Source organism: Flavobacterium soyae (genome assembly GCF_045348165.1).
Taxonomy (GTDB): Bacteria; Bacteroidota; Bacteroidia; order Flavobacteriales; family Flavobacteriaceae; genus Flavobacterium; species Flavobacterium soyae.
Map to the genome: position 1 here is coordinate 922,743 of NZ_CP150845.1, position 115,343 is coordinate 1,038,085.

109 protein-coding genes (2 of these 109 cut by a window edge) are annotated in these 115,343 nt (G+C 34.1%); 64 read left to right on the forward strand and 45 right to left on the reverse strand.

What is annotated here, in order from left to right; translation table 11 throughout:
* The 6 genes from serS to AABD74_RS04155 all read right to left on the reverse strand — a co-directional run.
* Positions 1-314: the beginning of a serine--tRNA ligase gene (serS, locus tag AABD74_RS04130; protein ID WP_406844764.1), read on the reverse strand. Its footprint begins 958 nt before the window's first position; 314 of the gene's 1,272 nt are visible here — the first part of the coding sequence; the start codon lies at positions 312-314; its stop codon lies beyond the left edge, outside the window.
* Between the two features lie 148 nt (positions 315-462).
* A complete protein-coding gene (locus AABD74_RS04135; protein ID WP_406844765.1) occupies positions 463-1,857 on the reverse strand; it encodes a tetratricopeptide repeat protein in 1,395 nt (464 codons plus the stop codon).
* Between the two features lie 25 nt (positions 1,858-1,882).
* Positions 1,883-2,779 (reverse strand): hypothetical protein, encoded by an 897-nt coding sequence (locus tag AABD74_RS04140; protein WP_232680032.1) that lies wholly within the window; start codon positions 2,777-2,779, stop codon positions 1,883-1,885.
* 91 nt (positions 2,780-2,870) lie between these two features.
* The gene (locus tag AABD74_RS04145; protein WP_406844766.1) at positions 2,871-4,421 is read right to left on the reverse strand and encodes a patatin-like phospholipase family protein; all 1,551 of its coding nucleotides are present in this window, start codon (positions 4,419-4,421) and stop codon (positions 2,871-2,873) included.
* Between the two features lie 27 nt (positions 4,422-4,448).
* Positions 4,449-5,015 carry a hypothetical protein gene (locus AABD74_RS04150; protein WP_406844767.1) on the reverse strand — a complete coding sequence of 189 codons (567 nt, stop codon included), beginning with the start codon at positions 5,013-5,015 and terminating at the stop codon, positions 4,449-4,451.
* 296 nt (positions 5,016-5,311) lie between these two features.
* Positions 5,312-6,049, reverse strand: a complete 738-nt coding sequence (locus AABD74_RS04155; protein WP_406844768.1) for a hypothetical protein — start codon at positions 6,047-6,049, stop codon at positions 5,312-5,314.
* A 265-nt stretch (positions 6,050-6,314) separates the two neighbouring features.
* Between AABD74_RS04155 and AABD74_RS04160 the strand changes: the two genes are divergently transcribed.
* The 7 genes from AABD74_RS04160 to AABD74_RS04190 all read left to right on the forward strand — a co-directional run bounded on the left by AABD74_RS04160 (position 6,315) and on the right by AABD74_RS04190 (position 10,774).
* Positions 6,315-7,034: a hypothetical protein gene (locus AABD74_RS04160; protein WP_232680025.1), complete on the forward strand. Its 720-nt coding sequence runs from the start codon at positions 6,315-6,317 to the stop codon at positions 7,032-7,034.
* A gap of 2 nt (positions 7,035-7,036) precedes the next feature.
* Entirely contained in the window at positions 7,037-7,627 is a 591-nt protein-coding gene (locus AABD74_RS04165) for a hypothetical protein (RefSeq protein ID WP_232680022.1), read from the forward strand.
* A gap of 11 nt (positions 7,628-7,638) precedes the next feature.
* Positions 7,639-8,328: an outer membrane beta-barrel protein gene (locus tag AABD74_RS04170; protein ID WP_232680020.1), complete on the forward strand. Its 690-nt coding sequence runs from the start codon at positions 7,639-7,641 to the stop codon at positions 8,326-8,328.
* Between the two features lie 239 nt (positions 8,329-8,567).
* Entirely contained in the window at positions 8,568-8,768 is a 201-nt protein-coding gene (locus tag AABD74_RS04175; protein ID WP_232680018.1) for a hypothetical protein, read from the forward strand.
* A 183-nt stretch (positions 8,769-8,951) separates the two neighbouring features.
* Entirely contained in the window at positions 8,952-9,230 is a 279-nt protein-coding gene (locus tag AABD74_RS04180; protein ID WP_232680016.1) for a hypothetical protein, read from the forward strand.
* Between the two features lie 17 nt (positions 9,231-9,247).
* Entirely contained in the window at positions 9,248-9,805 is a 558-nt protein-coding gene (locus tag AABD74_RS04185) for a YdeI family protein (RefSeq protein ID WP_232680014.1), read from the forward strand.
* 66 nt (positions 9,806-9,871) lie between these two features.
* Positions 9,872-10,774: a PhzF family phenazine biosynthesis protein gene (locus AABD74_RS04190; protein ID WP_406844769.1), complete on the forward strand. Its 903-nt coding sequence runs from the start codon at positions 9,872-9,874 to the stop codon at positions 10,772-10,774.
* Positions 10,775-10,831: 57 nt separating this feature from the next.
* Here the strand turns inward: AABD74_RS04190 and AABD74_RS04195 are convergent, their stop codons facing one another.
* Positions 10,832-11,059 carry a CDGSH iron-sulfur domain-containing protein gene (locus AABD74_RS04195; protein ID WP_035632488.1) on the reverse strand — a complete coding sequence of 76 codons (228 nt, stop codon included), beginning with the start codon at positions 11,057-11,059 and terminating at the stop codon, positions 10,832-10,834.
* A gap of 752 nt (positions 11,060-11,811) precedes the next feature.
* Here AABD74_RS04195 and metG point away from each other — a divergent pair.
* The 11 genes from metG to AABD74_RS04250 all read left to right on the forward strand — a co-directional run bounded on the left by metG (position 11,812) and on the right by AABD74_RS04250 (position 23,681).
* Positions 11,812-13,881 carry a methionine--tRNA ligase gene (metG, locus tag AABD74_RS04200; protein WP_406844770.1) on the forward strand — a complete coding sequence of 690 codons (2,070 nt, stop codon included), beginning with the start codon at positions 11,812-11,814 and terminating at the stop codon, positions 13,879-13,881.
* Between the two features lie 358 nt (positions 13,882-14,239).
* The gene (locus AABD74_RS04205; protein ID WP_406844771.1) at positions 14,240-14,518 is read left to right on the forward strand and encodes a hypothetical protein; all 279 of its coding nucleotides are present in this window, start codon (positions 14,240-14,242) and stop codon (positions 14,516-14,518) included.
* A gap of 331 nt (positions 14,519-14,849) precedes the next feature.
* Positions 14,850-16,289 (forward strand): hypothetical protein, encoded by a 1,440-nt coding sequence (locus AABD74_RS04210; RefSeq protein ID WP_406844772.1) that lies wholly within the window; start codon positions 14,850-14,852, stop codon positions 16,287-16,289.
* A gap of 325 nt (positions 16,290-16,614) precedes the next feature.
* Entirely contained in the window at positions 16,615-17,499 is an 885-nt protein-coding gene (locus AABD74_RS04215; protein WP_073485877.1) for a DMT family transporter, read from the forward strand.
* A gap of 320 nt (positions 17,500-17,819) precedes the next feature.
* Positions 17,820-18,530 carry an HAD family hydrolase gene (locus tag AABD74_RS04220; RefSeq protein WP_232680002.1) on the forward strand — a complete coding sequence of 237 codons (711 nt, stop codon included), beginning with the start codon at positions 17,820-17,822 and terminating at the stop codon, positions 18,528-18,530.
* Positions 18,527-19,159: a chloramphenicol acetyltransferase gene (locus tag AABD74_RS04225; RefSeq protein WP_232679984.1), complete on the forward strand. Its 633-nt coding sequence runs from the start codon at positions 18,527-18,529 to the stop codon at positions 19,157-19,159. The genes AABD74_RS04220 and AABD74_RS04225 overlap by 4 nt, the downstream gene beginning before the upstream one ends.
* Before the next feature lie 108 nt (positions 19,160-19,267).
* A complete protein-coding gene (locus AABD74_RS04230) occupies positions 19,268-20,398 on the forward strand; it encodes an OmpA family protein (RefSeq protein WP_232679983.1) in 1,131 nt (376 codons plus the stop codon).
* 159 nt (positions 20,399-20,557) lie between these two features.
* A complete protein-coding gene (locus AABD74_RS04235) occupies positions 20,558-22,015 on the forward strand; it encodes a hypothetical protein (protein WP_406844773.1) in 1,458 nt (485 codons plus the stop codon).
* Between the two features lie 94 nt (positions 22,016-22,109).
* Positions 22,110-22,628, forward strand: coding sequence for a ferritin (locus AABD74_RS04240; RefSeq protein ID WP_232679981.1), 519 nt, complete (start codon positions 22,110-22,112; stop codon positions 22,626-22,628).
* An 83-nt stretch (positions 22,629-22,711) separates the two neighbouring features.
* Positions 22,712-22,897, forward strand: a complete 186-nt coding sequence (locus AABD74_RS04245; protein ID WP_232679980.1) for a hypothetical protein — start codon at positions 22,712-22,714, stop codon at positions 22,895-22,897.
* Positions 22,898-22,988: 91 nt separating this feature from the next.
* Entirely contained in the window at positions 22,989-23,681 is a 693-nt protein-coding gene (locus AABD74_RS04250; RefSeq protein WP_406844774.1) for a DUF2461 domain-containing protein, read from the forward strand.
* Between the two features lie 80 nt (positions 23,682-23,761).
* On the opposite strand, the gene AABD74_RS04255 is transcribed toward AABD74_RS04250, so the two are convergent.
* The gene (locus AABD74_RS04255; RefSeq protein ID WP_232679978.1) at positions 23,762-24,094 is read right to left on the reverse strand and encodes a single-stranded DNA-binding protein; all 333 of its coding nucleotides are present in this window, start codon (positions 24,092-24,094) and stop codon (positions 23,762-23,764) included.
* A gap of 176 nt (positions 24,095-24,270) precedes the next feature.
* Between AABD74_RS04255 and AABD74_RS04260 the strand changes: the two genes are divergently transcribed.
* From AABD74_RS04260 to AABD74_RS04270, 3 genes are read left to right on the forward strand one after another with little or no spacing between them, the layout of a single operon-like run.
* Complete coding sequence (locus AABD74_RS04260) at positions 24,271-25,794, forward strand: carbon-nitrogen hydrolase family protein (RefSeq protein WP_232679977.1); 1,524 nt, start codon at positions 24,271-24,273, stop codon at positions 25,792-25,794.
* Between the two features lie 3 nt (positions 25,795-25,797).
* Positions 25,798-26,145 (forward strand): hypothetical protein, encoded by a 348-nt coding sequence (locus tag AABD74_RS04265; protein WP_232679976.1) that lies wholly within the window; start codon positions 25,798-25,800, stop codon positions 26,143-26,145.
* Positions 26,146-26,154: 9 nt separating this feature from the next.
* Positions 26,155-28,551, forward strand: coding sequence for a M28 family peptidase (locus AABD74_RS04270; RefSeq protein WP_406844775.1), 2,397 nt, complete (start codon positions 26,155-26,157; stop codon positions 28,549-28,551).
* A 255-nt stretch (positions 28,552-28,806) separates the two neighbouring features.
* Here the strand turns inward: AABD74_RS04270 and AABD74_RS04275 are convergent, their stop codons facing one another.
* Complete coding sequence (locus AABD74_RS04275; protein ID WP_232679972.1) at positions 28,807-29,202, reverse strand: rhodanese-like domain-containing protein; 396 nt, start codon at positions 29,200-29,202, stop codon at positions 28,807-28,809.
* Between the two features lie 146 nt (positions 29,203-29,348).
* Between AABD74_RS04275 and AABD74_RS04280 the strand changes: the two genes are divergently transcribed.
* From AABD74_RS04280 to AABD74_RS04330, 11 genes are all read left to right on the forward strand, one after another.
* Positions 29,349-30,251, forward strand: a complete 903-nt coding sequence (locus AABD74_RS04280; protein WP_232679971.1) for a LysR family transcriptional regulator — start codon at positions 29,349-29,351, stop codon at positions 30,249-30,251.
* A complete protein-coding gene (locus tag AABD74_RS04285; protein ID WP_406844776.1) occupies positions 30,236-30,685 on the forward strand; it encodes an N-acetyltransferase family protein in 450 nt (149 codons plus the stop codon). Before AABD74_RS04280 ends, AABD74_RS04285 begins: the two co-directional genes overlap by 16 nt.
* Before the next feature lie 164 nt (positions 30,686-30,849).
* The gene (locus tag AABD74_RS04290) at positions 30,850-31,683 is read left to right on the forward strand and encodes an NAD-dependent epimerase/dehydratase family protein (RefSeq protein WP_406844777.1); all 834 of its coding nucleotides are present in this window, start codon (positions 30,850-30,852) and stop codon (positions 31,681-31,683) included.
* A gap of 165 nt (positions 31,684-31,848) precedes the next feature.
* Complete coding sequence (locus AABD74_RS04295; protein WP_406844778.1) at positions 31,849-32,325, forward strand: methylated-DNA--[protein]-cysteine S-methyltransferase; 477 nt, start codon at positions 31,849-31,851, stop codon at positions 32,323-32,325.
* Positions 32,326-32,511: 186 nt separating this feature from the next.
* Positions 32,512-33,225 (forward strand): 3'-5' exonuclease, encoded by a 714-nt coding sequence (locus AABD74_RS04300; protein WP_406844779.1) that lies wholly within the window; start codon positions 32,512-32,514, stop codon positions 33,223-33,225.
* A 91-nt stretch (positions 33,226-33,316) separates the two neighbouring features.
* The gene (locus AABD74_RS04305; protein ID WP_406844780.1) at positions 33,317-34,390 is read left to right on the forward strand and encodes a winged helix DNA-binding domain-containing protein; all 1,074 of its coding nucleotides are present in this window, start codon (positions 33,317-33,319) and stop codon (positions 34,388-34,390) included.
* 110 nt (positions 34,391-34,500) lie between these two features.
* Entirely contained in the window at positions 34,501-35,940 is a 1,440-nt protein-coding gene (locus tag AABD74_RS04310) for a nucleoside recognition domain-containing protein (RefSeq protein ID WP_073485906.1), read from the forward strand.
* Positions 35,941-35,943: 3 nt separating this feature from the next.
* Positions 35,944-36,120, forward strand: a complete 177-nt coding sequence (locus AABD74_RS04315; protein WP_232679961.1) for a hypothetical protein — start codon at positions 35,944-35,946, stop codon at positions 36,118-36,120.
* Positions 36,121-36,123: 3 nt separating this feature from the next.
* On the forward strand, positions 36,124-36,867 hold the full coding sequence (locus AABD74_RS04320; protein WP_406844781.1) for a hypothetical protein: 744 nt from the start codon (positions 36,124-36,126) through the stop codon (positions 36,865-36,867).
* A 217-nt stretch (positions 36,868-37,084) separates the two neighbouring features.
* Positions 37,085-37,546, forward strand: coding sequence for an IS200/IS605 family transposase (tnpA, locus tag AABD74_RS04325; protein WP_406844782.1), 462 nt, complete (start codon positions 37,085-37,087; stop codon positions 37,544-37,546).
* 277 nt (positions 37,547-37,823) lie between these two features.
* Positions 37,824-39,428: a fumarate hydratase gene (locus AABD74_RS04330; RefSeq protein ID WP_232679955.1), complete on the forward strand. Its 1,605-nt coding sequence runs from the start codon at positions 37,824-37,826 to the stop codon at positions 39,426-39,428.
* A gap of 126 nt (positions 39,429-39,554) precedes the next feature.
* Here AABD74_RS04330 and AABD74_RS04335 read toward each other — a convergent pair whose 3' ends face one another.
* Together AABD74_RS04335 and dinB are read right to left on the reverse strand one after the other, a co-directional pair.
* Complete coding sequence (locus AABD74_RS04335) at positions 39,555-40,055, reverse strand: PAS domain-containing protein (protein ID WP_232679953.1); 501 nt, start codon at positions 40,053-40,055, stop codon at positions 39,555-39,557.
* Positions 40,056-40,150: 95 nt separating this feature from the next.
* Positions 40,151-41,233 carry a DNA polymerase IV gene (gene dinB, locus AABD74_RS04340; RefSeq protein WP_406844783.1) on the reverse strand — a complete coding sequence of 361 codons (1,083 nt, stop codon included), beginning with the start codon at positions 41,231-41,233 and terminating at the stop codon, positions 40,151-40,153.
* A gap of 139 nt (positions 41,234-41,372) precedes the next feature.
* Here dinB and AABD74_RS04345 point away from each other — a divergent pair, with 139 nt between their 5' ends.
* Positions 41,373-42,107, forward strand: a complete 735-nt coding sequence (locus AABD74_RS04345) for a metallophosphoesterase family protein (protein WP_406844784.1) — start codon at positions 41,373-41,375, stop codon at positions 42,105-42,107.
* A gap of 48 nt (positions 42,108-42,155) precedes the next feature.
* Positions 42,156-42,686, forward strand: coding sequence for a DUF6646 family protein (locus AABD74_RS04350; protein ID WP_232679946.1), 531 nt, complete (start codon positions 42,156-42,158; stop codon positions 42,684-42,686).
* A 129-nt stretch (positions 42,687-42,815) separates the two neighbouring features.
* Here AABD74_RS04350 and AABD74_RS04355 read toward each other — a convergent pair whose 3' ends face one another.
* Positions 42,816-43,703, reverse strand: a complete 888-nt coding sequence (locus AABD74_RS04355; protein WP_406844785.1) for an S-adenosyl-l-methionine hydroxide adenosyltransferase family protein — start codon at positions 43,701-43,703, stop codon at positions 42,816-42,818.
* Positions 43,704-43,892: 189 nt separating this feature from the next.
* Here AABD74_RS04355 and AABD74_RS04360 point away from each other — a divergent pair, with 189 nt between their 5' ends.
* Positions 43,893-46,556, forward strand: coding sequence for a TonB-dependent receptor (locus AABD74_RS04360; protein WP_406844786.1), 2,664 nt, complete (start codon positions 43,893-43,895; stop codon positions 46,554-46,556).
* A 391-nt stretch (positions 46,557-46,947) separates the two neighbouring features.
* Here AABD74_RS04360 and AABD74_RS04365 read toward each other — a convergent pair whose 3' ends face one another.
* The 7 genes from AABD74_RS04365 to AABD74_RS04395 form a co-directional block, all read right to left on the reverse strand.
* A complete protein-coding gene (locus tag AABD74_RS04365; RefSeq protein WP_406844787.1) occupies positions 46,948-49,722 on the reverse strand; it encodes a M4 family metallopeptidase in 2,775 nt (924 codons plus the stop codon).
* Between the two features lie 326 nt (positions 49,723-50,048).
* Entirely contained in the window at positions 50,049-50,486 is a 438-nt protein-coding gene (locus tag AABD74_RS04370; RefSeq protein ID WP_406844788.1) for a hypothetical protein, read from the reverse strand.
* Positions 50,487-50,845: 359 nt separating this feature from the next.
* The gene (locus tag AABD74_RS04375) at positions 50,846-51,502 is read right to left on the reverse strand and encodes a CoA transferase subunit B (protein ID WP_232679934.1); all 657 of its coding nucleotides are present in this window, start codon (positions 51,500-51,502) and stop codon (positions 50,846-50,848) included.
* Between the two features lie 83 nt (positions 51,503-51,585).
* Positions 51,586-52,287: a CoA transferase subunit A gene (locus AABD74_RS04380; RefSeq protein ID WP_406844789.1), complete on the reverse strand. Its 702-nt coding sequence runs from the start codon at positions 52,285-52,287 to the stop codon at positions 51,586-51,588.
* A 653-nt stretch (positions 52,288-52,940) separates the two neighbouring features.
* The gene (locus AABD74_RS04385) at positions 52,941-55,247 is read right to left on the reverse strand and encodes a penicillin-binding protein 1A (RefSeq protein WP_232679930.1); all 2,307 of its coding nucleotides are present in this window, start codon (positions 55,245-55,247) and stop codon (positions 52,941-52,943) included.
* A 10-nt stretch (positions 55,248-55,257) separates the two neighbouring features.
* Entirely contained in the window at positions 55,258-55,737 is a 480-nt protein-coding gene (locus tag AABD74_RS04390) for a gliding motility lipoprotein GldH (RefSeq protein ID WP_232679928.1), read from the reverse strand.
* Positions 55,721-57,094 (reverse strand): stage 0 sporulation family protein, encoded by a 1,374-nt coding sequence (locus AABD74_RS04395; RefSeq protein WP_406844790.1) that lies wholly within the window; start codon positions 57,092-57,094, stop codon positions 55,721-55,723. Before AABD74_RS04395 ends, AABD74_RS04390 begins: the two co-directional genes overlap by 17 nt.
* Positions 57,095-57,407: 313 nt before the next feature.
* Between AABD74_RS04395 and AABD74_RS04400 the strand changes: the two genes are divergently transcribed.
* Positions 57,408-58,220, forward strand: coding sequence for a hypothetical protein (locus tag AABD74_RS04400; RefSeq protein WP_232679923.1), 813 nt, complete (start codon positions 57,408-57,410; stop codon positions 58,218-58,220).
* Between the two features lie 116 nt (positions 58,221-58,336).
* On the opposite strand, the gene AABD74_RS04405 is transcribed toward AABD74_RS04400, so the two are convergent.
* From AABD74_RS04405 to AABD74_RS04415, 3 genes are all read right to left on the reverse strand, one after another.
* Positions 58,337-58,567 carry a ferredoxin gene (locus AABD74_RS04405; protein ID WP_042563582.1) on the reverse strand — a complete coding sequence of 77 codons (231 nt, stop codon included), beginning with the start codon at positions 58,565-58,567 and terminating at the stop codon, positions 58,337-58,339.
* Positions 58,567-59,808 (reverse strand): peptidase U32 family protein, encoded by a 1,242-nt coding sequence (locus AABD74_RS04410; RefSeq protein ID WP_406844791.1) that lies wholly within the window; start codon positions 59,806-59,808, stop codon positions 58,567-58,569. The genes AABD74_RS04405 and AABD74_RS04410 overlap by 1 nt, the downstream gene beginning before the upstream one ends.
* A 183-nt stretch (positions 59,809-59,991) precedes the next feature.
* Positions 59,992-61,350, reverse strand: coding sequence for a rhodanese-related sulfurtransferase (locus AABD74_RS04415; RefSeq protein ID WP_406844792.1), 1,359 nt, complete (start codon positions 61,348-61,350; stop codon positions 59,992-59,994).
* Between the two features lie 280 nt (positions 61,351-61,630).
* Here AABD74_RS04415 and AABD74_RS04420 point away from each other — a divergent pair, with 280 nt between their 5' ends.
* From AABD74_RS04420 to AABD74_RS04430, 3 genes are read left to right on the forward strand one after another with little or no spacing between them, the layout of a single operon-like run.
* Entirely contained in the window at positions 61,631-62,785 is a 1,155-nt protein-coding gene (locus tag AABD74_RS04420) for an efflux RND transporter periplasmic adaptor subunit (protein WP_232679916.1), read from the forward strand.
* A gap of 3 nt (positions 62,786-62,788) precedes the next feature.
* Positions 62,789-65,935, forward strand: coding sequence for an efflux RND transporter permease subunit (locus tag AABD74_RS04425; protein WP_406844793.1), 3,147 nt, complete (start codon positions 62,789-62,791; stop codon positions 65,933-65,935).
* Positions 65,932-67,296 carry an efflux transporter outer membrane subunit gene (locus AABD74_RS04430; RefSeq protein WP_406844794.1) on the forward strand — a complete coding sequence of 455 codons (1,365 nt, stop codon included), beginning with the start codon at positions 65,932-65,934 and terminating at the stop codon, positions 67,294-67,296. Before AABD74_RS04425 ends, AABD74_RS04430 begins: the two co-directional genes overlap by 4 nt.
* A 414-nt stretch (positions 67,297-67,710) precedes the next feature.
* On the opposite strand, the gene AABD74_RS04435 is transcribed toward AABD74_RS04430, so the two are convergent.
* The 7 genes from AABD74_RS04435 to AABD74_RS04465 form a co-directional block, all read right to left on the reverse strand.
* Positions 67,711-68,121, reverse strand: a complete 411-nt coding sequence (locus AABD74_RS04435; RefSeq protein WP_406844795.1) for a BrxA/BrxB family bacilliredoxin — start codon at positions 68,119-68,121, stop codon at positions 67,711-67,713.
* 176 nt (positions 68,122-68,297) lie between these two features.
* Positions 68,298-68,726: a helix-turn-helix transcriptional regulator gene (locus AABD74_RS04440; RefSeq protein ID WP_232679910.1), complete on the reverse strand. Its 429-nt coding sequence runs from the start codon at positions 68,724-68,726 to the stop codon at positions 68,298-68,300.
* A gap of 334 nt (positions 68,727-69,060) precedes the next feature.
* Positions 69,061-70,242 carry a lycopene cyclase family protein gene (locus AABD74_RS04445; RefSeq protein WP_406844796.1) on the reverse strand — a complete coding sequence of 394 codons (1,182 nt, stop codon included), beginning with the start codon at positions 70,240-70,242 and terminating at the stop codon, positions 69,061-69,063.
* 18 nt (positions 70,243-70,260) lie between these two features.
* Entirely contained in the window at positions 70,261-70,725 is a 465-nt protein-coding gene (locus AABD74_RS04450; RefSeq protein ID WP_232679906.1) for a thioredoxin fold domain-containing protein, read from the reverse strand.
* 210 nt (positions 70,726-70,935) lie between these two features.
* Positions 70,936-73,197, reverse strand: a complete 2,262-nt coding sequence (locus AABD74_RS04455) for a TonB-dependent receptor domain-containing protein (RefSeq protein WP_406844797.1) — start codon at positions 73,195-73,197, stop codon at positions 70,936-70,938.
* A 257-nt stretch (positions 73,198-73,454) separates the two neighbouring features.
* Positions 73,455-74,360 carry an NAD(P)/FAD-dependent oxidoreductase gene (locus AABD74_RS04460; RefSeq protein ID WP_406844798.1) on the reverse strand — a complete coding sequence of 302 codons (906 nt, stop codon included), beginning with the start codon at positions 74,358-74,360 and terminating at the stop codon, positions 73,455-73,457.
* Positions 74,361-74,371: 11 nt separating this feature from the next.
* Positions 74,372-74,725 (reverse strand): MerC domain-containing protein, encoded by a 354-nt coding sequence (locus AABD74_RS04465; protein WP_232679902.1) that lies wholly within the window; start codon positions 74,723-74,725, stop codon positions 74,372-74,374.
* 94 nt (positions 74,726-74,819) lie between these two features.
* Here AABD74_RS04465 and AABD74_RS04470 point away from each other — a divergent pair, with 94 nt between their 5' ends.
* From AABD74_RS04470 to AABD74_RS04480, 3 genes are all read left to right on the forward strand, one after another.
* Positions 74,820-75,212: a Fur family transcriptional regulator gene (locus AABD74_RS04470; protein WP_232679900.1), complete on the forward strand. Its 393-nt coding sequence runs from the start codon at positions 74,820-74,822 to the stop codon at positions 75,210-75,212.
* A gap of 74 nt (positions 75,213-75,286) precedes the next feature.
* Positions 75,287-77,158, forward strand: coding sequence for an Nramp family divalent metal transporter (locus AABD74_RS04475; protein ID WP_406844799.1), 1,872 nt, complete (start codon positions 75,287-75,289; stop codon positions 77,156-77,158).
* 95 nt (positions 77,159-77,253) lie between these two features.
* Positions 77,254-77,907: a metal-dependent transcriptional regulator gene (locus tag AABD74_RS04480; protein ID WP_232679897.1), complete on the forward strand. Its 654-nt coding sequence runs from the start codon at positions 77,254-77,256 to the stop codon at positions 77,905-77,907.
* A 164-nt stretch (positions 77,908-78,071) separates the two neighbouring features.
* Here the strand turns inward: AABD74_RS04480 and AABD74_RS04485 are convergent, their stop codons facing one another.
* From AABD74_RS04485 to AABD74_RS04510, 6 genes are all read right to left on the reverse strand, one after another.
* Positions 78,072-78,470, reverse strand: coding sequence for a hypothetical protein (locus tag AABD74_RS04485; protein WP_180856182.1), 399 nt, complete (start codon positions 78,468-78,470; stop codon positions 78,072-78,074).
* Between the two features lie 146 nt (positions 78,471-78,616).
* On the reverse strand, positions 78,617-79,399 hold the full coding sequence (locus AABD74_RS04490) for an enoyl-CoA hydratase/isomerase family protein (RefSeq protein WP_406844800.1): 783 nt from the start codon (positions 79,397-79,399) through the stop codon (positions 78,617-78,619).
* 10 nt (positions 79,400-79,409) lie between these two features.
* Positions 79,410-80,825: a HAMP domain-containing sensor histidine kinase gene (locus AABD74_RS04495; RefSeq protein ID WP_232680085.1), complete on the reverse strand. Its 1,416-nt coding sequence runs from the start codon at positions 80,823-80,825 to the stop codon at positions 79,410-79,412.
* 272 nt (positions 80,826-81,097) lie between these two features.
* Positions 81,098-81,646: a CopD family protein gene (locus AABD74_RS04500; protein ID WP_406845625.1), complete on the reverse strand. Its 549-nt coding sequence runs from the start codon at positions 81,644-81,646 to the stop codon at positions 81,098-81,100.
* A gap of 36 nt (positions 81,647-81,682) precedes the next feature.
* A complete protein-coding gene (hemH, locus tag AABD74_RS04505) occupies positions 81,683-82,702 on the reverse strand; it encodes a ferrochelatase (RefSeq protein WP_406844801.1) in 1,020 nt (339 codons plus the stop codon).
* Between the two features lie 223 nt (positions 82,703-82,925).
* Complete coding sequence (locus AABD74_RS04510) at positions 82,926-83,798, reverse strand: AraC family transcriptional regulator (protein WP_056207368.1); 873 nt, start codon at positions 83,796-83,798, stop codon at positions 82,926-82,928.
* A 227-nt stretch (positions 83,799-84,025) separates the two neighbouring features.
* Between AABD74_RS04510 and hemA the strand changes: the two genes are divergently transcribed.
* The 10 genes from hemA (at position 84,026) to AABD74_RS04560 (ending at position 92,586) form a co-directional block, all read left to right on the forward strand.
* A complete protein-coding gene (gene hemA, locus AABD74_RS04515; RefSeq protein ID WP_232679891.1) occupies positions 84,026-85,276 on the forward strand; it encodes a glutamyl-tRNA reductase in 1,251 nt (416 codons plus the stop codon).
* Positions 85,277-85,386: 110 nt separating this feature from the next.
* On the forward strand, positions 85,387-86,313 hold the full coding sequence (hemC, locus tag AABD74_RS04520; protein ID WP_406845626.1) for a hydroxymethylbilane synthase: 927 nt from the start codon (positions 85,387-85,389) through the stop codon (positions 86,311-86,313).
* Positions 86,313-86,978: a uroporphyrinogen-III synthase gene (locus AABD74_RS04525; protein WP_406844802.1), complete on the forward strand. Its 666-nt coding sequence runs from the start codon at positions 86,313-86,315 to the stop codon at positions 86,976-86,978. The genes hemC and AABD74_RS04525 overlap by 1 nt, the downstream gene beginning before the upstream one ends.
* A 90-nt stretch (positions 86,979-87,068) precedes the next feature.
* On the forward strand, positions 87,069-88,094 hold the full coding sequence (gene hemE, locus AABD74_RS04530; protein WP_232679887.1) for a uroporphyrinogen decarboxylase: 1,026 nt from the start codon (positions 87,069-87,071) through the stop codon (positions 88,092-88,094).
* A 148-nt stretch (positions 88,095-88,242) separates the two neighbouring features.
* On the forward strand, positions 88,243-88,794 hold the full coding sequence (locus tag AABD74_RS04535; protein ID WP_232679885.1) for a transposase: 552 nt from the start codon (positions 88,243-88,245) through the stop codon (positions 88,792-88,794).
* 119 nt (positions 88,795-88,913) lie between these two features.
* Positions 88,914-89,291, forward strand: a complete 378-nt coding sequence (locus AABD74_RS04540) for a hypothetical protein (RefSeq protein WP_406844803.1) — start codon at positions 88,914-88,916, stop codon at positions 89,289-89,291.
* 2 nt (positions 89,292-89,293) lie between these two features.
* Positions 89,294-89,845 (forward strand): GNAT family N-acetyltransferase, encoded by a 552-nt coding sequence (locus tag AABD74_RS04545; RefSeq protein ID WP_406844804.1) that lies wholly within the window; start codon positions 89,294-89,296, stop codon positions 89,843-89,845.
* Positions 89,835-90,737, forward strand: a complete 903-nt coding sequence (gene hemF / locus AABD74_RS04550; protein WP_406844805.1) for an oxygen-dependent coproporphyrinogen oxidase — start codon at positions 89,835-89,837, stop codon at positions 90,735-90,737. Before AABD74_RS04545 ends, hemF begins: the two co-directional genes overlap by 11 nt.
* Positions 90,738-90,739: 2 nt before the next feature.
* A complete protein-coding gene (locus AABD74_RS04555) occupies positions 90,740-91,666 on the forward strand; it encodes a DUF4421 family protein (protein ID WP_232679876.1) in 927 nt (308 codons plus the stop codon).
* 32 nt (positions 91,667-91,698) lie between these two features.
* The gene (locus AABD74_RS04560) at positions 91,699-92,586 is read left to right on the forward strand and encodes a fructose bisphosphate aldolase (protein ID WP_406845627.1); all 888 of its coding nucleotides are present in this window, start codon (positions 91,699-91,701) and stop codon (positions 92,584-92,586) included.
* A 74-nt stretch (positions 92,587-92,660) separates the two neighbouring features.
* On the opposite strand, the gene AABD74_RS04565 is transcribed toward AABD74_RS04560, so the two are convergent.
* Positions 92,661-94,529, reverse strand: coding sequence for a hypothetical protein (locus AABD74_RS04565; protein WP_406844806.1), 1,869 nt, complete (start codon positions 94,527-94,529; stop codon positions 92,661-92,663).
* 11 nt (positions 94,530-94,540) lie between these two features.
* Entirely contained in the window at positions 94,541-95,170 is a 630-nt protein-coding gene (locus AABD74_RS04570) for a hypothetical protein (RefSeq protein WP_406844807.1), read from the reverse strand.
* A gap of 284 nt (positions 95,171-95,454) precedes the next feature.
* Between AABD74_RS04570 and hemB the strand changes: the two genes are divergently transcribed.
* The 3 genes from hemB to AABD74_RS04585 all read left to right on the forward strand — a co-directional run bounded on the left by hemB (position 95,455) and on the right by AABD74_RS04585 (position 97,380).
* Positions 95,455-96,447, forward strand: a complete 993-nt coding sequence (gene hemB, locus AABD74_RS04575) for a porphobilinogen synthase (protein ID WP_232679869.1) — start codon at positions 95,455-95,457, stop codon at positions 96,445-96,447.
* Position 96,448: 1 nt separating this feature from the next.
* Positions 96,449-96,847, forward strand: coding sequence for a c-type cytochrome (locus AABD74_RS04580; RefSeq protein WP_406844808.1), 399 nt, complete (start codon positions 96,449-96,451; stop codon positions 96,845-96,847).
* Between the two features lie 83 nt (positions 96,848-96,930).
* Positions 96,931-97,380 carry a GyrI-like domain-containing protein gene (locus tag AABD74_RS04585; RefSeq protein WP_406844809.1) on the forward strand — a complete coding sequence of 150 codons (450 nt, stop codon included), beginning with the start codon at positions 96,931-96,933 and terminating at the stop codon, positions 97,378-97,380.
* Positions 97,381-97,427: 47 nt separating this feature from the next.
* On the opposite strand, the gene AABD74_RS04590 is transcribed toward AABD74_RS04585, so the two are convergent.
* The gene (locus AABD74_RS04590; protein WP_232679864.1) at positions 97,428-99,488 is read right to left on the reverse strand and encodes a M13 family metallopeptidase; all 2,061 of its coding nucleotides are present in this window, start codon (positions 99,486-99,488) and stop codon (positions 97,428-97,430) included.
* A gap of 202 nt (positions 99,489-99,690) precedes the next feature.
* Here AABD74_RS04590 and AABD74_RS04595 point away from each other — a divergent pair, with 202 nt between their 5' ends.
* The 5 genes from AABD74_RS04595 (at position 99,691) to AABD74_RS04615 (ending at position 104,192) form a co-directional block, all read left to right on the forward strand.
* A complete protein-coding gene (locus tag AABD74_RS04595) occupies positions 99,691-100,614 on the forward strand; it encodes a DMT family transporter (protein WP_232679862.1) in 924 nt (307 codons plus the stop codon).
* 341 nt (positions 100,615-100,955) lie between these two features.
* Positions 100,956-101,621: an SCO family protein gene (locus AABD74_RS04600; RefSeq protein ID WP_406844810.1), complete on the forward strand. Its 666-nt coding sequence runs from the start codon at positions 100,956-100,958 to the stop codon at positions 101,619-101,621.
* A 103-nt stretch (positions 101,622-101,724) separates the two neighbouring features.
* Positions 101,725-101,964, forward strand: coding sequence for a FeoA family protein (locus AABD74_RS04605; protein ID WP_232679858.1), 240 nt, complete (start codon positions 101,725-101,727; stop codon positions 101,962-101,964).
* The gene (gene feoB / locus AABD74_RS04610; RefSeq protein ID WP_232679856.1) at positions 101,964-104,063 is read left to right on the forward strand and encodes a ferrous iron transport protein B; all 2,100 of its coding nucleotides are present in this window, start codon (positions 101,964-101,966) and stop codon (positions 104,061-104,063) included. Before AABD74_RS04605 ends, feoB begins: the two co-directional genes overlap by 1 nt.
* Before the next feature lie 6 nt (positions 104,064-104,069).
* On the forward strand, positions 104,070-104,192 hold the full coding sequence (locus AABD74_RS04615) for a FeoB-associated Cys-rich membrane protein (protein ID WP_232679854.1): 123 nt from the start codon (positions 104,070-104,072) through the stop codon (positions 104,190-104,192).
* Positions 104,193-104,642: 450 nt separating this feature from the next.
* Here AABD74_RS04615 and AABD74_RS04620 read toward each other — a convergent pair whose 3' ends face one another.
* The 3 genes from AABD74_RS04620 to AABD74_RS04630 form a co-directional block, all read right to left on the reverse strand.
* A complete protein-coding gene (locus tag AABD74_RS04620; protein ID WP_406844811.1) occupies positions 104,643-105,296 on the reverse strand; it encodes an HD domain-containing protein in 654 nt (217 codons plus the stop codon).
* Positions 105,297-105,493: 197 nt separating this feature from the next.
* Positions 105,494-106,486 (reverse strand): acyl-ACP desaturase, encoded by a 993-nt coding sequence (locus AABD74_RS04625; RefSeq protein ID WP_232679849.1) that lies wholly within the window; start codon positions 106,484-106,486, stop codon positions 105,494-105,496.
* Positions 106,487-106,531: 45 nt separating this feature from the next.
* The gene (locus AABD74_RS04630; protein ID WP_232679847.1) at positions 106,532-107,278 is read right to left on the reverse strand and encodes a 1-acyl-sn-glycerol-3-phosphate acyltransferase; all 747 of its coding nucleotides are present in this window, start codon (positions 107,276-107,278) and stop codon (positions 106,532-106,534) included.
* A 126-nt stretch (positions 107,279-107,404) separates the two neighbouring features.
* On the opposite strand from AABD74_RS04630, the gene rnpA reads away from it, so the two are divergent.
* The 4 genes from rnpA (at position 107,405) to AABD74_RS04650 (ending at position 111,171) form a co-directional block, all read left to right on the forward strand.
* Positions 107,405-107,809 (forward strand): ribonuclease P protein component, encoded by a 405-nt coding sequence (rnpA, locus tag AABD74_RS04635; RefSeq protein WP_406844812.1) that lies wholly within the window; start codon positions 107,405-107,407, stop codon positions 107,807-107,809.
* 81 nt (positions 107,810-107,890) lie between these two features.
* Complete coding sequence (locus AABD74_RS04640) at positions 107,891-108,724, forward strand: DUF4349 domain-containing protein (protein WP_406844813.1); 834 nt, start codon at positions 107,891-107,893, stop codon at positions 108,722-108,724.
* A gap of 2 nt (positions 108,725-108,726) precedes the next feature.
* Positions 108,727-110,364 carry a S41 family peptidase gene (locus tag AABD74_RS04645; RefSeq protein ID WP_406844814.1) on the forward strand — a complete coding sequence of 546 codons (1,638 nt, stop codon included), beginning with the start codon at positions 108,727-108,729 and terminating at the stop codon, positions 110,362-110,364.
* 3 nt (positions 110,365-110,367) lie between these two features.
* Positions 110,368-111,171 carry an OmpA family protein gene (locus tag AABD74_RS04650; RefSeq protein ID WP_406844815.1) on the forward strand — a complete coding sequence of 268 codons (804 nt, stop codon included), beginning with the start codon at positions 110,368-110,370 and terminating at the stop codon, positions 111,169-111,171.
* A gap of 154 nt (positions 111,172-111,325) precedes the next feature.
* On the opposite strand, the gene AABD74_RS04655 is transcribed toward AABD74_RS04650, so the two are convergent.
* From AABD74_RS04655 to AABD74_RS04670, 4 genes are all read right to left on the reverse strand, one after another.
* Entirely contained in the window at positions 111,326-111,772 is a 447-nt protein-coding gene (locus AABD74_RS04655) for a GNAT family N-acetyltransferase (protein ID WP_406844816.1), read from the reverse strand.
* 230 nt (positions 111,773-112,002) lie between these two features.
* Complete coding sequence (locus AABD74_RS04660) at positions 112,003-112,644, reverse strand: DUF1579 domain-containing protein (protein ID WP_406844817.1); 642 nt, start codon at positions 112,642-112,644, stop codon at positions 112,003-112,005.
* Positions 112,645-112,923: 279 nt separating this feature from the next.
* Positions 112,924-113,892 carry a DUF4837 family protein gene (locus tag AABD74_RS04665; RefSeq protein ID WP_406844818.1) on the reverse strand — a complete coding sequence of 323 codons (969 nt, stop codon included), beginning with the start codon at positions 113,890-113,892 and terminating at the stop codon, positions 112,924-112,926.
* Positions 113,893-113,938: 46 nt separating this feature from the next.
* Positions 113,939-115,343: the 3' portion of a LysM peptidoglycan-binding domain-containing protein gene (locus AABD74_RS04670; protein ID WP_232679830.1), read on the reverse strand. 434 nt of this gene lie beyond the right edge of the window; 1,405 of the gene's 1,839 nt are visible here — the last part of the coding sequence; its start codon lies beyond the right edge, outside the window — the gene reads right to left on this strand; it ends in the stop codon at positions 113,939-113,941.

Genomic DNA, 115,343 nt, shown 5'->3' on the forward strand with positions numbered 1-115,343 from the left:
TATAATTTATTTGTTAACTCAACAGCTAAAGCTTCTGCTTTTTCACCAAGTTCTTTGCTTTTTTCTTTTAATGAAACCGTTTTTTCTTTTAAGATTGCTGCTTTAGCTTTCTCTCCCGCTTTCATTAATTCGCCTATATCTTTGGACAATTTATTAGATTCAGCTAAAGTATTATCTAATTCCACTTGAGTTGCACGACGATTTTCGTCTAATTGCACCACCTCTTCAACAACGCTTTTAGCATCGATATTTCGTTTTGCTAAAGCCTTGATTACTTTCTCCTGATTTTCTCTAATAAATGCGATTTGTAACATAGCTTGATTTTTATAACTATTGTATTTTTTAATAACGGAAGCAAATTTAAGGAAATGTTTGCTAAGATTACGTACAAAGTTTAGTCTAAAGTTATTTCGGAGGTTTCGCAGAGATACACGGAGTCGGCGTAAAGATGCACGGAGAGTTTTATTCTTTTATGACTTTAAAAGTTTGGACAGAATCGCCAAGTGTGACTTTTAAAATATAAAATCCCGAGTCCAGACCAATGATGTTTATTGTTCCATCACTGGTTTTTCCTTTTAAAACTGATTTTGATTCGAAATTAAAAAACTCAAAATCAAAGTTTTTAGCATCGAAGTTTTCTATAGAAATAGTTGTCTGCGCCGGATTTGGAGAAACAGAGGGTTTCTTTTTAACTGATTTTTCTAAAGGTTGTTTATTACAGGCACTTTCTAAAAGCGAATCCAGATCATTTTCATCGTATACCAAAGTGTAATGAAGTTCTTTTGTTTTTTGAAATAATTGGCAGGCATCATCATATTTTTTCTTGTCGAGATAAATTATTCCAAGATTTTTCATTGCATACGAATTGTTTTTATCCATTTCTAATGCAGCTTCTAAATCAGCAATTCCTTTTTTAGATTCTCCCAGTTTATGATAAAGTAAACCTCGGGTTGTTTTTAAATCTCTTCCACCCTTTATATTTCCTTTGTCATATTGAAAGGCTTTTTCAATATTTTCAAATGCTTTTTCATACTCTCCTTCATCACTCAATAATCTGGAAAGTGCCAAGTATGACTGGGAATGGTCTGGTTTTTCTTTTATAATTTTCTCTAAATAATAACGTGCTAAATCATACGTCTTTCGTTTTTGCAACAATGTTGCAAAATTGTATAAAATGCGATAATCCGTAGGTGCGTTCCTGATTGCTTTAAAATAATAGTTATATGCAAAACCTTCCATTTCGAGCGTAGCATACACACTTCCCATTCTATCATAAAGTTTACTTCGAAAGACTGCAGTTTTCTTTTGTGCGGAATCTGACTCTACTACTTTTTTGTTTTTTGGATCTTTGTCGATTGCAAATTCAACCTTTTTTAAATCTTCTATTGCCAAAGTATTATTGCCAAGACTAACTTCTAAAACACCTCGATTATACAAATCATTAATAGTTGTTGGATTAAAATTTGTTCTTGTATTAATATCCGTGAGCATTTTTAAGGCTTTCTTGACTGATTCTTCGCGGTCTTTATTAAACGGAAGTTTATGATCTGTTCTGCCCGTCATTTTTCCGTGCGTGAAATTCCAGGTTACGAGTTTTTCGCCTTGATAATTATATTGAAAACAATCGCCGTCTTTCAATCCGTCTTTATCAAAATAGAAAACTTCGTTTACCTTTCCGCTTGGATAATAGGTTTTAGAACTGTCTTGCTTTTTATCTGCACCATACCAAATTTCGACCGAAACTACTTTATCATCATAAAAATAGCGCGTAACATTATCTGAACCCTCTTTTTGTTTTTCCTGAGCCAGCAGGAAAAAAGGCCAAATGAGTGCAGCAAAAAAGATTTTTTTAGACATTTTTTAGTTTCAATTGAATGCGAAATTACAAAAACCGATTCCTATCGTCTTTTTTAAATGAATAAGTTTTTCCGTCAAATTTCAGTTTTTGGAATTCTTTTTTAACTTTCAGATCACTTTTTTTCTGAATATCGTTTTCCAAATCTTCTTCGGCTGCATCTTCATAGGTATAGATTTTTGAAACTAATAAATCATAAAAACCTTTTGTTTGAGAATCTGAAAGACTTATTCCGGTTTCTAAAGTTTCTATTTGATACGTTCCTCCGCCGTTTGAATCTCCATTGGCAGATCGAATTGGATATTCGTATAAAACCTTCCTGATTCTGTTTCCATCAAAAGTCACGATGGTAAATTTTTCTTCAGAATACATTACAACCCTGCTGTTCGAATATACTTCTGTACTAAAAGCAATGGCCGGAGTTTTTTCATTAAGTTGTAATAAATTATTTAAAATATAAGTTTTTGCAACTCTTAAACCTTCATTTTCGTAATATCCAAGGTTTTTATCTGTTTCTTCTGCCAGAATTTTTCCGTCTTCATTATTAACAAACACGAATTTTCTTTCATAGTAATTGCCTAAATCTTCTTCGCTCGATTTTTCTTTATTGTTTTTATTAATAACACAAATCACAAAAAAAGTTGTTTCGTCGTTGTAACGAATAGAGCTTACATCTTCAATCTTAATACTTGAATATTTGATGTTTAGATTTTTGGCCGTTTTTTTAAGCAGACTCAAATTGAATTCTTCGGAAGGAACGATGTCTTCACTTTTTCTAAAAAGGATCTGTTCAGCTGGTTTTGGGTTTTCGGACTGAACGGCTAACGATGGGGCGTTTTCGTCAATGATCTGTTTTCCATTTTTTCCACAGGAGTATAGAAATAGAAAAATGCCACTGAGAATTAAGTAGGTTTTAATTTTCATTGGTTTTGATTTTAAAATTAGGGGCTATCAAATATAAAATATTCTTACTTAGCTTTCTAAATAAAATCAAAAATTTAATAAAATTGGTGAATTATTTGTATTCTACTAATAATTCTCTTAATTCGTTATGTTTGAGAAACACTGCAAAACGCCCTGATAAAAGCAAAATATCCCTTTCTTCCGGTCTGATTCTTAATTTTGTTTCAATGTGCGATGCATATTCATACATCAACAAAACTTCGCCTGCAGAAAACTCTGAAAACTTATCTTTTTGAAGTGTAGCTGCTATGATTTCCCCGTCTTTATTTTTTTTAAATGCGCTTTCACCGAATTTATTTACTATATCTTGCTTAAAATCGGTATATAACTTGAGCCAGCTCGTTAAATCGTCGTTTGTGTTTTTTAATTCTGTTACCAATTCTTCATACTTTTCATCTTTTTGCATTTTTTGCAAATGATTTCGAATCGTAGTAAAACCAATAATTTGATAATTTTTTACCGGAATTTTATAACGTTCAAAAGTGTTTTCTACATCTTTATCAAAAGTCATATAACGGGTTTGAACAGTATAAAGCGAAGCGGTCTCAAAAAGTGAAAGAAGTCCAATTTTTGTATCGTTGATGTAAGGTTCTTTTTTCCCTTGTCCCAGACAATCGATAAAAAGCGCTTTTTTGTTTTTATCGTCAACTGTAGTATCCGAATGAAGAAGCTCTGCCAAAGTTTTATAACCGGTATTGTCTGAAGCTCCGCCATCAATAATACATAAAATTTTATTCTGATTTTTAATTCCAAATTTCACCTTTGGGAGAACGCCCGGAAAAGCAGAACTTGCCGTAATGCCATAGGTAACCGGAAAATTGTAGCCGTCGTTTATTTTGTTTTCATTTAATACGATATCGGCTTTATTGGGCGCTAGTGATTTATCTATAGATAAACCTTTGATGATATGCGGCATAAACGGAATACGTTCACCATTATTAAAAGCAGTACCGTTGGCTACAAACATGGGCAGCGAAGGTTCTGATTTACTTACTTTTGAAACAAAAAAATCAGACAAAAGCATTTGAGTGTCAAATTTATCTTTGTTATCAGGATTTGTTACATCATATTGCAAAATATCAGCATCGATACGCTGTGTCATAGGTATTTTATCTCCTTTTTCGTTTCGGCTGTTGTTTAAAAGCGATAAAATGTTGGCCGATTTATCGACATAATCTTTGAAGGCATCGGCTTTTGAAAAGTAAAATTCATTAAAAGAACAATTATCATAATGCAGTTTGTTTTTTAAAACGGTTAAATAATATCCTGCCGAAAAACAACCGCCCGAAACCGTCGAATAATAATCGATCTCGTTTAAAAAATTACGCTGCAGATAGTTTTCGTCAATTTCTTCAAGTCCTAGAAGAACGCCCATACTAAAAAACTGCGCCCGTGAGCCTCCGCCAGAAATCCCGATTCCGAGTGCAATATGCGGATTTTGAAATTTTTGGTCTCTTTCCTGAACCGATTTATAATCTGATAAAGAAACAGCAGGAATAGAACTGTAATTGATCTCTGAAAAAAGGTTGATTTTATTTTGAGAAAAGCCTCTGTCTAAAAAAAACAGAAACAACAATGCCAGCTGCAGTCTTTTAATTTTCATGCTAAATTCAATTTAATTACTATTGTTTTATTCAACATTAAACAATCTCAATATATACGAGAGTTCGTAAACAATAAAGAGTGATACTAAAATAGTATGAAACATTTTATTATTGACTTTTATTGCCACTAAACACAAAATAATATGACTTATAATACGAGCAAAATATTCTGTTTGATTGTATAAAAAATAGTCGCCTCCTTTTATTGCTGTGTCAACAATATCGGCTATAAAACTTATGGCCAAGATCGAAAAGAACCATTTTTTTCGTGAATAAAAATAATCTTCATATCCTGTATAATCTACTAAATCGTCCGGATATAAAATGGCCGAAAGTAAATAGTAAATCAAAATATAACAGATAATGAAAAAATAGTCGGCAAAGTACCATTCGTGAATTAATTTGAGATTAAATTCCCACCACCAAAAATGAATAAGAAGTAAAAAAACATAAAACACCCAAAGCAAATGCACGAAATAGATTTTCTTACGCCCCGGATGCTGAATAAAGATTACGGATCCTTTTATGAGATGCGTTAAACTCAAACCCAAAATGATCCCTATAACTGATTTGATATGAGTAAGTTCTTCCATAAATAACGCTATTATTTATACGGAACTAAATTTAAATCAATTAATTCAGAAAGAAGTGTTTACGTGGAAAAAGTTTATTCCACAAAGGTTTTTCACAGAGATTCACTAAGGTTTTATGTTTTAATCTCGCAAAGTCGAAAAGTTTTAAACACAATGTTGTCATTTCGACTGAAAGGAGAAATCGCACTAGTAATTCGACATGCAAAATCGCCAATCTTTATAGAATTTCTCGTGCGATTTCTCCTTTCAGTCGAAATTGACAAAAACAACCTTTGTCACTTTTAACCTAAAAAAGCTTAAGCACGTTTAATTTCGTTCCCAACAAATTCCTCCAAAACAGCAAACATTTCATCTACAGAAAGGACTTCAAAATCGGGATGGTTTTTTAAAAAACCGGCATTTAGTTCAGCCAGATTTTCTTCTAATTCAAAAAAAGTATCGTTGTTTAATGAATCGCGAACCGGATTTACGCCTTCTAATTTCCCTTTCAGGAATTTTCCCAGCTTGATATTACTCATTAATCTAACTTTTTTGCTTTGCTCAAGAAACAGCTCTAAATGTTTTTCGGCACCAATTAAAGCCAGACCTTCTTCGATAAGTTCGTTTAGTTCTTTGTTCCAGCCTGAATTGTAGACAAACTGCGAAAAATTCCCTTCCGTATATTGTGAATAGTAATAATCGAGATAATAACTCGTCAATGCATCTTCGTGAATAAGTTCGTCGTCTACACCTTCTTCCCGCATTAAATTGATTACCGAAATATTAGAGTGAATAACATCCTGTGGATTTTCACTTTTCATTGCTGTTTCTGAAACTATTATTCTACCGAATTCCTCCATTTGAGTTTTATTTTGAGATTTATTTTTGCTAAGATCAATATCTTCGCCGTTCTTTTTTTCATTCATTTTAGCTGTTAAAGCCTTTAATCTTTTGGCCTGAGCTTCCTTTTCTTCTCGAAGCTTCGTCTTTTTTCTGTTCAGCAACTTAGTGTGCAAGGCCTTATTTTTGGTATTTTTTTCGGGTCCCTTTGCCATGATTTGTATTATTTTTTAATATATTATGATTGGTATTCTTCCTTGAGGATTGTTTCGCAAATTTCGAATAAAAAAGGCGAATTAAATTAGTGTACAATTAAAACTTCAAAAAATTTTTATTAGTCAAACAAAAGGATATGAGATGATTAAGTAGTTAAATCGAATAGTAAAATGTTTTTCAGGTAAAAATACGTTGTAAAAAAACTCAATTATGTGTATACTTTAGCATTTTTTTAACCAAAATCAAACATTATTCTAAATTTTTATGAAAAAAACAATAGTTTTTCTATTCAGCTGCATTTGCATTATTTGCTTATTTAGCTGTTCGTCAAATGAAGCAGTTACGTGCTATCTTCCCACTAATACCGTTAAGAGTAATTCTCCATTAGTTCCAGGAGCAACATTAAAACTGTATACTCCAGAACAAAGTTCAGACACTCAATACAACTGGACTGGGCCAAATAATTTTCAATCGAATTTACAAAATCCGGTTATTACAGATTTAACAACTTCTATGGCCGGAGAATATAAGTTAAAAACGACTAAAGGAATTTGCGAAAGCTTAGAAAGTTCTGTTCTAGTTGAAGTGAATGCTCCAAATATTCCATGTAATATCGATGACAATACTATTGTTCTGAATGGTGATAAAAAATCACTTTCTTCTGGATACTTATCTAATGTCATGGATAGATATCAGATTACTGTCAATGGTTCTGGAGCTTCTTTTATACTATATTTTCCTAACAATGTAGTTGTTGAACCGGGAATTTATACTATTTGCAATAATGACTGCCCAATATTTACATCTGCAGATAGTAAATATGTTTCTATGACTGCTTATTATGGTGGTGATTACAGTCATCCTAATGAAGGTTTTGTATATATATCTGATATAAATGGAAAACTTACTATACAGTTTTGCGATTTAAAAATGGAATTTTATCCTATTCTTTTTAATGTATCAGCTAAAGTGACTGTAAAATAATCATGAAAAAACTATTAATAATCCTGTTATTAACTTTTACAGGTGCTTATTCGCAAAATTCATATATCGTAGATAAAAAAGGAAATAAATCTTTTATCAGACCCGAACTAACTGATGTTTTGTTAATTGACAAAAGAATATCTTATGTAAATGTGGGCAAAAGCTGGGAAAAGTACATTAAGTTTGAAGATCTTGATCAAGCAGTAATTGGTCCGAGCTTACTAAAATCATTTCATTTAAACCAACAAAAAAGAGCCGAAGTTTATTTTGTTTATGGAGAAATCCCGGATAAAAAACTTATTGGTGTCGCTATAACTATGACCACTATGCATGGATCAATGTCATCTAGTGTAACGAGTTATGAGTTATACGTTATTGATAACAACGAAACCATTATAGATCAAATTTCTACCAGATCCGGAAGATCTGAGTCAAAAATAGAAAGTCGGGGAAAAATAGCTCCAATGATTAGAAAGTATTTTTCTGACTGTCCTGAATTAATGGTAAAACTGGATAAATACGATTATGCTGATGAAAAAAACGAAACGATTTTATCTTTTTTCTCAGATACCCAATATATTAATTGCAATTAACATCTTTAATAATGAAACAAACATTACTTTTTATAACTGCACTATTTTTTAATTTATCAATATATAGTCAGGCTCCAAGAGGATTTTATGTTGCTGCAGGGCTTTCGCAGACAAATTTAAAATCATCAGATTTACTAAATGAATCAAAACCCGGATTTTATGCCGGAATAAATGCCCTTATGGGATACCATGAGACATATAATTTTCAGTTAGAAGCGACCTATAAACAAAATACTCTGGATTTAAAATATGTAGAAGGGTCTTTTGAAGAAGCAAAAACATCAAAATATAAATATTCTGAAATCAACTTTGGCTTTTACTTTAACTATTATATCTTAAAACCAGAAGAAGATGAATTCTTTTTGGGGCCGCAGGTAGGTGTATTCGCATCTGTAGTAGATCCTCTTACTCCATCAAAAGGAACTGATGTCACTTATCAAAATTATCTGCCGTATTTGCTAAATGAATCTGAGTTAACAAATTCTGCCAAATATAATTACGGTGTTGGATTGGGTTTTACAGGCGGGTATAATAATTTTAGATTTGACCTAAGATATAGCTTAGGCATGGCTAATGTATTAGAAGACATACAGGTAAATAGTTACGATGAATCTCACAATTATACAGGACCAACTCTGCAAGGTAAAACAAGCACTATTTCATTTGGAATAAGTTATAATATATTTCATTTTAGTAAATAGTACTTGAAATCTATTCAATTATAAATAGAAACTAAAAAAACCCGATAGCACAGATTTTGATCTTCACTATCGGGTTTTAATATCTATGTTATTTTCTAGAATCTTTCAAAACTAAAACTAATTTGATTTCAGAATAGTGATTGGATAGAACTGATAAAACCAAAAGTGAATTGGCAAAACCTTCGGCATGATAAATGCAATAGTGTAAGTTTCAATATTTAACCAAAAACCACCAAACCATGAAAAACACTATTTACAAAAGTTTAATTCTTTCTCTTTTAATCACCAATATCTGGTCAGTTATTACATTTTTTATTTATTTCTTCGAAGATCCAAGATGGTTTCACGGATTTGAAACACTTGGATTTTTATTATGGAGCTGCTGGATTAGTTCAGGATTAGGTATATTGATTATTTTACTTTCATTTTTAAAGATTTGAAAATCAAACCAAAGTTTTTTTTCTTTTACTATTTGGTTGGTTTAACATTTTCTTTTCAATATTGGTTTTCATAACAGGTTGTTTTGAAATAATTAGTCACGAAGCTTTAACCGAACTTTTTACTAATTTTATTATTTCAATTGTAATTTTCTTTCGTACAAAAAGAATAATCAAAACCAATATATGAACTTCCCAAAAAACATAACTCTATTTTTCCTTTTAGGAATTCTCTCGATTTTAGCAGGAATAATTTATGCCATTATCCTAATAACAGGAAATTCGGCGCAAGATGGTTTATTAGGAATTTATATTTTATTCGGTTTGATTCCTGTTTCTCTAGTTATATTGATTGATCGATTATTGGTGAGAAAGTTTGGAAATCAAAAAGTCAATAAAGTTCAGTTTTCTTTTCTGTTATTTATTATACTTTTATGGATTGTTAGATTTATTGCTAATCTGTAGAACTTTAAATAATCCCAATGAACCCAACCTTCTTCCCAACCCAGGAAAAATTTAGAGAATGGTTAGAAAAGCATTATCAAAAAGAAACCGAACTTGTAGTTGGTTTCTATAAAGTGAGTACTAAAAAACCATGTATGACCTGGTCAGAATCTGTAGATCAGGCACTTTGTTTTGGCTGGATCGACGGCGTTCGAAAATCTATTGACGAAGAAAGTTATACAATTAGATTTACACCGAGAAAAAAATCGAGTATTTGGAGTGCTATAAATATTAAAAAAGCCGAAGCCCTCACAAAAGCTGGACTTATGAAAGAAGCCGGACTAAAAGCTTTCGAATTAAAATCTGAAGAAAGATCCGGAATTTATTCGCATGAAAAAGAAGCTTATGTTTTTGATCCCGAACTCGAAAAGCAATTTAAAGCCAATAAAAAAGCCTGGGAATATTTTAGTAATCAGGCACCATCATACAAAAAAGTAATGATTCACTGGATGATGTCTGCCAAACAAGAAAAAACCAGATTATCTAGATTGGAGAAAACAATAAAATTTAGTGCTGAAGGAAAACGAATGTTGTAAATACTATTGTTTTGATGTTTTATAAAATGTAATTTTATTCCGTTAAAAAGCTAAAAGAAAAAAGGAATGGAAGGAAGAACAGCATTAGAATATTATGTTTTAGATGTATTTTCAAACGAAAGCTATAAAGGCAATCCGCTTTCGGTAGTTTTTACTGATGGTGATTTAGAATTAGAAATCTATCAAAATATATCCAAAGAATTTGGTTACTCTGAAACTTCGTTTGTCTATTATTCCACCAAGAAAAAAGCGCTAAAAGTTCGTTCGTTTACCCCAACAGGCTTCGAAATAGATGGTGCAGGGCACAACTTGTTAGGCGCAGTTTGCGGTGCTTTACTAAAAGGAATGCCTATTTTTGAAGAGCAGAATGAAAGTGAGCGTTTTGTAATCATGAAACATTCCCCAATTCCGTTAACAGTAAGTTTTGATCCCGTTACTTCTTATCCTGTTGTTCAAATGCATCAAAAATCGGCAGTTATAAAACAAGAAATTCCAACTTATAGAATTGCAGTAGCTCTCGGTTTAAAAATTGAAGATTTAGATGTAAATGCTTTTGTTCCAACAATAGTTAAAACAGAAGTTGCACACACAATGGTTCCTATAAAAAACAGTCAATTACTCGATAGCTGTATTCCAGACAACCAACTCTTAATCGAAATTTCAAAAGAATATAATTTTGAAGGATTTTATTGTTTCGCCATTGCTGATGAAGGCCAGGAGCATATAGTTGAAACGAGATTTTTTAACCCAATAATCGGGATACTTGAAGATCCGGCGACAGGAACGGCTGCTGGGCCATTAATTGGTTTTTTAACGCAAAAAAAATTCACTAAATCTGACAAGGAATATAAAATACTTCAAGGTGTAAAATTAAAACAAGCATCAATGATTGAAGTCATGAATCGTGAAGAAGATATTTTGGTAGGCGGTTCTTCGATAATTACGATGAAGGGAGAACTTTATATATAATAAAAAAGCTGCATTCAGAAAATGCAGCTTTTTTATTATTCAAAACTAAACAAAGATTTAGTTCGTTTTCATTGGAGGTAAATCAAACGCAACAGAATCGTGTTCGAAATTGTTTCTGTGACCTCCATCGCAAAATGGTTTATTGTTAGATAATCCGCAGCGGCAAAGTCCAAGTGCAGATCTTCCTTGTAATCCGTAAAGTACTCCTTCTGGATCCATGATTTCAAAATCACCTTCTATTTTGATCGATCCGTTTTTATTGATGATTAATTTTGTCTTGCTCATAAACTTGTTTTTTTGTTTTTTTTCGGAAGGCAAAGATTGCGAAATAAATCTTGAAGATTTTAATTGTAATGCTAGTTTAAACTGGTTCTATTTTATGGGGTTTTATCGCAGAGATTCACAAAGGCTGTCAGACTGAGCGAAGTCAAAGTCCCGCAAAGATTTTTGCTGTTCTGGCGAGATAATCTCACAAAGTCGCAGTCCCAAGGCTTCGGGTAATGTCATTAAGTTAAGAGGAAATCTATAAAATTGCTTAACAGTTTAATTAAGAAAGTAATTAGAAAAATCAGTTTTTATCAGCATTTTCGCTTTAGCGAATCAGTAAAATCAGCGTCTAATTGTGACGCGGATAAAACAGATTTACTTCGTAAAAACGCTGATAAACACGGATTTGATTTGCAATAATTTTACTTTCTAAAAGCTTAACCTAATGACATTGGGCTTCGGGAGCAAAGTTTTTTATTCAATAGCGTCCAGCTTTAGCTGGATGGAATTATGATTATGTTTAATTGGCTTTAGCCGAAAGGTATAGTTTGGCTAAAGCCACACAAATTGAACTCTTATAACCTCCAGCTTTAGCTGGAGGCAATTGAGTTAGATTAAAAAACTTTGCTCCCGAAGCCTCGGAACTGCGTCTTTGCGAGATTCAAAAAATAAAAAACTCCGCGAATCTCGGCGAAAACTCTCTGCGAATCTCGGCGCAATAACAAAATCTCAATTCTATTGCTTATTTTTGCACTCAATAAAATTGAGTTATGATACAAAATCCAAAGAGATATACTATTACAGCAGCATTACCTTATACTAATGGACCAATCCACATTGGGCATTTGGCGGGGGTTTACGTGCCTGCAGATATATATTCGAGATATTTGCGTTTGCAAAATAAAGACGTTGCTTTTATCTGCGGAAGCGATGAACACGGTGTTGCAATTTCTATGAAAGCAAAAAAAGAAGGGATTACGCCACAAGAAGTTATCGATAAATACGACGGAATTATTCGCAAATCATTTTTAGATTTCGGAATTTCTTTTGATAATTATTCCAGAACTTCGGCAAAAGTTCATCATGATACAGCTTCGGAATTCTTTAGAACTTTGTATGATAAAGGTGATTTTATTGAAGAAGTTACAGAACAATTGTACGATGCAAAGGCAAGTCAATTTTTAGCAGACCGTTTTGTGGTAGGAACTTGCCCAAGATGTGGTAATGATGGTGCTTATGGCGATCAATGTGAAAATTGCGGATCGACTTTGAATGCTACGGATTTGATTAACCCAAAATCGACAATTACTGGTGAAACTCCAATTTTAAAAGAAACAAAACACTGGTTTTTACCTTTAGACCGTTATTCTGATTTCTTAACTAAATGGATTTTAGAAGGTCATAAAAACGACTGGAAACCTAACGTTTACGGACAAGTTAAATCCTGGATCGACGGCGGACTTGAACCTCGTGCTGTAACGCGTGACCTTGATTGGGGAATTGATGTTCCGGTTGAAGGTGCCGAAGGAAAAAAATTATACGTTTGGTTTGATGCACCTATCGGATATATTTCTTCTACCAAAGAATGGGCTGCGCGCGAAGGAAAAGATTGGGAACCATATTGGAAAGATGAAGAAACGAAACTGGTTCACTTTATTGGGAAAGACAATATTGTTTTTCACTGTATCATTTTCCCTGCAATGCTTAAAGCCGAAGGAAGCTATATTTTACCAGACAACGTTCCGGCAAATGAGTTCCTGAATTTAGAAGGAAATAAACTTTCGACTTCTAAAAACTGGGCAGTTTGGTTACACGAATATTTAGAAGATTTTCCAGAGAAACAAGATGTATTGCGTTACGCTTTAACATCAAACGCTCCGGAAACAAAAGATAACGATTTTACTTGGAAAGATTTTCAGGCTAGAAATAACAGCGAATTGCTTGCCATTTTCGGAAACTTCGTAAATCGCGTTGTAGTTTTAACTAATAAATATTACGACGGTGCTATTCCAACGCCAAACGAATTTACAGAAGTTGACGAAGCAACTTTAGCAGAATTAAAAGCATATCCATCTGTAATTGCAAGTTCAATTGAGCGTTACAGATTCCGTGAAGCTTTAGGCGAATTGATGAATGTTGCCCGTTTAGGAAATAAATATCTTGCCGATGAAGAGCCTTGGAAAGTTATGAAAGATGATCCAAAGCGCGTAGAAACTCAAATGTATGTGGCGTTGCAAATCGTTGCCGCTTTAGCTGTTTTAGCTGAACCATTTTTACCGTTTACGGCTGCTAAACTTTCAAGAATGTTAAATCTACATAATCTTACAGAACAATTTGGAAGATTAAACTGGAATAATATTGCTGAATTTTCATTACCCGCAGGGCATGAAATTGGACATGCAGAATTGCTTTTCGCAAGAATCGAAGACGAAGAAATACAAAAACAAATAGATAAATTGGAAGCTACAAAAACCGCAAATCTTGCCGAAAACAAACAAGCTGAACCACAAAAAGATTTAATTCAGTTTGATGATTTTGCCAAAATGGATATTCGTATTGGAACTATTCTTGAGGCCGAAAAAATGCCAAAAGCAAACAAACTTTTAGTTCTTAAAGTTGATACTGGAATTGATGTTCGCACAATTGTTTCGGGAATTGCCGAGAGTTTTTCTCCAGAAGAAATCATCGGAAAACGTGTTTCTGTTTTAGCCAATTTAGCGCCAAGAGCTTTACGCGGAGTTGAAAGTCAGGGAATGATTTTAATGACTACAAATGCAGAAGGAAAACTGGTGTTTGTTAATCCAGATGCTGATGCGCCGAATGGAGCTACAGTGAATTAAACTAATTTAGACATTAAGCATATCGTTTGTCATTTCGAGGAACGAGAAATCGCACGCGAGATTCACGTACTGGTGTTGAGTTTCTAGTGCGATTTCTCGTTCCTCGAAATGACAACACTGGCAAAATAAAAATACAAATAAAATTCCTACATTTTATTGTTTCTTTTAAAATTTATATTTGTAAGTTTGTTCTGCAAAAAATACACTATAGGATTTATTTAGGAACTTCTAATAAAAGTTAACATAAGCGAATCCCTCGTCATGATGTCCCTGAGGAAACAATGGGAAAACCTATCCCTATGGGGTATTTTTTGCACATCTAAAACGAGGGATTCGTGCGTTTAATATTTTCAGGTTTATGCAAAAAAGAGAAAATGAAAAAACAAAAGAAACAGCTGTAATGACAGCAATGGCAAAATTCCTTTCAGACCTTTGGTTTGTAGATGATTTTAGAGATCATCCCGAATATTTGTCTGAAATTTTCGAGACAATTCTGTTAACCGAAATGGGCGATGATCAAGATCTGAGAATCAGAATGATAAACTCCATTCGAACCAGTAAAATGTTGGCAGAAACGCTCGGCTCTTTTTCTGATACGGAAATTAACAATGCCTGCAGGAAAATGATGAATGCATAATACCACACAAAAACAAGTTTAATCCTCATTTTTAAGTTTAATTAAAATGTGCCGTTAGGCACAAAATATCGGTAGCCAATAAGTTTTATATTCGTTGGCGTGCCGTAGGTACGCAACAACATTAACCATTGCGTACCTACGGCACGCCGGATTTATTCGAATTTATTTTTCTACCGATATTTTGTGCCTAACGGCACATTTTAATTCTTGATTTGTTTTATTAAAACAACTAACTATCGATGTTTTGTACTTAACTGCACATTTAATGCTTGATTTACATTATTAAAAACAAGACCTTTGGCAAAAAATTAAAACATCTATTATTTACAAAATGTTTAAAAAATTCCTCCTTACTTCACTATTATTAAATAGTTTAATTTCCTTTTCACAAGAACTTGTAAACTATACACCAATCGAATTAAAAAAGAACCGCGACGTTTTTCAAATTGTAAACAACGACAAAAAAGAAGTTACTCTTTTTGTAAGTGACAAAATCAAGGTAAAAGCAATTCGATTAAACGAAAAAATGCAAATTATTGACAGTGTTTCAACCGACAGACCAGATAAAAAAAATTATGATGTCATGATTGGTTACAATATGAGTAATGGTAACCCAAGACTTTATTGGTCTTCAAACGATCATAAACAGGTTTTTTCTCAATTATACAATTTAGAAACCCGTCAAGTTACTATTAACCAATATACTCTGGCATTAAAAGATGAAAAATATCTACAAAAATTTAGTTCAAAAGATAAGTTTTACATTTTAACCGTTATTAAGGAAAGTAATCTTTTTAAACTTCATATTTTTGATCAGGAAGGAAAATACGAAACAAAAACAATTGATTTAAATGCACTTCGTTTTTATAAAAGTGATTACACAAAAACGAAACTGTATGGTGTTTTCGAAGAAAATCTTCTTCCTTTTGAATCTCCTTTTTCATTACAAAATATTATAACAGAAAACCCAACTTCAATTACTGATGGGGCAAGAAAAAGAAAATGTTATTTTTCTGAAAACCAAATCACAATAACACTCGATGCGAATGTAGATTATACACAAGTTTTAATGATCGATTTAGAAAACTTTACTGTTTCTGAAAAAATCATTAGAAAACCAGTTATTGTAACACAATATCGAAGCAGTTTAAATTCGAATTCATTTTATTTTGACAAAAAGTTTTATCAAATAAAAAGCTCTTCAGATGATTTTTTCTTTACAATAAATGATCAGGACGGAAATCCTTTAAAAGAATTCCACATTAAAGGAGATACACCAATTGATTTCAAAAATTCGGAAATATATCAGGAAGGCGGCGATTTTGGCGGAAAAAGAATTCTGGAAAACAGTTCTCAATTTATTCGAAAAGTAAACAATTTAAATTCAGGGATTTCATGTTACCATATTGGCGAAAAAACATTAATTACTCTTGGAAGTGTTTCTGAGCTAAAACAATCAACCGGACAAATTGCTTTTGGACAATTTGGACTTATTGGAGCAGTTGCCGCAGCCGCAATATTTAATCCTACAATGGATAGTTTCAATTCATATTCGAATCGAAAAGTAGTTAAAATAGAATGCTTATTTGACAAAGATAATAATCATATCAAAGACGAATTAGCGCCTTTAGCATTTGACAAAATCAGAACGTTTTTTGATGAAAATACGAACGTATCTTCTCAAACACTTTTTAAAATGGAATCAGCGTATTATTTAGGATATTACGATAATAAAACGAAAGAATATATTATTAGAAAATTCGTTGATTAAATTCAGGAAACAAGTTTAATCCTCATTTTTAAGTTTAATTAAAATGTGCCGTTAGGCACAAAATATCGGTAGATAATTGAATTTGACATTCGTTGGCGTGCCGTAGGTACGCAACAACATTAACCATTGCGTACCTACGGCACGCTGGATTTATTCGAATTTGTGTTTTCTACCGATATTTTGTGCCTAACGGCACATTTTCATCCTTGACTCATTTTATTTCTTTATTAAAAACAACTAACGAACTATCGATGTTTTGTGTCTAACGGCACATTTTTCCTTGATTCACATTATTAAAAACAAGAACTTAGCAAAAAATATAATAATGAAAATCACCAAACCAAGATTAGCTTTAATCTGCGGTATACTCTGCATTTCGATTTTTCCTATATTGGTTAAATTACGTTTAACGCCAGGATTAATTTCTGCTTTTTACCGAATGTTTTTCGCAGTTGTTTTGCTTTTGCCATATGTTGTTTTAAGTAAAAACTTTAAACTTCCGAGTTTAAAATTTGCACTTTTGGCAATGCTTTGCGGGGTTTTATTTTCTTCGGATGTTGCAGTTTGGAATATTGCCATTCAGGATTCGAGTGCAACTCAGGCTTCTTTATTAACAAATTTATCTCCGGTTTGGGTAGGAATTGGTTCTTTTTTATTTCTGAAATCAAAACCAGCGACAAATTTCTGGATTGGTACAATCGTTTCTTTATTCGGAATGGTAACTTTAGTTGGATTTGAGTTTTTTATCGATCTCAACTTCAATCAGGCTTTTCTGTTTGCCGTTTTATCCGGAATCTTATATTCGATTTATCTTTTGGTCAGTAAAAATGTACTTTCTCAAGTCGATGTTTTATCGTTTATGACCATTAGTTTATTGGCTTCGAGCGTTTATTTGGGAATTCTTTGCTATTCTTTAAACGAACCTTTTACAGGATTTTCAAATACAGGCTGGTTTGTACTGGTTCTTCAAGCCGTAATTTGCCAATTGTGTGCCTGGCTTTCGATTAGTTATGCCACACAGCACATGCGTGCAACCAGAGTTTCATTGAGTTTATTGAGTCAGGCTGTAATTACCTCTATTTTAGCTTGGTTATTTTTAGAAGAAAAAATAACTTTACAAATGGTTTTCGGCGGAATCGTTTTGCTTTTCGGAATCCGAATTACTTTTTATGATAAGACAATTTCTTTAAAAAGACTGTTTTCTAAATAAATTGACCCGCGGATTTTACGGATTAAACGGGTTTACGCAGATTGATTTTTCTAATTAACTTCTGAAAGTTCTCACGCAGATTGAGCAGATTTATTTAAAAAAATCTTAAATCATTTATTCCCGAAGCTATTGGAAGGACAAAAAAATTAGTGGAAATTAGTGCAATTCGTGGCGAAAAAAAGTTTCACGCAGATTTGAGCAGATTTAAAAAAATCTTTAAAATCATTTTAATCTGTGGCAAAAAAATTAGTGCAATTCGTGTAATTCGTGGCAAAACCTGAAACTTGAAACAAAAACAAAAAACCTGAAACAAAAAACATATGTTACACAAAAGCAAAATACCAAACTTAAAAGTAATCGCATTTGATGCCGATGATACTTTATTTGTAAACGAACCTTATTTTCAGGAAACAGAACACAAGTTTTGTGCTTTGATGGAAGATTATCTTTCGCATCAGGGTATTTCGCAGGAATTATTTAAAATCGAAATTGCAAATTTATCTTTGTATGGATACGGAATTAAAGGTTATATTCTTTCAATGATCGAAGCGGCAATGAACATTTCAAACAATACAATTCCGGTTGAAGTGATCGAAAAAATAATTCAGTACGGAAAAGAACTGCTTGAAAAACCAATCGAATTGCTGGACGGAATCGAAGAAACGCTGCAGGCTTTACACGGTAAATACAAATTGGTAGTTGCCACAAAAGGCGACTTAAAAGATCAGCACAGCAAACTCCACCGCTCTGGTTTGGGACATTATTTTCACCATATCGAAGTAATGTCAGACAAACAAGAAATTGATTACGAGAAACTTCTTGGCCGTCTAGATATTCAGGCACATGAATTTTTGATGATTGGAAATTCATTAAAATCAGATATCCTGCCTGTTTTAGAAATTGGCGGTTATGCCGTTCATATCCCATTTCATACCACTTGGGAACACGAAAAAATAAACCATAAAGTCGAACACGAACGTTTTAGTTCATTCGAAAAGATTACAGAAGTAGTCCATAATTTAATAAAATGAAAACACTTTTAGACTTAGAAAACTGGAACCGAAAAGAGCATTTTGCACATTTTAAACAAATGGAAGAACCATTTTTTGGTGCAACTGTCGAAATTGACTGCACCAAAGCTTATGAAACTGCCAAAGAGCTTAACGTTTCTTTTTTCATTTTCTATTTACATAAAACGCTGACTGCCGTAAATGCGATCGAAAATTTTAAGTATAGAATTGCCGAAGACAAAATATACATTAATGATCGCATAGATGTTTCGGCAACAATTGGCAGGGAAGACGGCACTTTCGGATTTTCATTAATTGAATACAACCCTGATTTTAAAATCTTTGAAAAAAATGCCTTGACAGAAATTGAACGTGTTCAAAATACAACCGGACTTTTCACCCGATCTTTTAATGATGATAATGTAATTCATTTTTCGGCAATTCCGTGGTTGAATTTCACATCGCTTTCACACGCCAGAAGTTTTACATTTCCGGACAGCTGTCCTAAAATTTCTTTTGGCAAAATGATAACATTTGAGACAGGAAAACGCACGATTGCGATGTCTGTTCACGTGCATCATGCTTTAATGGACGGCTTACACGTAGGTCAATTTGTGGATATGCTTCAAAATCAGATGAATAAAAAATAATACTAATCTTACTTTTTGTCTTATTTTAATACTATAAAACCTTTTACTGGAATAGCTAAGCGATATTAAATTTGTTGGTTTGGGGAAAATTTAAAAACTCAAATTACAATGAAAAAATCTGTAATTATTCTGGCATTTGCTTTAGGCTTAACGGGCGTTAATGCACAAACAGAAAACAATAGTGCAAAAAACTTTAATCAATGGTCTGTCGAATTTGGGGCAGGTTTCAACAAACCTCAAAAACCATTTTCAAATGGCAATTTTACAAGCACACCAAGCCCATGGGTTGGTGATCTTGGAGTACGTTACATGTTTAATAACAAATTCGGTTTAAAAGCTGATTTTGGTTACGACAGTTTTACTAACAAAGGCAGCTCTTTAGATTTTGATTCAAGATACTATAGAGTAGACTTACAAGGTGTGGCTAACTTAGGTCGTATCATGAATTTTGAAACTTTTACTAACACAATTGGATTATTGGGACATGCTGGTTTTGGTTATGCTCAATTAAGAAGCGACAATTTTAGAGGAGCAGACGAAATGACTAACTTTATTGCTGGTGTAACCGGACAAGTAAAATTATCAAACAGAGTTGCTTTAACTGGAGATTTCTCTACAATCTTTAATGCATCACAAGATCGTACTTTTGATGGAGCAGCAATTCCAGGAAACAGAGGTTTCTCAGGATTAATTTTCAATGGTACTGTTGGATTAAACGTTTACTTAGGTAAAAACGCTAAACATGCTGACTGGACTGTAGTTTCTGAAAATGTTGATCTTTCTGCGTATGACAGCAAAATCGCTGATCTTGAAAACAAAATCAAAAACATGCCAGAAAAACAAGTTGTCGTAGAGAAACCTGTTACAAATAATGTGGTAACAGACAAAGATATTGTTAGAGATATGATCAATGATAAATACTACAGTGTTTATTTTGATTTCAACAAATCGACTCCAATTGAAAACTCAACAGCTGCAATTGATGTTATCTTAAATTACTTAAGAAAAAACCCATCAGCGTCTCTTGATGTTATTGGATATGCTGACCAAGTTGGAAAAGCAGAATACAATGAAAAACTATCAAATGCAAGAGCAGAAAATGTTAAAAAGATTTTAACACAAGCTGGAATCGCGTCTTCAAGATTAAATGTTGTTCCTGCAGGTGCAGATACATCTGTAGAGAAAAACTCAGAAGAAGCTAGAAGATTAGCTAGAAGAGTTACTTTTAGAGTAAAATAATTTCTTTAAAAAGTAAATAATTCAAAAGCCCGAAAGAATTAACTTTCGGGCTTTTTTTTTATTCTTTTTTATTTCAAAATCAATTTCCTGCTTTCTATGCTTAAATCATAATCTCAATAATTTCATTAAATTTGGAATAATATTTGCCCATAAAAACTCATGAAAAAACTTGTACTTTTTTTGCTTTTACTTTCTAAATCAGTATTGTTAAGCCAAACAGTATTGAATTCATTTCCCTTAAATTTAAACAATCCTCTTGAAGATGGTCAAATTTTAAATGTCGAAGATGTAAAAACGCATGATATTTATGTTTTTGCGGCAGATAATAAAAAGATCAATATTTTAAAATACAATAAATCGCTATTCCTCACCAATCAATTTACAGATTCTATAAAAAATATAGAAAACAGAACATTAATTGGCTGCAGTATTAACGATGATGGTAATCCCTTGCTTTATTGGAGTTCACAAAATTCAAGAAATATCAGAATCGTTAAATATTTTTTGGAAACAAAAACTTCGCGATCTTTAAATTTCGATTTTCCAGAAGGCAATGAATACATTATAACGAGTTTTCAAAAAAACAATAATTTTTACGTTCTGGCCAAAGAAAAAAGCCAGCAGCATCTCCTGCTTTATGAATTTAAAAATGGAAACTGTGAAATAAAAATGTTCGACTTTTCTGATTTTAAATTTCAAACCGAAAAAGGACAAAATTTGACTTTTAGCTCACTTATTCGATATTATCCCATTCAAAAAATGGAATTAAATGATTTTAATCCTCTTGATAAAGCTTCAAACATAAACAAAATGTATGTTCTCGACGATCATATTATTTTGACATTTGACTATAGTTTTAAAAAAACACAGGTTTTCGATCTTAACATAAAAACACTTGAAGTTACAGAGAAAAATTTTGATCAGCCTGTTTCTCTCAAAACCTCTAAAACTTCCAATTCATTTTATAATCAAAACAAACTCTATCAAATCAAGGCAAACAGCGAGGAGTTTTTGTTTGACATAAAAGATTTTGAGTCAGGAAAAATGATTAAAAACATTTCGTTATCAAAAAACGACACCATACGTTTTAAAAATTCTCCTTTATTTCTTCAGGTAAACAATAATAAGCCTCAGGAATTAAAAACTACGGCTAAATTCCTAAAACTACTATCAGATTTAAGTGTTGGAGTTTCTGTTTTAGAGAATAAGAAAAACAATTATATAACATTTGGCGGCTATATAGAATACATTGTTTCTAATTTTGAGTACGGGCAAAATGATTTTTATGATGCCGGAAATTCGTATTATTCGCAAAACAAAATGGTTTTCTTTGATGCCGTAATGAACGAGAATAATGATTTTTCGACTACGGTAAAATCAGAACCTCTGGCAATTGACAACATTTTTTATTATTTAGGAACCAATAAAAATATATTGCTTCAAAACATTATAAAGCTAAAAGACTACTCTATTTTGAGCTATTATGACGACACTCAAAAGCAATTTATAATTCGTAAATTCACAGACGGCTTTATTAGGGAAGATAATGGAAATCCAATTATGAATAAGGCTGTATTTTCAAAACCGGCATCTTTTGGGCAAATTAAAGCCCGTTAAATTTATTGAGAATTAATCCAAATGTCTCAATGTTTTAGCGGTTTCAAAAAATGGTTTGAATTATTTTTTCTAATTTTACAAAAAAGACATCATTATGCTATCAAAAAATATTGAAACAGCTTTAAATAAGCAGATCCGCATAGAAGCAGAATCTTCGCAAACTTATCTTTCTATGGCTTGTTGGGCTGAAGTACACGGATTAGAGGGAATCGCTCAATTTATGTACACACAATCAGATGAAGAGCGCGCACATATGCTTAAATTAGTAAAATATGTGAACGAACGCGGAGGACACGCTCAGATTACAGATCTAAAAGCGCCAAAAACATCTTATAATACATTTAAGGAAATGTTTGAGGAACTTTATAATCATGAACTTTTTGTTTCGAAATCTATCAACGAATTAGTGCATATTACTTTTGAAGAAAAAGATTATGCAACACATAATTTCTTACAATGGTATGTTTCTGAACAAATCGAAGAAGAAGCAACAGCTAAATCTATCTTAGACAAAATTAACTTAATTGGAGACGACAAAGGCGGACTTTACTTGTTCGACCGTGATATTCAGCAATTAACAGTTACAAGCTCAATTGCCATTAATCCAAAATAAAAAAAGTTAAAGTTTATTTAGAATATTTAAAAATAACTTTTTTCGTTTATATTTGTCCCTGTTTTTAATAATACAGAGGAAAATTGGGCAAGAAAGAAAAAGACACGGACAAAAAAAAGGATAAAAAGAAAAAAAAGAACGCAGCTATCCTTGATAAAATTAAGAAGATTGAAAACTGTAAATCTTCTTGTTGTGAGAAATATAAGAAAAGTGAAAAGAAACGCTGCTCACGCTGTCCTATGTTTGATTTATTTAAAAAAACTGCTTAACGAAATATAGAAAACCCACCAAGAAATCTGGTGGGTTTTTAATTTTAATTATATTCGTCTTTTGATTTTAAAAAGAGTCTTCTATTCCATTATGAAAAACCAAATCACTATACCAAAATCGAGTCTTGATTTTTTATATCAGCTCAAACAAAACAATAACAAACCCTGGTTTGAAGAGAATAAACCAAAGTATTTGGCCGAATTAAATCACATTGAAGCATTTGCAGAAGCCCTTCTGCAGGAACTTTCAAAAACTGATGTTTTAGAAACTCAATCTGGAAAAAGAAGCGTTTATAGAATTTATCGCGACATTCGTTTTTCTAAAGACAAAACTCCATTTAAGGCTTATTGGGGCGGAAGTTATAAACGAGCCACAAGCGCACGACGAGGTGGGTATTATTTTCATATCGAAAAAGGAAACACTTCGCTAATTGGCGGTTTTTGGGGACCAAATGCTGCTGATCTAAAACGAATAAGAAGTGAATTTGCCCACAATCCTGAAGCATTTAAAGAAATATTAAACTCAAAATCTTTTAAAAGCACTTTTGGAGTCTTGCAAGGCGAACAGCTTAAAACAGCACCAAAAGGTTTTGACAAAGATCACGAAGCCATAGATTTACTTCGTTTCAAACAATATTTGATCATCAAGCGATTTACAGATGAAGAAGTTCTGAATCCGCAGTTTTTAGAACAGGCTTTAGAAACTTTCAAAAACATGAGACCCTTTTTTGATTATATGAGCGAAGTACTTTCAACGGATATAAATGGAGCTTCGGTTTTATAGACTGTAATTATATTTTATCGCAAAAGTTAAACCCGACAGATTTTAAAAACCTGTCGGGTTTGGTTGAGCTTAATCGACGATTATTTACTCAGCAGTAAAATCTCATTTACAACAACTTCGGTAACATATCTTTTTTCTCCATTTTTGTCATCGTAACTTCTGTGCGTTAACTTTCCGTCTACTGCCACTTCTTTACCTTTCACTACAAATCTCTCAATGATTTCGGCTGTTTTTCCCCAGGCCGTAACACGGTGCCATTCGGTTTGTTCTACCTTTTCACCTTTATCATTTTTGTAAGTTTCATTTGTTGCGATACTCAAATGAGCCAGTTTTTTTCCGTTTTCTAATGTTCTAATTTCAGGATCTTGTCCTACGTTACCAATTAGTTGTACTCTGTTTTTCATTGCATTCATGGCGTATACTATTTAAATGTTCATATATAAATTCGCTGATTAATTTCAACGAGGCAAAGGTGCGGCCGTTCTCCTAAATTATTCGGCTGTAAACTATTTACTTTCGGTTGTAATTATTTGTAAGCGTTTGTAAATGGAATTTATTTTTGCTACATTTGAGATAAATCCTACGATATATGCAGACGGAAATTAAAAAAGTAGAGTTACGAAACCTTGCATTTGAAGATTACAAACAATTGAAAAATTCAATGGTAGAATCGTATCCTGAAATGGCCAACAATTATTGGAGATCAACTGATATAAAAAAATTACTCAAAATATTTCCCGAAGGACAATTGGTAATCTTGGTCGACGGCGTTGTTGTAGGCTCGGCATTATCGCTTATTGTCGATGAAAAGTTAGTTGATAAAAGACACAATTACAGACAAATTGTTGGCGACTATACTTTTTCGACTCATAATCCCGACGGCGAAATTTTATATGGAATTGATGTTTTTATTCATCCGAACTATCGCGGACTGCGTTTAGGCCGACGCCTTTATGATGCCAGAAAAGAGCTTTGCGAACAATTAAACTTAAAAGCTATTGTTTTTGCCGGCCGGATTCCGAATTACAATCAATACTCAAAAAAGTTTACGCCTAGAAATTATATTGAAAAAGTAAAAGATAAAGAACTTCATGATCCTGTTCTTTCTTTTCAGTTAAGCAATGATTTCCACGTTCTTCGCATCATCAAAAATTATTTGGAAGGTGACGAAGAATCAAAAGAATTTGCGGTTCTTTTAGAATGGAACAATGTTTATTATGATGAAAGCCCGAAATTGATTAATTCTGAAAAAAGTATTATTCGATTGGGATTAATTCAATGGCAGATGCGTCAGCTCAATAATGTTGAAGCACTTTTTGAACAGGCCGAATTTTTTATCGATGTTGTTTCCGGTTACGGAAGTGATTTTGCCTTATTCCCAGAACTTTTCACGGCGCCTTTAATGGCCGATTTCAATCATTTATCTGAAGCCGAAGCAATTCGGGAATTGGCCAGACACTCAGATCCAATTAGAAAGCGTTTTCAGGAATTTGCTATTTCGTACAATATCAATATTATAACCGGAAGTATGCCGCACCTGGAGAATGGTGTTTTGTATAATGTTGGTTTTTTATGCAAAAGAGACGGAACTTCTGAGATGTATTACAAAATCCACATTACCCCAAATGAAGTGCATCATTGGGGAATGAAAGGCGGATCTGAATTTAAAACTTACGATACAGACTGCGGTAAAATTGGAATTTTGATTTGCTATGATGTCGAATTCCCGGAGCTTTCAAGATTATTAGCAGATGAAGGAATGAATATTCTTTTTGTTCCGTTTTTAACCGATACACAAAATGCGTACACTCGTGTCAAACATTGTTCGCAGGCACGCGCCATCGAAAATGAGTGTTATGTTGCCATTGCCGGCTGCGTTGGAAACCTTCCGAAGGTAAACAATATGGACATTCAATATGCACAGGCTTCGGTTTTTACACCTTCTGATTTTGCTTTCCCAAGTAACGGAATCAAAGCAGAAGCAACTCCAAATACCGAAATGACACTGATTGTTGATGTCGATTTAGATTTATTGAAAGATCTTCATGAACACGGAAGCGTACGAATTTTAAAAGACAGAAGAACAGATTTATATCAAATTAAAAAAACGTAATAGATGAGAACATGTCTTGAATGCTCTGAAAAACTTGTAGGCAGGGAAGATAAAAAGTTTTGCTCAGACAATTGCCGAAATGCCTACAACAATAAAATAAACAAAGACAGCAACAATTTCATGCGAAATGTAAACAACAAATTACGAAAAAATTACCGTATTTTGTCAGAGCTAAATGTTGACGGAAAATCAAAAGCAACAAGGGAGAAAATGATTAATAAAGGTTTTGATTTTGATTTCTTTACTAATATCTTGCAAACCAAAACAGGAAACACCTACTATTTCTTGTACGACCAAGGATATCGCTCTTTGGACAATGATTATTTTATGCTTGTTAAAAAAGAAATTTAGTTATTCATCATGAGAAAAAACCCCACCTCGATTCTGGCAGTTGTCTTAATTCTAGCCATTTTAGGTATCATTTATGCTACAATGATGCCGCAGTATATATCTAAAAATGACGAGGCACTTGCTGATTTTTCTACTGAACGAGCTTTAAATCAAGTCGAAATTATCGCTCAGAAACCGCATTATGTGGGTTCGACAAATCATGAATTGGTAGCTAATTATCTTAAACTGGAGCTAAACAGAATTGGATTAGAAACGAGTGTTCAGGAAGGTTTTACTCTTAATGATAAAGGGATTTTAGTAAAATCTAAAAATATTCTTGCAAGAATCAAGGGAACAAATAATTCAAAAGCACTTTTGTTGCTTTCTCATTACGACAGTGCACCGCATTCTTTTTCAAAAGGTGCAAGCGACGATGCATCTGGAGTTGCCACAATACTAGAAGGAATCAGGGCTTTTTTATATGCTAAAGAACCTCAAAAAAATGATATTATTATTCTTTTTTCAGATGCTGAAGAACTAGGTTTAAACGGCGCGGCACTTTTTGTAAACAAACATCCTTGGGCAAAAGATGTTGGTTTGGTTTTAAACTTTGAAGCAAGAGGAACTTCTGGACCAAGTTATATGCTGATGGAAACCAACAAAGGAAACCAGGCGCTTGTACAGGAATTTACAAAAGCAAAAGCCTCTTACCCGGTATCAAACTCATTGATGTACAGCATTTATAAAATGCTTCCAAATGATACTGACTTAACCGTTTTTAGAGAACAGGGAAATATTCAGGGGTTTAATTTTGCTTTTATCGATGGGCATTACAATTATCACACACAGCAGGACGATGTTCAGCACTTAAGTAAAATGACTCTCGCGCATCAGGGTTCTTATTTGATGCCATTATTAAGATACTTCGCAAATGCTGATTTAAATCAGACTGCTTCAACTGAAGATTATGTTTATTTCAGCGCTCCGTTTTCTTTCATAAGTTATCCGTTTTCATGGGTAATGCCAATGACTTTAATCGCTTTTGGTTTGTTAGTAGTTTTCCTGTTTATTGGAAAAGCCAAAAGAATGATTACTTTAAGAGAAATATTTAAAGGATTTGTTCCTCTTTTAGGGTCTATAATTATAGCTGGTTTAGTAACTTTTTTAGGATGGAAAATTATATTAGAAATCTATCCGCAATATTCTGATTTATTAAACGGTTTCACTTATAACGGCCATGCTTACATTGGTGCATTTGTAACATTAAGTATTGCGATTTGTTTTGCCTTTTACCATCATTTTTCTGATGCTAAAATCACAATGAACCATTTCGTAGCACCATTGTTACTTTGGATTATAATAAATGCATTTTTAGCAAACAGTTTAACCGGGGCCGGATTCTTAATTATTCCTGTTTATTTCGGAATTCTTTTATTTGGAATCTTCGTTTTTACGCAGCATTACAGTTTGGGCTTAAATTTAATTTTCAGTATTCCGGCTTTAGCTATTATTGCACCGTTTATTATCATGTTCCCTATTGGTTTAGGATTAAAAATACTTTTTGGAAGTGCAGTTTTAACCGTTCTTCTTTTCGGGTTATTATTACCAATTTTTAATACTTTCTTTAAAAAAGGAGCCTGGATTATGGTTTTCTTCGCCGCTTCTATTTACTTTTTTATCTATGCCGGATATAATTCAGGATACGAACACGGAAAAGCAAAATCAAACAGTTTACTTTACGTTTATAATGCCAATACAAACTCAGCACTTTGGGCAACTTATGATGTAAATCTTGACGATTGGACTAAATCGTATTTAGGAGAAAAAAATCAAAAAGCTCCAGGTTTAAATAGTCTTCCAATTACCAGCAAATACAATTCTACGTTTACACACAGTGCGATTGCTCCAGTTATCGATGTTCCAAAACCAACAATTGCATTTTTAAAAGACAGTGTTATTGGAAATAACAGATATTTAAAAATCCAGATAACTCCAAATAGAAAGGTAAACCGTTATGATATTTATGCAAATCCAAAAATGACGTTTTACAACTTTAAAGCTAACGGCGTTTCAACTTCTGGCGAAAAAACAAATCGTTTAGAACGCGACGGAATACGTGTTCTGTGTTATTATGTTGTAGGGAACGAACCGCTTGTTATGGATTTCTACATTAATAAATCGTCTATTTTTGATATGGATTTAATTGAAAGTTCATTCGATTTGATGACAAATCCTTTATTGAAAGTGAAACCAAGAAGTGACTGGATGATGCCAACGCCATTTGTTTTAAATGATGCGGTCATGATTCAGCAAAAAATTAAAAGATATACTGCTCCTGTAAACCCGCCGATACAACCCGCTCCGGCAAAAGATAGTGCAGTTATTGCAAAAGACAGTTTAATAAAACCGGTTATAAAGCCTGAATAATAAATATATAATTTGGAAGGTCCAGATTTAACAACGTTATTCCTTTTACTATTTGTTTTATGCTGTATCATGTATAGATCATTGAACTCTAAAAAAAGTTTTTCAAAAAAAGATTTTTTCCTTCAATATGATTCTATTAATCAAACCATTTACCTTCTAATTGGAATTATAATTGTAACTGTAGTAATAATAAAACGATTGGCAGATCTTTACATATAAAAAAGCAGACTTTGTATTAAAAGTCTGCTTTTCTTTTTAACAAGCACATTCGATTTTTAAGCCTGTTTTAATTCCTTTTGCACCTTCAGTTGCATATCCGTCAAACTTCCACCACTCGATTCCGCCAATTAGTTCTTTTACTTTAAATCCTAATTTTGTCATATTCAAAGCCCCTTTAGTCGAAGCGTTGCAGCCAATTCCGTCGCAATACGTAACATACAAAATATCTTTATCTAAATGTTTTGTTGTTTCTGCCGACATTTCGCGATGCGGAATATTAATCGCACCCGGAATATGTTCTGCTTCAAACCCAAAAGCTTTTCTGGCATCCAGCGCCATTACTTTTTCACCATTATTCAAAGCATCAAATAAATCAGACGGATCCATTTCGAAAGCCAGTTTATGCTCGTAAAATTTAATTTGCTCTTCCATTTTTCTATAGTTTTAGTGATTTTGTTTTTTCAAAAGTAGCAGCTCATTCTATATCATAAAAACGAAAAGAATTCATGAACCGCATTAGTTTTTTTCATGCAAAAGCCAGTCTAAAATTTTGTTCCTTTGTATATAAATCTCAAAAAATGGAAATACGTCATTTAAAATTGATAAAAGCAATTGTTGAAGAAGGAAGCATTACAAAAGCAATTGACAAACTTCATTTAACACAATCGGCTTTGAGTCATCAGCTCAAAGAAGCAGAATATCAATTGGGTACAGCCATTTTTTTAAGAACAAACAAAAAACTGGTCCTCACAAAAGCAGGCGAAAAAGTATACGAATTAGCAAATGAAATTCTCGATAAACTTTCGCAGACACAATCACAGATCAAACAAATGGTTTATGGAGAATATGGCGAAATCAGAATCAGTACCGAATGTTTCTCGAGTTATCACTGGCTTCCGCCAGTTTTAAAACAGTTTCACCTTTTATACCCAAATGTTGAACTAAAAATTATAACCGAAGCGACACATATTCCGCTGCAAAAACTTTTAGAAAACACGATTGACATTGCCATTGTAAGCGATACAATTAAAGACAATCATATAAAATATACCGAGCTTTTTCAGGATGAAGTTGTGATGGCGGTTTCAGAAAATCATCCTTGGGCAGATAAAAAATATGTCGTTGCCGAAGATTTCATCAACGAACATTTAATAATTCATTCCCTTCCGATGGAAACCGTTACAATTCATCAGTTTGTTTTGGCTCCAGCCAAAGTAACGCCGAAAAAGGTAACACCGCTTCCGTTAACAGAAGCTTCTCTTGAAATGGTAAAAGCCGATATGGGCGTTATGTCGATGGCAAAATGGGCATTGCAGCCACATTTAAAGAATAATCCAATTAAAGCGGTAAAAGTGGGTAAAAACGGCTTAAAACGAAAACATTTCATAGCGACGAGAGCAAACGAAACTTATCCGGATTATTTTCAGCATTTTATTAATTTTCTACAAAACGAAATTAATCTGCAATGGAATATTCAATAAGGAATTGTGAAATAGGCGATTTACCGAAACTAGTTATTCTCTGCCAAAAACACGCTGAATTCGAGAAAGCTGATTTTTCTCCAGAAGGAAAACAAGAAAAATTAAAAGAAGCTATTTTCAGCAAAAAACCAAAACTGTTCTGTTTAGTCGTTGCTGTAAAAGAAACAATTGTAGGTTATGTTTCCTATACTTTTGATTATTCAACCTGGGACGCCGCCACTTTTATGTACATGGATTGTTTATTTCTGGAAGAAGAAGCCCGCAGTTTCGGAATTGGAGAAGTTTTAATTGAAAAGCTAAAAGAAATTGCGGTTGAAAATAACTGCGTCAACATTCAATGGCAAACTCCTGAATTTAATACAAGAGCAATTAAATTTTATAACAGAATTGGCGCAAAAGGAAAAGACAAAGTTAGATTTACACTAAGTTTGTAAAATTAAAATATCCGGTTTTCGTCAATTTTGTCATCCTGAGGAACGAAGGATCACACCAGGAACTCAACAAAGATTGGCGACTTAGCATGGAGAGCTTCTTGAGCGATCCTTCGTTCCTCAGGATGACAAGCTACTGCGTATAACCTTTGAACCTCAAAAAAGAAATGAAACAAATAAGCATATTAGGCTGCGGCTGGCTCGGACTGCCGCTGGCTAAAAAACTAATCAAAAAAGGAAATTTGGTAAAAGGATCAACAACTTCTGAAAATAAACTTTCTATTTTAAAAGACGCTGGAATAAATCCATTTCTTGTCATCCTGAGCGAAGTCGAAGGAATACTTAAAAATGGAGATAGTTCTAAAAACATTACTGATTTTTTAGCCGAAAGCGAAATCCTGATTATTGACATTCCGCCAAAATTGCGAGCTGTTTCTTCAGATTCAAACAAGGCTTTTGTTCAGAAAATCGAAAACCTAATTCCGTTTATAGAGAAATCAAGTATTTCCAAAGTCATTTTTGTAAGCTCAACTTCGGTTTACGGAGATGAAAATGAATTTATTACAGAAGAAACAACACTAAATCCTGATACCGAAAGTGGAAAACAATTGGTTTTAGCAGAAGCAATTCTTCAAAAAAATCAAAACTTCGAAACCACAATCCTGCGTTTCGGGGGATTAATTGGTGAAAACCGACATCCGGTCAAGTTTTTAGCTGGAAAAGAAAACCTCGAAAATCCCGATGCTCCAATAAATTTAATTCATCAAAATGACTGCATCGCTATTATTGAAGAAATCATAAACCAATCCAAATGGAATGAAGTTTTCAACGCCGCTGCACCTTTTCATCCAACAAGAGAAGATTATTATACTCAAAAAGCCAAAGAACAAAACTTAGTTTTACCAAAATTCAGTTCTGAAAAATCAAATATCAAAAAGGTTATTTTAAGCGAGAAAATCGAAACCATTTTAAATTATCAATTTAAGCTGGAGAATTATTGAACCATATAAGTTATATAAGTTCATTTAAATAAAGCGTGTTAAACTTTGTGGACTTTAAAACAATAAAACTTAAATTACTTATATAACTTATATGGTTTAAAAAAAACTTTGCGAACTTTGCGATACCTTCGCGTCTTTGCGGTAAAATTTTTTACGGTTAAAACTATGGAAACAGTTTATGTTAATTCGCCTTTAGGAATCACCAAAATAGTTGGAGATGAAGATGGTATTGCAGTAATCTCTGTTTCTGATGCTGGAACAAACGAAGTTTCAAAGAAAATACCAAAAGTTTTAAAAGATGCTGTTTCACAGCTTGAAGAGTATTTCGAAGGAAAAAGAAAAGATTTTGATTTAAAACTAAATCCGCAAGGAACAGAATTCCAACAGAAAGTCTGGAAAACATTACTGGAAATTCCGTACGGTAAAACGGTAAGTTATATGGATCAAACCAAAAAACTGGGCGATATAAAAGCAATTCGTGCGGTTGCATCTGCAAATGGTAAAAATCCGCTTTGGATTGTCGTTCCCTGCCACAGAGTTATTGGCACAAATGGTTCATTGACCGGTTACGCCGGCGGATTGTCCCGCAAAAAATGGCTTCTCGAACACGAAAGTCCTTCTCCACAACAGAGTTTGTTTTAAAAAGTGTTCGCCACGAATTCCACGAATTTCCACTAATTTTCTTCTTTCATAATTATGATTCAAAAAATCTCTTTATTTGAAGAAAATTCATTCAATTAAAAAATTCGTGTCCGAAAAAATCAAATTATTGTACATTTATATCCACAAAGAATTAGTGAAAATTCGTGAAATTCGTGGCAAAAAAATATGATTGAAAAAATAAACCTTAATAACATTCTCTTTCTTGATATAGAAACCGTTCCGGAGGAAGAAAACTTCAATTCTCTTGACGAAGAAATGAAGTCTCTTTGGGATTTAAAAACGCAGTATCAGCGAAAAGACGATTATACGCCGGAAGAATTTTACGAACGTGCCGGAATTTGGGCAGAATTTGGAAAGATAATTTGCATTTCGGTTGGGTATTTTACAATCAAAGGTGACGTTCGAAATTTTAGGGTAACATCATTTTTTGGAGAAGAAAAAAAGATCCTGAAAGACTTTAATAATCTGCTGAACAATCATTTCAATCAGCCGCAGCATCTTTTATGCGGACATAACGCAAAAGAATTTGATATTCCGTTTATCGCCCGCCGAATGATTATCAATCAAATCGCAATTCCAGATAAGCTGAATTTATTTGGCAAAAAACCTTGGGAAATTGCACATCTTGATACTTTAGAATTATGGAAGTTTGGCGATTATAAGCATTTTACGTCACTAAAACTATTGACAAAAATTCTGGGAGTTCCATCGCCAAAAGGCGATATTGACGGAAGTCAGGTCGCACACGTTTATTATGTCGAAAAAGACATAGACCGAATTATAACGTATTGTGAAAAAGATACAATCGCCGTAGCGCAGATTTTCCTTCGATTACGTCGTGAAGATTTATTGATTGATGATGAAATAATTCATGTCTGATTTTTGAGAAACAAAGGTGCAAAGGTTCAGAGGGACAAAGTTTTATTTAAATGAACTTATATAACTTATATGGTTTAATAAAATATTAAAGATGACACATCAGGAAATTTCACATCATCGTCTTGTTTCGCAAAAGCTGTATAAAACAGACAAATGTTCTCCGCAGCAAATCGTACACCATTTTGGTGCGATGCAGGCTCAGGATTATGCAATGGCAAAATGGGCTGTTGGCTCCCGTTGTGATTCTACTGAAAAAGAAATTGAAGAAGCTGTAAACTCGGCACAAATAATAAGAACTCATATTTTACGGCCAACCTGGCATTTTGTTTCTGCTGATGATATTTACTGGATGCTCGATATTGCGGGACCTCAAGTAAAAAAAATGACTATATCCGGGGCTAAAAAATTTGGTTTTGATGCTAAAAAACTAGATCAGGCTAATAATTCCATCGAAAAACTATTGTCTGGAAATAATCATTTGACCCGAGATGAAATTATGCAGGAGCTTGACATTAAAAAAACTTCAAAAGAAGATTTTCTAAGTGCTGCGATTATGATGCATGCTGAACAAGATGGTTTGGTTTGTAACGGCAGAATGAAGGGTAAAAAAATCACATACGCATTACTTGAAGAACGAGTTAAAAAACCTAAAACGCAATTAACAAAAGAAGAAGGTTTGGCAAAACTAGCCAAACGCTATTTTGAAAGTCACGGTCCGGCAACTTTGCTTGATTTTTCGTGGTGGTCTGGTTTTCCGCCTACTATTTGTCAAAAAACCATTGATGCAATTAAGTTGCAATTAGAGTTTATTGAAATTGAAAATCAAAATTATTACTTTGTAAATCAAAATATTGAAAAGGTTAACTTCAAGGAAAGCATTCACTTTCTTCCCGCTTTTGATGAAATTTTGATTTCTTATAAAACCAGAGAAGCTTCTTTTTTATCTGAACATCAAAATAGAGTTTTTACCAATAATGGCATCTTTAAACCGATAATTCTTGAAAATGGAAAAGTGATTGGAATATGGAAACGAACTATTAAAAAAGACTACGCCAAAATCGAAACGGAGTTTTTTAATGAAACCGAAGATTCTAAAAAACAAATTCTGTTTGAAGGAATTAAAGCTTTTGAAAACTACTTAGAAACTAAAGTTGTTATCGAATAATTTAAAATTTCACTAAAAGTCTGCACTTTCTTAGAAATACTTCTCCTTTGTGGAATAAAATCTTTGTGCATATTCTGCCTAAATAATTACATTTACAAAAAAATAGCATTATGGTATTAAGTAGATTTTGGTTAGTTATTTTTATTTCTTCGATTGTTTTTATTGTAGTCAGTTTATTTACTGCCAATACTTATACGATTGATTCTGTTTTAAATGGAAAGAAAGATGATCCTGTTTTAGTTTCTGAAAAATACATTCATGAACTTCCGGCTTTCATTAAAGACAGTATAAAAAAAGCGCCGGATCAAACCATGATTATCAATCGTGATACGCTTAATGCCGACACGACTTATGTTTACAAAAGCAAAACTGTAAAAATTTACAGCGGTCTTCAAAAATCTGATGGTTTACTGCCAACTTGTAAAAGCACTTTAGTTGATTTAATTCTGCCACTTATTGCTTATTTAGCTTTCTTTTGCGGATTAATGGAACTTTTAATCGTTTCTGGAGCTTCTGGAAATCTGGCTAAACTATTGAGTCCGGTATTTGTAAAAGTGTTTCCAAGTATTCCTAAAAATCACCCTTCAATATCTTACATGACTTTAAACTTTGCAGCTAATTTCCTCGGATTAGATTCGGCTGCAACACCATTTGGATTGAAAGCCATGGAAAGTTTACAGGAAATAAATCCCGATAAAGACAAAGCGAGCGATGCGCAAATCATGTTTATGTGTCTTCACGCTTCAGGTTTAACTTTAATTGCTACTTCGATTATTGGATATCGCGCGGCTGCAAATGCAAGTAATCCTGCCGATGTTATGCTGCCTTGTATCATTACTTCTTTCATCGGAACTATTGCTGCATTTTTAATCGTGGGGATTAAACAAAAAATCAATTTCAAAAGCGCTTCTCTTCTTATCGTCTTAATGGGATTAATCGCCGCCATTGTTGGTTTGTTGATGTATGTTAATCATTTGGACTTAATTGGAAAAAACTATTTTACTTCTAACCTTTCGGGATTAATTTTAATTGCCATTATTGCTTTTACTTTGATATTTTCATTTAAAAACGAAAAGAAATTCAGCGAAGCAAATACAACTGTTTTTGACACTTTTGTTGTTGGTGCAAATAATGGTGTTAAAACTGGGGTAACTATTTTTCCTTATGTTTTGGGAATGCTGGTTGCTATTTCTTTATTCAGAAACAGCGGTTTATTTGAAATTATCAGCGATGGAATTGCTTTTGTTTTCTCAAATATGGGAGTAAGTAAAGAAATCACGAATGCGTTGCCTGTTGCAATGCTTCGTCCTTTTAGTTCTGCTGGTTCCCGTGGATTCTTAATTGACTCGATGAACACTTTTGGAGCCGATTCTCTAACGGCAAGATTAAGCAGTATTTTTCAATGCAGCGCCGAAAGTACTTTTTATGTAATCGCAGTTTATTTTGGTTCGGTTAATATCAAAAATACCCGTTATGCGTTAGGCACCATGCTTTTAGTGGATCTTATTTGCGTGATTACGGCAATTTTTGTGGCAACTTGGTTTTTTTAAATTATGTGGCATGTATCAAAATTAATCTGTTTGCTTATTGGAAATGGTCTTAAATGGATTTATTATGGAGGAAAAAAGCCAATGAGTGAAGTTGCAAAAGAAGACAATGAGATAATTGGATTTGTAATAATCGCTTTTATTTTCTTCTTTTTATATTCATCTAACAAATCAAAAATATAATTAATGAAATTGAAATATCTTTTCATTCTATTAGTTTTTACAAGCTGTCAAAAAGAACAAAAGACAGCTCAAACAGCTGATTTAAATCATACGCAAATTCCAGAAATAGCTGTTTCAGATACAAAAGAAGCCGAAGAACGCTCCCTAAAAACAGACACAATTCTTCTTTCAAACGAAAAAGATGCAGAAGTGACTCATATCTTAGCCAATCTTATCGATCAAAAAGCAGACAAAGACAGCGTTATTACTTCAAAATTCAGACTTGACTTTTATCGGAATAAAAACAAAACAGCATCTTCAAAAGTTAGTATTAGAAATTACGAAAAAGGTTCTGAATGGAACGGATCTAACGGATTGACATATACTTCAGATAAAAATTCTTCTTTTATAAAAATTGATTTCGGATATCCGGCTTGTGGATATACGTACGAAAACTATCTCTATTATTTCAAAAAAGGTAATTTACAGCTTGTACATCAATGGCAATCCATGTCAGACAGCGGCTGGGGAACCTGGACAGAATTTATGGGGGATGTTTCGGGAAAAGATCCTGAGAATTTTTACTGCAAAATTGTTTCTTATGGTCCAACAGACGACGATTCTGAAGATTCGGGAATTGTAACTTATTCTGACTCGACTTCATTTTCACTAAAAGGAAATCATTGGAAAAAGAAATTACTGTCGGCAAAAGACAAACCTTATTTTGAAAAGAAAATGACTTTTAACGAGTTTCACCGGCAAGATTAAACACACAAAAACTGGACTGAAGTCCAGCTCTACAATATTGATCGAGCCGTTGGCTTTTTTTAGTTGTGCAAACAAGATAATGGATATAAAGTTCCGCAGGAACGATTCATTTTGTAGGGCTGGACTTCAGTCCAGTTCAAATATATAAATGAAAGGTTTGATTTTTTTGTAAGAAAATTTATATTTTTACAAAAATTACAACCGTTAATAATATAAAATGTCAAACACCTTTCATCAAGTTTATATCCAAGCCGTTTTTGCAGTTAAGTATAGAGAAGCACTAATTACAAATGATTGCAAATCTAAAATATTAAGCGTAATAGGAAATCTAATAAATGAAACTGGCTGCAAAACTATAATAGTAAATGGAACTGAAGATCATGTTCATTGTCTTCTAGCTCTTAAACCAACTGTTTCTGTTTCGGATTTGATGAAAGTTGTAAAAGGCAAATCTTCAAAATACATCAATGATAATAAACTGACAAAATACAAATTTGAATGGCAGGAAGGTTATGGTGTATTTTCATATAGTAAATCTCACATTGATGCTGTTTATAAATATATTGCCAATCAAGAAGAACATCATAAAAAACAAACTTTCAAAGATGAATATTCCTCATTTTTAAATAAACATGATGCTAAATTTGATGAAAGATGCATTTTTGAAAATTTAATATAATTCTAAACCATACCACATCAATCTAAACTGGACTGAAGTCCAGCCCTACAATATGAATCGTTCCTTCGGAACTTTTATGTAGAGTTATAGAAATGAACCGAAGTGCGACTCTACAAAATAGACAGTTCTTCCAGAACTGGAAAAAAAAGAGCCAACGGCTCGAACCATATTGTAGGGCTGGACTTCAATCCAGTTTAAACATAATAAGCACGTACAAGCCCCTTATTCAAATTCTTTCTTAGGTAAATAATTTCTAACTTTGTAAAAAAACAAAGAAATGATTGATTTTATATACCAAGATCCTTACCCAATTTTAAAGGATGATACGCAGTACCGCAAAATTACTTCTGATTTTGTAAAAGTGGAACAATTTGGAGAACGCGAGATTTTAACCGTTGATCCAAAAGGTCTAGAATTACTGGCTGAAGAAGCCTTAACCGATGTTTCGTTCATGCTTAGAACGACACATTTGCAAAAACTAAGAAACATTCTTGATGATCCTGAAGCAACAGACAATGATCGTTTTGTAGCTTACAATTTACTTCAAAATGCTTCGGTTGCTGCCGAAGGTCAATTACCAAGCTGTCAGGATACGGGAACAGCAATTGTAATGGCAAAAAAAGGTGAAAGTATCTTTACGGGTGTTGATGATGCTGAATGGTTAAGTAAAGGAATTTTCAATACGTACCAAAAACGTAATTTACGTTATTCTCAAATTGTGCCAATTTCGATGTTTGAAGAAAAAAATTCAGGATCGAACCTTCCGGCGCAAATTGATATTTATGCTAAAAAAGGAACTTCTTATGATTTTCTTTTTATGGCAAAAGGTGGTGGTTCTGCAAATAAAACTTACTTGTATCAACAGACCAAATCGTTATTAAACGATAAGTCTATGGATGCTTTTGTAAGAGCAAAAATTAAAGATTTAGGAACTTCGGCTTGTCCTCCTTATCACTTGGCTTTGGTTATTGGGGGAACTTCTGCGGAAGCAAACTTAAGTGCTGTTAAAAAAGCATCTGCAGGGTATTATGACCACTTACCTACTTCTGGAAATATGGCGGGTCAGGCATTTCGTGATTTAGAATGGGAAGCACGTGTTCAAAAAATCTGTCAGGAAAGTGAAATTGGAGCTCAGTTTGGAGGAAAATATTTCACACATGATGTTCGTGTAATTCGTTTACCGCGTCACGCTGCTTCATGTCCGGTTGGATTAGGAGTTTCTTGTTCTGCCGACAGAAATATCAAAGGGAAAATTACAAAAGACGGAATCTTTGTTGAGCAGTTAGAAGTAAATCCAAAACAATTTTTACCAGAAACAGCTCCGCATTTAGAAGCTCCGGTTGAAATTGATTTAGATCAGCCAATGGCAGATATTTTGGCTAAACTATCTCAATATCCTATTAAAACACGTTTAAAGCTAAACGGAACTGTAATTGTTGCCCGTGACATTGCACACGCAAAAATTAAAGAATTATTAGATGCCGGAAAACCAATGCCGGAATACTTTAAAAACCATCCGGTATATTATGCAGGGCCGGCAAAAACTCCGGAAGGAATGGCTTCAGGAAGTTTTGGACCAACAACTGCCGGACGTATGGACGTTTATGTAGATGAATTCCAAAAACATGGCGGAAGTATGATTATGCTTGCCAAAGGAAACCGTACTAAACAAGTTACAGATGCCTGCAGCAAATATGGCGGATTCTATTTAGGCTCTATTGGAGGTCCAGCGGCTATTTTAGCGCAAGATAATATACTAAAAGTTGAAGTTGTTGATTTTGAAGAGTTAGGAATGGAAGCCGTTCGTAAAATCACCGTAAAAGATTTCCCTGCTTTTATTATTACTGATGATAAAGGAAATGATTTCTTTGAAAATTTATAAGTTTTTGCCACAAAGGCACTAAGACAGTAAGATTTCTTAAAATAAAAACCGCCCAATGAGGCGGTTTTTATTTATGTCTTACTTAAAAATTTCTTTGTGTCTTAGTGCCTTTGTGGCATTAAAAAACTAAGCGCTTTTATCTTCTTTTTCAAAAGCTATAAAATGCGATATCTCTCCTTTCAAATTATAAATTGGAGTTGCATCGACACTGCATTTATAAGTTCTGCCGTCTTTTTTATAGTTTTGGATTGTTTTCTTAAAAGGTTCTTTCAATTTTATTGCTTCTTGAATTTCTTTCAAAACAGTTTTACAAGTCGCCGGACCCTGAAACATTTTAGGTGTTCTGCCTAAAACTTCTTCCTCATAATATCCTGTCATTCTCTTGATTCTGTTTGATGCAAAGACGATTTTTAAATCTAAATCGGTAATAAGAACTACTTCGTCTTTAATTCGTTCCTCGATTTTAAGGTTTTTATCGTTCCAGGTAAATTGACTTGAGATTTTATTTACCTTTTTCATATCGGCAAAAAAGGCCTTCAATTCATTTAAATACTCATAATGAAGATCTAAGGCCAAAATAGGCACCCAAGTCCGGTTTGTTGATTCTTCAGAGCTATTCTTTTTCATATTAAATGAATTTTAGAAATCCTTTCTCTCAAACTTACAACTAAAGTTACAAAATAAATTACGGGAAAACCTCATTTAGTAAATTTTTACTAAAATTAAAATGCAAACTTTAATTGTACCACAACGGCCTTTTTTTCTTCGTTATTCAGGTTGTTGAGCGAAATTCCAAGCAATCGAACAGAATCTTTCATTTTTTCCTGATACAGCAGTTCTTCTACAATCTCCATAATCAAACTTTTATCTGAAATAAAATAAGGCAGTGTTTTACTTCTTGTCTGCTGGGTAAAGTCGCTGTATTTAATTTTAAGCGTAACCGTTTTACCCGAAATATTGTGTTTTTTTAGTCGTTTTTCTAATGAAACAGCAATTCTTTCCAACTGTTCAAGCATGAAGATTTCTGAAGATAAATTAACATCAAAAGTATGTTCTGCAGCTACAGATTTAGTAATTCGATATGACTTTACTTCGCTGTTATGAATTCCGCGGACTACTTTATAATAAAAAGCTCCGGATTTCCCGAAATGTTTTTCCAGAAATTCCAGCGATTTACCTTTAAGGTCCAGTCCGGTAAAAATTCCGAGCTGGTACATTTTTTCAGTAGTAACTTTTCCAACTCCATAGAACTTTCGAATTGGCAATTCTTCCAGAAAAGGTACAATTTCGTCTGGATTTACCGTTTTTTGTCCGTTTGGTTTATTGACATCACTGGCAATTTTGGCCACAAACTTATTTACAGATATTCCTGCCGAAGCTGTCAATCCAACTTCATTTAAAATCCGGAGTCTGATTTCCTTCGCTAATAAACTGGCACTTGGATTTCCTTTTTTATTTTGGGTTACATCTAGATAAGCTTCATCAAGCGAAAGTGGCTCAACTAAATCTGTGTATTCGTGAAAAATTTTATGGATTTTAGAAGAAATCTCTTTATATCGGTCAAATCTAGGTCGCACAAAGATAATTTCAGGACAATATTTTTTCGCCAAAACACCGCTTATGGCACTGCGTACACCAAATTTCCTGGCTTCGTAACTTGCTGCTGAAACTACTCCTCTATTTTCTGAACCTCCAACAGCAACAGGTTTCCCGCGTAGAGCAGGATTATCCATCTGCTCTACCGAAGCATAAAAAGCATCCATATCAATATGGATAATTTTTCGATATGTTGGCACATCTGACATTATGCAAATTTAAACAGTAAAGCAATAAAAAGAACGCTGCCAATAGTTATAAATAGTATCAATTTTTAAAGATTAACAACTAAATGACCCCAAACAAATCATTTTATTTATTTTTGTAGTTTACTCGAAATTTTAAAAAATGCGAACATTTGTTATAGGCGACATACATGGAGGATTACTCGCACTTGAACAAGTGTTGAAAAGAGCCGAAGTTACTACACGAGATACTCTTATATTTTTAGGCGATTATGTTGACGGCTGGAGCCAGTCGGCAGAAGTTATTGATTTTTTAATCGACCTTAAAACCAAACAAAACTGTATTTGCATTAGAGGAAATCATGATCAGCTGGCTTTAGACTGGCTGGAAAACAGACATGAAGATTTAGATGAAGAAATGTGGTATAAACATGGCGGAAAAGCCACTGTTGAAGGATATTCTAAAATTTCTCCGGAAAGAAAAAAAGAACATATCGCCTTTTTTGAATCACTGAAAGATTATTATCTCGATGATGAAAACCGCCTTTTTGTTCACGCAGGATTTACCAATTTAAATGGTGTTGTCTGGGAATACTTTCCAAAATTATTTTATTGGGACAGAACACTTTGGGAATCTGCATTAGCTTTAGATCCAAATTTAAAACCGGATGATTTATATTATCCAAAACGTTTTACGATTTATAAAGAAATTTATATTGGCCATACTCCTGTTACCAGAATTGGAGAAACGGTACCTATAAACAAAGCCTGTGTATGGAATGTTGATACAGGAGCAGCTTTTAAAGGCCCTTTAACTATCATGGATGTAGATACAAAAAAATTCTGGCAAAGCGAACCATTAAATGAATTGTATTCTAACGAAAAAGGTAGGAATTGAGATATAAAAAATTAAATTTGCACAGCAAAATAATTAATATTTAAGTTTATGAAAAAAGTTATCACATTATTGTTTTTGGTATCGTTCGGATTTATTCATGCGCAGAAAGCTTTTACCGGCAAAGGCGATATGAGAGTAAACGTAGGTGCTAATCTACAAGATGGAGGTTCAGGAATTCAGGGATCTATTGATTTTGGTTTAGGAGAAAATTTCTCTTTTGGATTTGTTTCCAGTTATTTACTTGGAGTAGATAATTACAATGGTTTCTACCACGGAGGCCCAACTTACTACACTGATCACAAGCCAGAATTTCAGGATCGTTTTGATGCAAAAGCAAGAATTAATGCTAATTTAAGCAGTGTTATTGGGGTTGAGCAGTTAGATGTTTATCCTGGTTTAAGTTTAGGTTTACGCAACTTTGGAGGACACATTGGCGGACGTTACTTCTTTACTGACGGATTTGGTGTGTTTACAGAACTTGGCTTTCCAATTGCAAAATATAGTAACGAGAATGATGTATTTGATCATTTAAACAATCAGGTTACTTTTAGTTTAGGAGCTTCTTTCAATTTGAACTAGTTTTTTTAACCACAAAGATTTACGCTAAGTTTGTCGTTTTAATCTCGCTAAGATGCAGATTCGCAAAGTTTTATAAAAAAACCGCTCAATTGGGCGGTTTTTTCTTTTTTATATTAAGATGACTTAAACTTATTTACTTAATAAAATACTCCAGTCTGCTCCGCTGTAAATTTTATGCTTTACCGAGAAACTGCCTTGATTTACAGCTAGTGAAAAATTTAAAAGGCTGTTAAAATACGTAACGTCTGTTCCTGCCGGAACTTCTCCAAAAGTATTTACTAATTTTAGTTTTCCTTCGTAAGCTTTTTTAGTTCCGTTGAAAATCTGGATTTTAACAAAATCTCCTACTTTCAAACCAAGATTAGCAAAAGTCTTTTTGTCAATATTTGTCCAAACATTTCCGTATTGAATATCCAGAATTGGAATTCCGCCTTTTATAACGCCGTTTTCAAATACTGGTTTTTGGTAATCAATTTTAACTACTTCACTTGGTAATTTTGGTCCAACTTCTTCAAAAGTAATCGTTTTTGATGCTAAACGTGCTCCGGTAAAAGCATATACATCACGTCCGTGAAAAGTATATGATTCATTTGAGTTTTGACGGCGGTTTTTTACCTCATCAATTTCACGAACTTCCTGAATTCCTAATTGTTCTGCAATTAGAGTCAAAGTTCCGTTATCCGGAGTTACAAAATAATGCCCGGATTTTGTCAATAAAACTACAGAGTGTCTTGCGGTACCAACTCCCGGATCACAAACTGATACAAAAACAGTTCCTGCTGGGTAATACTGCGCTGTCTGCGACAAACGATATGCTGCTTCCCAAATATTAAAAGCCGGGATTTCATGTGTTAAGTCAAATATTTTCAAATCAGTCGAAACACCCATTGCAACACCTTTCATAGCAGAAACTGCTCCATCTTTCAAACCAAAATCTGATTGAAAAACCAATACATTATTTTGCGAAAAGCCATTAAATGTTATAGCAAGCAAAAAAAGTAATACTTTTAATTTCATTTTTTCTCTTTTTAAATTTACGCAAAGATATTTCATTAAAATCAAAAAATGATATGACTAACTTATAAAAAACAAGATTATATAAATTGATTTTAGTTTTTTACAATTACATTTGCATTTTATTCTTTATCCTATATAAATAGTAGGTAATTTATTTTTGCATTCCTTTTATTATAAAACCATTTTATTATGAGAAAAAAACTAAAACTGATCATAACTCTCGTTCTTACTTTGTCGAGTAGTTTATTTTTTGCCCAAAATCAAGAAATTAACGGAACCATTACAACCGAAACAGGAATTCCGTTAGAATTTGCAACAATTCTTGTAAAAGGTTCTCAAATAAGTACTACGAGCGATGCGCTGGGGAAATTTAAAATTAAATCTTCAACAAATAACCCAACACTTATTATATCGCTATTTGGCTATCAAACCAGAGAAATTGTGGCAAAAGATCATTTTGTAGACATTCAGCTGGTTTTAGAAAATAATAGTTTAGATGAAATTGTGGTTGTTGGAAGCAGAAACCCAAAGAAAAGCAAACTGGAAACTGCAGTTCCTGTTGATGTTGTAAATCTGGCGAAAATCAGAAACACAACACCTCAGACTACAACAAATGATATTTTAACTTATTTGATTCCGTCTTTTAATTCAAACAGACAATCTTCTGCAGATGGAACAGAACATATTGATCCGGCTTCTTTAAGAGGTTTAGGCCCAGATCAGGTTTTGGTTTTAATTAATGGGAAAAGAAGACACACAACTTCATTGGTAAACTATCAAAATACGGTTGGAAATGGTTCTGTAGGTACAGATTTAAGTGCAATTCCTGCTTCGGCAATTAAACGAATTGAAGTTTTGCGTGATGGAGCGGCAGCGCAATATGGTTCTGATGCTATTGCAGGTGTTATAAATTTGGTTTTAAAAGATAATGCGGGTTTAGAAGCAAATGCTACTTATGGTTCAACATCGAGAGATGACGGACAAACTACCAATTTAAACCTGAATTACGGAACAAAAATTGGTAATAAAGGTGGTTTTATAAACTTTACTGGTGAATTTAATGACCGTCAGAAAACAAATCGTTCTCAAAATAACACTTTGATTATTTTTGATCAAACTTCTATAGGCAATGGCCCTGGTACAACTTCTTATGATTTTGCAAACGATCCTGCAGCATCTCGTCAGTTTGATGATAATTTATTAGCTCAAAATGGTTTAAAACGTGATGATTTCAATTTCCAGATTGGTGATGCTAAAATCCAAAATTTACAAGGTTTCTTTAATGCTTCGATTCCATTAAACGATCAAATTGAGTTTTATGCTTCCGGAGGTGTGAGCCACAGAAAAGGAACGGGTTACGGGTTTAGACGTTTACCAAGTGAAACAGAAAGTGTTGTGGCTTCAATTTTCCCTTTTGGTTTTCAGCCTGAATTAAACTCTGTTGTTACAGATCTTTCTTCTTCTTTTGGTTTCAAATTTAAATTTGGCGAATGGAAACTGGACTTGAGCAATACTATCGGTGAAAATAAATTTGTTTATGAGGTATCAAACACAAACAATTTTTCTTTAGGCGATGCAAGCCCGACAGAATTTAAAGCGGGAAATCATTCTTTTCTTCAAAATACTGTAAATGCCGATATTTCGAGATTGTATAAAGATGTTTTCAACGGATTGAATGTTGCTTTTGGTGCTGAATATCGTTTTGAGAAATACAAAATTGTTCCTGGTGAAGAGGCTTCTTATATCGACGGCGGCGCACAATCCTTTCCCGGATTTTCTCCTTTGAATGAAGTGAACGAAGATAGAAACAGTGTGGGTGTTTATGCTGATGTTGAAGCAGATATTACAGATAAATTTTTAGTTGGAATTGCTGGGCGTTATGAAGATTATACTGATTTTGGAAATACGATTAATGGAAAATTATCGCTGAGATATAAAATTCTGGAAAATCTTTTTGTTCGTGGCGCTATTAGTTCTGGTTTTAGAGCGCCTTCTTTACATCAGCAATATTTTAATAATATTGCAACGGATGTTGTTGACGGGGAACTTTTGAATTCGGGTATTTTTAGAAATGACAGCGATGTAGCGAAACAGCTTGGAATTCCGAAATTGAAAGAAGAGACTTCAAGAAATTATAGTTTTGGGGTTGTTTTTTCTCCAACAAAACAATTGCATATTACGGCTGATTATTACCACATTAAAATTGATAACAGAATTATTTTGACCGGAAATTTAGGAAATGATGCTTACGGAGACCCAGTTCCTGAACTTCGTGATTTGTTTGCTCAATATGGTGCGCAAACGGGGCGTTTCTTTACAAATGCAATTAATACTACTACAAACGGTCTTGATGTGGTTATTGATTATGATTTAAATGCGGGACGTGGTAAATTGAATCTTTCATTATTATACAATTACAACAACAATCAGGTTGATAATCAATTAAACAATATTCCGTCGATATTTAATGGTCAGGAAGATGTGTATTACGGGCCGCAGGAAAGAAGTTTGATCGAATCGAATACTCCTAAACACAAGGGGACTTTTGCTGTAAATTACAATATCGACAAATGGAACTTTTTATTGAGAAATACTTATTTTGGAGAAGTTATTCGTGACGGCTTCCCTTTTGGAGGAATCCAGAAACACAACGGGAAAGTGGTTACAGACTTGACTCTTGCATACAAAATAACTCCAAAAGTTCAGATTTCTTTGGGTGCGAACAATTTATTTGATGTTTTCCCGGATAAACAAATCTACGAGAACAGTTATTTTGGAGTGTTTAAATATGCACCGGTTCAAATGGGAACTACGGGGGCTTATTATTTCGGAAGAATGAGTTTTAGTTTGTAGGTGTTTAACCGCAAAAAGCGCTAAGGTTTTTATTTCTGTATGAAAGAATCTCGCAAAGCTTAATCGCAAAGTTTATTAATTGCCTCCTGCTTTAGCTGGAGGAAGTATAAGATTTATACACAAAAGGGCTTTAGCCAAACATAACCGTTTGGCTAAAGCCCTTTTTACTTTGCTTACTTTACATCCAGCTAAAGCTGGACGCCATTGAATTTTAAATATTAAACTTTGCTCCCGAAGCTTCTGGACTGCGGCTTTTCGAGATTAAAAAAGCCCCGCGGACTTTGCTAAAAACCTTAGCGCCCTTTGCGTTAAAAATCTCTGCGAACTTTTCGGTTAAAAAAAGAAAAAAGCCCCGCAAACTGCGAGGCTTCTTATCTACTAATTCGGATTTTTATTTTTTAGCAAATTTCTTCACGATTTTCTTATCACCGTTATTTAATTCGATAAGATAAATTCCTGTGCTTAACTTACTTACATCTATTGAACCTGCAACTTGTCCTGAACCAAGCTGTTGCCCTAATGTATTTAAGATTTTATATGAATAACCTTTTTCTTCTGAAAGTGAAACGTTTAATTGGCTTTCAACCGGATTAGGATATACTGTAAGTCCAGATGCTTCAGTAGTTTCAATTAATCCTGCAGCAATTTCTTCTGCAGCAACTGCTCCAGAAGCTGTAATGTTTATAGAGTAATCTTCAACTTGTCCATAAGAGAAGCCTTCACAAGATGTTGGAACCCCATTGTATTTCATAGAAATTCTTAATCTTGTTGTTCCTAAAGCAGCTGTAGCAGGAATTGTAATTGTTCCTGTTACCGGAGTCGTTTTTGATGCAGTTTTAGTCCACACTGTTTCTCCAGAATCTGAAAAATCTCCGTCTTGGTTATAATCGATGAATACTCCATAACCTTCGTTATAAATTGTCGATGTCCAGCTTGGCGTTATTGTAATAGTATAAGCAGTTCCTCTTGCTGCATTTGTAGAAATAGCAGTATAGTTTTCATAACCAGTTGTTCCTGTTGAAGTATTATTAATAGTTCCAAAAACAACTTTACCAATTCTTTCGTCGGCTGCACTGTTTCCTTGAGAAGAACAATATGTTACAGAAGCTGCAGTTGTTGTTACGTTTACTGTATTACTGGCAGTTGAAATGTTTCCGGCCGCATCTTTAGCTTTTACACTAAAAGTATAAGCTGTTAAAGCCGTTAATCCAGTTACAGTATATGAAGTTGTAGTCGAAGAACCTTTAAGTGTTGTCCCTTGGTAAATATCATAACCTGTAACCGCAACATTATCTGTAGAAGCTGTCCATGTTAAATTTGTAGTTGTCCCTGTAGTTCCAGAAGCTGCTAAACCAGTTGGCGCAGATGGTGCAGTTGTATCAGTAGAGCCGGAATATGCGGCACCAACACCTATAGCATAAAAAGCATTTGTAGTTGCAATAACTTCTGCAGAACCAGCTCCGTATAAATCAATAGCCGACTGTATTCCGTAAGTTCTTGCATTAGCATAAGTTGAGTTTGCTCCTAAGTAAAAATCTTCTAAACGAAAAGCAATTTTTTCAGCTTTATCGATAGTGATTCCAGTTACATTATAAGCATTTCCAAGATCATTTGTTCCTGATTTACCTACTGATAAGATATAAAACCAGTGATTTAAAACACCTGAGTTTGTGTGTACTCCGCATTGATCGTTACTACTAGTTGGCGTACAGTTTACATTTACCCAATTCGTTCCTCCGTAAGTATCCGGCTGTCCTTCTGCATTTGGATCACTCATAGAACGTAAAGCAATGTGTCCGCTTCTTCTTTCAATATCTTCACCCACCAGCCAGATTGATTTTGTTGGTGCTGAATGATATTCAATACAAGCCGCCCAGATATCAGAGAAAGCTTCGTTCATGGCACCAGACTCTTTTTGGTATGCTAAGTTTGCTGTATAAGTACATACGGCATGACCAATTTCATGTCCGGCAACATCAAGTGAAGTTAAAATATCAAATCCACCTGTACCGCTTCCATCTCCGTAAGTCATTACGCTTCCGTTCCAGAATGCATTATTATTGCTTGAATATCCGGCTGCAATTAAATTATAATGAACATAACTTTTAATTTTTGCACCGGCATTGTCAAAACTGTTTCTTCCATGAACAGATGACCAATAATCATAAGTCATTTCAGCTCCCCAATGTGCATCGAGTGCTCCATTGTCTTTGTTGGTGTTATTATATTCGGCTGCTGTCCAGTTATTATCAGCATCTGTAAAGTTTGTTGTTGGATAAGTAGCAGTTCTGGCAGAATTATAAGTTTGAATCCCTGTTCCGCGAGTCCCATCTAGCAAAATATAAGATGAACCGCTTAAAGTAGTTTGTATTGTCTGCGTTCCGCTGTATCGTGTTGCTGCATTTGCTGCAACAAATGCCATTTTTGATGCAGTTTCATTTTTAGCAGAATTTGAAACCTTACTTCCGTGAACATTGTCGTTCAAGTGTTTTATAGTGGCATTATAAAACAATGCTTTTCCAGTTTCAGCATCAATGTAAAGATCTCCACGGCTTAATGGTTTTGTTGCATAGATATCAAATTTGTAGGCTAAACGAACTTTGTCGCTTCCTCTTTTTTGACCTTGCTGTTCCATATCCGGAAGTAAAACCAGTTCTCCTTTTGGTTTTTCATAACCCAGTTCGCGAGCGTCTTGTGGTTTGTCCCAAAGGTATTCTGCTGCGCGGGTATAACCCAATGCTTTATTAAAAGCATCTTGTGCAGAAAGTGAAGGAGAGAGTTTCGCATTTTCGATGTTGTAATACTCACCGTTCATCGAAACTAATTTTCCATCTTTTGAATGTAAAGTATAATTGGCAAATTCTACTTTAATTCCTTGTTCATACAGTTGAAATTTCTCATGTGTATAACCTTGTTTATCAGATTCTGTTTTAATTTTTGTAAAGGATTGAGAATCTTTTAAACCTAATTGTTCTTTGAAAACTTTTTGTGATTCAGAACTTTTGTAATTCGAAAGCTCATTAAACGTAATTAAATTTGGCTGTCCGTTTTCTGAAACACTTTTCTGCTCGACGCGTTTGTCATCTTTTTGAACTTGTGCAAAGGCAGAAAAAGAAAAACTAAGAACAATTGTGGTCACAATAATTTTTGGTAATTTTTTTTTCATAATAAGTGGGGGTTTTTAGGTTTGGTTAAAATAATTTTCGAAAATCAATTAAAGTAAGTAAATACTTAAATTTCAAATAAAAGTATCTCAATTTTGTTAGATAATCGGTAAAATTTGCCGTTAATCGATAAAATGCAACATTTTTTACGTAAATTTAACTTTTATATAACAAAGCATAAGAATTTATCAACAAATATGTGCGAAAATTAATATATCAATTATTTTTAATGTACTGAAATACAGACAAAAGGCTTCAAATTGGTCAAAATAGAAATAAAAAAACCGCCCAAAAGGCGGTTTTTTTATTCTTAATATGTACAAATTGATTATGCTCTGGAAAACTTTCTTTTTAATCTAATGATAAACTCTTTCAATGTAATTTCATCATCTCTATTTGAATCATCTTCAACTAATTCAGAAATATCCTTTTTTCTATAAGGAAGAAATAAGAAGAAAGTAGAACTACTCAACTCATTTGTTGTTGTATTTGAAAACATAGCCAATAAGTAATAGAAAACCAAAAGCCTGACAAATATAAAAATCTTTCGAAAACCTTTATTTAAATGATATTTATTGTTTTCTCTGATAGCTTTAACAGTAAAATAAATCAGTTGAACGATAAAAAGCGGTATAAGAAAGTCTGATAAATATACTAAACTGTAAATATTAATTAAACACATTAATAATACTATTATAATCCAAATGGTCAAATTTGCTATAAAAAAATAGCTTCCCCATTTAATATCTATTTCAAACTTTTCCAAATGTGCGTGTTTTTAGTTCACAGCAAATCTAAATAAAAGATTACTTGTTATTGGGTCTAAAATTATAAAAAAAGAGAATCTTCATTATGAAAGATTCTCTTTTATATAAATTAATTCAAGTTGCTAGTTAATAAAGTGTAGTCCCTACGGGACAAAAATTGACATGAATAAACTGATTTCTACCAATATGTAATCTCTCCGAGATATTTTTTTGTTACTCCGTTAGGAGTTAAATATTGGCAGCAGAATAATAAAATCTGCCAGAAAAAATATCCCATAGGGATTAAACTTTTTTAGAGCCGATTTATTTATTGAATTATTAAACTAGCAACTTTAATAAATTAGTTGAAAGATTAAAATCAGATATCCATTTCGGGAATTTCGCCTTCAATTATCAAATCTGCTTCGGTTGAAGCAACAATATGCTCAACTGAAATACCTGGCGCTCGTTCTAAGAGCTTAAAACCTTTTTCTGTTACTTCGATAACTGCAAGTTCTGTTACAATCTTTTTGACGCATCCTACGCCAGTTAATGGCAAAGTACATTTTTTTAAGATTTTAGATTCTCCTGCCTTGTTCACATGCATCATCGCAACAATTATATTTTCGGCGGAAGCTACTAAATCCATTGCGCCTCCCATTCCTTTTACCATTTTTCCCGGAATTTTCCAATTGGCAATATCTCCGTTTTCAGAAACTTCCATTGCGCCTAAAATAGTTAAATCTACTTTCTGGCTGCGGATCATTCCAAAACTAAACGCCGAATCAAAAAAACTGGCTCCCGGCAATGTTGTAATAGTCTGTTTTCCTGCATTAATAATATCCGCATCCTCTTCGCCTTCAAAAGGAAAAGGTCCCATTCCCAGAACTCCGTTTTCACTTTGAAATTCAACAGCAATATCTTCTCTGACATAATTTGCAACCAAAGTTGGAATTCCAATTCCAAGGTTTACAAAATATCGGTCTTTAACTTCTTTCGCGATTCTCTTCGCTATATCTTCTTTACTAAGTGCCATACTTTTAATGTGTCAATTTGGAAATTAGATAATGTACTTTGCGTAATCTAAATAATTATCTAATTATCACATTTTCTGATTATCTAATTCTTTACTCTTACGGTGCGCTGTTCGATTCTCTTTTCAAATTTTTCTCCCTGAAAGATACGCTGTACCATAATTCCCGGAATATGAATTTGATTTGGATCTAAAGTCCCAACAGGAACCAGTTCTTCAACTTCGGCAATGGTAATTTTTCCGGCACCAGCCATACAAGCATTAAAGTTTCTTGCTGTTCCTTTAAAAATTAGGTTTCCGGCTTCATCGCCTTTCCATGCTTTTACAATAGCAAAGTCCGCTTTGAAGGCTTCTTCCATAATATGCATTTTACCATTGAATTCGCGGACTTCTTTTCCTTCTGCAACTTCAGTTCCGTAACCGGCTGGAGTAAAAAAGGCAGGTATTCCGGCTTGAGCGGCGCGGCATCTTTCTGCCAAAGTTCCCTGTGGAGTCAACTCAACTTCAAGTTCGCCCGAAAGCATCTGACGTTCGAATTCTGCATTTTCACCTACATAAGATGAAATCATTTTTTTGATTTGTTTCTTCTGCAAAAGCAGTCCTAAACCAAAATCGTCTACACCTGCATTGTTTGAAATACAAGTTAAATCTGAAATTTGAGTGTTTACTAATGCTGCAATTGTATTTTCGGGAATTCCACATAAACCAAATCCGCCAAACATAACTGTCATTCCGGTTTCAATTCCTGCAATAGCATCCTGAACATTATTAACTTTTTTTGTTATCATAACAAATGGTCTTTATTACTGTAATATTTTTGATAAAAATAAGATTTTTAGATTTAATTATATCGATTTCGTAATCATTTTGATGAATTTTATTTTAGCTGTATATAAAGACATCTCGTAGAGATTAAACATCGGTAGAAAATTTATTGGTCGTAGTGTTTTTTGTCCCGAAGGGCAATGTCATTAAGTTAAGCTTTTAGAGAATAAAATTAATTTCTCAAAGCCTTAACGTAATATTGTCATTTCGACCGAAGGGAGAAATCGCACTCGAGACTCGACAAAGATTGGCGATTATGCATGAGGAGTTTCTAGTGTGATTTCTCCCTTCGGTCGAAATGACAAAACCTTTACGACTTGGCGTCTTTGCGAGAGATTTATTCGCCATAGCGTTATAGATTTTTTCTAAACTTAATGACATTGCCCGAAGGGACTATACGTGAAGTTTATCAGGAATCTGAAAAGATGTAGTCCCTACGGGACACCTTCGAAATCTTCATTACTGCCAGCTACCGATATTTAACTCCTAACGGAGTTAAGCAACATGTTTTATAACGACGTCTCAAAAAAAATTGTATTCCAAAAAAAATCCTCTTGTATTCTTCCATACTTAGAAGATCACAAGAGAATTTATTATTTAAAAAACCAAACTTAAACTATAGTTCAAATTCGTCTGTATTTTGCTCTGTTTCTGTTGTATCTTTTACAACAGCTGGTCTTTGGTAACAATCTACTTTTATAGAAAGATTTGCCGGACGTTCAAATTCTGATTTTGAGATTTGAAGGTTTTCATCTTTATAACAAAGTTTCATGAAATAAGCCCAAACTGGTAACGCTGCAGTTGCACCTTGTCCGTAGGTTAAGCTTTTGAAACGTGCTGAACGGTCTTCACATCCTACCCAAACTCCGGTTACTAAGTTTGGAACCATTCCCATAAACCAACCGTCTGACTGGTTTTGTGTTGTTCCTGTTTTACCAGCAATTGGGTTTTTGAACATATATGGATATCCTGTCCAGCGGTTATCTCCACTTCCTCCGCCCTGCGTACGTAAACGTGCTCCAGAACCGGTTTCTGTTACACCTTCTAATAATTTGATTACTGCAAAGGCAATATCTTTATTTAAAACGTCGTGAGATTCTGGAATTGGCTCGTAAATAACCTCGCCGCTTTTGTTTTCAATTCGGCTTAAAAACTGAGGTTTTACATAAACTCCCTGATTTGCAAATGTGCTGTAAGCTGCAACCATATCTTCAACGGTAATATCTACAGCTCCTAATGCGATTGAAGGCTGTACCGGAATTTCAGTTTTTACACCTAATTTTCTAGTCAAATCTACAACGGCTTCAGGACCAGTTCTGTCAATCAATTTTGCAGAAACTGTATTGATCGAGTTTGCCAAACCTTGTTTTAAAGTTACCATTCCGCGGTATCTGTTATCAGAGTTTCTTGGTTCCCAGTCTTCTGTTACGTGGTGGCGTCCTTTATGAATCATAAATGGTCCGTCAAGAATAGAGTCGCAAGGAGACATATTTAATTCTTCAATCGCCGTTGCATAAACAAAAGGTTTGAATGTAGAACCTACTTGTCTTGCTCCCTGACCTACGTGATCGTATTGGAAATATTTGTAATTGATTCCTCCAACCCAGGCTTTAATATTTCCTGTTTGAGGTTCCATTGCCATTAATCCTGACTGCAGGAAATGTTTGTAATAACGAATAGAATCAAGCGGTGTCATAATTGTATCCCGTTCTCCTTTCCAGGTAAACACACGCATTCTTGTTTTTACTTTGAAAGAAGCAATAATATCATCTTCGCTTTTATCCATTTCTTTCATTTGCGCCCAGCGAACAGAATTTTTCATTGCCTGCATCATGATTCTGTCTGTCTCTGCTTGTGTAATATTTACGAAAGGTGCATTTTTATTGTTTTTCATTTCAATAAAAAACTGCTGCTGCAAATTTTTCATATGCTCAGAAACTGCTTCTTCTGCATATTGCTGCATTCTTGAATCGATGGTAGTGTAAATTCTTAAACCATCTTTGTAAATATCATAATCAGATCCGTCTGGTTTTTTATTTTCAGTAACCCATTTTTTCATGTAATCACGAAGATATTCTCTAAAATAAGTTGCCGTTCCTTCACGGTGGCTTTCTAATTTGAATTTCAACGCGATTGGTAAAGCCTGTAATCTTTCTTTTTCAGCCTCAGTAATCATTTTTGCTTTTGCCATCTGCGAAAGCACAACATTACGACGATTCTTAACTCCTTCAGGATTTCTAACCGGATTGTATAATCCTGAGTTTTTGAACATTCCAACCAAAATAGCTGATTCGTCCATTGTTAAATCTTTTGGATCTTTTGAGAAATAAGTCTGTGCTGCAGAACTTACTCCAACAGAATAATTCCCAAAGTCGTAAACGTTGCAGTACATAGCAAGGATTTCATTCTTGGTATATTGTCTTTCCAAACGAATGGCAATAATCCATTCTTTTATTTTTTGTACAATTCTAAAAGGAAGAAACTTCGAACCTTCGCCATGAAATAATTGTTTTGCAAGCTGCTGCGTTAATGTACTCGCTCCACCGTTTGTTCCTAAACTAGAAACGGCTCTTAGAGTTCCACGTCCGTCAATTCCTGAATGTTCGTAAAAACGAGCATCTTCTGTAGCAACTAAAGCTTCAACTAAGCTTTTTGGTAAATCGGAGTATTTAAGCTGCGATCTGTTAGTTTTGAAATATTTACCAATTACAACTCCATCTGAAGAAATAATTTCGGTAGCCAAATTAGAATCTGGGTTTTCTAAGTCTTCAAAAGAAGGCATTGAACCGAAAAATCCCCAAGAGGCAAATAAGAAGAAAGCCAGAACGCCTAAAAGCGAATAGGCAAAAATTCTCCAGAATTTTTTTTTGTAGTAATTAATATCCTTTACGGTATTGGTTTGATTGTTTTTTTTAGCAGCCATAACTATTTTTCTAATCTTTTTGTTCTATTCTAAAACCTACGTCTGTAATACCTTCTAAAGTCTCGACTCCAGGAATTTTACCTGATTCTCTAACAGCTTGTTTGATATGAACTTTGTACTTCCCTTTAAACTTCACATTTTCTTTGTAATATAGTTTACTTTCTTTAATATCAGAAAAACCATTTCCCATTAATGTTCCGTCCGGATTTGCCATTTGGTACTCTAAAGTATCAACTTTTGTAAAACCGCTTGGCGTTTCCATAGCCACAATTAAAAATAAATTATTGAAAGGATAATTGTTGTTATCTCTCAAATTTACAAACAAATTGTACTTTTTGGTAGAATCTAAAACGGGCAGGTCAAAGGTTACAACGCTGTCTTTGTGCCAGGCACTTCCAACAGACTTGTACTCGTCGAATACTCTTTTTTTATCGCACGAAAAAAGAAGTATCGCTGCCAAAAGAAGAATCCCGCTATTTTTTATTCTCATTTTTTGTGATAATTATAGGTTTTCTAGGTTCAGCTGGTTTATTTTCATTTGAATTTGGCTTGTTCGAATTGTTGTTTTTATTCGGATTCTGCTTGTTCTTATGATTTGGTTTATTTGGGTTGTTTTGTTTATTCTGCTGCTGATTTGGATTTCCTCCAGCAGGTTTATTATTGTTATTATTACTTGCCTGTTTTGGTTTTTCAGATGCTGCAGCAACTGCGTTTTCAGTATTTTTGCGTTTACGGTTTGGTTTTTTCTTTCTTTTAGGCTGATCGAAACGGGTTAAACTTTCCTGACCCATTGCGTTATTAAAGTCTTTTTCAGGCTCTAAGGTAACTTCGATTGCAAAATCTTCTAAAGAAGAAACTTTATTTTTTTGCTTATTTTCGGCTATAATTTCTTTTACCTGATCAATTTTTAAAACGTGCCAGTTGGCAAAATTATTAGTGTATGCAAACCACATTAATCCTTTAAAAATATCTTGTTTCTGGCAGACAGCATCTCCTTTTTCGGTTACCAATTTAGTATCGTAATCCGGAAAATCCTTCAATGCATCCATATAAGTATCTAACTCATAGTTCAAACAGCATTTTAGTTTACCACATTGCCCGGCTAATTTTTGCGGATTTAGTGATAATTGCTGATAACGCGCTGCCGATGTATTGACACTTCTAAAATCAGTAAGCCAGGTAGAACAGCAAAGTTCACGGCCACAGGAACCAATTCCGCCCAGACGAGCTGCTTCCTGACGGAAACCTACTTGTTTCATCTCAACTCTGGTGCTGAATTCTTTTGCAAAATCTTTAATTAAAAGTCTAAAATCGACTCTGTCATTTGCAGTGTAGTAAAAAGTTGCTTTTGATCCGTCTCCCTGGAATTCAATATCTGAAATTTTCATTTCTAGTTTATGCTGAATCGCCAATTCGCGGGCGCGAACTTTCATTGGTTCTTCGCGATCACGCGCTACAGACCAAATGTCAATATCTTTTTGAGATGCTTTTCTGTAAATTTTTGGAATCTCGTTACTATCAGGATTTACTCCTTTTTTCTTCATTTGAATTTTGACCAATTCTCCTGTCAAAGTAACAATTCCAATATCATGTCCCGGTGAAGCAACAGTTGCTACAATATCACCAATACTTAAAGTTAATTTTTCTGAATTTCTAAAGAATTCCTTACGTCCGTTTTTAAAACGAACCTCAACACAATCAAAAATCGCCTCTCCATTAGACGGACTCATGTTAGAAAGCCAGTCAAAAACCGTCAATTTATTGCAGCTGTCGGTGCCGCAAGTCCCATTATTTTTACAACCTTTTGGTGCGCCGCCATCTGAGGTTGAACAACTTGTACATGCCATAATTATATATGTAGTGCTGCTAAAACACAGCTTAAGTTCATAAACGTTTGATCGGTAAAGATAGTATTTTTTTTATTTGGCTATTTACAGATTAGTTCTAAAGGGATGTTAAATGACTAAACACCTGATTATTAAGCAAAAATATTGTAATCGAATTATCAATCGTACTTTGATTGTTTTATTTTGAAATCTTTAACTTACAATTTTATAAATTTTAAAACGTTATACTTCCTCCAATAAAAATTTAGGAATAACTTTGTACGCTTGTCAAAATTGTATTATGGCCAAGACAATAATTATTGATTTTTTAAACATGAAAACATTTCTTTTATTTATAATATTACTTCCTTTCGTTAGTTTGACTGCTCAAGTCAATGACAATAAGAAAGATACATTATTTTTTAGTATTGATAAATATTACACCTTATCTCCTTCGATCGAATTAAAGCTGTCGAATGAAAATTACAACAGGAAACTGGCGTTTGAAAAAATGCAGTTTAGACAGACTAATACAGATGGTTATATTTTTTTTAATACTGATTCTGTTTCAACAAAAGACATCAAACCCAAAAACATAGTCTCCATAAAAGATTATATTGAAAACAGAAAGTTTTATCATGACGGAAACTCTAATAAAATAGTAGATAAGTGGAAACTAAAAGATTCTTTAACAGACAAATACGTGATTTTTTTCGTTGGCAATAATGAACTAATACAAGCTAAAAGTTTAGAATATATCTCTTACTATCCTATACAGAAAGATTCAAGAATTATTGAGAATAGAAGAAAGGATACGCTTTTTTTTAAATTAGATAATAAATACATCTATGAAACCCAGCCTTCTACTACTCCAAAAAAGTATTTATTAAAAGACAGCGGCAAGTCTAAGACTGGTACATTTTTCTTTGAAGAATTTGACGAGCAAACCAGGCCCAAATTTAAATCTAAAAAGGCACTTGATTTAGAAAGTTTTATACATTCAACACGATTTTACAATGCAGAGCAGCAAATAATAAATGATCGGGATTTGTCTAACTATTTTAGCAATTATATTATTTTTCTAGACAAAGAGGTCGAAAATAAACACGATTACATTCAGATTAAATCTTCTGCAACTATAGAATAATCACACCGTTCAAACAATCCGAAAAAGAAATGAAAGGATTGGTTGAAATAAATATTAAAAACCCATATTTTAAAATAGTGAAATATGGGTTTTCTTTTTTTATGTAATATTATTTTCTAAGTCTCTTTAACGGTGATAATCTTTACCGGGCAAGCCTTAGCTGCCAATTCACAACTTTCTACAATTGTATGATTAGGCGATTTTAAAGTAAAAAATCCTTTTGCATTTACAGAATGAATCAAAACTGATTTTCCGTCTTTTTTTGACATTTGAAAATGAACCGGATCCATCTCAACACAGTAATTACAACCAATACATTTATCTCTTTGTAAAGTAACAATAACCATTATGCCTCAACGATTTTATATAATTTGTCCGACATTCTAATTCTAAACGGAAGCTTAAAAGTACAATCGTCACCTTTTGTTGCTTTTTCTGCTTCAAAATCGTTTACAAACATTTTGTCGATAATCATTTCCTGAGCGCCTGTACTTGGTCCTGTTACCAAAATTTTATCTCCAATTTTGATGTCATAAGCTTCAATTTTAAATTGGCCAACATTGGCTTTTGGGAAATAGTGCGTTCCTTTTCCAACATAAACTTTTTTCTGCGTTGCTGCAGATCCCGGAATATCACTCCATTCTCCTAATTCCTGGCCCAAATAATATCCTGACCAGAATCCACGATTGTAAACGGTTTCTAAAGTCTGCATCCAAACTGCGGTTTTTTCTTTTGAAAATGTGCCATTATAATATGCATCGATAGCTTCGCGATACGTTTTGATAACGGTTGCCACATATTCTGGAGCACGGCCGCGGCCTTCGATTTTTAAAACCTGAATTCCCGAATCGATAACCTGATCTAAGAAATCAAGCGTACATAAATCTTTTGGCGACATCATGTATTCGTTATCCAATTCAATTTCAAAACCAGTTTCCTGATCGATAACCGTATATTTTTTTCGGCAGTTTTGTTTGCACGCACCGCGATTAGCAGATGAATTATGCGAGTGCAAACTCAAATAACATTTTCCCGAAACCGCCATGCATAAAGCTCCATGACCAAAAATTTCTATTTCAACTAAATTCCCGTTTGGGCCTTTTATCTGTTCTTTCTCAATTTGAGCCGCAATATTCTTTACTTGACGTAAGCTTAATTCCCGGCTTAAAACCATAGTATCGGCAAATAAACTGTAGAATTTTATAGTTTCTATATTCGTTATATTCAGCTGGGTTGAAATGTGAACTTCCATTCCAATTGATCGTGCCATAGCAATTACAGCCTGATCAGATGCAATTACAGCCGTAATATTGGCTTCTTTGGTTTTATTCAATAATGTTTTTACAACTGATAAATCGTGATCGTAAATAATCGTGTTTAAAGTAAGATAGCTTCGAACCTTTTTTGCCTCACATCTATTCGCAATTTCTTTCAAATCCTCAATGGTAAAATTCACCGTTGAACGTGCACGCATATTAAGCTGTTCAACTCCAAAGTAAATAGAATCTGCACCATTATCTAGTGCAGCCTGTAGTGACTCAAAATCTCCGGCTGGAGACATGAGTTCGATTTTGTTGGTATCTGTCATTTTTGATTTATTATTCAAATGACAAAAATAATGTGGGTATAGATGAGATTCCTATGATTTTTATCATAGTCTAATTTTAAAAATTATTCGCAGTATATCATTAAAAAAGCCCACGATTGAAACCGTGGGCTTTGTTCTATATTATCAAAATTTAACGTAAATGCCGCAACACTCATATTAAATTCAATCTAAAATCTTGTATATTTTATCAGACAATCTAATTCTGAAAGGAACCTCAAAAGTAACCTTATCACCAATTTTAGCAGTTGTAGTTTCGACTCCGTTAACAATTAGTTTTTCTAAAACCAATTCCTGATTACCAGTAGTTGGACCGGAAATTAAGATTTTATCACCGCTGTTTAACTCTTGGTTTTCAATAGTAAACTGCCCCACTTGAGCTTTAACGTAATAATGTTCTGCTTTTCCAAGAAGTACTTTCTTTACTTTTACTTTCTGACGAATATCAACTGGTTTCTCGGCTGCTGCCAAAGCAGAATTCGGCAATTCGCCTGAATGTTTGAATTTTAGATTTTCAGATTTTCCTTTTCTAAAAACTTTGTTTCCAACTTGTTTTCCGGTTCTTAAACGAACCTGATCAACCAAAGGCATATGGATAATCTCCAAACATTCTGTAGAACAGCAGTTTTCCATTGTGGCTTTACATTCATCACATTGAATAAACAATAAGTGACAGCCGTCATTTTCGCAGTTTGTATGATTATCGCAAGGTTTTCCGCATTGGTGGCATTGTGAAATAATATCATCGGTAATTCTTTCACCAAGACGATTATCGAATACAAAGTTTTTACCAATGAATTTGCTTTCTAAACCTTCTTCTTTAAGCTGTTTGGCGTAATTGATAATTCCACCCTCTAATTGAAACACATTTTTAAAGCCTTGGTGTTTAAAATAAGCACTTGCTTTCTCGCAGCGAATCCCTCCGGTACAATACATTACCAGATTTTTATCTTCTTTATGGTTTTGAAGCTGTTCGTTAATTATTGGTAAACTTTCTCTAAAAGTTTCAACATCTGGAGTAATCGCATTCTTAAAATGTCCCACTTCACTTTCGTAGTGATTTCTAAAATCAACAACAATCGTATTCGGATCATCTAAAATCTCGTTGAATTCTTTGGCTTTCAAGTGAACGCCAATATTTGTTACATCAAAAGTATCATCGTTCAAACCGTCGGCAACGATTTTATGACGCACTTTAATAGTTAATTTTAAAAAGGAATGATCATCATGTTCTACAGCTTCATTTAAACGAATGCCTTTCATGAAATCATAAACTTCAAGAGTTGCTCTAAAAGCCTCCAAATTTTCGGCAGGAATACTCATTTGAGCATTTATTCCTTCATTGGCAACATAAATTCGGCCTAAAGCATCAAGTGCGTTCCAGGCTAGGAATAAATCATCGCGAAATTTTTTGGGATCTTCAATTTTGGCATACGCATAGAAAGACAACGTAAGACGTTGTTTACCTGCATCATCGATCATGACAGCTCTTTCTTCTGCGCTCAAAGTGTTATACAGTTGCATGCTATAAACAGTTTTAAGTTAAGAATATATAATCGAATTCTATTTTTCTGAGCGAATTCGGGCGCAAAGGTAGGCTTTTCTTTGCAATTTTAAAACAATTAAAAAGCACCAGTTTTGAACCATATAGGTAATATAAGTTCATTTCATTTTTTCTTACAGATTCTAAATCCCATTATTTTGCTTTACAGATTTATTCCGTTGCTAAAAAACAAACATTGTTTATCAATACGTTACAAAATATTTCTTACATTTATAAAGCACAATTTTAACATTTATGATTATGAATGCTTTAAAACTACCCAAACCACTCTTCCCAATTCTTTTATTTTTAACCATCTTCAGCTCTTGCAAAAAAGAAGAAAAGAAAGCCCCGCCTCCCATGCAGGCACCGTTCGTAACTGTTAAAAGTGAAGATGTCCCCATCTATAAAGATTTTGCCGGACAGACTTTTGGAGATTTAGACATTGAATTAATCGCCAGAGTTGATGGAATTTTAACCGGAATTCATTTTAAAGAAGGTCAACGAGTTAAAAAGGGACAATTATTATACACCATTGATCCGCTGGAATACGATACAAAAGTGGAACAAGTGCGCGGCCAGGTAGCTGCAGCACAAAGCAATGTTGTAAATGCCGAAGAAGAATTAAAAAGAATTCGGCCGCTTGCAGATATGAATGCCGTTAGTAAAAGAGAATTAGATGCGGCTGTAGCCAAAGACAAAGCAGCAAAATCTAACTTAAACAGCATTCAGGCAAGTTTACGAAATCAGCAGATAGAAAGAAGTTACTGCAATATTCAATCCCCAATCGACGGCGTTATTGGTCTTTCAAATGCCAGATTAGGAGACTATATTACCAAAATTGGAAACGATTCTAAATTAAATACCGTTTCAAAACTAGAAAAAGTCAGAGTTCAGTTTACAGTTAGTGAATCCAATTACTTGCAATATCAAAAACAAGTCAAAGACGGAGAGCGAATTACGGATCTTGCATTAATACTTTCTGACGGAAGTACACATCCATACAAAGGAAGTCTCAATTTTTCCGACACCAAAATAGACCCAACAACAGGAACCGTAACCATTGAGGCACAATTTCCCAACCCGGACGGAACTTTACGATCCGGACAATTTGCTAAAGTTCGCGTTTTACTTCGAACTCAAAAAGATGCCATTGTGGTTCCTCAAAAAGCTGTAACCGAAATTCAAGGGCTTTTTCAGGTTTCTATTATTGACGATAAAAACACCATTCAAACCCGAATGGTCGAAGTTGGACAGAAAATTGGTGTCGACTGGATTATTACTAAAGGTTTAAAGCCCAACGAAAAAGTCGCCATTATCGGCAATCAGTTTATTCAGCCTGGATCAACTGTTGTCCCGGTTCCTTACGTAGCCGATAAAGATAAAAAGCAAATTGCATCATCTCTAAACAATTAAACTATGGATAATTTCTTTGTAAGACGACCAATCGTTGCTATCGTACTTTCCATATTTATTGTTCTTATTGGAGGACTTTCGATCCTGTCAACACCCATTGCACAATATCCTGAAATTGCGCCGCCATTAGTCCAGGTTTCTACAAGCTACCGTGGAGCCAACGCACTAAATGTTGAACAAGCCGTTGCAACACCCATCGAACAAAAAGTAAATGGTGTTGAAAATATGCTTTACATGCAGTCGACCAATACAGGTGACGGAAGTATGACCCTTTCGATCACTTTTGATATGGGAACAGATCTGGACAATGCCACAATGTTAACCCAAAACAGAGTTGCCGAAGCCACCAACAAACTCCCAAATGATGTAAAAACAACCGGAGTTACAACCAAAAAGTCATTATCAATGCCCATGTTGATTTTATCTTTATATTCTCCAAACAAAACTTTCGACAACAACTTTTTGACCAATTATGCGAGCATCAACATTGTAGATGCACTCGCCCGTATCAAAGGTGTTGGAGAAGTTACCCTTTACGGAGGAAGTAATTATGCCATGCGAATCTGGGTCAAGCCCGATATCATGGCCAAATACAACTTAACGGTTCCCGATATTATACGATCAATCCAAGAACAAAATGCCATTGCGCCCGGAGGAAAATTTGGAGCGCCGCCCGCAACCCAAAACAATGAATTCACCTATAACGTAATGCTGAAAGATCGTTTGGTAAATCCCGAAGATTTTGAAAACATCATTTTAAAATCAAACATCAGCAATCAGCAGGTTCGATTGAAGGATGTTGGAACCGTAACACTCGGAACCGAAAGTTATGCATCAGTTGCCAAACTCAACGGGAATCCCGCAGGAACTATCGGAATCAAACAAATGCCGGGTTCCAACGCTCTTGAAGTTGCCGAAAATGTAAAAAATACAATTGAACAGCTCAGCAAAAGATTTCCTCAGGATTTAAAATATGCCGTTTCTTTAGACACGACTTTAGCCATTTCAGAAGGAATCAACGAAATCATGCATACTTTGGTCGAAGCCATTATTCTGGTAATTCTGGTAGTTTTTATATTCCTGCAAAACTGGCGTGCGACCTTAATCCCGCTTTTAACCGTTCCTGTTTCTTTGATTGGGGTATTTATGCTTTTCCCGTTACTCGGATTTTCTATAAATGTACTTTCCCTGTTAGGATTAGTACTCGCCATTGGGATTGTCGTCGACGATGCCATTGTGGTTGTTGAAGCCGTAATGCATCACATTGAGCAGGGAATGTCGCCTCGGGAAGCCACAAACCAAGCCATGCGCGAAGTTTCGGGGCCGGTAATTGCAATTGCGATTGTATTAACAGCCGTTTTTATTCCAGTTGCTTTAACCCCTGGAATTACCGGAAGATTGTATCAGCAATTTGCGATTACAATTGCTATTTCAGTGATTTTCTCTGCATTAAGTGCTTTGACTTTAAGTCCGGCTTTATGTTCTCTTTTGCTAAAACCCAATCAGGAAACGAAAGGCTGGCTCGGAAAATTCTTCAAATGGTTTAATGTTAAGTTTGGTGCTTTTACCAATAAATACACGGGATTTTCAGGATATTTAATTAAAAAAACAGCCCGAAGTTTAATTTTTATCGGAATTGTAGTTGGGGCTATTATTCTTTTGGGAGGAAAAATTCCGGGTGGATTTGTTCCCGAAGAAGACCAAGGTTATATGTTTGTCAATATTGAACTTCCCGGTGCTTCTTCTTTAGAAAGAACCAGTAAAGTCATTCAAAAAGTAGAACACATTTTATCTAAAAATCAAGGTGTTGAATATTATACTTCGGTTGCTGGTTTTAGTTTAATTAAAAACTCGGTGGCAACCAATAACGGATTTTTCTTCGTTGCCTTAAAAGAATGGAAAGAACGCGAACAAGATGTTTTTCAAATTTTGAAAGAAGTCAACGGAAAAGTGGTTTTCGGAATACCCGAAGCTACTGTTTTTGCTTTTGGGCCTCCGCCGATTACCGGAATTGGAAACGCTGCCGGATTCTCGATGATGCTTCAGGATAAAGAAGGAAATACTCCGCAGTATCTTTTCCAGAATGCACAGCAATTTATGGCCGAAGCAAAAAAACGACCCGAAATAGGAACCATTCGAACGACCTTCAACCCAAATGTTCCGCAAATTAGCCTTGATATTGATCGGGAAAAAGTATCAGAACTAAACCTTTCTTTATCCGATGTCAATCTTGCCATTGGTGCCAGTTTGGGCGGACAATACATAAATGAATTCAATAAATTTGGGCGACAGTATATTGTTTTGCTTCAGGCAGATCCAAGTTTTACTGTAAATCCCGAAGACATTAATAAAATCTTTGTCCGAAGTCGGGATAATAAAATGATTCCTATTACGAGTATTGCTGCAATTCGCAAAGAAAGCGGGCCAGAATTTACAACTCGTTTTAACTTGTATCGTGCGGCCGAAATTGGAGGAACGCCCGCTCCCGGATTTACTTCGGCGGAAGCCATGACTGCATTACAGGAAACCGCTGCGAAAGTTCTCCCGGCCGGAATGGGTTATGAATGGGCAAATATGAGTTATCAGGAAAAACAAGCCGAAGGAAAAGGAAATACGGTTTTTATCATGGCGTTGTTTTTCGTGTTTCTAATTCTTGCTGCACAATACGAAAGCTGGAAATTACCTTTCAGCGTTTTACTCGGAACTCCTTTTGCTGTTTTTGGTGCTTTCCTCGGCTTATATCTCTGTCGATTATTAAGTCCCGATTATGTAAATAATGTTTTTGCTCAAATTGGTCTTGTAATGCTGATTGGTCTCGCGGCCAAAAATGCTATTTTGATCGTAGAATTTGCCAAAGAAGAATATGAAAAAGGAATGCCGGTTAAAGAAGCCGCATTGTACGCTGCTAAATTACGTTTTAGACCGATTTTAATGACGGCCTTTGCTTTTATCTTGGGAGTTGTTCCGTTGTTAACCGCAAGTGGAGCGGGAGCTCAAGCCAGAAAAGTAATGGGAATGACGGTTTTTAGCGGAATGCTGGTCGCCACCGTTTTAGGTGTTTGTTTGATTCCGGTGTTATTTGTATTTATTGAAACATTCGGAAAGAAAAAATCTGAGAAAATCGATGAACCTAAAGAGGAAGAAAAATGAAAAATCTAAAAATACTTTCAGTGTTATTTTTGATGGTTGTTTTTCCTTACGGATGCATGGTTGGACCAAAATATGTTAAACCCGAACAACCTCAGGCAGATACTTTCCGTTTTGGCGATCAATCCAGAGACACAACAAAATCTGTTACAGCCATAAAATGGTCATCGATATTTAACGATGATGTCTTGATTGGCCTGATAGAAAAAGGAATTCAAAACAATTATGATCTTAAAATTGCTTTGGCGCGTTTAGAACAGGCAAAAGCTAATCTCGGAATCGCAAAAGCTGATTTGTTTCCTGCTTTTCAATATTCGGGTCAGGTAAATAGTGCCGAAACCATTATGCAGCCATCATCGGCTTTAGCAAATATGTCTTGGGAACTGGATTTTTGGGGAAAATACCGTCATCAGAACAAAGCTTTGCAAAATGAACTTTTGGCCACCGATGAAGCCCGAAAAGTGATTCTGTCGAATATTGTCAGCACTATTGCCATTTCTTACTTTGAATTGCGTGATTTCGACAATCAATTGGAGATTACGACACATACTTTGGAAACCAGACAAAAGGCGTACGACATTATTAACGAACGTTTTATAAGCGGTTATGTTGCTGAATTGGATAAAGTTCAAATTGAACAGCAAGTCGCGATTGCCGAAGCGAATATTCCGTTAATCAAAAGACAGATTACGGCTCTGGAAAATTCAATTTCTATTTTGGTAGGGCAAGTTCCGCAGCCCATTCAGCGTGGGAAAACGAATAGCGAATTATTGATTTTAACGACTTTCCCTACTTCAGTTCCATCGGCTTTATTAGAAAACAGGCCCGATGTAAAACGTCAGGAATATTTATACAAAGCAGCTTATGAAAGAATTGGTGTTGCGCAGGCATTGCGTTATCCGTCTTTTAATATTGCTGCCGTTGCAGGTTTTACCAGCGTTATGGTAGGTGATTTATTTAACGATGGTTCTTATATGCAAAATGTTGGCGGAGGAGTTACGGGTCCAATTTTCAACTTCGGAAAAAACAAACGCCGCGTTGATGTAAACCGCCAATTGGCCGAAGAAGCAAAATTCAATTTCCAGAAAACATATTTAACGGCCATTTCTGAAGTAGAAAATTCCCTTCAAAACGTGGCAATGTTCAAAGAAGAATGGACTGCCCGAAACCGACAGGTTGTAGCCGCACAAAAAAACTATGATCTTTCAAACGCAAGATATTACAATGGTTATGTTTCATATCTGGAAGTTCTGGACGCTCAAAGATCTTTGTTTGAAGCGCAATTAAGTCTTTCGCAATTAACCCAAAAACAATTAAGTTCAATGGTTCAGTTGTATAAAGCATTGGGCGGAGGATGGAATTGATTTTTTTAAAGTTGCTAAGGTTCTGAGATGCTAAGATTCTAAGGTTTCTCAACATTTCTAATAGAAGTTTATCTTTTTCTTTTTTATATCAGGTTATCATTCCGTAGGAATGTTTCATCGGTAGAAAAAAAACAGGAATCACCCACATTTGCGTTCCGTAGGAACGTTTGATCTTGTTAGATTATAAAAAAATGATATCAAAACCAAACGTTCCTACGGAACGTAAAATAATGATAACAATATAATTTTCTACTGATAAAATGTTCCTGCGGAACAAGGAAATATATAAAATGAAAAGAGGGCTGTTTCAATTTTGAAACAGCCCTCTTTTTAATCTTTGTACCTCTGTACCTCTGCCTCTTTGAACCTAAAATCTTACAATCTTAGCATCTCAGAGCCTTAGTAACTTAAAAATTAACAGAATTCATTAAACGCATCTTGCAGGTTCTCAGCAATTAATTCAGCTGGGCGGCCTTCGATGTGGTGACGTTCTAACATGTGAACCAATTCTCCGTTTTTGAACAAAGCCATAGATGGCGATGAAGGAGGAAAAGGAAACATATGCTGTCTTGCGGCATCAACTGCTTCTTTGTCAACACCAGCAAAAACTGTAATAAGGTGATCTGGTTTTTTAGCCCCTTCTAAACTCATTTTTGCTCCCGGACGTGCATTTCTTGCAGCGCATCCGCAAACAGAGTTTACAACAACTAAAGTGGTACCTTCGGCTTTGATAGCATTCTCAACAGCTTCGGCACTATGTAAATCTTGAAACCCGACAGCTGTTAATTCAGCTTCCATTGGTTTTACCATTTCTAGTGGATACATATTCTTGTTCTTTTAAATTTTTACTTCTGAACTGCAAAGTTACAAAGTTTACTCGCAACTACTTAATTTGAAGTATAAAGTTTTGTTATAGTTCGATATTAAATTTTAAATCGCACAGAATATCTTAGAACCTTCTAAGGTCTTCCCTATTTTGTCCATTGCAGTATGTAAGACTATTAAACAGCTACTTGTTTTATTTTTTTATCAGGGAATTGATAATTGTATTGTTTCAAATGACTGTTTTTGCCTCTCTTATGTCTGGTTGTTAAAACAGTCGATTTATTTTGTTCCGCAATTTCGATGGTTGAAAGATAATTGGTCAAATACTTTTTCAGTATTTGTATTTTATCGACTTCTATAGAGTAAATTGTTTTTTTTCCTTCGTTTTTTATATTTACCAGACTTGCTTTTTTTAATTCCAGCAAGTGCTTGGATATTGTTGATTGTGCCAACGGAATTAAGTCAACAATTTCGCCACAGGTTCTATTATCTTTTCTCCATAAAAGAGTCATAATTTGAATTCTTGCAGGATGACCAAGTGCTTTGCAAATCTTCCCAATCGCCTCTGTTTCTATATCAAATTTTAAACGTTTCGCAGTTCCCATATTCCTACCAATTAATTTGTTATCGTAAATAACCGATCATATCAAGCCTAAGTTATTTTTCATAGCTTTTTGTTCATTCTTTTTTGTCCGTTTTTTACAGGTTATTTGTGAATGGATTTCGTGTTATTTTTCAAATACAAAATTAATGGCATCATACCTTTTGAATCGCTTCAAAAAGTTATTAAAATAAAAAAATAAGGTATTTTTTATGTAATCAAATCATGATTCAGATTACGGTTTTCAAAGTATCCACTACTTTTTGCGATAAAAAAATTTAAGAAGGAAACAGCACTCAGGTTTTACAGCTTTAGGCAGATTCTTCGCCCAAACATTTTTATCTGAATAAAATTCGGAACAATGCTTTTATAAAAGGTCTTTTCGGACATTTTAAAATCACTTGAAAATCTTCAAACAAACTTGTTTCTTCATCTAAAAATTTGAAAATCAATTTTGGTTTTCCTTTTTTGAACAAAGAAGAAAAAATAGAACTTCCTGATTCATTGTGACGATACAGAATCTCTAAAAGCAGCAAATCATAAAACCAGAAACGGCTTTTTTTATGAAACGATTTCATATTGAGCAATCCCGAAGTTTTGGGAGAAGTATTATCACAAAGAAATTTTATTAATTCTGAAGATTTTTTATCTGAGTTTTTAAAAGTATAACCTGTACTTGCTTTTGTCCATCCGCCGGCAGTTCCAATGTTTAAAACTCTTTTGGTGTTTTTCTTCCAAAATGGATAACACGTCATCGGGATACTTCCCTGCTCCTTTTCTATAATTTCATAATGCCGAATTCCCAGTTTTTTTAAATACTTCTGAATTTCATTTTCGTATTCTTCTTCCGTAAGCAGCTTTTCTGAAAACAAAGTATATTCTACCAAAGCTTCTGTTGTAGAAACAGGCAGAACATACATAAATCTTGTATTGCCTTTTTGTTCCACCGAAAAATCCATGAAAACAACTTCATCCGGATTAAAAGCTTCATTTTCAGTTTTTATAAACCAGCCTAAAAAATGCTGCTGCAAAACGGGATATTTGTTTTGACCTTCGGCGAAAGCCTTAGTATAAATGCTGTTGAATAAATAATTACTGGTATATCTATTTTCTACAGTACCAACAAAAACATGAGTTTCGAGTTCGTTGATATCAGTTATTTTTTCGTTTAGAAAAGTAATATTCGAATGTTTTGAAATTTCTTCAAAAACAAAATTATAAAAATCAATTCCTCTAATTTTATTGTATTGATAAGGCTTCAACATCAAATTACGTTTAAAGCCTTCATTGGCAAATAAAGCCAAATCCCATTTTTTAGAAATAACAGAACTCCATACTGAATTTTCTTTTTCCCAAAAACACCAGGTTCTGTCGTTTATTTTCTTCGAATCCTGATCTAAAAGCAAAATAGATTTGTCACTGAGTTTTCCAGACAAAACCATTTTATAAATAGTCATTAAAGACGCAAGGCCTGTTCCGGTAAAAATGTAATCGTAGTGTTTAATTTGCGAAGAATTCATTCTCAAAAATAAGAAAATTTATTCTTTCAGTTTTTCTAAAAGAAGTTTAAAATCCTTTGGGCTTAAATAGTTGTTGTACTGTAGTATTATTTCGTTTTTTTCATTGAGAACACACAAAACCGGATATACAATTTGATTATTGATGGTTCCAAGCTGCAAAGCCAGTTCATGAACGCCCACATTATTTCCAGTAGGTTTATATTTAAACACCTGATTATTAAAAGTAATATCTCGTTTTTCTTCGGCATTAAAATCAATGAAATAGAAATCTGTGTTTAGTTTTTCGATAATTTCCTGATTTTTAAACGTCGTAGTTTTCATTCGCTGGCAAAACTGACACCAATCGGTATGAATAAAAACGATGATTTTTTGTTTTTGAATTTGCAGTAAACTATCTACTTCCTCAAAAGTTCTGCTTTTTAATTGGCCGAATCCTGTTGAAGTTATTCCGAAGAAGAGGAATATTATAAATAGCTTTTTCATGTTGTTGTTTTTTGGCCCGCAGATTTCACAGATTATATATCTTTCGTATCATTAAACTGGACTGAAGTCCAGCTCTACAATATGAATCGAGCCTATGGCTCTTTAAGTTCCAACGGAACGAACTATATTGTAGAGCTGGACTTCAGTCCAGTTTAATTATGAATTGCATTATTTCAATTTATATTTTTATATAATCTGCGGTTCATAAATTTACCTCAAAGTATATCGTAATCCTATAAACCCGCGAATAGTCTGATTTTGCCCATAAACATACGTTGTGTCAAAAGTTAATCCGTATGGATTATCTGGCGTAACCATGACTTTTCCAGCCGAATCATATTGTACATTTTTATCAAAAGGATCATTTGTTCTCGAAATCAAAAACGGATTATTCTGTTTTGGAGTAAAGTTCAGCAAATTTTTGATTCCGCCGTAAAGTTCGAAATTCTTCCAGCCTGCATAGGTAAATTGAATATTCTGAATACTGTACCAAGGCGAATTAGGATTTCTCGGATCGTATTCATTCAACAAAGGCAGTTTCATCGGGCTGTAAACATTTCCGGTATAATCCAATAGTAAATTCCATGGCTCTATTTTATAAGATACACTCCAGGTTCCTGTGAAATTTTCCGTTAGAAAAGGCCTTTCAGAAATTCCGTCCTGAACATTTTTATTGTCTAAAACCGTAGCACCCAGAATAAACTTTAAACCATTAGTAAAATTAACATCTACATTTGTGCTGATTCCCTGACTGATAGCATAGCCATCAATATTATCATAAATGATTTTATTAGGATCTGTTTCATAATCTGAAATAATTTTATTGCTGAAACGAGTATAAAAAGCCGTCGTTTCAATTCCGATAAAAGTTCCGTTATTAAGGTTTATTTTCTGAATATAATTCAAGTTTACATTTACAGATTGTTCGGGTTTCAAATCATTTTTAATTACAACTTCCCGTGAGCCCGTAAGTGCAGCGTGATCTTCGGTAAATAAATTCACAACGCGAAATCCAGTTCCGGCATTTAATCTGAAAATCGTATTATCGTTTGCTTTAAAGCGATATGCAAATCTTGGGGTAAAAATCGAACCGTGAATCGAATTATAATCGTAGCGCGCTCCCAGCAAAACCTGGCTCTTTGGTGAAAATGTAATTTCATCCTGAACAAAAATTCCCGGTAACCAGGTACTTTCAGCATCTTTTGTTGCCGGAGTATTATCGTCATAATATGAGTATCGATTCGCAATTCCGGCAAGTAAATCATTACGTCCAATCTTTTTATCCCAAGTCAATTGCAGGAAGCCTATTTTTTGATTCGCAATAAACGATGTTGTTCCGTATCGGCTGTCTTGATAATGCACATTTCCAGAAAAAGAAAGCATCAGTTTTTCTTCAAACGGCAATTGGTAACTTCCTATTAATTCTCCTCTTTTGGTATAAATACTTTCGCCGTAAATTTCATCTCCGCCGCGATATTTCTTCTCCCATCGAACATCGCCGCCCCAGCGGTCTTCATACATTCCGCGTGCAGCAATCGTAAACAGCCGATTATTATTTCGCTGAAAACTCCATTTATTAAAAACCGAAATACGGTCAGAAAGCGTAACATCTGTAAAATTATCGTTGTCTTTATCAACGACCAGATCATAATTGAAATAATTAATCCCTAAAAGAGAAGTCGCTTTTTTGCCGACATTAAATTTCATTCCCAAATCAAGATTATTTTCAAAATAAGTAGTTGTAAAATAATCCGCAGAAAACATTGGGGCATTTGTTGGGTTTTTGGTGATAATATTGATCAATCCCCCAACAGCCTCACTCCCGTAAAGAGACGAAGCAGGGCCTTTTACGATTTCTATTCTTTCCACCAAAGAATTCGGAATTCCAGATAAACCATAAACCGTTGAAAGACTGCTTACAATTGGCATTCCATCAATCAAAACTAATGTATAAGGACCTTCGAGTCCATTAATATGAATATCACCCGTATTACAAACACCGCAATTAAGCTGCGGTCGAACACCGTTTATATTTTGAAGCGCATCATAAATACTAGGCGTTGGATTTTTTTTGAAAAAAACCGGAGAATAAACCTCAACCGGAACGGCACTTTCTAAACGTTTCACCGGTTTTAAAGTTCCCGAAATTACTACTTCGTTAAGCTGGTTTTCATTGTCTTCTAAATCAATATCAAGATTGAGATTTTGTCCTTTTGTAATTGAAAATCTTTGGGTCACGGGTTTAAATCCTGTCGAGGCTGCTTGAATTTTTCCATCTTCAATAGCAACATTTTCAAAAACATAGTAACCTAAACTATCTGAAACTGTTTTTTGTTTTGTTCCCAATAGTTGAACATTTGCGGCTTGTAATTTTTGTCCGTTGCCAGTTATAAAACCAGATATTTTCGAGGTTTCCTGAGCAAAAGAAAAATGTAAGTTAAATAATATCAATATCCAAATTGAATTTTTCATCGTGGTAAAATTAATTTTAGACAAAACTAAAAATTAAATTTGACAAATATTTACTTTAAATTTAGAAATTTATAACTTTATTTATGTCAATATGTTATATTTCTATTTTAACACATAGAAACATAGATTTTTTTTTGGACTGAATTAAGAGTTTCAAAAAAACTAGCTTTCACACATAGCTATGTTTGTTAATGCAAGTGAAACGCCTTTTCAGAGCTATAAAAACTATGTCTCTATGTGTTTAAAAAATACATCCGTTAAAAATCCTCATCAATAAGATCTTTATTGATTACGGTTCCAGCAAAAGATCCTGTAGAAACCGCAATGGCTACAGATCGCATTTGTGTAGTACAATCTCCGCTTGCATAAACGCCTGTAATATTTGTTTTCTGCATAAAATCAACTTTTAACAAACCTTGTTCATTTATATCACAGCCCAAATCCGCTGGCAGCGGGCAGTGCTGCTCAAATGGCGGTCTTGCATAAATAGCTTTTACGGCAGCTTTTTCCTGATTTTTGAAGATGATGTTTTCGACGTATCCTTCTTTGTGGTCAAAAGAATCTATTTCTTCTTCAAAAATTTGAACACCGTGTTTTTTAAGTATTTCCGTTTGTTCTAAAGTCAAAGTTGATTTTCCGTTCGTGCATAATCTCAAATCTTTTGTCCAGTTCGAAATTAATTTTGCAAAATCAAATGCCATTTCACCATTAGCAATAACAGCTGTTTTCTCATTTTTAACTTCATAACCATGACAATACGGACAATGTAAAACCGAAATCCCCCAACAGTCTGCAAAACCATTAATCTCGGGAAGCAGATCTTTAACTCCGGTTGCAAACAGGATTTTTCTTCCACTAAAAATTTCACCGGATTCTGTTGAAACTTCAAATCCGTTTTCTTTCCTGAACGCTTTTACAGCAAGTCCATTATAAAAATGAACCGTTTTATAAAGATCAACTTGTAATTTGGCTTTCGCCGAAATCACAGCAGGCTTTTCACCATCTTGCGTAATAAAATTATGAGAATGCGGCGTTTGTCTGTTACAAGGTAAACCACTGTCAATAACCAAAACCTGACGCAGAGAACGTCCTAAACTCATTGCTGCAGATAACCCGCTGTAGCTTCCGCCAATGATAATCACATCAAAACTCTTTTGTTCCATAACTAATACTTTTAATGATTTTGTTTTCTATGTAATTTGTAATTAATCAAATGTCCGATAATCATTCCAATTCCGCCAAAATAAATGAGATCCAAATGAATCTCTAAGAATAAATCTGTCAAAATACTGATCCAGATTAAACTCATTGAAACAATCAAAATTAACGAAACCAAAAGACTTGATTTTTTCGTAATTTTGAGAATTGCAAATAAACCTGTCGAAGCAAATACTAAATCGATAATTGGGTTGTGACTTATGCCCAAAGGAAGGATTGTTAAAAGTGGAAAAATCAAACAATGAACCAGGCAGATCGTCGCGCTTGAAATTCCTAAAATATCGTAAAAGGATGAGGTTATTTTCTTCATTTGTTGTACATTTACTTAATGCAATTTTGTTGCAAATATACATATAAAAATCAATTGCAACATTGTTGCGTTAAATTTTTTAATTCAAAATAAAATGAAAGTTACACGTAACACTACAGCAAAGACAGCCGTTTTAGAGGTTTTTGAGAAATCGAAAACGGCGCTGTCCCACACCGAAATTCAAAAACAATTGAACAATGTCTGCGATCGTGTTACTATTTATAGAATTTTAGATCGTTTGGTTAACGACGATATCATTCATAAAATTTCGAATCTTGACGGTACAGTAAAATATGCAAAATGCAATCATTCGCATCAAAGAGTACACATTCATAACCATGCTCATTTTAGCTGTGAGAACTGCCATGAAATTACTTGTCTCGAAACTGTAAAGCCAAGTTATATTATGCCCCACAATTATAAAGTAAACGAAATAAACTTCACCCTTTCCGGATTATGCCCAAAATGTTTGAATTCTAACATTTAAGTTTTAGACAAGTCTAAAAATATTGTTGAGCGAATATAATTTTTCTATATATTTGGTAAATCAATATTTTAAAAATGACCAAATCATTAGAAGAAGTTAACCAATCGGTTGCTACAGAACATAAAAAAACAGGTTTCAGAAAAATATTAGCCTTTTTAGGTCCGGCATATTTAGTAAGCGTTGGATACATGGATCCCGGAAACTGGGCGACAGATATTGCCGGCGGAAGTCAGTTTGGCTACACTTTAGTCTGGGTTTTATTAATGAGCAACTTAATGGCTTTGCTTTTGCAGAGTTTAAGCGCAAGGCTTGGTATTGTAACACAGCGCGATTTGGCGCAGGCTTCCAGAGAAACCTATTCAAAATACATTAACTACATTTTATACTTTCTAGCCGAAATTGCGATTGCAGCCTGTGATTTGGCCGAAGTTCTCGGAATGGCGATTGGGATTAATCTGTTATTTGGGATTCCGCTTTTTGAAGGCGTTTTGATTACCGTTTTAGATACTTTCCTTTTATTATTCTTAATCAATAAAGGAATCCGTAAAATGGAAGCTTTTATTATCGCTTTGGTTGCCATTATTGGTTTCTCTTTCATTTTCGAAATGATCTTTGCAGAACCGGAAGTTTCTAAAATTATTGCTGGACTTGTTCCTTCTATTCCAAATTCGGCTGCTTTATATATTGCAATCGGAATTATTGGGGCAACTGTAATGCCTCATAATCTTTACTTACACTCTTCTTTGGTTCAAACCAGAAAATTCGACCGAAGTCCGGCCGGAATCAAACAGGCTTTAAAATACAATTTTATAGATTCTACAATTGCTTTGAATCTGGCGTTTTTTGTAAATGCTGCCATTTTAATTCTGGCTGCTGCGACTTTCCACAAAAACGGAATGTTTGAAGTTGCCGAGATTCAGGATGCGCATAAATTCCTGGAGCCTTTACTAGGAACAAAATGGGCGCCAATATTATTTGCTGTTGCCTTGATCGCTGCGGGACAAAGTTCAACTGTAACCGGAACGCTTGCCGGACAAATTGTGATGGAGGGTTATTTACATTTACGTATTCAGCCTTGGGTTCGCCGAATCATAACACGTTTAATTGCTATTGTTCCGGCTTTAATCGTTATCTGGATTTATGGAGAAAGTGTAACCGGAAAATTGTTAATCTTAAGTCAGGTTATATTGAGTCTGCAATTAGGATTTGCAATTATTCCTTTGATTCATTTTGTGAGTGATAAATCAAAAATGAAAGGTTTTCATATTTCAAGGACTACTCAGGCTGTTTCCTGGATTATTGCTTCGATTATTGTTTCATTAAATGCGAAATTAGTTTATGATGAAATTACTTCATGGCTTGAAAATTCAAATAATCCGATAGTTTTATGGCTTACTGTTGTACCGATTGCTCTTGCTTTTTCTGCATTACTGCTTTATATTGTGTTCAAACCTTTTATTGTAAAAGCTAAATCGAAGTTTGTGAATCATTCTCCACATAATTTAAAATTACAGTTTTCCCCAAAAGAACATCAAAGCTTAAAAAACATAGCGATTTCAGTAGATTTTTCACATGCCGATGAAGCGGCACTGAACCAGGCTTTTGAATTAGGCGGAATCGATACACAATATACCTTAATCCATATTGTAGAAACTGTTGGTGCATTAATGTATGGAGTTCAGGTACACGACTATGAAACTACAATCGACAAAAAATTATTATTAGAATATCAGGATATGCTTTCGAAGAAGGGTTTTAAAATTAAAACTGAACTCGGTTTTGGAAAACCAACCAAAGTAATTCCGAAGATTATAAACGAAGGAAATTTTGACATTCTCGTTATGGGAACTCACGGCCACACTGGATTGAAAGATCTTCTTTTTGGTACAACTGTAGACAAATTGAGACATAAAATTTCAATACCTTTGTTGATTGTTAAAAAATAGTTCTTTTTAGAGAGACAAAGGTTCAGAGGTACAAAGTGACAAAGATTTTCCCTCAATCTAAAATCTAAAATCAACACTCTAAAATCTAAAATCGAATGACTTTCTCAGAAGAAAATTATCTAAAATCTATATATCACTTAACTGCAGCTTTAGAAACTGAAGTCAGCACGAATGCCATTGCAGAAATTATGGAAACAAAGGCCTCGTCTGTAACGGATATGCTGAAAAAACTGGCAGAGAAAGATTTGGTTAATTATAAAAAATACCAAGGGGTTTCTTTAACCGAAAACGGAAAACTGGCCGCTAAAATGATTGTTAGAAAACATCGTTTATGGGAAGTGTTTTTGGTAGAGAAACTAAATTTCAGCTGGGATGAAGTTCATGATATTGCAGAGCAGTTAGAACATATCAAATCTGAGCAGTTAATTAACCGTTTGGATGATTTTTTAGGAAATCCTACTGAAGATCCGCATGGTGACCCGATTCCGGATGCTAACGGCCGAATTATTAAAATTGAAAAACAACTGCTTTCTGAATTATCAGAGAATCAAACCGGAGTTTGTGTTGGTGTAAAAGATACTTCTTCAGAATTCCTAAAATATCTCGATAAACAAGGAATTGCTTTGGGTTCTAAGATTGAATTTCTTTCTAAAGAATCTTTCGATTTATCGGTAAAAATTAAGGTCGCCGGAAAGGAATTATCTATTTCGAATAAAATTGCTTCTAATTTGTTTGTGAAGCTGGTTTAGCTGGTTATTCCGCAGAGATTCACGAAGAAGTTTCGCGGAGATACACTAAGATTTTATTCTTTTGTCAGACTGAGCGAAGTCGAAGTCCAGCAAAGTGATTCAGCAAACGGGGCTTCGACTTCGCTCAGCCTGACAAATCAGATATGTTTGCCTAAAATTATTATTTAAACAATTCCTTTTTCAATCATTTCCAACATAACCGGCGAAGCGTTTTTAAATGTAGGAGGCTGCTCAATAATACTTCCAGCATTCTTTTTATTTACTTTGAAAGTAACGTCGTTATCTGTAGTAAACAAAAGTGCGGTTAGAAATGGTTTTTTGATATATGAACCTAAAACCAACAACGCTTCATCTAAAGTGTGAATGCTTTCGATTTCTTCTGTTTTATAACGAGAAGTCAATGAAATGGAGAACGTATTATCTTCATTTAAAACTAAACGAAAATAGATATTCTTAATCTCCGTATCGCCCATCGTTTTGGCCAAAGTCAGTTTTGCGAAAGTTCCTGCTTGGATGCTTTCTTTAACTCGTTCACAAAAAAGGGCAAATATTGGTTCGTACATTTTTTTAAGGTTCTAAAGTTCTGAGATACTAAGGCTCTAAGTTTTTTAAGCCTTTGTTTATTATTTTACCGCAAAGTTACACTAAGATTTATAAATTTTTTCTTTGTGAACCTCTGTGCTATCTCCGCGCAACTTTGTGGAATAACTTATTTTCCTGTAAATTCAGCTTTACGTTTTTCTAAAAACGCTGTAGTTCCTTCTTTAAAGTCCTGAGTTCCGAAACATTTTCCGAACGATTTTATTTCGGTGTCGAATCCGTTTTTGCCGTCTTCAAAATTAGCATTGATTGCTTTAATCGCTTTTGCAATTGCAAACGGAGCGTTTTTAATGATTTTTTGAGCAATTACGTTTGTAAATGATAAAAGTTCTTCTTGCGGTACTACGTGATTTACTAAACCATATCGTTTCGCTTCTTCAGCAGAAATCATCGCTGCGGTCATAATCATTTCCATCGCACGGCCTTTCCCCACTAATTGCGGTAAACGCTGTGTTCCTCCGTAACCGGGAATCAATCCTAAAGTTACTTCCGGCAGTCCCATTTTTGCATTGTCTGAAGCCACTCTAAAATGACAGGCCATTGCCAGCTCTAATCCACCACCTAATGCAAAACCGTTAACAGCTGCAATAACCGGTTTTTTAAGGTTTTCGATATAATCAAATAAAGATTCTTGCCCTTCACTTGCTAATTGTGCGCCTTCAATAACAGTAAAATTAGCAAATTCCGAAATATCAGCTCCCGCTACAAAAGCTTTTTCACCGCTTCCGGTTAAAATAATAACGCGAACATCATCACTTTTCCCTAATAATTTAATTGCATTACTTAAATCACTGATTGTTTCTTTATTTAATGCATTTAGTTTTGCAGGTCTGTTAATTGTAATTGTAGCAACTTTTTCCTCAATAGAAATTAAGATATTTTCGTAGTTCATGACGCTGAATTTAAGAGTTTGTAATAGGTAAAGAAACTCTAAATGTAGTTCCTTTTCCATAAGTTGATTCAAAGGTAATTGTTCCTTTGTAATTTTCTATAATGTTTTTTATAATTCCGAGTCCAAGCCCCATTCCGCTGGTTTTGGTAGTAAATTTTGGCTCGAAGATTCTTCCGATATCTTGTTTTTGGATTCCAATTCCGTTGTCTTTTACCGCAATTTCAACATTATTGTTTCGTCTTTTTACCGTAACCACAATCGATTTTTGAAACTGGCTTTCGGGAATTGCCTGTGTTGCGTTTTTAACCAAATTGGTAATCACACGAATCAATTGTGTACGGTCCATTTTCGAAATGATTTCTTCTTCGTCACTTTCAAAAGAAATATAATCTTCATTGAAAATATCCAAAGCCAATTCGACAACCTCAACTACATTCAAGGTTTCGTTTTGCTGTGCCGGCATCGAAGCAAAGTTTGAAAATGCCGAAGCCACCGCTGTCATGGTATCAATCTGTTGAATTAAGGTTTCAGAGTAATCATTCATTTTCTGCTTTACATCAGGATCATTCGGATCGAACTTTCTCTGGAAACTCTGTACCGTTAAACGCATCGGCGTAAGCGGATTTTTAATTTCATGCGCTACTTGTTTTGCCATTTCGCGCCAAGCTTCTTCACGTTCACTTTGCGCTAGTTTAATGGCGCTCGTTTCTAGTTTATCAACCATTCCGTTATAAGCTTTTATAAGGAAATTGACTTCTTTGCTATTGGCTTCTAAAACAATTTTTTCGTTTTTCTGATCTAAGTTGGTTTCTTCCAATCTGTCGGAAATTGTTTTTAGGGATTTTGTGATATATGTCGAAAGGAAATATGCCAATGCAAAAGCCACAATCAGCATAAAAGAATACACCTGGCTTAAGCGAATCAGAAAAGTATTCAATTCATTATCGTAATATCCATCGTCTTCTAAATATGGAAGGTTTAAAATTCCGAGCGGTTTGAATTTTTCGTCTTTTATTAAACTATATGATGATCTGTTTTTGACTCCGTCGATAGTTTTAATATCTACAAAGCGTTTTTCGATTGAAGAACGAACTAGTTTTAGAATATATTCTGGAATTGGCGGTGCAATTTTATCAACGGCAAAAGACTCTTTGGAAGACTTCAGCAGTTTTCCGTCAAGGCTGTAGATATTAATTTCAATTTTATGAATCTGCGCTAATTCGTGGATTTTATCTTTAAAAATTAAATCCAAATTTTGGGTTTTAAGCGGATAAGTCGTTGTAGAAAGCACATAATTGATATGTTCTTTTACCGCATTCTCTTTTCTTTCTAAACGTTCCTGGTGATATTCTTTGGCCTCAGTTTTAAACTGAATAATCGAAATCGAAGCCAATAAAAAAGATGCCACAACAATCAATACAATCATCGACAGGAAAATCCTGGTACGAAGTGAAAGCATTGTCATTTTGATGTTTAGCATGTTCTATTTGTTTTGTTTGTTTCAAGTTTCAGGTTACGCTGCGAATTGCAGCTTGAAACCTGAAACTAAAAAAACTATTTTTTGCCACAGATTAAAAGGATTATGAGGATTAAAAAAATCATTTAAATCCTTTTAATCTGTGGCAAAAAAAAGAATTAGTGAAAATTCGTGAAATTGCTTCGCCTGTTCGTTATCGCTCGAGTCGTGGCAAACTCTTTTTATTTTTTTTCTCGAATTCGTTTATAAAATCTGAATCCCAGCATTATTAAAACCGAGAATAAAATGATTCCGATTACGCCGTAAATCCAGTTGATGGCACTTTTTAAAACTACTAAAAAGACAACGGCAAATAGGATAATGGTTGCTCCTTCATTCCATAAACGCATAAAATTATTGGAATATTTTACCTCATCGTTTTGTAATTGTTTAAAAATCTGATGGCATTTTCCGTGATATAAATATAAAAGAAAAACGAAGCATAATTTTACGTGCATCCACGGCATTTTGAGCCAGGCATTTCCTAAATCGGTAAAAAACAGCATCCAGAAAGCAAAAATACTTGCCAAAACCGCCGACGGCCATGTAATAATGTACCACAAACGGTAGGCCATTATTTTGTATTGCGCCTGCAAAATTTCTTTTTCCGGAGATGGTTTTTCATTGGCCTCGATTTGGTAAACAAACAAACGCACAATATAAAACAAACCTGCAAACCAAGTGATTACAAATATAAGATGCAGTGATTTTAAATAATTATAGTACTCCATCATAAAGTCTTTTTTCTTTACTCTTTCTTCTATTCTCTATTTTGCCCAATCATTAATCCAGTTACTAACCGTCTGACACCATTCGTCATTATCATTCAAACATGGAATTGCCAAGAACTCTTCGCCTCCTTTTGCTTCAAAATCTTCTTTGGCACGCATTGTGATTTCCTCTAAAGTTTCTAAACAATCAGTAACAAAAGCTGGAGTTACAACTGCAATTTTCTTGATTCCTCTTGACGGCATTTTATCGATTTCAACATCAGTATAAGGTTCAAGCCATTTATCGCCCGCTAATCGTGATTGGAAAGTCACACAATATTTATCTTTCGGAATTCCTAATTGTTCTACAACTAATCGAGTTGTTTCATAGCAATGTGTTCTGTAGCAGAATTCAGCTTCAGGAGTTCCTACTTCGCAGCACATTTCGTTGGTTACGAATTTTTTATGTGATTTTGTTTTATCTGTTTTACGAACGTGACGCTCTGGAATTCCGTGGTATGAAAACACTAATTGGTCATAATCATATCCTTGCAGATTCTTTTGGATTGAATCTGCTACATTTTTGATATAATCCGGTTTATTGTAAAATGCCGGAACATCGCTAAATTTCATGTTTGGAAATTTCTTCTTGCGGATTTCTTCTGCTAAAACTAAAATTGTCAAAGTCGAAGCCATCGCATATTGCGGATAAAGCGGGAAAAGTAAAACTTCGGTAACGCCCTGGTCGTACAGTTTTTGCAAACCTTTTTCAATTGTCATTGACCCGTAACGCATTGCCAGCTCAACCGGAACATTGGCTAAAGGCTGTACTTTTTTGTGCATTCTTTCAGAAAGAACGATTAACGGAGAACCTTCATCCCACCAAATTTTCGCGTAAGCGTGTGCCGATTCTTCTGGTCTTTTTCTTAATATAATACCACGAACCAACAATGCTCTCAATAAATACGGAACGTCAATCACATATTTATCCATTAAAAATTCATCTAAATACGGTTTTACATCTTTTGGTGTTGGACTATCCGGTGATCCTAAGTTTATTAATAATACGCCTTTCATTATTTTTTTGCTTTAGGCTTTAAGCTCTAGGCTTTAAGCTTTTATTTTGTTTTTAAAATTTCGTCAAAAGTATGGTTTGAAACTTTTTAGAAATATGATAATTATTACTTTTTAATTATTGTAGAATATCTAAAATCAATATTGTTAAAAATTTTCACGCAGATTTCGGAGATCTTGCAGATTTTTTAATTCGTGCCAATCGCGATATTTGTGGCAAATAAACTTAAACATTCGCATTAATAGACATCAAGTATTTTTTTGGAGTTGTTGCAAATTTTTTCTTGAATGCCGCTATAAAGTGGCTTCCGGTACTGTAGCCAATTTTAAGTCCAACTTCGTTTACGTTATAAGAACCGCTGTCTAAAAGTTTTCGGGCGAAATCCATTTTGTAATCAAAAAGAAAACCGTAAACCGTGTCGCCGTAAATTTGTTTGAAACCCATTTTTAGTTTCTTCAAGTTCAAACCAATTTCATCTGCCAGTTCTTGCAATCCCGGAGGTTCAGCCATATTGGCGATGATAATTTCTTTGGCTCTTCTAATTTTTAAAACGTTATCTTCATCAATCAAAAATGGACATTGTTCTGCGTTCGGATCTTCGGTTCTGTTAAAATATAAACTCAACAATTCGTATCCTTTTCCTTTATAGTAAAGGTTTTTTATGGACGGATGAAGGTTGTAATGAAACAGCTGGCTTAAGACAATAGCCATAGAAGGACTGATGTTTCCTTCATTATAATATTTTTTGTCCTTATTATCAGGACTTAAAAAAGTAATATAATCTGCTTCGGCAGAAAATAACGCGTGAAATTTTTTTATGGAAACAATTACCGAAATCACCCAGGAATTTGGAGCAAGCTCTAAATTCAATGGTAATTCTTTCTGCGGATTGTATAAAAGCAGTGATTTTTCTTCTTTCAATTCTAAAGCATAATTGCCCTGATTGAACAAAAATTTAGCATTGCCTTTTATACCGAAGTGAAACTGTATCAGGCCTGTACCTATTTCGTGCTGCGCATAAAAAGGCTCTGGACCATCGTTTTGAAAACGGATCAGCGTAAAGTCGTCTTCAATTTTTATAACTTCTTGAGAACTCATAGCGATATTTTTTTGAAACTAAAACCAAAAGAAAAGCAAAATGTTATTTAGAATGACTCTAAACAAATCATTTCAAACAAGTTGATTTTGCTACAAAAGTACTCCTTTTTGTATAAAATCAGACGTTTAGAATCAAAAATTCACGCAGCGATACAAAAAGTACTTTCAGCGTTACTTTTATAAACAGTATAGTGATAATTTTGTTAAACTTTTATGAAAGTGAATTTATGGAAAACAATAATGTACCGAAACACCTTTATTTTTACTCAGTTGGTCTGAGTTATAAAAAAGCTGATGCTGAGGTCAGAGGTCAATTTAGTTTGGATGCAATTGCTAAAACGCGTTTGCTGGAACAAGCTAAAAACGATGGAATAGAAAGTTTAATAGTAACTTCAACCTGCAACAGAACTGAGATTTACGGTTTTGCAGAACATCCATTTCAATTAATAAAACTTATCTGCGACAACAGCAACGGCTCTGTTGATGCTTTTCAAAGAGTTGGTTTCGTTTATAAAAATCAAGAAGCAATTAATCATTTATTTCGCGTAGGAACTGGTTTAGACAGTCAGATTCTGGGCGATTTCGAAATTATATCTCAAATAAAAACCAGTTTTACCCATTCAAAATCAATGGGTTTAGCCAATGCTTTTATGGAAAGACTGGTCAATGCGGTAATTCAGGCGAGTAAAAGAATTAAAACAGAAACAGAAATCAGTTCTGGTGCTACTTCGGTTTCTTTTGCTTCGGTTCAATACATTCTTAAAAATGTTGACGATATCAGCAATAAAAATATTTTGCTTTTCGGAACAGGAAAAATCGGAAGAAATACTTGTGAGAATTTAGTGAAACATACTAAAAATGAACACATTACTTTAATCAACCGAACTAAAGATAAGGCTGAGAAACTGGCCGGAAAACTAAATTTGATTGTTAAAGATTATTCTGAATTACACTTAGAACTTCAAAAAGCTGATATTGTAGTTGTAGCTACCGGCGCGCAAAACCCAACAGTTGACAAAGCGATTTTAAACCTTAAAAAACCATTGTTGATTTTGGATTTGTCTATTCCGAAAAATGTTCATGAAGATGTGGAGGAATTAGAAGGCGTAACTTTAATTCACATGGATTATTTGTCTCAATTGACAGATGAAACATTAGAAAACAGGAAATTACATATTCCGGCGGCCGAAGCAATTATCGAAGAAATAAAAGAGGAATTCATTATCTGGATGAAAGGCCGAAAATTTGCGCCAACGATCAATGCTTTAAAAGAAAAACTAAATGCAATTAAAAATTCGGAATTAGATTTTCAAAGCAAAAAAATTGCTGGCTTCAATGAAGAGCAAGCAGAAATTATCAGTAACCGAATCATCCAAAAAATCACTACTCATTTTGCAAATCATTTAAAAGATGACGACACCATGGTTGATGAAAGCATCGAATGGATCGAAAAAGTCTTCAAAATAAAAGCATCTTAAATTTTATATTTTAAACCATATAAGTTATATAAGTTCATTTAATTGCAAACGCTTAATTTTTGTTTTTCAATCAAACTACTTAAATTACTTATATGGTGAAATTCAACAAAATGGCTGAAAAAACAATCAGAATTGGAACACGCGACAGCGAATTAGCACTTTGGCAGGCACATACTGTCGAGAAAAAACTAAATGACTTAGGTTATAAAACCTCAATTGTTGCGGTTAAATCTCAAGGTGATATTATTCTGGACAAACCGCTTTACGAACTGGGAATTACCGGAATTTTTACTAAAACACTAGACATTGCCATGATTAATGGTGATATTGATATTGCGGTGCACTCTATGAAAGATGTTCCAACGGCTTTACCAAAAGGAATTGTTCAGGGTGCAGTTTTACCAAGAGCCAATGTTATTGATATTTTGGTTCATAAAGGAAATCCTGATTTCGACAATAAACCAAGTACGATTGCAACAGGAAGTTTACGTCGTCAGGCGCAATGGTTTAACAAATACCCAAATCATACGGTCGTTGATTTACGTGGAAACGTAAATACTCGCATGCAGAAACTGCAGGACAATGATTGGGACGGAGCTGTTTTTGCTGCTGCAGGTTTAGAGCGAATTAACTTAAAACCTGAAAACTATATTAATTTAGATTGGATGATTCCTGCGCCTGCACAAGGAGCAATGCTCGTTGTGGCAATGGAAAATGACAATTATATACTTGATGCGCTTTCGCAGTTAAATGATATCGAAACTGAAATTTGTACGTATATCGAACGTCAGTTTTTAAGAACACTTGAAGGCGGATGTACTGCACCAATCGGAGCTTTGGTAACATATAATGAGGACGAAGATACTTTACATTTTCAAGGTGTTTTGCTTTCTATTGACGGAAAACAAAAATTGGAAATCAATAAAACCGTTGATATTTCAGAATGGAAAAAATTAGGTTTCCATTCGGCGCAGGAGATTTTGAATAATGGCGGAACAGAATTAATGCAGAAGATTAAAGAATCCCTGAAAAAATAATGGCAAAATCAGCTCAGATATTATCTACGAAAATATTATCTCCTCTTCAAAAACAAGAGTTGACAAAAGCCGGTATCGAAGTAATCGAAGCCGATTTTATCAAAACCGAAAACAAACCTTTTGAACTTAAAAACCTCAACGAAAGTTTAATTTTCACCAGTCAAAATGCTGTTCACAGTGTTTTATCAAATCCAAAATCAGAAGAGCTTAAAAGTAAAAACGTGTATTGCGTTGGCTTAAAAACAAAAATCCTTTTATCTGAAAACGGATTTAATGTTGTGGCTTATACGGGTTATGCTTCAGATTTAGCCGAAATTATTTCATTGATTTACAACAAAGAAAGCTACACTTTTTTTAGCGGTAATCTTCGAAGAGACACTTTGCCCGAAGCCTTAAGAGAAGCAGGAATTAAATTCAATGAAATTCAGGTTTACGAAACTTCTTTGCAGCCTCAAAAAATTAAAGCAAACCCAGAAGCTATATTGTTTTTTAGTCCGTCTGGTGTTGAGAGTTATTTAAAAGATAATTCGATTAAAAAAGAAACCTGTTTCTGTATTGGCGAAACTACTGCCGAAGCTTTACATAAAATTACCAAAAACATCATTATTGCAGATCAGCCAACAATTGAGGATGTGATTGAAGATGTAATTAACGAATACAAATAGCAATAAGCTTTAGGCAGTAAGCCATAAGCTAAAAATTAAAATAACAAAACGCTTAAAGCCTAAAGCTTAAAGCCTAAAGCAAAGAAAAAAATGTTAAAAAACGACCTATTTTTAAAAGCATTAAAAGGAGAAACTGTTCAGCGTCCGCCAGTATGGATGATGCGCCAAGCCGGAAGATATTTACCGGAATTTATCGAACTACGTGATAAATACGATTTCTTTACACGTTGTCAAACTCCTGAATTAGCTGCAGAAATTACAGTCCAGCCAATTCGCAGAATTGCTCCGGATGCTGCTATTTTATTCTCGGATATTTTAGTTGTTCCGCAAGCAATGGGAATTGAAGTTTTAATGAAAGAAAATATTGGTCCGTTTATCCCAAACCCGATTCGTTCTATGGCAGATGTTCATAGAGTTTATGTACCGGATATTCAGGAAAGTCTTGGTTATGTAATGGATGCCATTAAATTGACTAAAGAAATGCTGAACGACGAAGTACCGTTAATTGGTTTCGCTGGTTCGCCCTGGACAATTTTTTGCTACGCTGTTGAAGGAAGAGGTTCAAAAAGTTTTGATATGGCAAAAGGATTCTGCTTTTCAAATCCGGTTGCTGCACATACCTTATTACAAAAAATCACTGATACTACTATTTTATACTTAAAAGAAAAAGTAAAAGCGGGAGTTGATGCTGTTCAGATTTTTGATTCTTGGGGAGGAATGCTTTCTCCTGTTGATTATCAGGAATTTTCATGGAAGTACATCAACCAAATCGTTGAGGCTTTGGCCGATTTAACTCCGGTTATTGTTTTCGGAAAAGGATGCTGGTTTGCTCTTGGTGAAATGGGTAAAAGCCGGGCTTCTGCTCTTGGAGTAGACTGGACTTGTTCGGCTAGAAATGCTCGTTATTTGTCTGGCGGAAATATTACTTTACAAGGAAATTTTGATCCGTCAAGATTACTTTCTCCAATTCCAACAATTAAAAAAATGGTTCACGAAATGATCGATGAGTTCGGAAAAGATAAATATGTTGTAAATTTAGGTCACGGAATTTTACCAAATATCCCTGTAGATCACGCAAAAGCGTTTATTGACGCGGTTAAGGAATACGGTATTTAGTAGTCAGTTTTCAGTCGCAGTATTCAGTTACAATTGGCTTTCCTGCAAGGTTTTCAAAACCTTGTAGGTATAAAATAATAAACTATTGAAATAAGAAAGAACACCTACAAGGTTTTGAAAACCTTGCAGGAGATGAAAATAGGAAAGAATGAAATTAGAAGTTCTGGAAAAAGATCGTTATTATCATATTTATAATCGTGGCATTAACGGAAATAACATTTTTGAAAATGATGCTAACAAACTTTATTTTTTAAAGCAATTAGCAAAATATTCCGGAGATAAAATATCGATTTTTGCTTATTGTTTGATGAATAATCATTTTCATTTAGTAATTCGCCTGAATGTTGAAGAAAAAGAGGTAACTCAGGCTTTTTCAAATTTATTCAATTCTTATGCTAAAGCTTTTAATAAACAAACCCAAAGAACAGGAAGTTTATTCGAAAAGCATTTTAAAAGAATAAATCTAAAAGACGAAAATTATCTAAAGCAGGTGATTATTTACGTTCACTTAAATCCGAAACATCATTTTGATTTAGATTTTAAAGATTTCAAATTTTCATCATATCAAGCTTTCTTATCTAGTAAAGAAACAAAAATGGAGCGGGACGAAGTTTTAACTTTATTTGATGATTTAGAAAATTTCATTTTTTGCCATAATCAAAAGAATAATCTTTTAAATGAAACTTATACTTTTGAATGATTCAGGTATGTCCTGCAAGGTTTCCAAAACCTTGTAGGTTTATTTAGACAATTTTTATATATCATATGTCCAATTAATACCTACAAGGTTTTGGAAACCTTGCAGGAAACGTATAAATAATGTTAAACAAAGGTTTAAGAGACGAAGAAAAAATCAGAATTGATAACGTTCTTAAAACATTAAGAACACTCATTTTTGTGCCTTATCCTTTGAGTCATTTACAAAAATCAGATATTGAAAATCAATTAAAAGAGTTTGGACTAAATATTCAAACGTTAATAGATTATTCTAATGAAGAGTTAATTACCTTATTAACCCGTCTTCATTTTGACTGGGAACAATTAGAACAATTTGGTGATATTTTAATAGAATTCTCAAAAGAAGAAAACCATAATTTTGAAGAAAAAGCTTTAGCTGTTTATCAATATATTCAACAGGAAAGCAAAGTTTTTTCTTTTGGAATAAATGCTAAAATTGCTTCGCTAAAAAACAGATAAAAATGAGTTTTACAGATTGGAAAACAGACCGAATTGAAAATATTCTTCCCGAAGAGTTTTATAAACTAATTGACAAGAACAAAAATCACATTAAAAAAACTTTCCCTGTAACATTAGCTAATTCTGACTCTTTAGAAAAAGCTCATAATTTCCTAACAGTCAGTCTTGAAAAAGAAAAAAACAAAGAAGGATTTCATTTTTATGCCCGCGATATGAAAACCAACAATTTGATTGGTTATTTATGTATAAAAAGCGTTGATTTTCGTATTTCAAAATGTGAACTGGGGTATTTCATTGACGAAGATTTTCAAGGAAAAGGGATTACATCAAAAATGGTTTCAGATGCATTAGACTTTTGTTTTAATGAATTGAAAATGAATAAAGTTTTCATATGTACTTCTGAAATCAATCTGGTAAGTCAGCGAATTGCATTAAAACATAATTTTAAACAAGAAGGAATTTTACGAGACGAATTTAGAAACGGTGACGGCGAATTGCAAAACACTGTTTATTTCGGCTTGCTTAAATCAGAATACAATACTCATGAAAGATAAATTTTACGCATACATACAAAACCTGCAAGATCAAATCTGTGCAGGATTAGAAGCTGTTGACGGAACGGCAAAATTCCGTGAAGATCTTTGGAAACGTCCTGAAGGCGGCGGAGGAAGAACACGTGTTATTGAAAACGGTGCTGTTTTTGAAAAAGGCGGTGTAAACATTTCTGCTGTTCATGGGAAACTTCCTGAAACCATGCAAAAAATGTTTGGTGTAGGCGAAGCTGATTTTTTTGCCTGCGGATTAAGTCTGGTTATTCATCCCCAAAACCCAATGACGCCAACAGTACATGCCAATTGGCGTTATTTTGAAATGTATGATGAAAACGGAAAAGTGATCGAACAATGGTTTGGCGGCGGACAAGATTTAACGCCTTATTATTTGTTTGAAGAAGATGCTAAACACTTTCATCAAACTTGTAAAACGGCTTGTGACAAACACAATCCGGAGTTTTATCCGAAATATAAAAAACAATGCGATTCTTATTTTTGGAATGCACACCGAAATGAAGCGCGTGGAATTGGCGGTTTATTCTTTGATTATTGCAAAGCAAATGAGCAAATGTCAATGGAAAACTGGTACAACTTTGTAACCGAAGTCGGAAATAGTTTCCTTGAAGCTTATGTGCCGATTGTGGAAAGAAGAAAAAATTTAGAATATACTCCTGAAAACAGAACCTGGCAGGAAATCCGCCGGGGCCGTTATGTCGAATTTAATCTCGTTCATGACAAAGGCACTTTATTCGGTTTAAAAACAAACGGAAGAATTGAAAGTATCTTGATGAGCCTTCCTCCACACGTGCAGTGGGTTTATGATCATCATCCAGAAGCCGGAAGTGAAGAAGAGAAATTAGTAAATGTTTTAGAAAATCAGCGAGAATGGATCTAAAAATGATTTATATAACGTTTTTTGTCAGCGTTTTTGGGTGCTTTGCCCAGAATGATTCGCTGCGAAATCCGTATTTTAAATCATATAATGATAAAATTACCGCCAGTATTTATTATTTAGATACTTCTAATAGTTTTCAGATCGCTTCGGATGATCAGGAACCCAAAACATTTCTTAATCTTATTCCGAATCGAAGAGAACAAATTGGTTTTAATCTGAATTATAAGATCATTGATATTTCGGTTGGTTTTGCGCCTAAATTTCTTTCTGGCAATAAAGGCGATTCTCATTCCAAGCATTTTAATTTTAATACCCGTTTTTACTATAAAAAATGGATGCAGTCGTTTACTTTCATTAATCAAAAAGGATTTTATGTCAGTGATGATAATGTAACAGCACAACTGCCAAGAATGCGTACTACGAAAATTGGCGGAACGACATCGTATGTTTTTAATGATAAGTTCTCTTTTAAAACATTGATAAGCCAAAACGAATGGCAGACTAAAAGCTCAGGAAGTTTTATCCCGACTTTCTCATTTTATTACACCAACATTGACTTAAATGCTCCCGACACAACACCGGGCGACATCTATGTATTTACACTGGCACCATCCTACTTTTATAATTTTGCAATTAGTGACCGTATTTTGATTGGAGCAGGAGTTGCTCTGGGTGCCGGAATTAATGATATTGACGGAGATACCTCAGCTTTATATCAGGCAGATTTAAATTTAAAACTGGCTTATAATAATGACCGTTTCTTTGGTTATGCAAGTCTTAATTCAGTAAGTTTTTCTCAGGATGATAAAGTCGACCCGCGGCTCAACGATAATATTGCCACTTTAAAACTTTCTCTGGGTTATCGATTTAATCCTCCAAAAGAAGTGAAAAAGGTTTATGATAAAGTAAATGACAAAATAGGTTTGTAATGTTTAATCTAAAATAAGAAATTATGGAAAAGGTGAACGTAGAACAGTTAAACCGCATGAATTCAGGAAAAGGATTTATTGCAGCATTAGATCAAAGCGGCGGCAGTACACCAAAGGCATTATCGCAATATGGTGTTGAAGAAAACAGTTATACAAATGACGAAGAAATGTATACTCTTGTACATGAAATGAGAACCAGAATTATTAAAAGTCCGGCTTTTGACAGCCAATATATTCTAGGTGCTATTTTGTTTGAAAACACAATGGACCGCAAAATAGATGGAGAATGGACTGCTGATTATTTGTGGAAGAAAAAAAACATAGTTCCGTTTTTAAAAGTCGACAAAGGTCTTGCTGATCTTGCAAACGGAGTTCAGTTAATGAAACCAATTTCAAATCTGGAAGAATTGCTGACACGTGCTGTAGAACGAAATGTTTTTGGTACTAAAATGCGTTCTGTTATTAAAGAAGCAAACGCCGTTGGAATCCGCGAAATCGTGGAACAGCAATTTGAAGTAGGGAAACAAATCTTTGCAAAAGGACTTATCCCAATTATAGAACCTGAAGTTGATATTTACAGCGCAGACAAAACAAAATCAGAAGAAATTCTAAAAGAAGAAATCATAAAACAGCTTAACAAATTAGATAAAAATGTAAAAGTGATGCTGAAATTATCTATTCCAACTGTGAATGACTTTTACAGCGAACTAATTTCTGATTTACATGTTGTACGTGTTGTGGCTTTATCCGGCGGGTATTCCAGAGAAGAAGCTAATCAAAAACTGGCACAAAACCACGGATTAATCGCAAGTTTCTCAAGAGCATTGTCTGAAGGACTTACTGCTGGTCAGTCTGACGATGAGTTTAACTCAAAACTTAGCACAACAATTAAAGAAATTTACGAGGCTTCGATCCAATAACAAAACTGAGCTTTAAATATAAAAAATCCCCGAAAGTTTAAATTTTCGGGGATTTGTATTTTATGGATTTAAAACTATTTAGCTATTATTTCTTCTGCTAAATCTAAGGTTTGCAAAATGATATTTTTGTCTGACTTTAAAGCGTTTAATTTAAGCGCAAAATTCAATTTGTTGTTGATCATTTTTTTAGGAGCTTCCATTGTTACGTCTGAAAATTGTTCTGAAACCCTATTTAATTTGCTTACTTCTTCTAATTTAGCTTCTTCAGATTTACTGTATGCCTGAATCAGTTCGGCAATATTTAATTTAGCAAACATGTAATTTTTCTTCAAATCATTTTTTGCCTCTTTCGTAAATGTTCCATATTCAGTACCAAAATATTCTAATGTATTCGAAACCACAACAACATCTTTATCTTTTCTGATAAATACATCTCCATATTCTTTAGTTCCGGTAATGATATAATAATTATCTTTTTGAACCAGCATCTTTTTACGAATACCTAATTGTATCAGTTTATCAGCAAAAGTTGGGTGCGTGGAAGTAAAAATCAGAGAAAATAACGGAATTGATTTCTTTATCTTTTTATCTTTTACAACCTCTGCATAATTTTCATCATAGTCATACGATTTTGTCACAACCTCAACTTCTTTAAAACCATATAAAAAGGCACTTAAATCACCATCAAAAAGTGTTGCTGTCGCTTCTTCATCTACTATTGTCGAAATTAAATCGGTAATAATGGTGATGTCTTCTTTTAAAAGTTTTGGACTTTGAAATATATCTGCGGTTAACGATGGAAATTTTTCAAGTGCTGCTTTTGTATTGATATGATAAGACATATAACCCAAAGGTTTCTGCGCAGGAAAATAATTAAACACATTCTTATTTATTTTTCTATTCGTGATTTTGCCCATAATTTCTGCAAACTCTTGAGAATATTCAATAACTTCTTCTACTCGTGCGTTATTGCTGTCAAAATAAAAATCTAGATTAATACCTTTTATAAAATTTTCGAAGTTCTTCTGCATTGGCAAAAATTTATCATAACCTCCAAATATTGCCATTGGATAATTGTACACAGAGTATAAACTTGTCATTGCAGAACTGTAATTTATCCATGACGAAATATCGGCATTGGCATTTATTTTTTCTGAACTTGGCGCAGTAAATCCATTTTCAAATAATAATTTTACAATCTCGCTTAGTTTTTCCGCTTGTTTTAGATTAAAAGCGGCTTCCTGAATAGTATATTCAGCACTAGGAGTATAATTCTGTGTATCATTATATGGCGCCGAGACTTCTTCTGTCGGAGCATCAATCATTATTGAAGTTTCAACTACTCTTTCCTCTACTGCCGGTGGTGAAACAGTCTCAATTCTTGTTTCTTCTATAGGCTCTATCATAACTTTAGTTTCCTCATATCCTACTTCAGTTGAATCAGATTTATAAGTATCATATTGATTAGAATAAGGCGTTCTTTGGGTTAATTCTAAAATCACTAAATAATTATCATTCCAAGCCAGTGTTTTGTTTTTGCCTTTTGGATTAAAAACAGCATATTTGCCAAAATCCTTAATGGCATTTTCAGCCGAATCATTTTTTGTATTCGCGCCAAATTCCTGTATTATTAATTGTTTAACAGCTTCTCTGTTCTTTACTGGAATTGTAACTTGATAATACGGAATACTGTCTGAGAATTTTCCGTGAATAGTAATTTTTTGATCTAACTGAATAACCGAAGTATACTTAGCAAAATCCAAGTCTGGTTTTTTGCTGCCATATTTAGTTATTATAGGATGATTCAAAATTTCGCCCACACTTACTTTTTTAGAAAGCTGGTTTCCGTTAAACTGTACAAAATAATCGTATTCATTTTTATTGATCTGACCAAAAGTCAAATACGTAGCAAGTAAAAAAAGTAAAGTATAAAATTGCTTCATAAGTAAAGGCGTTAATTAAGTTGGATTGTATTATTCATTAAAGTCGATTTTTTTAATACACTGTACATATTTTGCTTTAAAAAAACTGTTTTCTTGTTTTTTGAAATTTTGCTGTTTCCGTTTTCTACAGACTGAATATCTTTGTCAAAAGTATAAATAGCAATTATGCTGGCTTCTTCAAGATCTTTCTTTTTCTTTGGATCTTTAACCACTTTTTCGGGAACAGGATACGAGGCAGTTCTTTCGAAATTTTTTACGCTTCCGCTAAAGTGAATCTGATCACGCTGATTATTTATTGTATTAACAACTGCATTCAACGCTTTTAAATTAGCATAATTGAGTTTGATGATAAAAATGTAATTGTCAAAATCAGTTTTTGTTGTTACATTCGAGATTCCGTCAATTTTGGATGCTTTGGTCTTGAAATCTTCTAGTTTTTGGGTGATTTCCTGTTCGTTTGGAATTTTTACACCATCGACTTCTTCCAGCCAGATAGCTGATTTTGTCTTAAACCATGATTTCGAAAAATCGATCATTAATGTATATTCACCACTTTGATCATCGTGGTGTTTGATTCTTTCTGTTATTTCAAAACAACCTGTTAAGAGCAAACAGCAGCATAAAGCGAAAATTTTCTTCATTAGACAAATTTATAGGTAAATATTTTAAAAACTGCATTACAATAAAATTCTTAAATTTAAATCTGTAAAAATCTTAAATTTTTAGATAATATTAACGGATTCTGCTATTTGCTAAACGCCTTATTCTGTTGATTTTTCTTTAACTTTGCACCACTTATTAAAAAGTAGAATAATCCTCAAAAAAACAAAAAACAACTGCACTTTTAGAAATTAAGATTCTTCAATTCGATTTCAAAGAAATCAATCTGAAAATCTAAAATCTAAAATCTAAAATCTAAAATTATATGTTCCCATTACAAAGAAACCGTCGTTTAAGAACCAACGAATCAATTCGTTCATTAGTTCGTGAAACCAGCTTAAGTCCACAAGATTTTATGCTTCCAATGTTTGTTACCGAAGGAAAAGACATCAAATCTGCTATTCCTTCAATGCCTGGAATTTATCGCCACTCATTAGACAATACGATTAAAGAAGTAAAAGAAGCCTGGGATTTAGGAATTAAAGCGGTAAACATCTACGTAAAAGTAAGCGATAATTTAAAAGACAATAAAGGTACAGAGGCTTGGAATAAAGATGGTTTAATGCAGCAAACTATCCGAGCGATAAAAGATGCCGTTCCGGAAATGATTGTAATGCCGGATGTCGCTTTAGATCCATATTCTATTTATGGTCATGACGGAATTATCGAAAACGGTCAATTAATTAACGATGCAACGGTTGATGCTTTAACTCGTATGAGTTTAAGCCATGCAGAAGCTGGAGCCGATTTCGTAGCGCCAAGTGACATGATGGATGGGCGCGTTTTGGCGATAAGAAAAGCATTGGAAGAAAACGGACATCATAATGTTGGAATCATGAGTTACAGTGCAAAATATGCATCTGCATTTTACGGACCATTTCGTGATGCGTTAGATTCTGCCCCGGTTGATTCTCAAAATATCCCAAAAGATAAAAAAACGTATCAAATGGATTATGCTAACCGAATTGAAGGAATTCGCGAAGCTTTATTAGATGTTGAAGAAGGTGCAGATATTGTTATGGTAAAACCGGGAATTGCATATTTAGACATTGTTCGTGAGGTAAAAAATGCCGTTCATGTGCCAGTTGCAGTTTACCAAGTATCTGGTGAGTACGCGATGGTAAAGGCCGCAGCCGAAAGAGGATGGTTAGATCACGACAAAATTATGATAGAGCAACTTTATTGCATTAAGCGTGCAGGTGCGAGTATTATATCAACTTATTTTGCAAAAGAAGCTTCAATACTTTTAAATAAATAAGATGAAAAAAGTATTATTCTTATCTGCTGTTTTAGCATTTACATCGTGTAAAAAAGAAGTTTCAGAAAGTACAGACCAAACCACAGAAGCTTATTCTGAAGGAGAATCGGCAAAAGCCGCAACACCTGAAGCTTTAGGAAAAGAAATTTTTGAAGGAAGAGGAAATTGTACTTCCTGCCATCAGACTGACCAAAAAGTCATTGGCCCAAGTATTCAGGAAATTGCTAAAATATATAAAGATAAAAAAGGTGATATTCCGACTTTTTTAAAGGGGAATGCTGATCCAATTGTTGATCCAAGTCAGTTTTCCGTAATGCAGACTAATTTTGCAGTAACAAAAACAATGTCTGATGAAGAGTTGGAAGCAATTGAAACTTACATTTACAGTCATTTAAAGTAATCTAACATTTTAAAGTTTACTGCTGACATACAGTTGTCACCACACGAATATAAATTTGAACTTAAATCAAAATTTAAGTAAAAATGGATATTCATAATTTTAGCATTATTGGAATTTCTGTTAGAACAACTAACGAAAATGGGCAGTCAGGACAAGATATTCCTGCACTTTGGAACAAATTTATATCAGAAGGGGTTGCTGATAAAATTACAAATAAATTAAACAACGATATTATTTGCGTTTACACGGATTATGAAAAAGATCATAACAAACCTTACACAACCATTTTAGGTTGTCCGGTAGAGAATTTAGATTGTATTCCAGAAGGTTTGACCGGTAAAATCATTGAAAGTGATAATTATGACAAGTTTACTCCTAAAGGAAACCTTGCCGATGGAATTGTTTATAATGAATGGCTCAAAATATGGGACTCTGGTTTAAATAGAATCTTTACTTCCGATTTTGAAATTTATGGAAAAAAGGCTCAGGATCGTGAGAATGCAGAAGTAGACATTTATATTGCAGTTCAATAAATTAAAATAAAAACGGCGCCATTTCAGCGCCGTTTTCTATTATAAAATTACCAGATTTTCACTCGTTTCTCTGGACTTACAAACATTTTGTCTCCATTTTTAATACCGAAGGCTTCATAAAAAGCATCAACATTTTGAATTGGGACATAAGCTCTGTACATTCCCGGTGAATGCGGATCTGTTTTTACTTGGTTTTTAATCGCTTCGTCTCTAGACTTGGTTCTCCAAACGGTTGCCCAGGAAATAAAGAATCGCTGTTCTGGAGTAAATCCGTCGATTAAACCAGGATTTCCGTGTGCTTTCAAATACAATTGCAAACCATCGTAAGCAGCATTTATTCCGCCTAAATCTCCAATATTTTCTCCTAATGTAAATTTACCATCAACATGAATTCCAGGCAATGGTTCTAAAGCGCTGTATTGATCTGCCAATTCAGAACCTAGTTTTGTAAATTGTTCCAAGTCTTGCGGCGTCCACCAGTCAACAAGATTTCCTTCTGCATTATAACGCGCTCCGGAATCATCAAAACCATGTGAAATTTCGTGGCCGATAACTGCTCCAATTCCACCATAATTTACAGCTTCATCTGCCTGGTAATTATAGAATGGCGGCTGTAGGATTGCTGCTGGAAACACAATTTCATTATACGATGGGTTATAATAAGCATTTACTGTTTGCGGAGACATTCCCCACTCAGTTTTATCAACCGGTTTGTTTAATTTTTCGATACTTTTCTTAAAATTCCATTTGGCTAAATTTCTCGAATTTTCATAATAGCTTCCACCATCAGCAATGCTTTTAATTTCAAGTGCCGAATAATCTTTCCATTTATCAGGATAACCCACTTTTATGGTTATTTTATTCAGTTTTTCAATAGCTTTTGCCTTTGTGTCTTTAGACATCCAGCTTAAATTATTAATACGGTTTTGGTACGCCGTAATAACATTATGAATCATATCCAGTGCTTTAGTTTTTGCTTCAGCAGGAAATACTTTTTCTACGTATAATTTACCAAGTGCTTCACCAATTCCTCTATTTACGGCCTGCAGTGCTTTTTCTTCGCGAGGCAGTTGTTTTATTGCTCCTCTTAAAGTTTTACTGTAAAAATCAAAATTTGCAGTTTCAATATCTGTTGTTAATTTTGAAGCTGCTGTATTTAATAAATCCCATTTTAAATATTCTTTCCACTGTTCTACTTTGTTTTCAGTAAATACAGTTTGCAGCGCTTTCATATATTTTGGCTCTAAAACAACGACAGTATCCAATTTGGCCAGACCAATTCCTGCAAAATAACTATCCCATTTTATAGCCGGTGTTAACTTTTGAAGTTCGGCAATCGTCATTGGGTTATACTGCAAACGGCTGTCTCTGCTTTCAACGCGGTCTAGTCTTGGTTTTGATAATTCAGTTTCAAAAGCCAGAATTTCTGCTGCACTCTGTTTTGCTTTTGCTGGAGATTCACCAATAAACTGCATCATCTTTGCAACATGAAGTTCGTATTTAGCACGCTTTTCTTTAGAATCTTTATCTTCTGAAGTGTAATAATCTTTATCCGGCAGTCCTAATTGGCTTACTGCAAGGCTTACTGAATTTTTAGAGCTGTTTTTTTCATCAGCTCCAATATAAATCCCAAAGAATCCGGAACCACCTTCAGATTCCATTTCAACCAAAAATTTTTGAACATCTGCAACATTTTTAATTGCATCAATCTTTTTCAAATACGGTTTCAAAGGAGTAATTCCTGCTTTATTTCTGCCAACAGTATCCAAAACAGTCAGGAATAAGTTAACAGCTTTTCCCTGATCAGTATCTGATTTATACTTTGGGTTTTTTGATGCCTCTTTTAAAATAGACATTACATCTTTGTCGGTCTTTTTAATCAATTCATTAAAACTTCCCCAAGTTGTACGATCACCTGGAATTTCTGTCTTGTCCAGCCATGTTCCGTTTACATACTGGAAAAAATCCTGGCTCGGGCTGATTTTAGTATTCATGTAAGATACATTGATACCCGGTTCTTTTGCTGCGGAGTTTTGAGCTTCAATTGCTGTAAAAGACAGCATTACAGAAAAAGCACAAAACAAAGGTTTAGTAAGTTGTTTTTTCATTTATATATATGTTTCGAGTGTTTACACAAACATATCGTTAAAATTTGTAAATACATGTTAAAATTTATGCAATAATAATGTTTCAAATGTCAGGTATAACATTTTAATAGAAACCATCGATTATTTTCATGAATTAAAAGCTTGTTTTTTACTGATTATTGAAATTGTTTTTGGAATATTTGCTTAAAGATTTAAAGTCAAAATGAGAGCAAAAATTCAGAATGCCGTTTCAGGAAAAATTGAAGCTATTGGTTTACCCATTATGGCTTTATGCTGGGTAAGTTTTTTTTGGGGAACAACGTGGTTAGCTTCAAAAGAAGGGGTTAAGCATATGCCTGCATTGCAATTGGCAACAATACGTCAGTTTTTTGGCGGACTAATTTATGTTGGATATTTTATGCTGAAAAAACAGCCTTGGCCAAAAGGAAAACAATGGCGTACGATTATTATTTTGAGTATATTGAATTTTGCTTGCAGCAACGGCTTGAGCACCTGGGGCGTAAAATATATTACCAGCGGATTGGGTGCCATCATCAGTGCGCTTTTCCCAATTTGGATTATTATCATTAATTTCTTTAATGGTGAACGAATTGCAAAAATGGCTTTGTTTGGAATTTTAATCAGTTTTGGAGGAATTTGTATTATTTTCATCGATTATATTGCTGACTTTTTAAGGCCTGATTTTCAATTCGGGATTTTTTTAATGACAGCTTCAACTATTACATGGGCTTTTGGAATTTTGGAAACCAAGAAAAAAGCGGCCAGTTTTAATCCGTATTTTAGTTTGGGACTGCAGATGCTTATTTCAAGTGTATTTCTTTTTGGAATTACAGAAGCCACAGGAGTTAATATTCCACTAAGCCAAATCCCTTCAGAATCCTGGTGGGCAATTGGGTATCTGGTAATAATTGGTTCTGTTTTAACTTTCATTGCTTTTATTTATACGCTGCAGCATCTTCCAACAGAAATCAGCAGTATTTATGTTTACATCAATCCAATTGTGGCGATGATTTTAGGCTCGATCATTTTTGACGAAACACTTACTCAGGCTATTGCAATTGGTTCAGTAGTAACCTTGACAGGATTGTATATGGTAAATAAATCTATTCGAAAACCTAAGAATTAATATACTATAACAAGATAGTACGCGGATGACACGGATTCGCTTTGCGAAAACGCGGATTTATACCAATTTTTTATTTTTATTACCTTGAATAAAATTGGCGATTTACTTTGTAGTCGTTCGACTTCTCTCAAGATAACAACATTGTATTTAAACCTTTGGATTAATAATATCTATAAAAATCCGTATAAATCCACGTTTTCGCAAAGCGAATCCGTGTCATCAGTGTGCTAATTTCACAATCACATAATAGAAGCTCTTTATATTACAGGCTCTCTGTTAAAAACAACACGCAATTAGCTTTTTAAAAAGTGCTTTTCGTATTTTTGCGCCAAATTATTTTTATGAAATCGTTTCTTTACAAATACCGCAAATTCTTCATTGTATTAATTGTATTTTCTGTAGTCACTATATCTTTATTTTATTCGGCTTTAAAGCCACAAAAAACACTTCCGATTTATAATCCTGCCGATGTAAATCCGGAATTGGTTGACAGCACCATTCAATACAAAAGCAAATACCATACGATTGCTGATTTTTCGTTTATCAACCAAAACGGAGATACGATTACTCAAAAGAATTACGAAGGAAAAATTTATGTTGCTGATTTCTTCTTCACCACCTGCGGATCAATATGTCCAAAAATGTCAACCAATCTTGTTGAAGTTCAAAAAGCTGTTTTAAACAATCCTAAAGTAATGCTGCTTTCTCATACTGTTTTTCCAGAAGTTGACAGTGTTTCGGTTTTAAAAGCTTATGCAGTAAAATATGGAGTTGTAGACAGTAAATGGAATTTGGTAACCGGAGATAAAAAAGAAATTTACACTATGGCCAGAAAATCTTACCTGGCTGTAAAATTAGGCCGCCCGGATCAGTTGTACGATATGGTACATACAGAGAATTTTGTTTTGGTTGATCAAAAAAGACGCGTTCGCGGATTTTATGACGGAACAAAAAAGGAAGACATCTCAAGATTACTGGAAGACATAGATTTCTTATCAAAAGAGTAAAATACCTTATTTTTAGAAAGATTTAGCATTTTCAAACCTGATTATTGCCTTGGAATAAAGATTTATTGCCTATTTTTGCAATCTAAATTCAATCTAAATAAGCTTGCAAAATACTATTCACACCCTGAAAAAAGGCGATAAAGCCATTATCAAAGATTTTGATATCGATTTGATTCCTTTAAAATTATTAGAGATGGGTTGTTTGCCGGGCAGCTTAGTCGAACTTTTACAAATTGCTCCCTTTGGAGATCCTTTATATTTAGATATTAATGGTTCACATGTTGCTATTCGTGTTGAAACTGCTCGTGAAATTGAAGTTGAACTTATCCTAAACAATTTATAATGAGCGTTCAGAATATCAATGTTGCCCTTATTGGGAATCCTAATACCGGAAAAACTTCTGTTTTTAACCAGCTTACAGGTTTAAACCAACAAGTTGGGAATTATCCCGGAATCACGGTTGAGAAAAAAATCGGTTTCTGTAAACTGCCCCATAACGTAAAAGCCAACATTCTGGATTTACCGGGAACATATAGTCTGAACGCAAGTTCGATGGATGAAAGCGTTGTAATTGAACTTTTATTAAACAAAAACGACAAATTATATCCTGATGTTGCTGTTGTAGTAACCGATGTTGAAAATCTGAAAAGAAATTTACTGATTTACACTCAGATTAAAGACCTAGAAATTCCAACGATCTTAGTTATCAATATGTCAGATCGTATGGTGAGCAAAGGAATTAGTTTGGATATTCCGCTTTTAGAAGAAAAACTAAAAACCAAAATTGCCTTAGTAAGTTCCCGAAAAGGTTTAGGAATTGATGAATTAAAAGAATTAATTGTTTCTTATAAAACGATTCCGCATGAACCGTGTTTAAATGCATCAGTAATTGATCCTGAATATTTTGAAAAATTGCAGCATGCATTTCCAAATCAATTAATGTACAAATTGTGGCTGGTAATTACGCAGGATGTCAATTTTTCGAATTTAGACCGAAATGAAATTCGGAACACTTTTACCAAATCACATTCAGAATTAAAACGTTTACAGCAAAAAGAAACCATCAAAAGATATCAGTTTATAAATGATGTTTTAAAAGAAGGTCTAAAAGTTGATACTGCAGCGGCAACAGATTTCAGAGCTAAACTGGACCGCATTTTAACGCACAAATTTTGGGGTTATATTATTTTCCTCGGAATTTTATTTATCATCTTCCAATCTATTTTCAGCTGGTCAACAATTCCTATGGACTTTATTGACAGCACTTTTGCTTCATTAAGCAGCTGGACAGCAAAAGAATTGCCAAGTGGTATTTTAACCGATTTACTTTCGCAGGGAATTATTCCGGGAATTGGCGGTGTTATTATTTTTATTCCGCAGATTGCTTTCTTGTTTTTATTCATTTCTATTCTCGAAGAAAGCGGTTATATGAGCCGTGTGGTTTTTTTAATGGATAAAATAATGCGCAAATTCGGGCTTTCGGGAAAAAGCGTCGTGCCTTTAATTTCAGGAACAGCTTGTGCGATTCCCGCTATTATGGCGACACGAAATATAGAAAACTGGAAAGAACGCCTTATTACGATCTTAGTAACGCCATTCACGACTTGTTCTGCAAGATTACCGGTTTACGCGATTATGATTTCGTTAGTGATTCCGAATAAACGAGTTCTTGGATTTTTAAACCTGCAGGGGCTGTCGTTGATGTTATTGTATTTATTGGGATTTGTAACGGCAATAATCTCTGCCTATATTTTAAATAAAGTTTTAAAACTGGATTCAAAAACGTATTTCGTTGTCGAAATGCCAAGTTATAAATTACCGCTTTTCAAGAATGTTGGAATCAATGTTGTCGAAAAAACTAAAGCTTTTGTTTTAGGCGCGGGTAAAATCATCTTAGCAATATCGGTTATTTTATGGTTTTTGGCTTCTTTCGGGCCCGGAAAAGAATTTAATGATGCGGAAAACATCGTAAAAGAAAGATTTGCCAATACAACTTTAAATGAAATTCAGTTTGAAAATGAAGTTGCTTCTCAAAAAATAGAGAATTCATACATCGGGATTATGGGTAAAGCTATTGAGCCTGTAATTTCTCCACTTGGTTACGACTGGAAAATTGGGATTGCGATTATCAGCTCTTTTGCTGCCCGTGAAGTTTTAGTGGGAACACTGGCTACTATTTACAGTGTTGGAGACAGCGATAACGAATCGACAATTAAAAGTAAAATGCAGAAAGAAGTAAATCCGGAAACGGGAGAAAAAATCTTTAATTTTGCTTCTGGTATTTCATTGTTATTGTTTTATGCTTTTGCAATGCAGTGCGCCAGTACATTAGCCATTACAAAAAAAGAAACAAATTCATGGAAGTGGCCTGTAATGCAGCTTTTCTTTATGAGCGGTCTTGCTTATATTACAGCGCTTTTAGCGTATCAATTTTTAAAGTAAAATGTTATGATACAAGAAATTATAGCTTTTGCCATATTATTTATCGCCGTTGGTTTTTTGATTAAAAAGTTCTTTTGGAAATCTAAAAAGAAAAAAGACTGTGGTGATGGCAATTGCGGATGTTCATAGATTTTGAGTTTTTAAGTTGCTGAGATACTAAGCTTCTAAGATTTATCTCATTTTTTCGCAGAGTTTCACCAAAAATAAACACAAAGCTTCACAGAGATTTAAAAGTTCTTTGTGAAGCTTTTTTATTCTATAAAAACCTATACCTTAAAGAAATACCTTTTTTTAATGTTTAAAAAACTTTTATGGCTTAGTTATCGATACTGGGCAAATTAATTTTGCAGAATAAAATTCAAAAAAAATGACAAAATTTGAAAAAGAAGAAATTGTAAGAGACAATAGAGTTGCCAGATTATTATGGTTTTCTTTTGGCTTCTTGTGCGCTTTTGGAATAATGTGCCTTTTAAAATCTAAAGTCTAAAGCCGCATAAAAAGTTTTCAGTTTCAGTCACAGTTTACAGTCATCATATAAACTGAAAACTGTGACTGAATCCTGAGGCTTAAACCGAAAACTCACTTCACTCCTTCCCACTCGGCATAAAACTGTGCCAGGAAAGATTCCATAAAGCCGTGGCGTTCAGCAGCAATTTGTTTTCCTTTTTCGGTATTCATTTTATCTTTTAAAAGCAAAAGCTTTTCGTAAAAGTGATTTATTGTTGGTGCATTGTTCTTTTTATATTCCTCTTTTGTCATATCGGTTACCGGAGCAATTTCAGGGTCATATAAGGCTCTGTTTTTAAATCCTCCATAATTGAACGCTCTTGCTACTCCAATTGCGCCAATTGCGTCTAAACGATCCGCATCCTGCACGATATCTAATTCTATTGAAGAAAACTTCTTTTCAAAATTTCCGCCTTTATAAGAGATGTTTTCGATGATATTTACCACATGCTGAATTATATCTTCTGAAACGTTATGTGATTCTAAAAATAATCGGGCTGTTTTTGGTCCAATTGTTTCGTCTCCGTCATGAAATTTACTATCGGCAATATCATGAAGCAATGCTCCTAATTCTACAACTGTTTTATCACAATTGGTATCTTTTGCAATTAAAAGTGCGTTTTTATAAACTCGTTCGATATGAAACCAATCGTGTCCGCCTTCGGCATCGTTTAATTTCTCTTTTACAAAAGCAATTGTTTTATTTATAAGTTCAGAATTATTCATAATGTGTTATTGTTTGTGGTGAAATGGCGTACAGATTTGACTGATTCAACAGATTTACGCTGGTGTTTTATAGTTTAAATAAAAAATGTTGATTGTTGAAGTTCTAAAACCTCAACAATCAACAATATTTTCAATATCAATATCAATTGCAAAAAATCAATTTTCAAATCTAAAATCAGAAATCTGCAATCTAAAATCTACAATCTAGCCGGTTCAACCCATTTAAAGATATGACCTTCAGCAGGAATTACAATTCTTTCTGAAATTTTAGCCATACGAGCCGGTAATTTCATTAAGTAATCACGTGCTTTTTCAGCTTCATCTGTTAGGTTCGTGATTTTATCGATTTCCCATTTGTTAATTAACTTCTGCATGATTTCAACATAATCATTTGCTGTGTAAACTCCAATACGCTGCGCAGAATCAGAAAACTGTTCGAAAGCAGAACTTATCTTTTGACCAGATTCTCTTAAAAAATGAGCCGGCATAACGATTTTTTGTTTCATCATATATTGAAACGCCAGCATCATTTCGCTAGGGTCAACCTGAAAAATTCTGGTTACAAATTCGCTGTATGCATGATGATGACGCATTTCGTCACCTGCAATCATTTTACACATTTTAGACAACTTGTTATCACCAAATTTCTTAGCAATCTGAGATACTCTGTTGTGCGAAACATAAGTTGCCAATTCCTGAAAACTAGTGTATACAAAGTTTTTGTACGGGTCAGTTCCAGTTCCAATATCAAAACCGTCGTTGATTAAATGCTGTGTTGTCATTTCGATTTCACGCATATTAACACGACCAGACAAATACAAGTATTTATTTAAAAGATCACCGTGACGGTTTTCTTCTCCGGTCCATTGCCTGATCCATTTCGACCAGCCATTACCGCCGTTCTCCACCTGATCTACTCCTTCTACATCCATCAACCAGGACTCATATGTTGGAAGTGCTTCTTCGGTAATTGTATCACCTACAAGCGTTACCCAGAAATCGTATGGCAATTCTTTAGCAATTTCACGTAGTTCCTTTACCTCCTCAAAGAAATTTTCTCCTTCAGAATTAGGCAGGAAATCTGACGGCTGCCAAATTTTTTCCACCGGAATTAAATACTGTTCAACGAAGCTGTCAACGTTTTTTTCCAAAAACTGCATCACTTCTAATCTAATGTTTTTTATAGACATTACTTATTTTAAATTTGGGATTTATATTTTAGCTCGGACTAAAACTTAAACCTGTTTATACTCGTTTACTCCTTCAACAACCGCTTTTTCTGTTAATGCCATTAATTCGGCAAAATCATAATCTTTTACTGCCATCGCTTTGTGTGCTGTAAAAGTTAAGCGGTTTCCTAACCCAACCGGAAACATACCGTAACGAACCATTTTCCATGAATTATTAATACTTACCGGCACAACGTATGCAGATGGTGCATATTTGCATAGAATTTTTAAACCGCTTTGGGCAAATTCTTTAGGTTTTCCCGTTTTACTGCGGGTTCCTTCCGGGAAGATTACAGCAGATCTAGTGTTTTTTTCTATATATTCAGACAAGCCTTTGATTACTGGAATCGCTTGTTTAGGGTCTTTACGGTCAATTAAAACAGATCCTCCGTGGCGCAGATTAAAAGACACACTCGGAATTCCGCTTCCTAACTCCTTCTTACTTACAAATTTACAATGAAAACGTCTAAAGTACCAAATCATTGTCACGATATCGTACATACTTTGGTGATTGGCCACAAAAATAATTGGAACTCCGGTTGGAATAGTATCTACACCCGTAACTTTATAAGTTGTACCAACTAAATGTGTACATCTTAAAAGACCGAGATTTAAATAATCAACACTTTTTTTGTGAGCCTGATAACCAAAAAGATTAAGGCAAATCCATTGTATTGGGTGAAAAACCGCCAAACACAATCCAAAACATAAATAAAAAATTACGGAGATTGGATATGAGATTATCTTTTGCATGCTTGAAAAAATTTGAGGTCAAAAGTAGTAAATATATTTTTAGCGGTAGAAAAATTGAAAACAATAACCGTTTTTATGGTTTAATTGTACCTTTGCCCTTAAAATTGCAAATTTTTTCTGAATTAAATGAACTTCACATACCCTAAAAATGAACGCTTAAAGAGCAAAACCACGATTGGATTACTTTTTTCTGAAGGGAAATCGGTTTCAAAATATCCGCTTCGTTTGGTTTACCGTCAAGCGGAAGCTGCCTATCAGGGTAATACAAAAGTGGGGGTTTCTGTTTCCAAGAAATACTTTAAAAAGGCTGTTGACAGAAATTATTTCAAAAGAGTGCTGAGAGAAACCTACAGACTCAACAAACATTTGCTTCTGGATCATTTAAATCAACCGTATTCTTTCATGCTTTTTTACCAGACAAAAGACAGATTACCTTACGAAGAAATCAATACCAAAACGATTCAGTTGTTTGAGAAATTTGTGCAGCAGCTAAACAAAACTCCTGAATCTGAAACCAAAAAGGATTTATAAGCCCTCAAAGTCAACTTTGTACTCTAAATCAGATAAAAAATTATAAAAAATATTGTAGTTTTAGCACTAAATTGAAATTTTATGCGATACATTTTCTTTTTATCTGTAATTTTTTGTGTTCTTTCGGGATGCAGTAAAAATGAAGCTCCTAATGAAGTTGCGATAAGTGCTATAAAATTACCCCCGCCCCCGCCGGCAAGTAAAAGCGAATATATTCAAAAAGATCAGGATAAAAATCTAGATGCTCCTTCGCCTAAAATTGAACAAAAAATCATAAAACAAGCATCGCTTCGGTTTGAAACCAATGATTTAGAAGAAACGTACAAGCAAATTCAAACAGCGGTTAAACAAAGTCAGGGAAAAGTTCAGAGTGATTCTGAAGGTAAAGACTATGGCACTCTTTATCGAAATATAACGATTAGAGTTCCAAGCCAGAATTTTGATAATTTTATCAATACAATTTCAAAAGGAGTTTCGTATTTCGAGAGAAAAGAAATTACGGCAGAAGATGTTACGGAACAATATATCGACTTAACGACAAGATTAAAAAACAAGAGAAAGCTTGAAGAACGTTATCTTCAAATATTACAGAAAGCCGCTAAAATTAGTGAAATCTTAGAAATAGAAAAACAGATTTCGATTATCCGCGAAGAAATAGAAGCCAAAGAAGGTCAGTTAAAATATTTAGAAAGCAGGGTTTCTGAAAGTACGGTTACAATTGAGTTTTTTAAAAATCTGCCGGAACAGGAAGCCGTGCAATTATCATACGGATCTAAAGTCTGGACCGCTGTTAAATCAGGGTTTTTTAGTTTGTCCAGTTTCTTTATATCAATTATCAGCATTTGGCCGTTTATTATTATAATTGTTGTATTAGCCTATTTTATTAGAAAGAGAATTAAAAGAAAAAAACCATAGTCATGTATCCTTATTTCAAGAAGAAATTCATTATACCAACTGTTGCGGCAGGATTATTATTTATTGGAACCAGTTTCAAAGAGGACTTTTTTGAAATTGCAAAACAAATTGAAATCTTCACAACGTTGTTTAAAGCCGTAAACACGAATTATGTAGACGAAACAAATCCGGGTGATTTAATGGATAAAGCCATTAAAAATATGCTGGGAAGTTTAGATCCTTATACGGTTTACTTTAACGAACAGGATGTTGTAAATTTCAAAATCAACAACACGGGAGAATATACCGGAATTGGCGCAATGATCGCACGCAAAAAAGACCGTTTGATTGTTCGCGAACCGTATAAAAATTATCCGGCAGATAAAGCGGGACTAAAAGCTGGTGACGAAATCATCCAGATTGGTGATGTTTTGATTGCTGATTTTAAAGATGATGCTTCGCAATTACTAAAGGGAACTAAAAACACTAAAATCGCTATAAAATATCTTCGTCAGGGAAAAACTTTTACAACTGAATTGGTTTTGGATGAAGTTGATATTAAATCGGTTCCTTTTTATGGAAAGATCGATGAAAAAACGGGTTATATAGTTTTGGCACATTTTAGCAGAAAGGCTTCCGCCGAAGTTAAAGAGGCATTGGAAAAATTGAAAGCTGACGGTGCGAAACAGATTGTTTTAGATTTAAGAGGGAATCCGGGCGGACTTTTGAATGAAGCGATTGATATCTGTAATTTATTTGTTCCAAAGAATGAAGTTATTGTAACGACGAAATCAAGAATCGAAAAACATAACAATACATACAAAACAACTAAAGAACCAATTGATACAGAGATTCCGCTTGCTATTTTGGTTAACGGAAGAAGTGCATCAGCATCTGAAATTGTTTCCGGGGCTTTACAGGATTTAGATCGTGCTGTGATTTTAGGAAGCAGAAGTTTTGGAAAAGGTTTGGTACAGCGTTCTGTTGACCTGACTTACGGAACTCAATTAAAAGTTACAATCTCTCGTTACTACACGCCTTCTGGCCGTTGTATTCAAGCGCTTGATTATACGCATAAAGATAAAAACGGTGCTGCCCAAAAAACAGATGCTAAAAACTTCAATGCTTTTAAAACCAGAAAAGGAAGAACAGTTTATGACGGCGGCGGTGTTTTGCCCGATATTGAATTAGATGAAGCTAAAATGAGCCCTATTACGAGCGCTCTGTTGAAAAATGACGGGATATTTGATTATGCAACTGCTTACTATTATAAAAATCAAAATTTGGGTGATAAAATACCTGTAGTTACAGATACTGATTATGCAGGTTTCAAACAATATCTGAAAGTAAACAAAATTAGTTTTGATACTGAAACAGAAGTTGCCCTGAAAAATACTCTGGCTGCTGCCAAAAGTGAAAAAATTGACGAAACGATTGCTCCGGAATATCAACAATTATTAGCCGCATTAGAGAAAAGTGAAAACACGCTGCTGGATAAAAACCAAAAAGAAATTAGAGATTTAATTCAGGAAGAACTTATCAAAAGATACCAATACCAGGAAGGTTTGTATCAGTTTTATATTAAAAACAATTCAGAGATTAAAAGAGCAGTAAACGTATTGAATAACCAAACTGAATATAAGACGATTTTAAAAATGTAGAAAATGAAACTTTCCCGGGTCCTGTTTTTATTTATTATTTACAATCTGGCGGCGCAGCAAAAACCAATCGAAACAGTATATTTTGATTTCGATAAGTATGATCTTACTGAATCGCAGGTCAAAGTTGTAAATAATTTTATAAAATCGATAGACACCGCCAAAGTCGAATCTATACAAATCTATGGTTACTGCGATGACCGCGGCACAGACAACTATAATTTTAAACTGTCTCACGACAGGGTAAATACTATTCAAAACTTACTGCTTTCATCAGGTTTTAAAGAAAGTAAGATTGTTATTCTCGAAGGCAAAGGCCGTGTAGTAGTTAAACCTGATACGGTTGAAAATCTTTATGAAACCCGTTTAAGAAACCGACGGGTTGATTTGATCGTTGTAAAACGAAATAGTTTTGGAAAAGAAGTTTATTCGACCTTTAAAGACAAATTAAAGGTTGGCGATAAAATTTATCTGGAAAACATTCTGTTTGACATGGGAAGTGCCAGGCTTACCAATAACTCTAAAAAAGAACTTGACAAGATTGCTTTAACACTTCAAAAACAAAAAAATATACAGTTTGAAATTAGGGGTCACGTTTGCTGTACACCCGAAATATACAACGATGCAATCGACAAGAATACCAAAGAAAGAAGACTTTCCTGGAACCGGGCCAAAACCGTTTTTTATTATTTAAGTTCTAAAAAAATTTCCAGAAACAGAATGCGTTATCAAGGCTGCGGCAACAAATTTCCTTTGAAAAGAGGCGATAACTATGATCGCCGAGTTGAGTTTTTGATTACTAAGATTTGATTTGTTCTGCCACGAAGACGCTAAGCTACAAAGTTTATTTACTTAAAGCTTTACTCTAAACTAAGTTGTTAATTGATTCTTTTAAAAACAGTTACAAATCAGCAAAAAATATAAATTTCAATAATGCAACATTGTAGCATTATTCTTTTTGTGCTTATCCGCGAATCATTTCAATATGCTCAATATCATCCTCAAGGTACATTTCCCCTGACTGCACAAAACCATGACTTTCGTAAAATTTCTTTAAGTATAATTGTGCACCAATTGTAATTTTATCTTTTCCAAAATTGGATTTTATTGCGGCAATAGCTTCACGCATTAAATCATGTCCCCATTTTTTATCACGATAATTGGCACCAACAACTACTCTTCCTATTGAAGCATTCTCAAAACTAATTCCGGCATCGAATAAACGGGAATAGGCTGCAACTTTACCGTCATATTCTCCAATTAGGTGCAGCGCTTTCTTGTCTTTGCCGTCAATATCTAAATAAACACAGTTTTGCTCTACTACAAAGATTTCACTTCTTAGTTTAAGTAAATCATATAGCTCGTTTACAGTTAATGCCTCAAATGGCTTTATTTTCCATTTTAATTCCATTTTGTACTTATTTTTTAATTTTAATAATCGTAAAAACAAAATTACACTAAATATTATCAAATAGAAATCCCGATTATAAAACTAAAATCGGGATTTACAAAAGTTACTTTTCTCCTCCTGCATGGTTTACAAAACCTTACAGGTATTGAACCTTTTTTATCTATTTTATATTGTCAATTACATCTACAAGGTTTTGTAAATCTTGCAGGAGAAAAAAGCGCTTTACTTTATCATTTTTTCTTCATGATAATTTCCATGCTTTTATATTCTGCACCATTTTTAACATCGAACATTTCCATTTTACGAGTTGTGGCATCAACAATTGTATAGATTTCTCTGTAAGGTGTTTTTTTACCATTTACAGGATTTACCATATCGCCTTTCAATTCCATACTTTTGGTTTTTTCATCGTATTTCCCAATAGCCACCATCATTCCGGTTCCCATATTGTCGATAAAAGTTGAGGTATATTCTTTACTGGCGTTATTGTAAGCGAGTGTGCTTTTTCCTTCAAATGGTGCTCCCATAATTTTTCCCTGATAATTAGCTTCCTGATAGCGTCCGCCAAGGATCATTTTGATATTGGCAACAGAAGTAGATTTTTCTGGTTTCCCATTTGGTTCATACCAAAACGTCATCTCACAATTCCAGGTTCCAACTTCGTCTGTCATTAATTTGTGCGGTGCGCCGGGTGTTGCATAAGCCTGCCATGCTTTCATTTGTGCTGCTGAATCTAGTTGTGCTTCAGCAACTGGCTCTTCAGTTTTAATGCTGTCTGAACCTTTTGCTGTGACATCTTCGGTTTTTACTTCTTTTTTACAAGAAACAAAACATAGTGCAATAATTACTAATGTTGTGGTTACCTTTTTCATAAGTCTTTGTTTTTATGTTTGTTATAAAACAAAAGTAAGAAAAATAACAACGAGAGTTGTTTCAAGTTTCAGGTTTCAATGTTACAGGTTTATGCTGTGTGTATTTTAACCGCAAAGTTCGCTAAGGTTTACGCAAGGCACGCTATAGAAACCATATAAGTTATATAATAATTTAAGTAAACCCTTAAAAATAACTTTGCGTTTCTTTCCGTAAACCTTAGCGAATCTTTGCGGTTAAGAAAACTTGAAACTTCAAACTTCAAACCTGAAACAAAAACCTTAACGTTTGTCTATTTTTACAGATTTTATAATGGCTTCGAGATCGAACATTAGATCTCGTTCCTGATTTGAGGGTGAATAGCAAAATCCTTCGATAACCAGGATTCGGTTATAAACAGAATCTACGATTGCGTAATTAATAAAAGGTCCGGCCATGAAGTCGTTTTTTAGTTCCCAGGTTCCTTTGGTTTCAAAAGCTTCTTTTCCGTCTAATGATGTATTCGAAAAATAAGGCGCGTAAGCTTCGCCGGTAATCATTCGGGTTTTGGGTTCTCGCCCTTTGATATAATAACCTATTGAATCCCGCATTTTAATAATATTTCCAACTACATTTCCACGGGTTTTGAAGTTGTGCAGCGGAATTTGGTATATTAATAAACTGGTGTTACCGCTGATAATATCTTTTTTCAGCCAGATAAAATTCTTTTTGTGAAGCATGTATTCATATCCGGTGGGAATCTGGATATCTATATGGAATTTGTTTTTTATAACAGCCGGGTTTAAAAGTGATTTGCTGTTATCTTCCTGAATTTTCTCGATTTCGGCATCACGAATCATTTTGATGATTTGTGTCGAATTCAATTCGATACTGCAGATAATGTCATCAATAGATTTTCCGTAAATGCGGAAAGTATTGTGCGGCAGTGATTTATTGTGTATTATTTCAAATTTTTCTACAGCTGATTTTTTAACTACAATAATACTTCGGCTGTCGGTTACAAATCCTTCAAGAAGTTTTGCCGGATATTGATTAATTGTAAAAAGCGGCTCTTCCTGTGTTAAGCCTAAAACTGGAGATGCAAATTTATTTCGTATACTGTCTCCAACTTCTCCATACCATAACTGGTCGTCTATAATAATGGAGATTGTGTTTGTTTTTCCAGAAACAGGCTCTTGCTGCTTATCTGTTTTCAAACAAGAAATTAGTAGAAACGGAAGTATTATAAATAAAAAATGGGTTTTATTCATTTTCTTAATTTATGAAATAAAACCCAAATTTAAATAAGATTTTTAATTATCCGTTTATTTTAAGTTTCATTCCGGGTTTGATATCTTCATCTTTAATACCATTCCATTTTTTAATATCTGAAATTGTTACTCCAGGATATTTTTTAGAAATGCTGTACAAAGAATCACCTTTTTTAACGTAATAATCTTCACTCATAGTTTTTGCTGAAGGCGCTTTCTTTTTGAAAGAATCAACAGAGTTTGATGCAACAGCAGTTGAAACAGGCTCTTGTATTTCTGTAACTATTTTAGAAACTACTAATGTTTTTCCTAAACCAATATTATTAGAAGTAAGATCATTTAATGTTTTTAAGTCCGCAATAGTCGTACCGAATTTTTTAGCAATGCTTCCTAAGTTATCTCCGGCTGCAACAACGTACTCAACAGTTTGTATTGAAACTTTATCACTATCATCTGCAGAAGCAATTGCTTCTCCAGTATTTTTCTCTATAACTGGTAATGTTTTTGGTTCCTTAACTGCTTTTACAGAAGAATCAATGTCTGATTTAATTTTTAACGTTTTACCTAATGCAATTGCATTTGATTTAAGGTTATTCCATTTTTTTAAGTCTGAAATATTTACGTTGTATTTATCTGCAATTGAACCCAGGTTGTCTCCTTTTTTAACTTTATAAAACTCAATATCTTTTGAAACTTCTAAAGATTGAGTGTCTCTAACCGGTTTTCCTTTTGGAGCAATTTTCATTGCTAAACGAGTTGGAATTGTTTTAAATTCGGACTCGTGTTTTACGTAAGCATAAATTTTATCTTCATTAGAAAGAAAAGTTGCGATTTTATCTTTTGGCAAACGAAGAAAATGCTGTTCTCCCTGATAAAAAGGCACTACATTTAATTTATATGAAGGATTTAAAAGCTGAATCTGTGATTGGGGCATGTCTAACAAATCGGCAATTTGTTTAAACGACATTTGGTTTTTAATACAAACCGTATCTGTTTCAAAGTTTTTCACGACAGCCCTTTCAGGGTTAATCCCGTGTTCTTTGTGATATTCAAAAAGATACATTGTAGCATAAAAAGCCGGAACATACCCTTGAGTTTCTTTTGGAAGGTAATTACGAATATCCCAGTAACCCGTTTTTCCGCCAGAGCGGCGAATTGCTTTTGTTACGTTTCCTGGGCCTGAATTATAAGATGCCAAAACAAGTTCCCAGTCATTAAAAATGTTGAACATTCTGGTAAGGTAATCTGAACAAGCAGCTGTAGCTTTAAGAGGATCGCTTCTTTCATCAATATAAGAATCGATTTTTAAAGAGTATTGTTTTCCGGTTCCGTACATAAACTGCCAAAGTCCGGTAGCGCCCATTTTAGAAACTGCTTTAGGGTTTAAAGCAGATTCTACAACGGCTAAATATTTTATTTCCAATGGAACTTTTTCTTTTGCGAATGTTTCC

Excerpts from the sequence above, each read along its gene's own strand:
- AABD74_RS04135 (WP_406844765.1), bottom strand. The coding sequence starts at position 1,857 with ATGTCTAAAAAAATCTTTTTTGCTGCACTCATTTGGCCTTTTTTCCTG.
- AABD74_RS04140 (WP_232680032.1), bottom strand. The coding sequence starts at position 2,779 with ATGAAAATTAAAACCTACTTAATTCTCAGTGGCATTTTTCTATTTCTA.
- AABD74_RS04145 (WP_406844766.1), bottom strand. The coding sequence starts at position 4,421 with ATGAAAATTAAAAGACTGCAGCTGGCATTGTTGTTTCTGTTTTTTTTA.
- AABD74_RS04150 (WP_406844767.1), bottom strand. The coding sequence starts at position 5,015 with ATGGAAGAACTTACTCATATCAAATCAGTTATAGGGATCATTTTGGGT.
- AABD74_RS04155 (WP_406844768.1), bottom strand. The coding sequence starts at position 6,049 with ATGGCAAAGGGACCCGAAAAAAATACCAAAAATAAGGCCTTGCACACT.
- AABD74_RS04160 (WP_232680025.1), top strand. The coding sequence starts at position 6,315 with ATGAAAAAAACAATAGTTTTTCTATTCAGCTGCATTTGCATTATTTGC.
- AABD74_RS04165 (WP_232680022.1), top strand. The coding sequence starts at position 7,037 with ATGAAAAAACTATTAATAATCCTGTTATTAACTTTTACAGGTGCTTAT.
- AABD74_RS04170 (WP_232680020.1), top strand. The coding sequence starts at position 7,639 with ATGAAACAAACATTACTTTTTATAACTGCACTATTTTTTAATTTATCA.
- AABD74_RS04175 (WP_232680018.1), top strand. The coding sequence starts at position 8,568 with ATGAAAAACACTATTTACAAAAGTTTAATTCTTTCTCTTTTAATCACC.
- AABD74_RS04180 (WP_232680016.1), top strand. The coding sequence starts at position 8,952 with ATGAACTTCCCAAAAAACATAACTCTATTTTTCCTTTTAGGAATTCTC.
- AABD74_RS04185 (WP_232680014.1), top strand. The coding sequence starts at position 9,248 with ATGAACCCAACCTTCTTCCCAACCCAGGAAAAATTTAGAGAATGGTTA.
- AABD74_RS04190 (WP_406844769.1), top strand. The coding sequence starts at position 9,872 with ATGGAAGGAAGAACAGCATTAGAATATTATGTTTTAGATGTATTTTCA.
- AABD74_RS04195 (WP_035632488.1), bottom strand. The coding sequence starts at position 11,059 with ATGAGCAAGACAAAATTAATCATCAATAAAAACGGATCGATCAAAATA.
- metG (WP_406844770.1), top strand. The coding sequence starts at position 11,812 with ATGATACAAAATCCAAAGAGATATACTATTACAGCAGCATTACCTTAT.
- AABD74_RS04205 (WP_406844771.1), top strand. The coding sequence starts at position 14,240 with ATGCAAAAAAGAGAAAATGAAAAAACAAAAGAAACAGCTGTAATGACA.
- AABD74_RS04210 (WP_406844772.1), top strand. The coding sequence starts at position 14,850 with ATGTTTAAAAAATTCCTCCTTACTTCACTATTATTAAATAGTTTAATT.
- AABD74_RS04215 (WP_073485877.1), top strand. The coding sequence starts at position 16,615 with ATGAAAATCACCAAACCAAGATTAGCTTTAATCTGCGGTATACTCTGC.
- AABD74_RS04220 (WP_232680002.1), top strand. The coding sequence starts at position 17,820 with ATGTTACACAAAAGCAAAATACCAAACTTAAAAGTAATCGCATTTGAT.
- AABD74_RS04225 (WP_232679984.1), top strand. The coding sequence starts at position 18,527 with ATGAAAACACTTTTAGACTTAGAAAACTGGAACCGAAAAGAGCATTTT.
- AABD74_RS04230 (WP_232679983.1), top strand. The coding sequence starts at position 19,268 with ATGAAAAAATCTGTAATTATTCTGGCATTTGCTTTAGGCTTAACGGGC.
- AABD74_RS04235 (WP_406844773.1), top strand. The coding sequence starts at position 20,558 with ATGAAAAAACTTGTACTTTTTTTGCTTTTACTTTCTAAATCAGTATTG.
- AABD74_RS04240 (WP_232679981.1), top strand. The coding sequence starts at position 22,110 with ATGCTATCAAAAAATATTGAAACAGCTTTAAATAAGCAGATCCGCATA.
- AABD74_RS04250 (WP_406844774.1), top strand. The coding sequence starts at position 22,989 with ATGAAAAACCAAATCACTATACCAAAATCGAGTCTTGATTTTTTATAT.
- AABD74_RS04255 (WP_232679978.1), bottom strand. The coding sequence starts at position 24,094 with ATGAATGCAATGAAAAACAGAGTACAACTAATTGGTAACGTAGGACAA.
- AABD74_RS04260 (WP_232679977.1), top strand. The coding sequence starts at position 24,271 with ATGCAGACGGAAATTAAAAAAGTAGAGTTACGAAACCTTGCATTTGAA.
- AABD74_RS04265 (WP_232679976.1), top strand. The coding sequence starts at position 25,798 with ATGAGAACATGTCTTGAATGCTCTGAAAAACTTGTAGGCAGGGAAGAT.
- AABD74_RS04270 (WP_406844775.1), top strand. The coding sequence starts at position 26,155 with ATGAGAAAAAACCCCACCTCGATTCTGGCAGTTGTCTTAATTCTAGCC.
- AABD74_RS04275 (WP_232679972.1), bottom strand. The coding sequence starts at position 29,202 with ATGGAAGAGCAAATTAAATTTTACGAGCATAAACTGGCTTTCGAAATG.
- AABD74_RS04280 (WP_232679971.1), top strand. The coding sequence starts at position 29,349 with ATGGAAATACGTCATTTAAAATTGATAAAAGCAATTGTTGAAGAAGGA.
- AABD74_RS04285 (WP_406844776.1), top strand. The coding sequence starts at position 30,236 with ATGGAATATTCAATAAGGAATTGTGAAATAGGCGATTTACCGAAACTA.
- AABD74_RS04290 (WP_406844777.1), top strand. The coding sequence starts at position 30,850 with ATGAAACAAATAAGCATATTAGGCTGCGGCTGGCTCGGACTGCCGCTG.
- AABD74_RS04295 (WP_406844778.1), top strand. The coding sequence starts at position 31,849 with ATGGAAACAGTTTATGTTAATTCGCCTTTAGGAATCACCAAAATAGTT.
- AABD74_RS04300 (WP_406844779.1), top strand. The coding sequence starts at position 32,512 with ATGATTGAAAAAATAAACCTTAATAACATTCTCTTTCTTGATATAGAA.
- AABD74_RS04305 (WP_406844780.1), top strand. The coding sequence starts at position 33,317 with ATGACACATCAGGAAATTTCACATCATCGTCTTGTTTCGCAAAAGCTG.
- AABD74_RS04310 (WP_073485906.1), top strand. The coding sequence starts at position 34,501 with ATGGTATTAAGTAGATTTTGGTTAGTTATTTTTATTTCTTCGATTGTT.
- AABD74_RS04315 (WP_232679961.1), top strand. The coding sequence starts at position 35,944 with ATGTGGCATGTATCAAAATTAATCTGTTTGCTTATTGGAAATGGTCTT.
- AABD74_RS04320 (WP_406844781.1), top strand. The coding sequence starts at position 36,124 with ATGAAATTGAAATATCTTTTCATTCTATTAGTTTTTACAAGCTGTCAA.
- tnpA (WP_406844782.1), top strand. The coding sequence starts at position 37,085 with ATGTCAAACACCTTTCATCAAGTTTATATCCAAGCCGTTTTTGCAGTT.
- AABD74_RS04330 (WP_232679955.1), top strand. The coding sequence starts at position 37,824 with ATGATTGATTTTATATACCAAGATCCTTACCCAATTTTAAAGGATGAT.
- AABD74_RS04335 (WP_232679953.1), bottom strand. The coding sequence starts at position 40,055 with ATGAAAAAGAATAGCTCTGAAGAATCAACAAACCGGACTTGGGTGCCT.
- dinB (WP_406844783.1), bottom strand. The coding sequence starts at position 41,233 with ATGTCAGATGTGCCAACATATCGAAAAATTATCCATATTGATATGGAT.
- AABD74_RS04345 (WP_406844784.1), top strand. The coding sequence starts at position 41,373 with ATGCGAACATTTGTTATAGGCGACATACATGGAGGATTACTCGCACTT.
- AABD74_RS04350 (WP_232679946.1), top strand. The coding sequence starts at position 42,156 with ATGAAAAAAGTTATCACATTATTGTTTTTGGTATCGTTCGGATTTATT.
- AABD74_RS04355 (WP_406844785.1), bottom strand. The coding sequence starts at position 43,703 with ATGAAATTAAAAGTATTACTTTTTTTGCTTGCTATAACATTTAATGGC.
- AABD74_RS04360 (WP_406844786.1), top strand. The coding sequence starts at position 43,893 with ATGAGAAAAAAACTAAAACTGATCATAACTCTCGTTCTTACTTTGTCG.
- AABD74_RS04365 (WP_406844787.1), bottom strand. The coding sequence starts at position 49,722 with ATGAAAAAAAAATTACCAAAAATTATTGTGACCACAATTGTTCTTAGT.
- AABD74_RS04375 (WP_232679934.1), bottom strand. The coding sequence starts at position 51,502 with ATGGCACTTAGTAAAGAAGATATAGCGAAGAGAATCGCGAAAGAAGTT.
- AABD74_RS04380 (WP_406844789.1), bottom strand. The coding sequence starts at position 52,287 with ATGATAACAAAAAAAGTTAATAATGTTCAGGATGCTATTGCAGGAATT.
- AABD74_RS04385 (WP_232679930.1), bottom strand. The coding sequence starts at position 55,247 with ATGGCTGCTAAAAAAAACAATCAAACCAATACCGTAAAGGATATTAAT.
- AABD74_RS04390 (WP_232679928.1), bottom strand. The coding sequence starts at position 55,737 with ATGAGAATAAAAAATAGCGGGATTCTTCTTTTGGCAGCGATACTTCTT.
- AABD74_RS04395 (WP_406844790.1), bottom strand. The coding sequence starts at position 57,094 with ATGGCATGTACAAGTTGTTCAACCTCAGATGGCGGCGCACCAAAAGGT.
- AABD74_RS04400 (WP_232679923.1), top strand. The coding sequence starts at position 57,408 with ATGAAAACATTTCTTTTATTTATAATATTACTTCCTTTCGTTAGTTTG.
- AABD74_RS04405 (WP_042563582.1), bottom strand. The coding sequence starts at position 58,567 with ATGGTTATTGTTACTTTACAAAGAGATAAATGTATTGGTTGTAATTAC.
- AABD74_RS04410 (WP_406844791.1), bottom strand. The coding sequence starts at position 59,808 with ATGACAGATACCAACAAAATCGAACTCATGTCTCCAGCCGGAGATTTT.
- AABD74_RS04415 (WP_406844792.1), bottom strand. The coding sequence starts at position 61,350 with ATGCAACTGTATAACACTTTGAGCGCAGAAGAAAGAGCTGTCATGATC.
- AABD74_RS04420 (WP_232679916.1), top strand. The coding sequence starts at position 61,631 with ATGAATGCTTTAAAACTACCCAAACCACTCTTCCCAATTCTTTTATTT.
- AABD74_RS04425 (WP_406844793.1), top strand. The coding sequence starts at position 62,789 with ATGGATAATTTCTTTGTAAGACGACCAATCGTTGCTATCGTACTTTCC.
- AABD74_RS04430 (WP_406844794.1), top strand. The coding sequence starts at position 65,932 with ATGAAAAATCTAAAAATACTTTCAGTGTTATTTTTGATGGTTGTTTTT.
- AABD74_RS04435 (WP_406844795.1), bottom strand. The coding sequence starts at position 68,121 with ATGTATCCACTAGAAATGGTAAAACCAATGGAAGCTGAATTAACAGCT.
- AABD74_RS04440 (WP_232679910.1), bottom strand. The coding sequence starts at position 68,726 with ATGGGAACTGCGAAACGTTTAAAATTTGATATAGAAACAGAGGCGATT.
- AABD74_RS04445 (WP_406844796.1), bottom strand. The coding sequence starts at position 70,242 with ATGAATTCTTCGCAAATTAAACACTACGATTACATTTTTACCGGAACA.
- AABD74_RS04450 (WP_232679906.1), bottom strand. The coding sequence starts at position 70,725 with ATGAAAAAGCTATTTATAATATTCCTCTTCTTCGGAATAACTTCAACA.
- AABD74_RS04455 (WP_406844797.1), bottom strand. The coding sequence starts at position 73,197 with ATGAAAAATTCAATTTGGATATTGATATTATTTAACTTACATTTTTCT.
- AABD74_RS04460 (WP_406844798.1), bottom strand. The coding sequence starts at position 74,360 with ATGGAACAAAAGAGTTTTGATGTGATTATCATTGGCGGAAGCTACAGC.
- AABD74_RS04465 (WP_232679902.1), bottom strand. The coding sequence starts at position 74,725 with ATGAAGAAAATAACCTCATCCTTTTACGATATTTTAGGAATTTCAAGC.
- AABD74_RS04470 (WP_232679900.1), top strand. The coding sequence starts at position 74,820 with ATGAAAGTTACACGTAACACTACAGCAAAGACAGCCGTTTTAGAGGTT.
- AABD74_RS04475 (WP_406844799.1), top strand. The coding sequence starts at position 75,287 with ATGACCAAATCATTAGAAGAAGTTAACCAATCGGTTGCTACAGAACAT.
- AABD74_RS04480 (WP_232679897.1), top strand. The coding sequence starts at position 77,254 with ATGACTTTCTCAGAAGAAAATTATCTAAAATCTATATATCACTTAACT.
- AABD74_RS04485 (WP_180856182.1), bottom strand. The coding sequence starts at position 78,470 with ATGTACGAACCAATATTTGCCCTTTTTTGTGAACGAGTTAAAGAAAGC.
- AABD74_RS04490 (WP_406844800.1), bottom strand. The coding sequence starts at position 79,399 with ATGAACTACGAAAATATCTTAATTTCTATTGAGGAAAAAGTTGCTACA.
- AABD74_RS04495 (WP_232680085.1), bottom strand. The coding sequence starts at position 80,825 with ATGATTGTATTGATTGTTGTGGCATCTTTTTTATTGGCTTCGATTTCG.
- AABD74_RS04500 (WP_406845625.1), bottom strand. The coding sequence starts at position 81,646 with ATGGAGTACTATAATTATTTAAAATCACTGCATCTTATATTTGTAATC.
- hemH (WP_406844801.1), bottom strand. The coding sequence starts at position 82,702 with ATGAAAGGCGTATTATTAATAAACTTAGGATCACCGGATAGTCCAACA.
- AABD74_RS04510 (WP_056207368.1), bottom strand. The coding sequence starts at position 83,798 with ATGAGTTCTCAAGAAGTTATAAAAATTGAAGACGACTTTACGCTGATC.
- hemA (WP_232679891.1), top strand. The coding sequence starts at position 84,026 with ATGGAAAACAATAATGTACCGAAACACCTTTATTTTTACTCAGTTGGT.
- hemC (WP_406845626.1), top strand. The coding sequence starts at position 85,387 with ATGGCTGAAAAAACAATCAGAATTGGAACACGCGACAGCGAATTAGCA.
- AABD74_RS04525 (WP_406844802.1), top strand. The coding sequence starts at position 86,313 with ATGGCAAAATCAGCTCAGATATTATCTACGAAAATATTATCTCCTCTT.
- hemE (WP_232679887.1), top strand. The coding sequence starts at position 87,069 with ATGTTAAAAAACGACCTATTTTTAAAAGCATTAAAAGGAGAAACTGTT.
- AABD74_RS04535 (WP_232679885.1), top strand. The coding sequence starts at position 88,243 with ATGAAATTAGAAGTTCTGGAAAAAGATCGTTATTATCATATTTATAAT.
- AABD74_RS04540 (WP_406844803.1), top strand. The coding sequence starts at position 88,914 with ATGTTAAACAAAGGTTTAAGAGACGAAGAAAAAATCAGAATTGATAAC.
- AABD74_RS04545 (WP_406844804.1), top strand. The coding sequence starts at position 89,294 with ATGAGTTTTACAGATTGGAAAACAGACCGAATTGAAAATATTCTTCCC.
- hemF (WP_406844805.1), top strand. The coding sequence starts at position 89,835 with ATGAAAGATAAATTTTACGCATACATACAAAACCTGCAAGATCAAATC.
- AABD74_RS04555 (WP_232679876.1), top strand. The coding sequence starts at position 90,740 with ATGATTTATATAACGTTTTTTGTCAGCGTTTTTGGGTGCTTTGCCCAG.
- AABD74_RS04565 (WP_406844806.1), bottom strand. The coding sequence starts at position 94,529 with ATGAAGCAATTTTATACTTTACTTTTTTTACTTGCTACGTATTTGACT.
- AABD74_RS04570 (WP_406844807.1), bottom strand. The coding sequence starts at position 95,170 with ATGAAGAAAATTTTCGCTTTATGCTGCTGTTTGCTCTTAACAGGTTGT.
- hemB (WP_232679869.1), top strand. The coding sequence starts at position 95,455 with ATGTTCCCATTACAAAGAAACCGTCGTTTAAGAACCAACGAATCAATT.
- AABD74_RS04580 (WP_406844808.1), top strand. The coding sequence starts at position 96,449 with ATGAAAAAAGTATTATTCTTATCTGCTGTTTTAGCATTTACATCGTGT.
- AABD74_RS04585 (WP_406844809.1), top strand. The coding sequence starts at position 96,931 with ATGGATATTCATAATTTTAGCATTATTGGAATTTCTGTTAGAACAACT.
- AABD74_RS04590 (WP_232679864.1), bottom strand. The coding sequence starts at position 99,488 with ATGAAAAAACAACTTACTAAACCTTTGTTTTGTGCTTTTTCTGTAATG.
- AABD74_RS04595 (WP_232679862.1), top strand. The coding sequence starts at position 99,691 with ATGAGAGCAAAAATTCAGAATGCCGTTTCAGGAAAAATTGAAGCTATT.
- AABD74_RS04600 (WP_406844810.1), top strand. The coding sequence starts at position 100,956 with ATGAAATCGTTTCTTTACAAATACCGCAAATTCTTCATTGTATTAATT.
- feoB (WP_232679856.1), top strand. The coding sequence starts at position 101,964 with ATGAGCGTTCAGAATATCAATGTTGCCCTTATTGGGAATCCTAATACC.
- AABD74_RS04615 (WP_232679854.1), top strand. The coding sequence starts at position 104,070 with ATGATACAAGAAATTATAGCTTTTGCCATATTATTTATCGCCGTTGGT.
- AABD74_RS04620 (WP_406844811.1), bottom strand. The coding sequence starts at position 105,296 with ATGAATAATTCTGAACTTATAAATAAAACAATTGCTTTTGTAAAAGAG.
- AABD74_RS04625 (WP_232679849.1), bottom strand. The coding sequence starts at position 106,486 with ATGTCTATAAAAAACATTAGATTAGAAGTGATGCAGTTTTTGGAAAAA.
- AABD74_RS04630 (WP_232679847.1), bottom strand. The coding sequence starts at position 107,278 with ATGCAAAAGATAATCTCATATCCAATCTCCGTAATTTTTTATTTATGT.
- rnpA (WP_406844812.1), top strand. The coding sequence starts at position 107,405 with ATGAACTTCACATACCCTAAAAATGAACGCTTAAAGAGCAAAACCACG.
- AABD74_RS04640 (WP_406844813.1), top strand. The coding sequence starts at position 107,891 with ATGCGATACATTTTCTTTTTATCTGTAATTTTTTGTGTTCTTTCGGGA.
- AABD74_RS04645 (WP_406844814.1), top strand. The coding sequence starts at position 108,727 with ATGTATCCTTATTTCAAGAAGAAATTCATTATACCAACTGTTGCGGCA.
- AABD74_RS04650 (WP_406844815.1), top strand. The coding sequence starts at position 110,368 with ATGAAACTTTCCCGGGTCCTGTTTTTATTTATTATTTACAATCTGGCG.
- AABD74_RS04655 (WP_406844816.1), bottom strand. The coding sequence starts at position 111,772 with ATGGAATTAAAATGGAAAATAAAGCCATTTGAGGCATTAACTGTAAAC.
- AABD74_RS04660 (WP_406844817.1), bottom strand. The coding sequence starts at position 112,644 with ATGAAAAAGGTAACCACAACATTAGTAATTATTGCACTATGTTTTGTT.
- AABD74_RS04665 (WP_406844818.1), bottom strand. The coding sequence starts at position 113,892 with ATGAATAAAACCCATTTTTTATTTATAATACTTCCGTTTCTACTAATT.